Genomic DNA, 110,656 nt, shown 5'->3' with positions numbered 1-110,656 from the left:
CCTCCTCGTCGGCGGTGAGGAAGTCGACCTGGTCGGTCACCTGGCCCTCGAACACCTTGCGGTACGGGGTCTCGATGAAGCCGAACGGGTTGACCCGCGCGTAGGAGGAGAGCGAGCCGATCAGGCCGATGTTCGGGCCTTCCGGCGTCTCGATCGGACACATGCGGCCGTAGTGGCTGTGGTGGACGTCGCGGACCTCCATGCCCGCGCGCTCGCGGGACAGACCGCCCGGGCCCAGCGCCGAGAGGCGGCGCTTGTGGGTCAGGCCGGCGACAGGGTTCGTCTGGTCCATGAACTGCGAGAGCTGCGAGGTGCCGAAGAACTCCTTGATCGCGGCCACGACGGGCCGGATGTTGATCAGGGTCTGCGGGGTGATCGCCTCGACGTCCTGGGTGGTCATGCGCTCGCGGACCACGCGCTCCATGCGGGAGAGGCCGACCCGGATCTGGTTCTGGATCAGCTCGCCGACGGTGCGCAGGCGGCGGTTGCCGAAGTGGTCGATGTCGTCGACCTCGACCGGCACCTCCACGGCGTCGCCGCCGCCGGAGGTCATCGAGGTGTCGCCCGCGTGCAGGCGCACCAGGTACTCGATCGTGGTGACGATGTCTTCCTCGGTCAGCACCCCGGTCGAGTTCGGGGTCTGCAGGCCCAGCTTCTTGTTGACCTTGTAGCGGCCGACCTTGGCGAGGTCGTAGCGCTTGTCCTTGAAGAACAGGTTCTCCAGGAGGGTCTGGGCGCTCTCCTTGGTCGGCGGCTCGCCCGGGCGCAGCTTGCGGTAGATGTCGAGCAGGGCCTCGTCGGTGCCCGCGGTGTGGTCCTTCTCCAGGGTCGCCAGCAGCGTCTCGGAGTGGTGGAAGCGCTCGCGGATCTGCTCGGTGGACCAGCCCAGCGCCTTGAGCAGCACGGTGACCGGCTGGCGGCGCTTGCGGTCGATGCGCACACCGACGGTGTCGCGCTTGTCGACGTCGAACTCCAGCCACGCGCCGCGGCTGGGGATGATCTTGACGCTGAAGACGTCCTTGTCCGTCGTCTTGTCGATCGAGGTGTCGAAGTAGACGCCGGGAGAGCGGACGAGCTGGGAGACCACGACACGCTCGGTGCCGTTGATGATGAACGTGCCCTTGTCCGTCATCACGGGGAAGTCGCCCATGAACACCGTCTGGCTCTTGATCTCGCCGGTGGTGTTGTTGGTGAACTCCGCGGTGACGAACAGCGGTGCCGCGTAGGTCATGTCCTTGTCCTTGCACTCCTCGACGGAGGCCTTGACCTCGTCGAAGCGCGGGTCGGAGAAGGAGAGCGACATGGACCCGGAGAAGTCCTCGATCGGGGAAATCTCGTTCAGGACCTCTTCCAGCCCACCGGTGGGCTGCTCGTCACCGGCGTCGACGCGGCGCTGAAACCACGCCTCGGCGCCGGTGAACCACTCGAACGACTGGATCTGCAGGTCCAGCAGGTCGGGGGTGCCCAGCGGCTCACGGATCTTCGCGAACGAGACCCGCTTCGGGGCTCCGGGAAAGTCGGACTGGGTGGAGTGGGTCGCAGCATCGGCCTTGGTCGCGCGGGAGATCGCCAAGATGCGTCCTTCCAGGACTATGAGCGGTCGACGGCCGCGTTAGCAACTGCTCGCGCGACTGTCAAGGGTGCCGTGGTGCCCAACATCCTAGCTCTCGGCAAAGGGCGTGCGGAAAATGGGCAGCGCAAAGGGGCAGTCTAGCCACAGACACGGCGACTGTCGAGGCCCGCGCTCAACCGGTCCTCCAGATCGAGGTCGCTGCTCGGATACAGACTGACCCCACCACCCCTGGCAGTCAAGATGCCACGCCAACGAAGCCACTTTTGCAGCAGTCTTCTGCCGTTCGGCGCATCCGTCTTGACCAGCCCAAACACCCGTGGTAGCTGATCATCCGCCGGCACTCGGGGGTGCCGAGTGTCAGCATTGCGGCAGTGGTTCGCCATTCGGCAGCGGCTGATCGAAGGTGTCGAACGCAACGATTTTCCACTGCCCGTCGACGCGCTGCGCGGTGACTCCGAGCTGGGCCCCGCTGGCGGTCGTCTGGTCCTCCTCGACGCGGGTGGAGGTCTGGTCGATGAAGACCAGCACCTCCGCCCGATCACCCGCGAGCGAGCGCACGCCCAGCTCCCGCACGATCGTCGTGTGGACCAGCTTCTGGGCCGGCGCCAGCTCCTTGAGCTGGCCGAACATGGCGTCGTACTCGCAGACGGCCTTGCCGGAGAGCACCTCGCGGACGGCCGCCGCGGTCTTGTCGAGGTCGCGGTAGTCGTAGGAGAGGGCGCGCTCCAGCGCCGATATGATCTTGGATTTCACCTCGGCGGTGGCGGCCGGGTCGGCGAAGGCGGTGTTGGCCTGGTCGACCCCGGAGGTCAGGCGGTCGGCCCTGCCCTTGAAGAAGAGGCCGAGCGCGGCGCACAGCAGGGCGGCGACAGCCAGCGCGATGGCCAGGTTGAGGGTCCTGCGCTTCGGGTCGGCGGGGGGCTTCGCCCTGGTCGGACCGCCTGCCGACCGTTCGGCGCTGCGCAGGTCCGCGGGCGCCGAACGGCTCCCGGAACGCCGCTTCCCGGTCGGCGCGGGGCGCGGTTTCACGGGCTTCTCGGCGTCTCCGGCAGCGCCGCCGGCAGAAGCGTGAGCTTCGTCACTTTTCTTCGGCGACGGGGCGGAGATGACCCCGTCGGAGATCGCCGGTGCGGGCTCGTCGTCCTCTTCCCGCACGTCAGCCGGGGTCTTGGCGGTGTCCGTGACCAGCTCGGCACGGTCCGTGTCCACCTCGGGACCGGGCTCGACCGGGTGCGCCTCGGGCTCGGCCGGGGCGGTCGACTCGGCGGGCGCCACCGGCTCGGCGGGCTGCGGCTCGACCGGCGCGGGGGGCTCGACCGGCGCGGGCGGCTCGACCGGCGCAGGAGGCTCGACCGGCGCAGGGGGCTCGGCGGTGGGCCTGCGGAGTCCGGCGACCCGGGGGCGGCGGGCGGGCGGGCCTGAGGCCGGGCGGCGGCGCGGGGGCGTGGGCACGACGGTTCCTCTCAGCCTGCCGGGGTGGGCGCGATGTAGGTGAGGCCGGACAGCTTCCACCCATCGCCGCCGTCCACGCTGACGCGCTGCAGCGCGGCCTGGACCCGCAGGTACTTGTCGACGGGCTTGTCCGAGCCCGCTTCGGTGACCACCTGGTGCACCGCGCTGATGATCGTGGCGGTGCCGGTCGTGTCGTTCAGGTCGATGACCGCGGTGCTGTAGACGGTGGCCGTCGACACCCGCCGGCTCTGCTCGATGACGGTCTTGCCGCTGGCCCGGCCGCGCTCCAGCTGGGCCAGCATGTCGCCGGTGGACGTGGCCACCCAGCGGTCCAGGTTCGCGTCGACGGCGCGGTAGTCCATCGTGTGGAAGGTGATCACGGCCTGCTCACCGGCCCGGACGGCGTCGTCGCGGGCGCGGGAGACGTCGAGGTCGCCGTCGCCGCCCGCGCGCAGCCAGGCGACGCCGAACCAGCCCGCCGTGCCCAGGCAGACCACCAGCAGCACGACCGCGGCGATCAGCAGCGGACTGCGCCCGGCGGGCTCGACCACGTCATCCGGGCTGTCGGAGGCGTCCTCCCGGACCTCGGCGGACGCGTCGCCGCCGGTGGCCGAGTCCCCGGCTGAGTCCCCGGCCGAGTCCTCGGTCAGGTCCTCGGTGGAGTCCTCGGCGCGTGCCGGGTCGGGGTCCGAAGTGGTCATGGCGCTCCAGGGTAGGGGTCAGCGGCCCAGGCCGAGCAGGCCGGCCAGACCGGTCGGGGCGCTGATGCCCGGCTGGGTGACGACGCCGGGCACGCCCGCCAGCTCGGCCAGCTGCTCCTGCGGCCGGTCCGCGTTCTGGTCGAGCTGCTCCGGGGTGGGCTGGACCGGTTTGCCGCCGAAGGGGGCGTTCTGCGAGCCGCGGACGTTGATCGGGCTGCCGACCGGCTCGGCGCAGTAGGCCTCGCTGTTGGTCGGCGCCTCCTTCAGCTCGTTGCCCGCGCGCTGCTCGGTCTTCTCGTAGCCGCGGGTGCACGGCGGCGGGTCGAACAGGTTGAGGGCCAGGCCGAGGTGGGCGGTGCCGTCGCCGGGCAGCACGGTCTTCGGGCCGACCGCCACGATCGGGTAGGCCACCAGCGCCAGCTTCAGGCCGTCGGTGCGGGTGACCAGCACGTTCGAGGTGGTCAGCAGGTTGGCGAAGAGCACGCCGAGGCCAGGGCCGGTCTCGCGCAGCAGCCCGCTGAGCGAGGCGGCGGCGGGCGGGGCGGCGGCGATCAGCTCGCGGATGTCGGCGTCGGAGCCGCGCAGCTGCCCGGCGAGCAGGCGCAGGTCGGCGGCGAAGCTCTTGATGTTGCCGGAGTTGCGGATCTGGGTGTCGAGCACGACCGAGCCGTCCTCGATCAGCTTGATCGTCTCCGGCAGCGCCGCGCGCGCCGCCGCGGTGAACGCGCCGGTGCCGTCGAGCAGGGCCTGCAGGTCGTCGCCGGTGCCCGCGAAGGCGCGGTCCAGCTCGTCGACCACGGTGCGCAGGTCGTCGATCGGGACCGAGGACGCCAGCGCGTCCAGGTCGCGGATGACCTTGTCGGTGCCGACGGGGACCGACGTGCGCTCCTCGGGGATGCGCGAGCCCTCGGCCAGCGGCGTCCCGCCGTCGCGGCGCGGCCGCAGGTCGACGTACTGCTCGCCGACGGCCGAGCGGTTGGCGACCACGGCGTCGAGGTCGGCGGGGATCGGCGGGGCCGACGGCTCGATGTCGAGGTCGACCTCGATGCCCTCGCGGGTCAGGCGCAGTTCGCCGACCCGGCCGACGTTCACCCCGCGGTAGGTGACCTCGGCGTTGGTGAAGATACCGCCGGAGTCCGCCAGCTCCATGGTGACCCGGTAGCCGTTGGCCCCGAACACGCGGCCAAGGTCGGTGAAGCGGAACGCCGCGTAGACCACGGCCACGACCGCGATGACGAAGAAGGCGACCAGCTGCATGCGGACGGTCTTGGTCAGCATCAGGCACCGCCTCCCAGGAGGACGTCGAAGATCGATCCGCTGGGCGCGCCGCCACCGCCGGGGGGCTGCGCGGCGGGCGGCTGCGCCGCCGGTCCCGGCTGGCTGACCGGGGGCAGCGGCAGCGGGTCGGGCGCGTTCTCCGGCACGCCCTCCTGGCCGCCGGTGATGCCCAGGCCGGGCGGGACCAGGTCCTGCAGCGGGTTCTGCCTGCTGCGGCCGAGGTTCTGCAGCACCGAGGTGAGGTCGAGGTCGAGCGTGAGGTATAGGTTGAAGTAGTCGCCCTTCACCCCGCGCAGCGCCGCGTCGGTGAACGGGAAGGTCAGCAGCACCTCCAGCGACTTGGGCAGGTTCTCCCCGGCCTCGGCGAGCTTGCGCAGCGTCGGGGCCAGCGCCTTGAGGTCGGCGACCAGGTCGGCCTGGCTGCGGTTGACGGTGTCGACGGCGACCCCGCTCAGCGACTCCAGGCTGCGCAGCATCGTGACCAGCTGCCCGCGCTGCTCGTGCAGCACCTGCAGGCCGGGGCCGATGGTGTCGATGACCCCGGCGATCTCCTCGCGCTGGGCGTTGAGCGAGGCGGCCAGGCGGTTGATGCCGTCCAGGGCGCGGGTGATGTCGTCCTTGCCCTCGTCGAGGGTCGTCACCGCGACGTTGAGGTTCCGCAGCAGCGCCTTGATGTCGGTCTCGTTGCCCGACAGGGCGGCGTTCATCTCCTCGGCGATGTCGCGCAGCTGCTCGACGCCGCCGCCGTTGAGCAGCATCGACAGCGCGCCGAGGACCTCTTCGACCTCGGTGTTGCGGTTGGTGCGCTCGACCGGGATGACCGCGCCGTCGACCAGGGTGCCGCGCGGGTCGGCGGGCGGGCTCAGCTCGACGTACTTCTCGCCGAGCAGGCTGGACTGGCGGATCTTGGCCAGCGCGTTCTCCGGCAGCGCGACGTCGCCGTTGACCAGCAGGGTCAGCTCGGCGGTCCAGCCGTCGGCGGCCAGGGCGACCGAGTCGACCCGGCCGACGGCGACCTCGTTGACCTTGACCGCGGACTGCGGGACGAGGTCGAGCACGTCGCGGAACTGCACCGTGAGCGAGTACGGCCGCTCGCCCAGGTCGGCGCCGCCGGGCAGCGGCAGGTCGTAGATGCCGGTGAACCCGCAGCCGGACACCAGCGCCGCCGCGGCCACCGCGGCCAGGAGCTTGGTGGGCCTGCGGGTGGACCTGGGAGTGGGCATCAGTTGCCTCCCGAGCTGACCGGGTCGCCGGTGATCGGCAGCGCCAGCATGGGCAGCTTGCCGCTGCGCATGCCGTCGATGACCTGGGCGGGCGATGGCAGCGGCACGAGGCCCTGCACGATCGGGGCGAGCTGGTCGCAGGCCTCGGCCAGCGGGTTGGGCAGCTGCTGCGGCGGGACCTGGCGCACGAGGTTGCACAGGGTCACGATCGGCGGCTGCGTCAGCTCGTTGATGTTGGCGCGCGCGTCCAGGGTGCCCGAGGAGGCGTTGTAGGAGTTGACGATGTTGCTCAGCGCCAGCGGGGCGATGTCGAGCGTCTCGGCTAGGGCGGCGCGCTGCTCGACCAGCACGCCGGTCACCGAGGCGAGCTTGTCCACGTTGGACTTGAGGGCGCCGCGGTTGTCGTTGATGAACTTCTGCACCGTGCCCAGGGCGATGCCGAGCTGGTCGACGGCGGCGGCGAGGTTGCCGCGCTCGTCGGCCAGGAACCGCGAGGCCGCGGCCAGCTGCACGCTGAAGTCGTCGATGGCCTGCTCGCTGCCCGCCAGCGTGGTGGTGAACTTCTGCAGGTTCTCCACGGTGGCGAACAGGTCATCGGAGTTGCCCGAGAGCGTCCTGGACAGCTGCCCGAGCTGCACGACCGTGTCGTTGAGCGCCGCGCCGTTGCCGTCCAGGTTCGCCGCGAGTGCGCTGAGCAGGTCCGACAGCGCGCCGTCGCGGTTGGCGCCGTTGGGGCCGAGGGTCTCGGCTACGCGGGTCAGGCTGGCGTAGAGGTCGTCCACCTCCAGCGGGGTGGCGGTGCGCTCGCGCGGGATCACCGCGCCCGCGGCCATGACCGCGCCGCCGGTGTAGGCGGGGGTGAGCTGCACGTAGCGGTCGGAGACCAGCGACGGCGCGACGATGACGGCCTGGGCCTCGGCGGGGATCTCGATGGAGCGGTCGACGCTCATCCGCACCTCGACCAGGTCGCCGCGCGGGATCACCTCGTCGACGCTGCCGACCTTGACGCCCAGCACGCGCACGTCGTTGTCGGCGTAGAGGCCGACGGTGCCGGTGAACATCGCGGTGTAGGCGCGCTCGTTGGCATCGCGCAGGAAGAACCACAGCGCGGTGGCGAGCACCAGCCCGAGCACACACGCGATGGCGACCGCGCGCGCCAGGTCGTGCCCCGCTTTGCTGGCGAACCTGTTCATCAGGGCCTCCCCAGGCAGCCGGGCTGGTTGACCGGGCCGAGCGACGGCGGCACCAGGCCGCAGATGTAGTTGTCGAACCAGCGCCCGCTGCCGATCGCGTTGTTGAACTGCCGGGCGAACGGGGCGAAGTTCTTGACGCCCTCGGCGAGGGCGTCCTGGTTGCGCTGCAGCATCGCGGTGAGCTGGTCGAGGCTCTTGAGCACCGGGCCGAGCTGGGCCTCGTTGTCGGCGACCAGGCCGCGCAGCTCGGTGGCCAGCGCGCGGGTGCCGCGCAGCAGCGCCGCGATGGCGTTCTTGCGGTTGTTGATCTCAGTGAGCAGCAGGTTGCCGTCGGTCAGCAGGGTGACCAGCTCGGCGTCGCGGTCGGCCAGGGTCTGGCTGATCTGGCGGGTGTTGGACAGCAGCGCGGCCAGCTCCTCGTCCCGGGAGCTGATCGTCTTCGACAGCGAGCGCAGGCCGGTGAGCGCGGAGCGGACCTCGTCGGGGGTGTCGGCGAAGGTCTCGGCGATCACCTCGAAGCTCTCGGCGAGCTGCTCGGTGTCGACCTCGTTGACCGTGTCGGCCAGGCCGCGGAAGGCCTCCAGCACGTCGTAGGGGGCGGTGGTGCGCTCCAGCGGGATGCGGGTGCCCGGGTCGAGCACCTCGGCGCCGTCGGGCTGCAACGACAGGAACTTCTGGCCGAGCAGGGTCTTGATCTTGATGTCGGCCCGGCTGCGGTCGCCCACCCAGGCGTCCTTGACCCGGAAGGACACCACCACCCGGTCGCCGTCGAGCTCGACGTCGGACACCGAGCCGACCTTGATGCCCGCGATGCGCACCTCGTCGTCGGCCTGGATGCCCGCGGCCTCGCGGAACTCGGCGCTGTAGGTGGTGCCGCCGCCGATCACCGGCAGGTCGTCGGAGTACACCGCCGCGGTCAGCACCAGGCCGATCACCAGGAGGCTGACGATGCCGATGGGGATCGGGTTGCGGGAGCGGAAGGGCTTCATCCCGTGCACCTCTCCTGGGTCGCGGGCAGCACCGGGATGTTGATCGGCTGGGTGATCAGGCCGGGCACGCCGATGTCGCCGGAGGCCTCGCAGAGGTAGAAGTTGAACCAGGAGCCGTAGGAGACGGTGCGGGTCAGCCGCGAGGTCTTCTCCGGCAGGAACTGGATGAAGTGCTCGACGATCGGCTCGTTCTGGTTGAGGTTGTCGGCGAGCGCGCCCAGCTGCTTGATGTCCTCCTTGAGCGGGGCGCGGACCTCGGTGAGCAGGCCGGCGGTGGTGTCGGCCAGGCCGCTGATGGCCTCGATGGCCTCGCCGATCGGCTCGCGGTCCTCGGCCAGCCCGCTGACCAGTCGCTGGGTCTGCACCAGCACCTCGGAGAGCTTGTCGCCGCGGGAGTTGACGGTGTCGAGCACGCCGTTGAGGTTGTCGATGACCTGCCCGATCACCTCGTCCTTGGCGGCGAGCGTGCTGGTCAGCGACGCGGTGTGCGACAGCAGCGACTCGACCGTGCCGCCCTCGCCCTGCAGCACCTGGATGATCTCGTAGCTGAGCTGGTTGACCTGCTCGGGCGAGAGCGCCTGGAACAGCGGCTTGAAGCCGTTGAACAGCTCGGTCAGGTCCAGGGCGGGGCGAGTGCGCTCCAGCGGGATCTCCGCGCCGGGGTCCAGCACGGCGTTCGGGTCGTACCCGGCGCCCTGGCTCAGCGAGATGTAGCGCTGCCCGACCAGGTTGCGGAACTTGATCTGCGCGCCGACGGTGGCGGGCAACCTGCGCCCGGCGTCGACGGAGAACTCCACCATGGCCTGGTCGCGGTCCACGATGGACACTTCATCGACCTGCCCGACGCGCACACCCGCGATGCGCACGTCGTCGCCGGGCAGCAGCAGCGTGGCGTCGGTGAAGCGCGCCTTGTAGGTGGAGGTGTCGCTGAGGTTGGCGTTGGCGATGCTGATGGCCAGCACGGCGGTCGCGGCGATGGTGACCACCATGAACACGGCCAGCTTGACCAGCGGCGCGGTGAGCGACCTCATTTGAAGCTCACCTCCGACCCGCGCAGCGCCGGGCCGAGCAGCAGCGTGCTCCACGTCGGCACCTGCTCGGCCTCCACACCCATGCCGGGCGCCAGCAGCTGGTTCACGAACGCGACCTCCTGCGGGGAGTTCGGCAGGCCCAGACCATCGCCGCCTGCCGCGCTCGGGGTGACCTTCTCGGTGTTCTGCGGCGGCAGCAGGCCGTCGGAGGCCGGGCGCGCAGGCGGCGGGAAGGAGGAGCCGTCCCGCAGCGGGCCGTCCGGCGGGGCCTGCGGGAACGGGCTGGGGAACTCCGTGAAGTCGTAGCAGCGCGGGCCGCGGTCGTCCTCGTAGCGCGGCTCGTCCACACCGGGCTTGTAGGCGCCGCGGTTGACGGTGACCTCGATGGTGGCGTGCAGGCCGGGGTTGTCGGTGCCCTTGCCGAAGGCCTTGTCCAGCTCGGGCACGGCCTCGGCCATCAGCTTCAGCATGCACGGGTACTGCGGGGAGTAGCGGGCCAGCGTCTCCAGCGTCGGGCGGGAGGTGTCGGCCAGCATGATCAGGTTGGACCGGTTGGCGCGCAGGAACGCGTCGAGGTCGCGGCCCGCGGTGGTGACGGTGGCGAACACCGCGTCGAGGTTGCCGCGCTGCTCGGCGATGGTGTTCGAGGTGACCGACAGGTCCGTCAGCGCGGCGATCAGGTCGGGCGCGGCCGAGGTGTAGGTGTCGCTGACACTGGCCAGCTTGGCCAGGTCCTCGCGCAGCTTGGGCAGGTGCGGGTTCAGCTCGCCGACCAGTTCGCCCAGCTCCGAGAGGGTGTCGCCGAGCTGCTCGCCGCGACCGTCCAGGGCGGTGGAGATCGCGGTGAGCGTGCTGGAGAGCTTCTGCGGCTGCACCGCCTGCAGCACCGGCAGCAGGCTCTCGAAGGCCTGCTCCAGCTCCACGGCCTCGACGGAGCCGTCCTGGGCGATCCGCGCGCCGGGGGCCAGCGCGGCGACCGCGGGCTCGTCGGGGATCTGCAGGGCGACGTAGCGCTCGCCGAAGAGGGTCTTGGGCAGGAAGCGGGCGGTGACGTTGGCCGGGATGACCTCGATCTTCGCAGGCTCGATGGCCAGCTCCAGCTCGGCGCCGGTGGCCGTGGGGGTGATGCCGCGGACCTCGCCGACGATGAGCCCGCGCACCTTGACGTCGGAGTGCACCGACAGCTGGTTGCCGACCTTGTCGGTGGTCAGCGTGACCATCGCGACCGGTGTGAACGCCTTGTTGTACATGGCGATGCTCAGGCTGACCAGCCCGGCGATCACCGCGATGAACGCCAGGCCCCACAGCCTGCGCTTGATGGTCGTGGCCGCGCCGCTCATCCCGCGATCCTCACCGTCGTGGTGGTGCCCCAGATGGCGAAGCCGATGAAGAAGTTCACCAGCGCCACGGTCACGATCGTCGTGCGCACCGCGCGGCCCACGGCCACGCCCACCCCGGCGGGGCCGCCGCTGGCGGTGTAGCCGTAGTAGCAGTGCGACAGGATGATGATGACCGCGAAGATGAGCACCTTGCCGAAGGACCAGAACACGTCCTCCGGCGGTAGGAACAGGTTGAAGTAGTGGTCGTAGGTGCCCGCCGATTGGTCGTAGAACTGCACGACGATCGTGCGTGAGGCGAGGTAGGACGTCAGCAGGCCGATGATGTAGAGCGGGATCACGGCGATGAAGCCCGCGATGATCCTGGTGGTGACCAGGAACGGCAGGCTCGGCACGGCCATGACCTCCAGCGCGTCGATCTCCTCGGAGATGCGCATCGCGCCGAGCTGGGCGGTGAAGCCGGACCCGACGGTGGCCGACAGCGCGAGCCCGGCCACCAGCGGGGCGATCTCGCGGGTGTTGATGTAGGCCGAGGCGAACCCGGAGAACGCCGCGGTGCCGATCTGGTCGAGGGCGGCGTAGCCCTGCAGGCCGACGACGACGCCGGTGAACACCGTCAGCCCGACCATCACCCCGACCGTGCCGCCGATGACGGCGAGCGCGCCGGAGCCGAAACTCACCTCGGCCAGCAGTCGCATCGTCTCGCGCGTGTAGCGCCGCAGCGCGCGGGGAATCCAGGCCAGCGCGCGCACGTAGAAGGAGAGCTGCTCGCCGAGGTCGTCGAGGGAGCGCAGCGGCCGGTCGACGGCCTTGCGGGCGGTGTCCTTGAGCGCCATCTCAGCTCCCCTTCGCCGGGACGACCTGCAGGTACACCGCGGTCAGCACGAAGTTGACGAAGAACAGCAGCAGGAACGTGATCACGACGGACTGGTTGACCGCGTCGCCGACGCCCTTGGGCCCGCCCTTGGGGTTGAGCCCCCGGTAGGCGGCCACGACGCCGGCGATGAAGCCGAAGATCAGCGCCTTCAGCTCGCTGATCCACAGGTCGGGCAGCTGCGCCAGCGCGGAGAAGCTGGCCAGGTACGCGCCGGGCGTGCCGCCCTGCAGCACCACGTTGAAGAAGTAGCCGCCCATCACGCCGACCACGCTGACCAGGCCGTTGAGCAGCACGGCGACCAGCATCGCGGCGAGCACCCGCGGCACGATCAGGCGCTGGATCGGCGAGACGCCCAGCACCTCCATGGCGTCGATCTCCTCGCGGATGGTGCGCGAGCCGATGTCGGCGCAGATCGCGCTGCCGCCCGCGCCTGCCACCAGCAGCGCCGTCACCAGCGGCGCGGCCTGCTGGATGATCGCCAGCACACTCGCCGCGCCGGTGAAGGACTGCGCGCCCAGCTGCACGATCAGCGTCCCGAGCTGCAGGGCGACGATCGCGCCGAACGGGATGGCGACCAGCGCCGTCGGCAGGATCGTGACGCTGGCGATGAACCAGCACTGCTGGATGAACTCGCGGAACTGGAACGGCCGCTTGAAGATGTTGACCGCGACGTCGAGCCCGAGCGCGAACAGCCTGCCGGTCTCGCGCAGCGCGCCCGCCCCCGGCAGCGGCCGGGCCGTCCCGGCGGTCACCGCGCTCCCCAGTCCGACCGCGGCACCTGGGCGACGTCGGCGTCGGCGAGCGACCCGCGGAAGCCCTCCCTGGGCGTCGGGCTCGGCCGCGCGCCGACCGGCTGCGCGTCGACCCCGTAGCGGCGGCGCTCCTCGGGCGTCAGCGACTCGATGATCCCCTGCTGGGCCTGCGGCGGCAGGTCGCGCAGCACCTGCATGACCCGGTCCTTGCGGCGGCGCACGGCCTGGCGCTCCGGCAGCCCCGGCGTCGGCTCGATCTGCGGCACCACCCCGCGCAGGTCCTCATCGGAGGAGCCGTCGGAGTGCCCGGCGGCGGCGTGCGCCTGCTCCTGGGCCATCGTCGCGGCGTCCTTCTCCTCCGACATCCCGATCGGCCCGAGCCTGCGCCCGTTGAGGAACTGCTCGACCACGGGCTCGTCACTGGTCAGCAGGACCTCGCGCGGCCCGAACATGACCAGCTCCTTGCGGAAGAGCATGCCGAGGTTGTCCGGCACCGTGCGGGCCAGGTTGATGTTGTGCGTGACGATGAGGATGGTGGCGTCGATCTGGGCGTTGAGATCGATCAGCAGCTGGCTCAGGTAGGCGGTGCGGACCGGGTCGAGACCGGAGTCCGGCTCGTCGCAGAGAATGATCTCCGGGTCCAGCACCAGCGCCCTGGCCAGTCCGGCGCGCTTGCGCATCCCGCCGGAGATCTCCCCCGGCAGCTTCTTCTCCGCGCCTTGCAGCCCGGTCATCTCCAGCTTGTCCAACACGATGGACTTGATCTCGGACTCGGACTTGCGTGTGTGCTCGCGCAGCGGGAACGCCACGTTGTCGAACAGGTTCATCGACCCGAAGAGGGCGCCGTCCTGGAACAGCACCCCGAACAGCTTGCGCGTCTCGTAGAGCTGCGATTCCGAGCAGGTGACGATGTCGACGCCATTGATCACACAGGAGCCGCGGTCGGGCTTGAGCAACCCGATCATCGACTTCAGGAACACCGACTTGCCCGTCCCCGACGGGCCAAGCATGACCGAGACCTCGCCTGGGGGGAGCGTCAGCGTCACGTCCCGCCAGATGGCCTGCTTCCCGAAGGACTTCGTCAGCCCCTCGATGACCACCTCGGCGCCCATCCGCGACCCTCCCGACTGCTTCCCGACACCCCTGCCCGCCCGCACGGAGTCGTCTCCCAGGTGCAACGACGGCGTCAGGCTCTGGTTACTGCCGAAGTTACTGCCGAGTCAAGAACGTACCTGGGTGGCGGTTGCCGGGCGCGTGGGGGCTATGACCTGGCGCACACAGGGTGGCATTCGGGGGTATGGGATGGTCCGGCAGGGTGCAGGTTCCGGGCTTGTTCCGGCGGGGTTCCGGGGTTGGCGGGGTTCGGCGTTGGTCTTGTGGGCGCGGGTTGGGCGGGTTCTAGCAGGGAGCGCGATGTGCACAGAAGTCCGATGGAGCGAATCCGCTCCATCGGACACAAAGGGGCGCGCGTCGCGTACCAGCGTGGTGCAGCGCCTTACAGCCGATCAAAGTGACCACCCACCTGCGCAACGCGCGCCTCCCCAGTGTCCGATGGGGTGGACCCGCATTCGTGGGGAACCCCGGAAACGCCGAAGACCCGGCCCCCGCAACGGGGAACCGGGTCTCCGATCAGACCGCGCTCAGATCACTTGAGGGAGATCTTGGCGCCGGCGGCCTCGAGCTTCTCCTTCGCCGCGTCCGCGACGTCCTTCTTGACACCCTCGAGGATGGGCTTCGGAGCGGCCTCGACCAGCTCCTTGGCCTCCTTCAGGCCCAGGCCGGTGACGACCTCGCGCACGACCTTGATGACCTGGATCTTCTTGTCGCCCGCGTTCTCCAGGACGACGTCGAAGGAGTCCTTCTCCTCCTCGGCCGGGGCGGCGGCGGCCGGGCCCGCGGCGGCGGCCATGGCGACCGGGGCGGCGGCGGTGACGTCGAAGGTGTCCTCGAACTGCTTCACGAACTCCGACAGCTCCAGGAGGGTCATCTCCTTGAAGGCGTCGAGCAGGTCGTCGTTGCTCAGCTTCGCCATGGTGGCGTTCCTTTCACGTGCACACCCGGTGGCCGGGCGCGGGATTTCCGGGTGGTGGATCAGCTCTCGGCAGACTCGTCGGCGGCGGGCGCCTCGGCGCCCTCGGCCTTCTTGTCGCGCAGGGCGGCGGCCAGGCGCGCGACCTGGGACGCCGGGGCGGCGAACAGGCCTGCGGCCTTGCTCAGGTTGCCCTTCATCGCGCCCGCCAGCTTGGCGAGCAGGACCTCACGCGTCTCCAGGTCCGCGATGCGGGTGACCTCTTCGACGGTGAGCGGGCGGCCATCCATGTAGCCGCCCTTGATGACCAGACCCTTGTTGTCCTTGGCGAAATCGCGCAGCGCCTTGGCCGCGTCCACCGGCTCGCCCTCGATGAAGGCGATGGCCGTGGGACCGACGAACAGGGCTTCCAGGCCTTGCACGCCCGCCTCATCGGCAGCGCGCTTGACCAGGGTGTTCTTCGCGACGCGGTAGGACGCGCCAGTGCCGAGAGCGCGACGCAGCGTGGTCAGCTGCGACACGGTGAGGCCGCTGTACTCGGTGACGACGGCCGCCGAGCTGCTGCGGAAGCGGTCCGCGATCTCGGTGACAGCGCCCACCTTGTCAGGCTTCGCCATGGTGTCGCCTCCTCTCGTTGGGCTGACGCTGGAAGCCCTGAGACGACGAAACGCCCCGGCGCAGCGCGGCACGGGGCGTCATGAAGAACCACTCCGTTCCCCCTGCGCGGGCCGCCCGGTCTCGGGCATTTACCCCGCTCCGACCGGAGCAGGACCAGCGGTCTTCGGTGAAACCTCGTCAAGAGTACGCGATCCCTCCGGCGCACCCCGCACCACCCCCGGCATGATGGACCCGTGGCCGACGACGAGCAGCCCGACCCCGCCAAGCCAGGCCCCCCGCCCGCCCGCCCGGCGGACGTCCCCCCAGCGCCGCCCGGACAGCCGCCGGTCGTGCCCGGGGAGTCCTACGATGCCGCGCAGTGGGAGAGGTTCCGGCAGTTCCAGGAGTTCCAGCGCTTCGAGAAGGACAACCCGCCGCCGGAGCCCCCGCGCGGCAAGCCGCTGTGGAAGAAGATCCTCTTCAACCGCTGGGTGCGCAGGCTCGTGCTGCTGCTGGTGCTGCTGGCCGCGGCGGGATGGGCCTTCGACCACTACTTCGGCGACCCCGACGAGGACCTCCCCGCCTCCCAGACCGGCGGCGGCAAGGCCACCCGCACCGTGCTGTTCGCCGAGTCCCCGCGCGAGGCGATCCGCATGATCTACAACAACGTCGCCCAGACCACCCTGCCCGACGCGTGCACCCGGTTCGAGACCGAGGAGCTGGCCGAGCGCTTCGCCGACCACGTCGGCGCGCCGGACTGCCCGACCGCGATCCGCAGGCTCAACGGCGAGGTCACCAACGCCAGCGCCTACGCCCGCCCGTACTTCCCGTCCGCGGTGGACCTGACACCCGGCGCGGACGGGACGGTCGTGGTCTCCTCGTGCGCGCTCGACATCCGCGAGGGCCCCCGGCTCGGCGAGTTCACGCTGCGGGTGATCCCGGGGTCGCGGGCCAACCAGTGGATCATCTCCGACCACCGCAAAGAGGCCGAGGACTGCCGCTAGGAGTTCCACTTTCCACCGCCAAGCGGAACCGCCGCGCCGCGTGCGGCGCTAGTTTGCTCACCATGGACAGCAGCGGGATCAGCGCCCTACAGGGGGCTGTGTTCGTGGTCGGGGTGTACGAGGGCGTGGTGCCGCTGGTGGCGCGGGTGTTCGACTGGCACCCGGTGCTGGCGTTCCCGCTGCTGCTGCCCGAGCCCTTCTGGTGGATCGTCTCCGTGCTGGTCATCATCGCCGCGGTGGTCCTGCTGGAAGTGCTCGACCAGCGCAAACCGTCGGGCTGAAACGCCAGAAGGCCCCGCCGGAGCGGGGCCTTCTGCGCATGCGGGGATCACGCCTGGGCGTCGTCCTCAAGCAGGTTGCGGGTGCGGGCCGGGTCGACCGGGATGCCAGGGCCCATGGTGGTCGTGAAGGTGACCTTCTTGACGTAGCGGCCCTTGGCCGCCGACGGCTTGGCCCGCAGGATCTCGTCCAGCGCGGCGGCGTAGTTCTCCACCAGCTTGGCCTGGTCGAAGGAGGCCTTGCCGATCACCAGGTGCAGGTTGGCCTGCTTGTCCACCCGGAAGTTGATCTTGCCGCCCTTGATCTCGTTGACGGCCTTGGTGACATCCGGGGTCACGGTGCCGGTCTTCGGGTTCGGCATCAGGCCGCGCGGGCCGAGGATGCGGGCGATCCGGCCGACCTTGGCCATCTGGTCCGGGGTGGCGATCGCGGCGTCGAAGTCCAGCCAGCCGCCCTGGATGCGCTCGATCAGGTCCTCGGCGCCCACGGCGTCGGCACCCGCGGCCTCGGCCTCGGTGGCCTTGTCGCCGACGGCGAAGACGATGACGCGGGCGGTCTTGCCGGTGCCGTGCGGCAGGTTCACGGTGCCGCGGACCATCTGGTCGGCCTTGCGCGGGTCGACGCCGAGGCGCATCGCGACCTCGACGGTGGCGTCCAGCTTGACCTTGGAGGTCTCCTTGGCCAGCTTCGCCGCCTCAAGCGGGGAGTAGAGCTTGGCCTTGTCGATGAGCTTCGAGGCGTCGTTGTACGCCTTGCTGCGCTTTGCCATTGCTGTTCCTTACGTGGCGGAATCAGTTGTGGTGCGGGCCGCGCTCGGTCCTCCCACGGTGGCGCCCCGGCGGGGCGTCAGATCTTGGAGACCTGGGTGAACGACAGCTCGACCGGGGTCTCCCGGCCGAAGATCGACACCAGGACCTTGAGCTTCTGCTGGTCGGCGTTGACCTCGGAGATCGTCGCGGGCAGCGTGGCGAACGGGCCGTCCATGACGGTGACCGACTCGCCGATCTCGAAGTCGACCTCGACGGTGGGCCGCGAGGACGAGGCGGCCTGGGCGGACTTGCCCGCCGCGGGCTTCTCGCGCTCGACCTGCGGCAGCAGGAACTTGAGCACCTCGTCGATGGTCAGCGGCGAGGGCTTGTTGGTCGCGCCGACGAAACCGGTCACCCCGGGGGTGTTGCGCACCGCGGACCAGGAGCCGTCGTTGAGGTCCATCCTGACCAGGATGTAGCCGGGCAGCACCTTGCGCTGCACCTGCTTGCGCTGGCCGTTCTTGATCTCGGTGACCTCTTCGGTCGGCACCTCGACCTGGAAGATGTACTCCTCCATGTCGAGGGTCTGGATACGGGTCTCCAGGTTGGTCTTGACCTTGTTCTCGTAGCCGGCGTACGAGTGCACGACGTACCACGCGCCCGGCGCGCGGCGCAGCGCGTCGCGCATCTGGACGGCCGGGTCGACCTCCTCGACGGGGATCTCCGCGGCGTCCTCTTCGGGCGCGGACTCGTCCTCGGCGGACTCCCCGGACTCCCCGGACTCCTCGTCCCCGGACTTCTCGTCGCTGGAGTCGGCGGAGTCGGCCGAATCAGCCGAGTCGGCGGAATCCGCGGAGTCGGGCGAGTCGGCGGAATCCGGCGAGTCAGCCGAGTCCGCGGAGTCGGCTGAGCCCTGACCGGCAGCGTCCTCGTCGGTGTCCGGGGACGTCTCGGGCCCGCGCGACGGGTCGTCGGCGTTCCCCTCGTCGCCGGGCAGGCTGGTCACGTCGCCGCGGACGGCGCCGTTCTCGGAGGTCACTGTTGGTCCCGCTTCCTTTTCGTCCATCCCGCGGTCTAGCCGAAGAGCCAGAACACGCCCTTGCCGAGCGCCAGGTCCAGGCCCGAGATCACCGCGATCATGAACGCCACGAACACCAGCACCACGGCGGTGTAGGTGACCAGCTGCTTGCGGGTCGGCCAGATGACCTTCTTCAGCTCGGCGACGACCTCGCGCAGGAAGCGCCCGAGCCTGCTGAAGAGGCCGGCGCGGGTTTCCTTGCGATCCTTGTCCCTGCTGGGAGTGGGGCGGCCCTTGGCGTCGGCCGAGTCGGAGTCCGACTTGGCGGGCTTGCCCGCGGGCGTGGCCTTCGCGGGCTTCTTGCCCGCCTCGGCGTCCGAGCGGCCCGCCGGGCGAGCGCCGCGGCGCTGCTCGCGACGGGACGCGGCGCCCGCGGGACGAGCCGGGCGCTCAGCGCCGTCTTCCCGCTCGACTTCGTCGGCCACGCCAATCCTCCGCTCGGTGTGCTGACCTCGCGTCCGCCGCGACGGTCAGCCGCACCGGACGTCAAACGCAGGGGCGACAGGACTTGAACCTGCAACCTGCGGTTTTGGAGACCGCTGCTCTGCCAATTGAGCTACACCCCTTCGCGACCCCCGGCGGCAGGACCACCTGGGACCACGCTTGGACACAGCCGAGAAGTGCTGCCCCCGCTCGCGCGGGAGCGGCGCCCGTCGGCCGCTCGGGCCACTCTACGGCATCCCACCGCGAGACCGGCAACCCGGTACCGGTCTCGCGGCGCACGCCGTCAGTTCGCGCCGACCCGCAGGCTCGCGAGGGCGTCGGCGATGCGCGTCACACCCTCGACGATCTGGTCGGTCCGCACCCCGGAGTAGGCCATCCGCAGCGACGAGCGACCGCCCTCCAGCAGGAAGTCGGTGCCCTTGACGAAGGTGGCGCCCCGCTCCTCGGAGGCGGTCAGCAGCGCGGCGACGTCGACGCCATCGGGCAGCTCGACCCACATGAAGTAGCCGCCGTCGGGCTTGGTGAACGTCGCGTCCGGGATGTGCTTCGCCAGGGCGTCGCACAGCACGTCGGCGCGCTCGCGCAGCGCGGCGTTGACCGTGGCCACCGAGCGCTCCAGGCCGCCGTCCACGACGAAGCGGTGCACGATCGCCTGCGCCAGCATGTTGGGCGAGATGTAGGTGTTGGTCGCCCGCACCCGGATCTTGGCGATCAGGTCGGCCGGGCCCACCAGGTAGCCCACGCGCACGCCGGGCGCGACGGTCTTGGAGAAGGAGCTGGCGTAGACCACGCGGCCGCGGCCGTTGTCCAGCTCCAGCATCGTCGGCAGCGGCTCGCCGGCGAAGCGGATCTGCACGTACGGGTCGTCTTCGAAGACGATGAAGTCGTGCTGCTCGGCCAGCTCCAGCAGCCGGGCCCGCTTGGCGGCGCTGAGGGTGTAGCCGGCCGGGTTCTGGAAGTTCGGGATGACGTGCGCGAAGGTCGGGCGCACCCCGGACTCCAGCAGCGCGGCCAGCTCCTCGGTGTCGATGCCGTCGGTGGCCAGGGTGACCGGCCGCACGTCGGCGCCGCGCTGGCGCAGCCCGAGCAGCGTGCGGTCGTAGGTCGGCCGCTCCACGACGACCGGCTCGCCCGCGGTCACCAGCTCGTCGAAGAGGAAGGCGTCGGCCTGCATGGAGCCGTTGGTGACCAGCACCTGCTCCTCGGCGACCCCGTGCTTCTCGGCGAGGAACTTGCGCAGCGGCGGGTAGCCGATGGCGGTGCCGTAGCCGGTCGCGCCACCGGGGTCGGAGGTCAGCGCGGCGTCCGCGGCGGCCTTGAGCCCGTCGACGTCGACGATGTCGAGGGACGGGGCACCGCGGGCGAAGGAGATGAGGTCGGAAGCCGTCACGGCGACGAATGTACGACTGCCCGCGGCGGGCGCCCCGGTCGGGGCTCCCCGGCCGTTCAGTCGATCAGCCGCACCCTGGCGAGCGGCTTGCCCAGCACGGCCTTGCCGTCGAACTGGGCCGACAGCAGGACCTTGGCGACGCGCGCGCCGTCCTCGGCGTCCACCGCGGTCACCTTGCCGGTGATCGTCAGCAGCGCGCCCTCGTCGTCGTCGGGGACGACGACCGGGCGGGTGAAGCGGGCGCTGTAGTCCAGCAGCTCGCCCTTGCCCCACGCGGTGACCGCGCGGCAGGCGATGGCCATGGTGAGCATGCCGTGCGCGATCACGTCGGGCAGCCCGACGGACTTGGCGAAGCGCTCGTTGTGGTGGATCGGGTTGAAGTCCAGCGACGCCCCGGCGTAGCGGACGAGGTCGGCGCGGGTGATCCGGACCTCCAGCTGGTCCAGCTCGTCCCCCTTCTCCACACGGCCCTCCTGCACGCTCACGCTTCCTCCTCGGCGTCCCGGACGACCAGCTGCGCGCGGGCGGTGACGACCGGCTCTCCCGCGGCGTCGGCGATCGCGGCGCGCAGGGTGATGAAGTCGTTGCCCGCGCGGTGCGAGATCGCCTCGATGGCGGCGTCGGCGACGAGGGCGTCGCCCGCGACCACCGGGCGGTGGTAGGTGAACGACTGGTCGCCGTGCACCATCCGGCTGTAGTCCAGCCCCAGCGCCGGGTCTCCGACGATGGCGTTGATCGCCGTCATCGAGATGATGGTGGTGAAGGTCGGCGGCGCGATCACGTCCGGGTGCCCGGCGGCCCTGGCGGCCTCCGGGTCGGTGTGGACGGGGTTGTCCTCCCCGATCGCGCGGGCGAACTCCTTGATCTTCTCCCGGCTCACCTCGTACTCCGCGCAGCGCGGGTACTCACGGCCGACGAAAGCTGGGTCCAAAGCCACGCCGGAAGGCTACGGGACGCACGAAGGCCGCCCCACCAGGTGGTGGGACGGCCTTCGTGATGCGCTGGGAACTAGCGGGTTTCCTTGTGCGCCTGGTGCTTGGAGCAGTTCGGGCAGAACTTCTTCATCTCCAGGCGGTCCGGGTCGTTGCGCCGGTTCTTCTTGGTGATGTAGTTGCGGTGCTTGCAGACCTCGCACGCCAGCGTGATCTTGGGTCGCACGTCAGTTGCAGCCACAGCTAACCTTCTCTCGGACTATCGGGTCGCCCCCGGGGCCTGGGGTGTCCCCAGACTTCAGGTGAAGCGACTGTGGTCGGCGCTTGTCGTCGACACCAGTCGCCCGTCGCGTAGCGGTGGCCGGACTTGAACCGACGACACAGCGATTATGAGCCGCTTGCTCTACCAGCTGAGCTACACCGCCTGGCACGGAACAAGGCCACGAACTTGTGTCACAGCGTGTGTGTCACAGTATCGCGGCCTGATCCACGAGCCCCTTTACGGAATCGAACCGTAGACCTTCTCCTTACCATGGAGACGCTCTGCCGACTGAGCTAAAGGGGCAGTGTCCTTGCGGAACCGCTTGGGCCCTGGGGACGAGCAGTACTTTACACAGCCCCGTCCCGGGCTCCAAAACGGGGGTCCCCCTTACGTGAGGAGGGTGAGCACCATCTCGTCGCGCTTGCCCCTGGCCTGGGTCGTCCGCGCCTGCAGCCAGGCCTCCAGCCTGCTCTCCGAGAGCGGGCGGGAGATCAGGTAGCCCTGCGCGACGTCGCAGCCCATGGCGGTCAGCTGGTCGCGGGCGAGGTCGTCCTCGACGCCCTCGGCGACGACGGTCAGGCCGAGCGAGTGCCCCAGCTCCACGATGGAGCGCACCACGGCGTGGTCGCCGAGGTCGGTGCCCATGCCGAGCACGAAGCTCTTGTCGATCTTGACCTCGTCCACCGGCAGCTGCCGCAGGTAGGCCAGCGAGGAGTACCCGGTGCCGAAGTCGTCCACGGCCAGCACGACGCCCAGGGCGTGCAGGGCGCGCAGCACCGGCAGGGCGCGCTGCGGGTCGGCCATGACGCCGGACTCGGTCAGCTCCAGGGTCAGCAGCTCCGGCGGCACGCCGTGGCGCTCCAGGGCCGCGGCGACCCGGTCGGGGAAGGTCGCGTCGTCCAGGCTGCGCACCGACAGGTTGACCGCCGCGGAGATGCGCAGGCCGCGGTCGAGCCACTTGCGGACCCGCTGCAGGGACTGGTCCATGACGAACCCGGTGAGCGCGTCGACCAGGCCCGCGGCCTCGACGGCGGGCACGAACTCGTCGGGGTCGAGCTTGCCGAACTCCGGGTGCCGCCAGCGCACGAGCGCCTCGACGCCGAGCACCTGGCGGCTCGGCAGCGCGACCTTCGGCTGGTAGTGCACCTTGACCTGGCCGGTCTCCAGCGCCTGGCGGAACTGGGTGACCAGCTGGAAGCGCCGCAGGAAGATCTGGCCCATGGTGGGCAGGTACTCGCGCACGGCCTCGCCGGAGGAGCGGGCGGCGCGCTGGGCGACGTCGGCGCGCTGGAGCAGGGCGTCGATGTCGGGGGTGTCGGGCTCGCCGCCGCTCTCGGCGTTGGCGGTGCGCGGGCTGGCGTAGCCGACGACCGATCCGGCCTCGACGGTCAGCCGGTCGACCGGGTACGGCGCGGTCAGGTCGCGGCGCAGCCGCTCGGCGGTCTCCCGCACGGCGTCGGCGGCGGTGTCGGCGAGCAGCACGGCGAACGCGCCGCCCTCCAGCCGCGCCAGCGGCACCTCGGGGCCGAGCGCGTCGCGCAGCCTGCGGCCCGCGGCGACGATCATGCGGTCGCTCCAGGCGTAGCCGAGGGCGTCGCTGACGGCGGGCAGCACGTCGAGGTCGATGCGCAGCACGGTGCACTCGGCGATGGCGTCGGCCTTGCGGCGCAGCAGGTCGCCCGCGGCGCGGCGGAAGCCGGGCCGGTTGAGCAGGCCGGTCAGCGGGTCGTGGTAGGCGTCGTGGCGCAGGGTGGCCATGAGGCGGCGGTTGTCCAGCGCGGTGGCCAGGTGGCTGGCCATGGTGCCGATCATGCGGATGTCGGCCTGGCCGAAGCCGCGCCAGCGGGAGAGCTTGTCGTGCGCCTCGACCACGCCGAGCAGGTGGCTGGCGCTGCGCAGCGGGGCCACCAGCGCCTCGTCGACGCCGCGCCGGAGCAGGCCCTGGCGGATCTCGGGCACCGAGTCGACCCGGCGGAAGTGGCGCACGTGCGCGCCGGGCAGGCGCAGCAGCGCGTCCGAGCGCGGGCCGGTGGCGTCGAGGTCGACGGTGTCGGTGGGCAGGTCGTCGCCGGAGCCGATGACGTGCATGGGCGCCTGCGGGTCAAAGCGCAGCCGCAGCACGACCCTGGCCGCGCCGAGCTGGTCCTTGACCCGGTCGGCGATGACCTGCCAGTCGTCGGCGTCGGTGACGTCGGCGCCCTCGGTCGGGTCGGCCACCCCCAGCGACGGCCGGGCGGCGGCCTGGTGCCCCGAGCGGGCGACCATGAGGCTGACCTCGGAGAGCGCCTCCAGGTCGCGCTGCTCGCGCAGCAGTCCGGAGTAGGCGATGTAGAGCGCGCCCAGGCCCGCCAGGGCCAGGACCAGCAGCGGCCAGCCCCAGTCGGCGTGGTCGACGACCTGATAGCCGACGACGCCCACGGAGGCGTTGACCAGGCCGAGGACCGTGGTGCGCAGGAACAGCCGGGCGGCGGCGCCGATGCGCATCCGGCGGCCGAGGATGCGCACGCAGACCAGCGCGAGCGCGGTGGAGGACAGCGGGGCCGCCAGCGCGCCCGCGACCACGCCCGTCCAGATCGGCACGCCCGCGGGGAGCGCGGAGTTGATCCAGTTCATGACCGCGAACGCGGCGCAGATCTCGAAGATCATCGCGCCCGCGTTGTAGAGGATGCGGTCCTGCACGCGCCTGATCAGCAGCGTGCCCACGCCCGCGATCAGGTGCGCGGCCAGCACCACCTCGAACGGCGCGACGAACAGCCCGATGACGAGCGGGATCTCGCAGAAGGTGATCGACCAGGAGACGCCGCCGCGGACGTCGACGTTGATGGCCAGCTGCTCGGCGAGGATGAAGCCGAGGGCGAGCAGCAGGCCGACCACGATCCCGCCGTTGTTCGTCCGCGGGAGCGTGAAGGCGAGCACGGCCGCGGTGCCGATGGCCGAGATGAGCACCAGGACGGAGAAGGCGAGGAAGCCGCGGTTGGACGACTCCTCGGCCGCGGGCTGCGGCTCGGCAGGCGAGTCGACCGTGTCAACGGTGTCGAGCGGAGCTTCGACCTGCGGTTCCACCGGCAGATCCGTCGGGTGCCCAGGACGGTCCGGCATGCGACCTCCTCAGGGCGGCGGCGGACGGCGGCGGGGAAACTGTACCCCGATCAGGCGATACAAGCACGGGTGTCAGTTACGCGCGGACACCATCTTTTCCGATAGTTCACTCCTACGGGCCACGAGAGCGAGCTGCTGTCGCGGGCGTCACGTCCATCTCCGTCAGGTTCACCCGGTTGAACGCCGGCCCTCAGCGGGCGAAGAGCTGGGACTCGTCGGCGAAGGCCTTGAACTCCAGCGCGTTGCCCGCCGGGTCCCGCAGGAACATCGTCCACTGCTCCCCCGGCTGGCCCTCGAAGCGCAGGTAGGGCTCGATGACGAAGGCCGTCCCCGCCGCGCGCAGCCGCCCGGCCAGCTCGTGGAACGACGCGACGTCGAGCACAAGGCCGAAGTGCGGCACCGGCACGCCGTGCCCGTCGACCGGGTTGTTCGCCTCGGCCGGGCGCGGGGCCAGATGGGTGACGAGCTGGTGTCCGCGCAGGTCCCAGTCGACCCAGGTGTCGCTGTCGCGGCCCTGCGGGCAGCCGAGCACGCCGCCGTAGAAGGCGCGCGCCGCGCCGAGGTCGTCGACCGGGATGGCGAGGTGGAATGCGGGCCTCATGGCATCCGACAGTAACGGCTGGGCAACGGCGCGCCAGCGGGGCAACCTTTTCCCGGCGGGCCCGGTCTAGGGGGTGGAGCCGAGGCGGAGGGAGGTGGCTGGTGCGCGCGGAGCCGGAGTTCGACGCCTTCGTCCGGGAGCGCTATCCCCAGCTGCTGCGCTACGCCGTCATGCTCACCGGCAGGCGCTGGGACGCCGAGGAGGTCGTGCAGGAAGCCCTGCTGCGCTGCCTCAAGCGCTGGCGCAGCGTGCCCGCCGACAACGCCGTCGCCTACGTCCGCCGGGCCATCTACAACGAGTTCCTGCGCGCGGCGAAGAAGGCGGCGCCGGTGGCGCCGGAGGAGCTGCTCGACCAGCTGGACCTGACCGACGTCGCGGCGTCGGTGGCCAGCCGCGACCACATCCTGCTGGTGCTGCAGGAACTGCCGCCGCGCCAGCGCGCCGCCGTGGTCGCCCGCTTCGTGCTCGACCTGTCCGAGGCGCAGACCGCCGAGGAACTGGGGTGCGCCGTGGGCACGGTGAAGTCGCTGACCAGTCGCGGCGTCGCCCGGATGAAGGAGCTGTGGTCCGCCGACGAGGCGGCGGTCGGGTGCCGTCGGGGAGGAGCAGGCCATGATCGTCGACGATGACGCCGCCGTGGCGCGGCTGCGCCGGGAGTCCGCGATGGTCCACGTGGCCGCGCCCGCTGCCGAGTCCGTGCTGCGCCGGGTGCACGAGCGCCGCCGCGTGCAGCGCCAGCACCGGATGCAGGCCATCGCCGCGCTCGGGGTCGTGGTGGTCGCGGTGGCGGGCGCGCTGCTCGTCGGCCGGGACGGGAGCGGCGGTCCGCACGTCGACACCGCGGCCAAGCCGGTCGCCGAGTGGTCCGTGCGCGGCTCGCTCGCGGGCGACACCGAGCTGATAGCGCGCGCCGAGCAGACCTGGCGCGGCAGCCCGCACCGGCCGTCGGGGGCGGTGCGGGCCCTGTTCGCCGGAACTCCGCCCTACTCGGGGACGGCGAACTTCGCGGTGGTGGCGCTGGTGTCCGCCGAGGGGTCGGTCGCCTTCGTCACCACCGCGGTCGCGCGCAAGGTCGACACCGGCGAGCTGCTGCTGCGCTCGGTGGCCCGGGTGACGCCGGGGCAGCCCGCGATCGGTTTCATCGCCTCCAGGGCGGACCCGCGCGACACGGCCGCGGGCGTGGCGTTCGCCCTCGCGGCGCCGGGCTCGGCCAGCCCCGAGGTGATCTCCTCGGCCGTCGACACCCCGCTCGGCGTCCCGTACCCGCTCTCCGACGGCTCGCTGTGGCAGCAGGTCCCGCCGGGGGTCGGCGCGTGGAACAGCGTGCTGGAGGTGCCCGGCTTCGGCGTCGCCGCCCCGGCGGCGGGCCTGCTCGACCCGCCGACCGGGCCGGTGCGGCTGCGCCAGGTCGTCGACGGGCATGTCGACGGCGTGGCCGCCACGGTCGGCGTGCGCGACGGGCTGATCGCTGAGGACGCGGCTCCCGGCGACCTGATCGTCACCCCCGACGGAGTCCTGGGCGTGGTGACCGACTCGCTGGTGGTCGACACCAGCCTGTCCGCTCTGGGCGAGGTCACCATCCCCCGCTCCGGAGTCAGCGGCGTCCTCTCCGACGAGGGCGCGCTGACGGCGCGGGGAACGGTGAACCCGACCAACCGCGTGGTGCTCGCCCGCGGCGACGTGGAGATCGTCGTCGGCCGGGTGACGGGCTCAGCGGGCGACTGGCGCGTGGAGCGTGCCGTCGACCCCGGCAAGCTGCCGGACCTGGCGATGCGGGTGAGCCTGCGATGAGGCTAGGGGGACACCCATCCGTCGCCCCAGACGGCGCGGGTGGTCGACCAGTCCTTGACCACACGGAAGTAGTGCTCGTGGTACGGGTACAGGCCCGTCCAGCAGTAGCCGTAGTAGGAGCCGTCGACGGAGTAGCGCACCGTCGCCCCGACCTTCGTGTCGGTGCCGTAGGCGTTCCACATCTCCACCTTGATCTCCCGGCCCCACCACGTGGGCTCGGCGCTCCCGGTGCCGCGCAGGTTCACGCAGGCCCGTCCGCTCGTGGACGGCCAGAACACCCGCGAGTTGAGGCTCCTGGTGAAACTGAACGAGAAGTTGAAGGGCAGGTACACCCCTTGCACGCTCCACTGACCGGCCGCGACCCCCTCTCTGAGGTCGTGCCGGGGCGCTCCCGGGATTGGACCGCCTGCCACCCTCCCGGCCACCGGCCCGTCCTTGTCGGGCCGCTCGGCCACCGCGGGCGAGCCCGCTGAGCAGATGGCGATCAACGCGAGCACTAAAGGCAGCAACCGCCGCTTGACGTTCATGGACTTCGACTCCCACAAGATCATTCCCGGACGTGGGGGAAATCTAGCCGGCTCACCCTTTTCGGACGCCCCCCTTTCGGGTGATAGTAGCTCTACCTGGGCTTACCGCACTTGGGAGCGCGTCCAAACGGCTCAATCAAGACTGCCGGAAAGAGTAGTGAACCGGGTGCCCATTCGGTTAATCAGGCGATGCTCTATTCACTGTTAGTCACTTAGCAGAATTCCCCGCCGCAGCCCTCACGCGGGCGGGGCACCAGGGTCCGGCGCCGCGCTTGCAGGGAGCACGGCGCCGGACCCGCCCAGTCAGGCCTTCGGCAACAGCGGCCACAGCGCCGCCGCGATGTCGGGGTTGCGCACGTGGATGGTGGCGGTCTCGATGTCGTTGGGCCCGTTCGCGACGTGCTTGCCCGAGACCGAGCACGTGCCCTCGCCGATCTCCCGCTCGACCGTCTCCCGACCGGCGAGGCTGAACGGCGCGGGGTCCTTGCCGAAGTCGTCGGACCACCCGAAGAACACGACCGCCTTCTCCGTCCAGGCGCAGCGATGCTCGTCCAACTCACTCGCCCGCGCCCCGCGGAAGGCCGCGACCGACTTGACCGCCTTGTCCGCCACCGCACACGGGTCGAGGCTCCGCAGGGTGTTCGGCGCGGGCTCGATGTTGCCCGGCCGCTTGTTGGCGAGCAGGTACTCCAGAATGTGCTCAACCATCCCCTTGACCGGCCCGCACTGCTCCATCGCGAAGTCCCCGGAGTAGACGTCCCCGGACACCTCCACCCGAACCCCGTCGGCGAAGACGATCTGCTGCGCACAGAAGGTCTTGTCCCGCTGCACCGTCCGCACGCTCAACCCGTGCCCGGCTTCGCGCGTATCCAAGGCTTTGCCCGCCTCATCGGCCAACCCGACCTGCATCCGCACGTACCCGTCGTCGGGCAGCAGAACACCCATCCCGCACTCACTGAACCGAAACTGCGGCCCCACCCCTGCCGACCCGAACTTGTCCAACGGCAGCGTCGAGGTCAACGCGCACCACTTCGTGGTGAAGGGGTCGCCGAGGACGTCAGAAACAGAGGGGTGCCACCGTGCGCGGCCGAGGACCGCGCACAGACAAGAAGGGCCCTGAGTGCGCACGCACCCAAGGCCTCATCTGTCTATCCGTGTACTGCTGTTGTGGCGGGTAGAGGATTCGAACCTCTGAAGCTTTCGCGACGGATTTACAGGCGGCTGACCAGCGACGATGCAGCCGCCTACCTGGGCACAGATCACCCGAACGAGGTAGCCGCGACCGTCCCAGAGGCCCTACGGGCAGGAGTTCGCACCCAAAGTCGCACCCAAAGCGGTCCTCTGTGGAGACACCTCTACGCCACCATGCCCGGCGCGGCGACGGGCAGCCCCGCCGCGACAGCCGAGTCGAGAAGCCGCTTGTCATATGTGACGAACGCCGACAGCGGCGTCGCCGTCTCTGAAACGATCACTTGGGCTGTCGCGAGGTGGATCGCGTCGAGCGTGCGAAGAGTCGCCTCCGGGTACGCGCCCGCCGTAGCCCGAATGACATCGGTGATCTGCACGCGATACAACCGAGCCAGCACGGCCGGGATACCCGGCAACGCCGCAGGCGCACTACGACGAAGCGCTCTCACGGTCTCGATCTCCACCAACACCGAGGACACGAGCTGCTCGCCCGTACGACCAGACGCATTGAGCCACGCGACAAGATCGGAACTGTGGTCCTCGTTGTGCACGAGCTTGATGACCGCGCACGAGTCGAGGTAGATCACCAACGCTCCTCGTCACGATCGGCCGCCAACTGGTCTGACGCGTTCACACGTCGCCCGCCTTGAGGCGGAGGCATGGGGACGGGGCCACGGACAGACGGAGCGATCGCCTCCCCGGCCATGACCATCGACTGGAGCGAAGTCGCCTGTCCCGCCATGCCATCCGAGGTGACAGGTGCGGCGTCGGCAGGACGGGGCACGACAGCCCTGGCCCTGCGTGCCGCCCCCGCGACCCTGACGGACTTGATCAGCCCCTCCGGCACCGACACATGCCCGACCGCCGAACGCCCCCGAGACCTGAGCTGGCGATAGACACCAGAAGCCCCGTGACGTCTCCTGCTCGCAGGCGGCGTAGTCATAGACCCGAGTGTAACCCGTCAAATCGCGCGATTTGACCGCCTCGGACCTGGGCAGACTCCGTCTCCAGGGATGACTGACACCAGTCACTACCACCCACCGGTCAACGCGACACCACCTCGTCGGCGCTCGATCACCCCACAACGAAAGCGGCCCTCAGGAACACCTGAGGGCCGCACCCAAAGATCATCTGATGTCGTGCGTCATTGATCTTGGTTTTGTTGTGTGTGCTGGTCAGACCAGCTTGTGGCGGGTAGAGGATTCGAACCTCTGAAGCTTTCGCGACGGATTTACAGTCCGCTCCCATTGGCCGCTCGGGCAACCCGCCGGGGTCCGGCTGGCCGGACGGGGGAACCTTACCCAATGCGCTCCGGCGGGTTCCACCCGGTACCCCCCGCACGCGGCGGTAGCATCGGCGCTCACTTCAGATTCTCGGCGCGCGGAGGTGCGAGGCACGTGGCGGACCCGTCGTTCGACGTGGTGAGCAAGGTCGACCGGCAGGAGGTCGACAACGCGCTCAACCAGGCGGCCAAGGAGTTGGCCACGCGGTTCGACTTCCGGAATACCGGGGCGCAGGTGGCCTGGTCGGGGGAGGAGGCGGTGTCCTTCGAGGCCGAGACCGAGGAGCGGTGCAGTGCCGCGATCGAGGTGTTCAAGGAGAAGTTGATCAAGCGGGGGATCTCGCAGAAGGCGTTCGACGTGGGTGAGCCCGCGTTGTCGGGCAAGGTCTACAAGGTCACCGGGTCGCTGGTGCAGGGGATCTCGTCGGAGAAGGCCAAGGAGATCGCCAAGAAGATCCGGGACGGTGGGCCCAAGGGTGTGCAGGCGCAGATCCAGGGTGACCAGCTGCGGGTGTCGGGGAAGAAGAAGGACCACCTGCAGGACGTGATCGCCCTGTTGAAGGGTGAGGACTTCGGGATCGCGCTGCAGTTCACGAACTATCGCTGATCACGAGACCTCTGGTGCGCCGTCGTTCGGAAGGTGAACGGCGGCGCATCGGCGTGTAAGCGGACCGGGGGTGGGGGTCTAGCCGCGGCGACAGAACCGGTAGGAGCGAAGAACTGGCCGGTCGGCTTGCGAGGTGGTGGCCGAGCGGGGGTACGGGCAGGCGTCGCTGGCCCGGGTCGCCGAGCGGGTGGGGGGTGAGCAAGGGGGTGATCTCCTACCACGTCGCGGATGGGGGCCGAGGGGACGGCCGGGGGGATGTTGCGGGCCTACGTGCTCGGGCTGGCCGCGCTCATGCGGGAGCTGCCCGCGTACGTGCGGGCGTTCGGCGAGGTGGTGAGCACCATGCGGGGCGCGGACGGGCGGTTGCGGTCCGGGGCGCGGACCAGTGAGCCGGTGTTCCAGGGGCTGGAGGAGGTGTTCCGGTTCGGGCGGGGCAGCGGGGACTTCCGGGAGTTCGACGGGCGGGCGATGGCCGTGGCCGTGCAGGGCGCGACGCGATGGCGGCCTACTGGTTCACCCACCCCGAGCACGACCTGCGGGCCCACGCCGAGGAACTGGCCGATCTGTTCGACCGCGCGACGCGAGCGGACGACCCGACGCGAGCGGACGACCCGGCGGGGACGGAACCCGCTTAGGCAGGACCTGTCAGGGACCGGCCCAGCGGATCACAACAACCACGAGCGCGCGGCTGACCGGTCGTGCGCGACAACCTGCGGGTGGTGCTCACCGCGCTGGTCGTCGCGCACCACGCGGCGCTCGGCTGCGGGAGCCTCGGGCTGTGGCAAGTCGACGGGGCCGGGGAGGTGGTGGTTCGTCGGGTGCTGCTGGTCTTCAGCCTCGTCTACGCGGGGTGGCGGGCGGTCCGGCCGACGACGTGGAAGCCCGCCAGGGCGGGGTGGCTCGGGCTGGGCGCCGCAGCGGTGTCGACGGTGCTGGTCGGGCCGGTGCTGATGACGTCGGTGGACGCGGCGGGCGGCGGGAGCACCTGGCAGTCGGCCGTCGGCAGTCGGTCTTCGCGGTCGGGGTGATCGCGGCGCTGGTGCGGGCTGTGCCGGGGGTCGATCGGGCGCTGTGAGCGGCAGAACGGGTAACAGCGCACGTTGAAAGCGGATAAGGAGGGCGGAGCGGGCGCATGGTGGCCTCAACCAGATCGAGGAGGACGCCATGCGCGACACCGTGACACTGACCGGGCACCTCGGTCTGGCCGAGATCGACCGCAGGCTGGCGTGCGCCAACCAGGCGATCGACCTCGCGCTGGCCATGCGCGACCGCGGCCGCTTCCACCGGGCGTGCGCCGTCCGGGCCGATCTCCTCACACTTCGCGCCGAACGTGGGCGCGCCGAGGGCGTCGGGGGGTCAGAATCAATCTGGTAACCGACCGGAGGGAAAGTCGATGAAGGGGATAGTGCTCGCCGGGGGCAGCGGGACACGACTGCACCCGATCACCCAGGCGGTGTCCAAGCAGCTGCTCCCCGTCTACGACAAGCCGATGGTCTACTACCCCCTCTCGGTGCTGATGTTCGCGGGCATCCAGGACGTGCTGATCATCTCCACGCCCGTCGACCTGCCGAACTTCCGCAGGCTGCTCGGCGACGGCTCCCGGCTGGGCATGCGCATCTCCTACGCCGAGCAGGCCGAGCCCAACGGGCTGGCCGAGGCGTTCATCATCGGCGAGGAGTTCATCGGCGACGATGACGTCGCGCTGGTGCTCGGCGACAACATCTTCTTCGGCCACCGCTTCATCGAGCAGCTGCAGGAGAGCCTGGCGACCCTCGACGGGGCCACGCTCTTCGGCTACCGGGTCAAGGACCCCGAGCGCTACGGCGTCGGCGAGGTCGACGCCGACGGGCGGCTGGTCTCCATCGAGGAGAAGCCCGCCAAGCCGAGGTCGAACCGGGCCATCACCGGCCTGTACTTCTACGACAACCAGGTCGTCAAGATCGCCAAGAACCTCACGCCCTCGGCGCGCGGGGAGCTGGAGATCACCGACGTGAACCTGGAGTACCTGCGCCAGGGCCGGGCCAAGCTGGTCGACCTCGGCCGCGGCTTCGCCTGGCTGGACACCGGCACGCACGACTCGCTGCTGGAGGCCGGGCAGTTCGTGCAGACCCTGGAGCACCGCACCGGCGTGCGCGTGGCCTGCCTGGAGGAGATCGCCCTCGACCAGGGGTTCATCACCGCCGACGAGTGCTACGCGCTGGGCAGGGAGCTGGCGAAGTCCGGCTACGGCGAGTACGTCATGAGCGTGGCCCGAGCGGCGGGCGCAGCCGGCTGATCCGCGACTCCAGCGGCGGGTGCGTGGCGAACCTGCGGGCCAGCGCGCACTCCGCCCGGAACGGGTTGGCGATCATCAGGTGCGCCTGGGTGAGCTGCGCGGGGCGGGTGGCCAGCGGCGCGGCGCGGGTGCCGTCCTCCAGCTTGCGCAGCGCGCTGACCAGGCCGTCCGGGTCTCCGGTGAGGGCGACGGCGTCGGCGTCGGCGCGGTACTCGCGGCCGCGGCTGACCGCGAGGCGCACGATGAGCGCGGCGACCGGGCCGAACACGGCGACCAGCAGCGGGGCGGTGCTCTCCTCATCGTCGCCGACGACCGCCGCCGTCCCGGCCACGAGGGCGATGGCGCCCGCCAGCGCCCCCGCCGCGCAGGCGGCGAGGGTGTCGCGGCGGTGGATGTGGGACAGCTCGTGGGCCAGGACGGCGCGCAGTTCGCGCTCGTCGAGCAGCTCCAGCAGCCCGGTGGTGACGCACACCGCGCCCCGGCGCGGGCCGCGGCCGACGGCGAAGGCGTTCGGCGCGGCCGTGGCGCTGAGGTAGAGCGCGGGGACGGGCCTGCGGGACGCCGTCACCAGCTCGCGCACGATCCGGTACAGCTCGGGCCGCTCGGCCTGGGAGACCGGCCGGGCGCGCATGGCCCGCAGGGCGATGCGGTCCGCGGCGAACAGGGCGTAGAGCACGACCAGGGCCGCCACGGCCGCCGCGACCAGCACGACGCCGAAGAGGGCGCCGACGAGGAGGATCAGCGCGCTGATCCCGCCGAGCAGCCAGACCGTCCGCATGCGCCGCCTCCTCCCAGTCCGGTTCTACCAACGGGATTCGGCTGTGCCTAGTTCCCGCCTAGTCCCCGCCTAGTTCCCGCCTAGTTCCCGCTTTCCCCGCGACGCCAATAGGTCGTCGGTCTCACCCGGGGGCGCGGGTAGCCCCGGTCCTCCAGCAGGTGCGCGCGCACGGCGAGCATCGCGGCGCGCTCGCCCGCCATCCACACCTCGGGGACGCCGGCGGGCAGCTCGGCCGCGCGGATCGCCTCAAGCAGGACGGTGCTCTCCCCCGGCGGGACTCCGTCGCGGTGCAGCCAGGTGACGCCGTCGACGGGCTGCTCCTCGGCGGCGTCGGCGACCTCGACGTAGGCGCGGAACGGCTTGTCGAGCGCCTTGATGATCGCGGTGATGGCGGGCAGGGCGGTCTCGTCGCCAGCGAGCAGGTACCAGTCGGCCGCCGGGTCGGGCTGATACGCGGGCGAGGGCCCGACGAAGATCAGCTCGTCGCCGGGGGCGACCCGCTCGGCCCACGCGCTCGCCGGGCCGCTGTCGCCGTGCAGGACGAAGTCGATGTCGACCTCGTCGCCGTCGTGGCGGGCCAGGGTGTAGGTCCTGGTCAGCGGGCGGACCTGGGCCCAGCGGGAGCGGGCGTCGGCGAGGGTGTGCGGCAGCTCGGTGCCCTCGGGGTAGAGGTAGAGCATCACGTTCTGGTCGGTGCGCACGTCCTCCAGCAGCGTCAGCGACTCGTGCTTGGCGGTGACCCTGGCCATCTTGGGGGTGACCCGGTTCACGGCGACGACGGGGACGCGCCAGAGCCGGGGCTCCGGCCTGCGGGAACGCCTGCGGGGCTGGTCGGTGTTCATCGCCGCCCATGGTGGCGCGGACGTTTCGGGGCTTGCGCACGCGGGGTACTGTTCGTTCGTACGAACAAGGAGGTCCCATGGCCGGACTCGAGGAGTCGGCGCGATCGCTCGCCGAAGGGTCGGCGACGTCGTTCGACCTGGTCACCAAGGCCCTGGACGCGGCGGCGGCCAGCGACCTCAACGCCTTCCGACTGCTGCGCGCCGCCGACGCGCTGGTCGAGGCCAAGGCCGCCGACGAGCGCCTGGCCGCCGGTGAGCGGTTGCCGCTACTGGGCGTGCCCATCGCGATCAAGGACGACGTCGACCTGGCGGGCGAGCCGACGGCGTTCGGCTGCGCGGGCGAGTTCGCCCCCGCCGCGGCCGACTGCGAGCTGGTGCGCCGGATCAGGGCCGCGGGCGCGGTGGTCGTCGGCAAGACGAACACCCCGGAGTTCGGCCAGTGGCCGATCACCGAGGGCACCTTCGGCGCGACCCGCAACCCGTGGCACGGCGACTACAGCCCCGGCGGGTCATCGGGCGGCTCGGCCGCGGCGGTCGCTGCGGGCATCGTGCCCGCGGCGGTCGGCTCCGACGGCGCCGGATCGATCCGCATCCCGGCCGCGTGGACGAACCTGGTCGGCATCAAGCCGACCCGCGGCCTCGTCCCGACCGCGCCGGACCCCGAGCTGTTCCACGGACTGACGACCTCGGGCCCGCTGGCCCGCACCGTCGGCGACGCCGCGCTGCTGCTGGACGTGCTGACCGGCGGCGACTACTCCGCCGCGGTCGCCGAGCCGGTCCGGCCGCTGCGGATCGCGCTGTCGATGACGCCCGCGTTCACCGGCTTCCGGGTCCGGGTCGACCCGGCGGTGCGGACGGCCGTGCACCAGGTCGCGCGCACGCTCGTGCGGCTTGGCCACGAGGTCGCCGTCGCCGACCCGGCCTACGGGCTCATCGGCCTGAACTTCCTGCCCCGCTCCTTCGGCGGCATCCACGACTGGACCCGCCGCGTGCCCGACACCACCCTGCTCGACCCGCGCACCCAGGGCAACGGGCGCGTCGGCAGGCTCCTGGGCCGCGGGATGCCGGTGTCGCGCTCGACGCTGGGCTGGTTCACCCGCCGCGTCGGCGCGATCTTCACCGCCTTCGACGTCGTCCTCACCCCCACCACCGCCACCCCGCCGCTGCCGGTCGGCAGCATCGACGGCCTCGCGGGCTGGCGCACCGACCGGCGCGTGGTGACCGCGTGCCCGTTCGCCTGGCCGTGGAACGTGCTGGGGTGGCCCGGGATGAGCGTGCCCGCCGGGTTCACCGCCGACGGCCTGCCCGTCGGCGCGCAGCTGCTCGGCCCGGCCGACTCCGAGCCGCTGCTGATCTCGCTGGCCGCGCAGCTGGAGGCGGCGTCGGACTGGGCCGCCGCGTGGCCGCCCATACGATGACCGCCATGGCCGACACCCGCACGGAGATCCTGCGCGCCACCCTGCGGGTGATCGGGGCCGACGGCGTCGCCGGGGTCACCAACCGGCGCATCGCCCGCGAGGCCGGGCTGTCCCTGGGCTCGATCACCTACCACTTCGACACCCAGACCTCGCTGCTGCGCGAGAGCCTGCTGCTGTTCGTCCGCGAGGAGACCGAACGGCTCTCGGCGGTCGCGGCGGTGCACGCTTCGGCCCCGGTGTCGGTGGACGAGGCGGCGGCGCTGGTGGAACGGGTCGTGGAGAGCACGGCCTTCGGCAGCGAGGAGATCGCGCCGCTGGAGCTCTACATCCAGGCCGGGCGGGACGCGTCGTTGCGGGACGCGGCGTCGTCCTGCTTCGCCGCCTACGACGCGCTGGCGACGTCGATCCTGGTGGGGTTGGGGGTGCCGGACGCGGGGCGGATGGCGGGGCCGGTGGTGGCGCTGATCGCCGGGCTGCAGCTGCGTCGGCTGGCCACGGGGACCTCGGGCCCGACGACGGTGGCCGACGCCTTGCGGCTGCTGGTCTCGGCCTGACGCCGGTCTCGGCTGCCGGTTCCGGCTGTGCCCTAGCCGCCGCGCCGGTCCAGCGTCGGCCAGGTCACGATCGGCGGCACGACGCCCGTGCGCATCTCGCTGACCGTCTCGTCACCCGCGCACCGCTCGCAGATCCCGACACAGCGGTCCCCGGTGACCAGCGACGCGCTCGCCCACTGCGCCCTCGGCCCCTCCCCGCACCGCGGACACAGGCAGCGCTCGGCGAAGTCCTCCAGCTGCCGGGCGTAGCGCTCGACCAACCCGAGGCTGAGCCGCCCGAAACCGATCAGCGCCGTGGTGACGCACTCCCGATGCACGGCGCGGATTCTGGCGGTGCTTGCCCCTGCGGAAACCGGACATCCGACCCGCGTCGCCCCGACTCCAGCCGAAGGGGTGACATCACCGCAGGACCGTGATGTGCGGTGCGAGGGCGGCGAGGAAGTCGGGGGCGTCGAAGAGGGCGGCGGCGGTGGTGGCGCCGGCGGGGTGCGGGGTGGTGAGGAGGCGGTGGACGGCTTCGACTGCCATGGGGGCGGTGACTGCGTAGATGTCGGTGCCGGTCGCCGTGGTGCGCAGGGTGGTGGCGCCGGTGCGGATGTGGACGTCGACCAGGAAGGCCTGGGCGGTGGGTGCGGCTGTGGAGGTGGCGACGTCGGCGGCGGCGTTGGCGCTCATGTGGGTGCGGACCTCGGGGACCGCGATGTGGTGGGGGATGGTGACGACGTCGGCCATGGTGAAGTCGGTGGCGACGGGGCGGGGGGCATCGGGGAAGGGCCAGGTCTCGGTGGCGGGCGGGGCGTCGTGGTAGTCGAGGCGGCCGTTCGTGTATCGGACTCGGCGGCCTTCGCGGCGGGTGCGGGAGACGGCGCCGGAGGTGCGGGTGCCGGGGGTGGGGTGCCAGTTGCTGAGGGCGTAGGCGACCTGGACCTCGTCGGCGGTGAGGGGGGTGGACAGCGGGAGGGCGGGCTCGGTGGGGCGCTGGTCTGCGGAGGCGGTGTGGCGGGTGAGGGCGGTGGTGGTGAGGAGGTCGGCGAGGGTGCCGAAGAAGGCGGTGGCGGGGAGGACGGGGATGGGGGCGGTGGCGTACTGGGTGAGGGTGTCGGCGGTGGCTTCGATCTCGGCGCAGACGTCGACGTAGGGGATGCCGGTGCGGATGGCGGAGTTGATCAGGGGGGTCGCGGTGGCGGCGAAGGGGCCGGCGCAGTTGATGACGGCGGCGGCGGGGCTCAGGGCGCGGTCCAGGGCGGCGGGGGTGTCGGGGGTGGCGTCGGACCGGCCCAGGGGGATGGGGGTGCAGCCGCGGGCGCGCAGCGCGGCGAGGACGAAGCCGCCGGTGTGGCCGGAGGCGCCGTAGACGGCGATCGAGTGGGTCACGGGGAGCAATCCTGGAGGCGGGCACGGCGGTCGACCAGTGTCCGCAACGACGAGATGCGTACAGTTTCGGACATGGACTCGGTCGCGGTGGCGGTCACCGGCGGGATGCTGCACTTCGAGTTGGCGGTGGCCGTCGAGGTGTTCGCGTCGGCGGGGTACGAGGTGGTCGTGTGCGGGCCGCGCGGGGTGCGGGTGGGGCGATTCGGGGTGGTGCCGGACCGGGGGCTCGGCGCGGTGCTCGGGGCGCGGACGGTGGTCGTGCCCGGGTGGGCGGACGTGGACGCGGCGCCGGGGGCCGAGCTGGTCGGCGCGGTGCGGGCGGCGCACGCGGCGGGGGCGCGGGTCGTGTCGCTGTGCACGGGGGCGTTCGTGCTGGCGGCGGCGGGTCTGCTGGACGGGCGGCGGGCGACGACGCACTGGGCGCACACGGCGGCGCTGGCGGCGCGGTACCCGGCGGTGGAGGTCGACCCCGACGTGCTCTACGTCGACAGCGGCAGCGTGCTGACCTCGGCGGGCAAGGCCGCGGCGCTGGACCTGTGCCTGCACCTGGTGCGCGGCGACCTGGGCCCTGCCGCGGCGAACGCGGTCGCCAGGAACCTGGTCGTGCCGCCGCACCGCGCGGGCGGCCAGGCGCAGTTCGTCACCACACCGGTCCCCGCCGCCGACGACCACCCCATCACCGCCCTGCTCCCCTGGGTCACGGCGAACCTCGACCAGCCCCTCACCGTCGACGACCTCGCCCGCCGCGCCGCCATGAGCACCCGCACCCTCACCCGCCACTTCCGCGCCGCCACCGGCACCACTCCCCTGCGCTGGCTCCTCGCCCAGCGCGTCCGCCGGGCCCAGGAGCTCCTGGAGACCACCGACACTGGTGTCGACGCCATCGCCGAGGCCGCGGGCTTCGGCACCGCGACCACCCTGCGCCGCCACTTCGCCCGCGCGGTCGGCGTCCCGCCGGACACCTACCGGCACACTTTCCGCAGCTGAATCCCGCAAAAGCGGAGCCTCGCAGGTCAGCGGGCCGGTAGGCTGGGCGAAAGACACCGAGGGGGTGCCCATGCCGCTCTGGCTGTGGATCGTGATCGTCGTCGTCGCCGTTCTGGGCCTGCTGTACCTGGCCCTGCTTCCCCAGCGCCGCGCCCGCCGCGGCCTGGCCGACTCGCACCCCATGCCCTCCCGCGACGCCCGCCGCGCGGACGCCACCGCCCTCGACCCGCACACGATCGCCACCCGGCAGTCGGGTCCGAACACGGGGACGGGCCCTTTCTAGAACCCTTCGGGACACAGAAGAACGGCCCTCGGCGACTGTCGCCGAGGGCCGTTCTTCTGTGTTCCCGTGCGCCGCTGGGGCGCAGGTCGCCGGCAGCTCACCGCCGTCGGATCAGCCCCGCAGTTCCATCGTGCAGCACTTGGGGCCGCCGCCGGACTTGCGGAGTTCGGAGATGTCCACGGGGTGGGGGGTGTAGCCGTGGGCGCGGAGTTCGGCGATGAGGTGGGTCGACTCCTGGGCGATGACGACGTTGCGGCCGTCGGAGACGGCGTTGAGGCCCAGGCAGGCGGCGTCGGCGTCGGTGGCGAGGATGGCGTCGGGGAAGAGGCGGGCGAGGACGCGCTGGGTGCCGGGGGAGAACGCCTCGGGGTAGTAGGCGATGTGGGCCTGGCGGGTGGGGGTGGCTTCGGTGAGGACGACCAGGGCGACGTCGAGGTGGTAGTAGCGGGGGTCGACCAGTTGCAGGGAGACCACGGGGACGCCGAGGGCTTCCTGGGCTTCGGCGTGGGCGGCGGGGTCGGTGCGGTAGCCGGTGCCTGCCAGCAGGATCTGGCCGGTCCAGGCGAGGTCGCCCTCGGCCTCGTTGACGCGGGAGGGCATGGTGACGTCGCGGTAGCCCGCGTCGAGGAACCAGCGGCGGTAGAGGTCGGCTTCGGCTGAGCGCTGGGGGGCGCGGAAGCGGGCGCCGAGGACTCGGCCGTCGATGACGGTGCCGGAGTTGGCGCTGAAGACCATGTCGGGCAGGCCGTCGACCGGTTCGATGGTCTCGACCGTGTGGCCGAGGGACTCGTAGGTCTCCTTCATGGCCGTCCACTGGGCCACGGCCAACTCGGTGCTCACCGGTGTGGTCGGGTCCATCCAGGGGTTGATGACGTACTCGACCGTGAAGTGCCGCGGCTCGCACATGAGGTAGCGGCGCGTCGTCGGCATGCGCTCGGTGAGCGAGAGGACGACCTGGGTGGACGCTGTGGTCATGGATCGAAATGTAAGGGCGAGCATGACCTACCAACAACGTCGCTGTGTTGCGAATAGACCGACATAATGTTGCGCATGGACGCCATAGATCAACGGATCGTTGCGCAGCTGGTGAAGGACGCCAGGTCGAGCTACGCGGAGATCGGGAAGGTGGTCTCGCTCTCGGCCCCCGCGGTGAAGCGGCGGGTGGACCGGCTCCTGGAGACCGGGGTGCTGCGCGGCTTCACCGCCGTGGTCAACCCGGAGGCCCTCGGCTGGGGCACGGAGGCGTTCGTGGAGGTGTACTGCGACAGCAACGTCTCCCCCGACCGCATCCGCCAGCGCCTGGAGCCCCTGCACGAGGTCGTCGCCGCCTACACCGTCTCCGGCGCGGCGGACGCGATCGTCCATCTGCGGGCGGCCAACATCCACCACCTGGAGGACGCGCTGGAGCGGCTGCGGGCGGTGGACATGGTCTCGCGGACCGTCTCGACTGTGGTGCTCTCCACACTGCTGGAGCGCCCGCCCGCCCCAGAGCCACATTAGGGGCCCGAGATTTCCCCAAAGCACCGTTCGGGGTCGGGTGGAGGCACTAGGTTCACCGGGCATGAGCGTGACCCTGGACCGCCGCGGTGGCGTGGCAGTCATCACCATCGACGCCCCCGAGCGGCGCAACGCGCTGACCCTGGAGCTGTCGGCGGCGCTGGCCGACGCCGTGGACGGGTGCGCCGACGACCCCGAGGTCGGGGCCATCGTCGTGACCGGGGCACCGCCCGCGTTCTGCGCGGGCGCGGACCTCACGGTGCTCGGCGAGTCCCGGGAGGAGGGCCTGAAGCGGATCTACGCGGGGTTCCTCGCCGTGGCCCGCTCGCCGCTGCCGACGATCGCCGCGGTCAACGGGGCCGCCGTCGGCGCGGGGCTGAACCTGGCGCTGGCCGCCGACGTCCGGGTGGCCGGACCGAAGGCCCGCTTCGACGCCCGGTTCCTGCAACTGGGCATCCACCCCGGCGGCGGCATGACCTGGATGCTCCAGCGGCTCGTCGGGACGCAGGCCGCGACCGCGATGACGCTGTTCAGACACATCCCCGACGCCGACGAGGCGGTCCGGATCGGTCTGGCGCACACCGCGGCCGACGACCCGGTCGACGCAGCCGTTACCCTGGCGAAGGCGGCTGCTGAGGGCCCTCGCGGACTGGTGTTGTCGATCAAGGCCACGATGCGGGCGACCGCCGCGATGGCCTCGCACGACGACGCGATCGCCGCGGAGTTGGAGGCTCAGGTGAAATCCATGGACACTCCGGCGTTCGCCGAGCTTTTGGCAGCTATGAAGGCGCGGATCACCAAGCGCGGCTGAGAGAATCCACACATCGGACCTGGCGTCCGGCATCCGAGATAATGTTACCCGAAGTTACAGTAAAATCAGGTACATATCAGTCGGAACCGCGATAGTGGATCCGCGAGGCACGCTCAACCGGCGGTCCAGCCGGCAGGACTACCCTCGGCGCGCGGCGGGAGGCCAGCGGCGTCGGGCAGGAGAGGAAGCGATGAGCACGAGTCTCGACGACGGGGCGGCGGCGCGGCCGACCCAGGTCACCAAGCTGGACCGCGTCGTCATCCGCTTCGCCGGCGACTCCGGCGACGGTATGCAGCTGACCGGCGACCGGTTCACGTCCGAGGCCGCGGCCTTCGGCAACGACCTGTCGACCATGCCGAACTTCCCCGCGGAGATCCGCGCCCCCCAGGGCACGATCCCGGGCGTCTCCAGCTTCCAGGTGCACTTCGCCGACTACGACATCCTGACCCCGGGCGACCGGCCGGACGTCCTGGTCGCGATGAACCCGGCGGCGCTCAAGGCCAACATCGCCGACCTGCCCGCGGGCGGCATCCTGATCGTCAACACCGACGAGTTCGTCAAGCGCAACCTGACGAAGGTCGGCTACGACGCCAACCCGCTCGAAGACGACTCCCTGGAGCAGTACCAGGTGTACGAGGTGGCCATGGCCACCCTCACCCAGGGCGCGCTCGCCGACACCGGCCTCGGCAAGAAGGACGCCGAGCGCTGCAAGAACATGTTCGCCCTCGGCCTGCTCTCCTGGATGTACCACCGACCCACCGAGGGCACCGAGCGGTTCCTGCGCGAGAAATTCGCCCGCAAGCCCGAGATCGCCGAGGCCAACGTGCTGGCTTTCCGCGCGGGCTACTACTACGGCGAGACCACCGAGGCGTTCGCGGTCACCTACCAGGTCGCCCCGGCCAAGCTCAGCCCCGGCACCTACCGCCAGATCACCGGCAACACCGCCCTGGCCTACGGGATCGTCGCCGCGGCCGAGCAGTCGAAGCTGCCGGTGTTCCTCGGCACCTACCCGATCACCCCGGCCAGCGACATCCTGCACGAGCTGAGCAAGCTCAAGCACTACGGCATCACCTCCTTCCAGGCCGAGGACGAGATCGCGGGCGTCTGCGCCGCGCTGGGCGCCAGCTACGGCGGCGCGCTCGGCGTGACCAGCACCTCCGGCCCCGGCGTGGCGCTCAAGTCCGAGACGATCGGCCTCGGCGTGATGATGGAGCTGCCACTGCTGGTCATCGACGTGCAGCGCGGCGGCCCGTCGACCGGCCTGCCGACCAAGACCGAGCAGGCCGACCTGCTGCAGGCCCTCTTCGGCCGCAACGGCGAGTCCCCGGTCGCGGTGCTGGCGCCGTCCACCCCCGCCGACTGCTTCGACATGGCCCTGCAGGCCTCCCGGATCGCGCTGAAGTACCGCACCCCGGTCCTGCTGCTCTCCGACGGCGCGATCGCCAACGGCTCCGAGCCGTGGATGGTGCCCGACGTCAACGACCTGCCCGACCTGACCGTCGAGTTCGCCACCGAGCCCAACGGTCCGGACGGCTCGTTCCTGCCCTACCTGCGCGACCCGGAGACGCTGGCCCGCGCCTGGGCGGTGCCCGGCACCGCCGGTTTGCAGCACCGCATCGGCGGCCTGGAGAAGGCCGACGGCACGGGCAACATCTCCTACGACCCGGACAACCACGACCGCATGGTCCGGCTGCGCCAGGCCAAGATCGACGGCATCGACGTGCCCGACCTCGACGTCGAGGACCCCTCGGGCGCGGCGCGGACGCTGGTGCTGGGCTGGGGCTCTTCCTACGGGCCCATCGGCGCGGCGTGCAGGCGGGTGCGCAAGCTCGGGCACGACATCGCCCAGGCCCACCTGCGCTACGTGAACCCGTTCCCGAAGAACCTCGGCGAGGTGCTGGCCCGCTACGACAAGGTCGTCGTGCCGGAGATGAACCTCGGCCAGCTGGCCCTGCTGCTGCGGGGCCGCTACCTGGTCGACGTCATCAGCTACACCAAGGTGGCAGGCCTTCCGTTCAAGGCCGAAGAACTGCAGGGCGTCCTGCTGGACATCGTGAAAGGGGCCGATGCCGCGTGACCACGATCGACCTCGGGCTGCCCGGCCTCGCCGGCGTCCCCACCGCTGACGAGCCGCAGAAGGCGAAGGACTTCAAGTCCGACCAGGAAGTGCGCTGGTGCCCGGGCTGCGGCGACTACGTCGTGCTCAACGCCGTGCAGTCGTTCCTGCCGTCGTTGGGGCTGAAGCGGGAGAACATCGTCTTCGTCTCCGGCATCGGCTGCTCCTCGCGCTTCCCGTACTACATGAACACCTACGGGATGCACTCCATCCACGGGCGCGCCCCGGCCATCGCGACCGGCCTGGCCACCGCGCGCGAGGACCTGTCGGTGTGGGTGGTGACCGGTGACGGCGACGCGCTGTCCATCGGCGGCAACCACCTGATCCACACGCTGCGCCGCAACGTGAACCTCAAGATCCTGCTGTTCAACAACCGGATCTACGGGCTCACCAAGGGCCAGTACTCGCCGACCTCGGAGACCGGCAAGGTCACCAAGTCGACGCCGATGGGCTCGCTGGATCACCCGTTCAACCCGGTGTCGCTGGCGCTGGGCGCGGAGGCCACCTTCGTCGGCCGCGCGCTGGACTCCGACCGCAAGGGCCTGACCGAGGTGCTGCGCCAGGCCGCCGAGCACCGCGGGTCGGCGCTGGTGGAGATCTACCAGAACTGCCCGATCTTCAACGACGGCGCCTTCGACGTGCTCAAGGAGCCGGGTGAGGCCGAGCAGCGCCTGATCCCGCTGGAGCACGGCAAGCCGATCCGCTTCGGCGCCGAGAGCGAGTACGGCGTGGTGCGCTCGGGCTTCGGCTCGCTGGCGGTGGCCAAGGTCGCCGACGTCGGCGAGGACTCCCTCGTCGTGCACGACGCCCACGCCGAGGACCCGTCGTACGCCTTCGCCCTGTCGCGCCTGTCGTCGCAGGACCTCAGCCACACCGTCACCGGCGTGTTCCGCTCGGTGCGGCGCGAGACCTACGACGACCTCGCGCGGGCCCAGGTGGCCGAGGCGAAGGCCGCGAAGAAGACCAACCTGCAGTCCCTGCTGCGCGGCAAGGACACCTGGACCGTCATCGGCTGATCCACCGCACCGCGCTGTCGATGCTGAGCGGGCCTTCCCTCCGGGGAGGGCCCGCTCACGCGTCCCAGCGGTGCAGACCGGCGCGCTGGGCGTCGGCGGCGTTGCGGAACCACACCTGGGCGCGCACGCGCGGGTAGTGCGGCGACGCGGTGGTGTGGAAGCGGTCGGCGATGCCCTTGACGGTGTACTCGTCGGAGGGGGCGCCGCCGTCGGGCAGCGGCAGGGCCGAGCCGGGGTGCGGGCCGGGGGCGACCTCGGCGGCGTTCCAGCGCTCGTCGACGGTGTCCTGGTCGACCAGGGTGTCTTCGGACAGCAGGTCGTCCAGGGTGCCGGAGAGCCTGCCGTCCGGGGGCGTGCGTGAGTCGCAGCAGTCCAGTGTGGACTGGCGTTGGCCGATCAGCCAGGCGGCGAGCGCACCGAGCAGGAACGACACGGCACACAGCACGAGGGGTCGACGCACGCGGTTCCTCCCCACACCTGAAACACCGGCTGGCCCGCTCCCGTTCTATCACCCCGCGACGATCACCGCGAGCCGGTGCGGCCGGTCAGCCGAGCGGGCGGAAACCCACCCGCTCGGCGTCGGCCACGGTGCGGAACCACACCTCGGCGACCGTGCGGTCGAAGCGGGGGGACTCCGGCGAGCAGTAGCGCAGCGCGGTGACGCTGGCCTTGACCCGGTACTCCCCGGAGGGCGAGTTGCCGCCGGGCAGCGGCATCGCCGAGCCGGGGCCGAACGGGCCGGGCGGGACGAAGGTGTCCACGCCGCCGGAGGGCAGCGCCGAGGTCGCCGCGCCGCGGCGCGGACGGGCCGGGGCGGGCGGCGGGGTCGACTTGGCGGCCTCGTCGGCGGCCACGATCGGCTCGAACAGCGAGCGGACGCGGTCGGACTCGGACTCGGCGGCGAGCGGCTCGGCGGGCGAGGCGGCCGACGACGCGCTCCGCGCGGACCCCGACGCGGAGGCGGACGTGGCCGCGCCGGTCTGCACGCCGAAGGGGAAGCGGTCGCCGGGCTTCTTCGGCACGCGCTTGGGCAGCAGGCCGTTGGCCGTGGCGGTCTCGGCGGGCTCGCCCGCCTCGGCGACCGGCTCGGGCACCGACGGGGCGAAGACGGTCGGCTCGGGCGCGGGACGCGCGGCGGGGGTGCCGGAGCTGCTGGGGGTGAAGGCCGAGCGGGTTTCGGCGGCGGGCCCCGGGTCCAGGCCGTGGCGGGGGCGGGCGGCGCCGTTGTCGGTGGCCGGGGTGAACATGTCGAGGCCGCGGCTGGTGGGGGTGAACGCGGAGGACTCGCCGACGGGGCGGCGGACCTCGCGGCCCGGGGTGCGCTTGGGCAGCGCCGCGGGGTCGGCCGCCTCGGGACGGGCGGGCTCGGCTTGGGCGGGCTCGGCGGGGGACGCGTCCTGGTGCGGGGCGGGCGCGTGGTGGGCGCTCGCGTCGGTGCGCCGGGTGCCGTCGGCGGCCGGGGCGGCGTGGGGCTCGTCGGGTCGCCGGTCCGCCGCGTCGTCGGCGAGGTCGTCGGCGAAGTCATCCGCGAGGTCGTCGGCGAGGTCATCCGCGTAGCCGGCGTCGGCGCGGCGCGAGGCGCGCGGGACGGCGACGGTGTCGTGGGATTGGGCACCGTGGGACGAGGTGTCGTGGTCGGGGGCGTCCGGGCGGATCGGGGGGAAGTAGCGGGTCATGGCCGTGCTCTCGTCGGCCTGGCGCGCGTACTCCTCCTCGTCGTCGGGGGTGAGGGCGGCGGCGAAGCGGCCCCGGTTGGGGTCGGAGTGCTCGTCGTCGTGGTCCGCGGCGTGCTCGTCGTCGTCGGACAGGTCGTCCACGAGGGACTCGTCGCTGTCGAGGCGGTTGATGAGCGTCCGGGAGATGGGGGTGGTGTGCTGGGTGAAGATCGTGCCGCCGGACTCCGGGCGGTCGTCGTCGGTCTCGGAGCGCTCGAACCGCTCGGCGCGGGAGCCGGTGAAGTCCTCCGGCAGGTCGTCCACGAGGTGCTGGTCCTCGGGGCGGCCTTCGCTCAGCTGCGAGACGTCGAACTCGGGGCCGTCGTCGGTGCCGTGGGGATCACGGGAGTCGCGGGGGCCGTAATCGCGGTCGCGGTCGGAGTCCAACTGGGAGACGTCGAAGCGCTCGGCCACCGGGAGCCACTCGGGCTCGACCTCGGGGGGCGCCTCGACGGGCGGGTGCTGGCCGACCGGCGGGGTGCTGAGCAGCTGGGTGGACTCGGCCTCGGCGACGGCGGGCGGCTCGACCGGGTCGGGCGTGGCCTCCGCGGGCGCGGACAGCGCGGTGGGCGCGTCGTCGCGGTCGAACGCCGGGATGTCGGGCCTGCCGAAACCGGGGCCGTCGGCCCGGTCGAAGGACGGGGCCTGGTCGTACTGCTGGTCGTGGTCGTAGGCCGGGGCGCCGCCGAAGGCGGAGTGGCGGTCGTCGTAGTCCTGCGAGTGGTCGTCGCGCTGTAGGTCGTCGTGCGAGCGGTTGTCGCGCTGGCGGTCGTTGTAGTCCTCGCGCGGGCGGTCACCGGCCTCGGGGGCCTTCGCGGCGCGGCGGGCCTCGGCGAGGGAGTCCTCCAGCTCGGCGATCTGCCGCCGGGCGGGCCTGGCCACCAGCAGCCAGCACAGGAGCGCGCCGACCAGAAAACCGGCAAGGCTCCAGAGCCACACCTGCCCGAAGAACGACATCGTGCCACTTCTCCCTTCCGGCCCGCCGCAGGGTGGCGACCGTCGTTCAGAGACTAGGAGAGGCTACTGGTCGGCGTTTCCGCCCGTGCGACAGCCGGGCATTTCCGCCGGTGGATCACACCGCGGTTTCGATACCGCGCCGAGATAGTGGCGTTATAGCGCTCAGCGCGTCCGCTCGACCACGTAGCGTGTCAATAGCCGCAGCGCCTCGCGGGCCGCGGAGTCCGGCAGCGTGGCCAGCTCGGCGTCGGCGCGGGCGGTGTACTCGTCGAGGGTCTGGCGGGCGCGGGTCAGGCCGGGCGACTGGCGCAGCAGCTCCAGCGCCGCGGCGACGCCGTCGTCGTCGGCGATCGGGCCGTCGAGGAGCTTGGCCAGGCGCGGGTCCGGGTCCTCGGCCAGCGCGTAGAGCATGGGCAGGGTGCGCACGCCCTCGCGCAGGTCGGTGCCCGGGATCTTGCCGGAGACGGCGGCGGGCGAGGCGATGTCGATGACGTCGTCGGAGATCTGGAAGGCCGAGCCGATGATGTCGCCGACCCGGTGCAGCGTCTCCACGTGCGCGGGCGCGGCCCCGCCGAACATCGCGCCGAAGCGGCCCGCGGTGGCGATCAGCGAGCCGGTCTTCTGCGCGATGACCGACAGGTAGTGGGCGATCGGGTCGTCGGCGCGCGGGCCGACGGTCTCGCGCATCTGCCCGGTCACCAGCTCGCGCATGGTCTCGGCGATGACGCGGGTGGCGTCCGGGCCGAGGTCGGCGACGAGCATCGAGGCGTGCGCGAAGAGGAAGTCGCCGGTCAGGATGGCCACCGAGTTGTCCCACCGGGCGTTCGCGCTGGCGTCGCCGCGGCGCATGGTGGCCTCGTCCATGACGTCGTCGTGGTAGAGCGTCGCCAGGTGCACCAGCTCGACGGCCGCCGCCGAGGCGAGCACGTGCTGGGTGATCCCGGTGCCGACCTGGGCCGCCACCAGGGTGAACAGTGGCCGAAAGCGCTTGCCCCCGGCCCGGACCAGGTGCAGCGCGGCCTCGTCGACGAACTCGAAGTCGCTGCGCACCGCGCTGCGGAGCAGGTTCTCGACCTCGCCCAGCCCGTCGAGGACCGTCGCTGTCAGCTCGGGGTCGGCGCTCTCCAGTCCGAGGGAGGACGGAAGGACCTTTTCGGTGGCGGACACAGTTGGAGCCTACTTGCCCGCCTTGCCCCAGTTCAGGCGTATGGCAGTGGCGCGCGTCATGCGCCCGGAAAGGCTGAACGGGCGCGTCCCCGCGAGGACGCGCCCGTTCACATGCTGTACCCGCTAGCGAATGGCGAAGGTGCCGCCCGCCGCCCAGTCGAGCGCGAAGGCGGGGGCCAGGCCGAGCAGCAGCGTCACGATGACGCCGAGGGTGATCGCCGCGGTGGTGAACGCCCCGGGCACGGTGACCGTGGGGCCGTCCTCGGCGGGGGCGCTGAAGTACATCAGCACGATCACCCGCAGGTAGAAGAACGCCGCGATGGCCGAGGCGATCAGCGCGATGACCACCAGCGGGGCCATGCCGTCGTCCAGCGCCGCCTCGAACACCACGAACTTGCCGACGAACCCGCTGGTGAGCGGGATTCCGGCCAGGGCGAGCAGCAGGAAGGTGAACACGCCTGCCACCAGCGGCGAGCGCTTGGCCAGGCCCGCCCACTGCGACAGGTGCGTCGCCTCGCCGTCGGGTCCGCGCACCAGGCTGATCACGCCGAACGCGGCGATCGTGGTGAAGCCGTAGGTGAGCAGGTAGAACAGCGTGCTGGACACGCCCTTGTCGGTCATCGCGATCGAGCCGATGAGCAGGAAGCCCGCGTGCGCCACCGACGAGTAGGCGATCATCCGCTTCACGTCGGTCTGGGTGAGGCCGAGGATCGCGCCGATGAACATCGAGACGATCGCCACGCCCCAGAGGACGCCGCGCCACTCCCAGCTGGTCGACTCGAAGGCGACCTGGAGCACGCGCAGGATGCCGCCGAACGCGGCGACCTTGGTGCAGGCGGCCATGAACGCGGTGATCGGGGTCGGCGCGCCCTGGTAGACGTCCGGGGTCCAGGTGTGGAACGGGCCGACGGAGGCCTTGAACAGCAGGCCGACGACCAGCAGGCCGAGACCGGCGAACAGCAGCGTGTCGGAGCGGTCGGTGCCCGCGGCGGCGGCGCTGATGTCGGCCAGCTGCACCGAGCCCGCGTAGCCGTAGAGCAGGGCCACGCCGTAGAGGAAGAACGCCGAGGCGAACGCGCCGAGCAGGAAGTACTTGACCGCCGACTCCTGCGAGAGCAGGCGGCGACGGCGGGCGAGGCCGCACATCAGGTACAGCGGCAGCGACAGCACTTCCAGCGCGATGAACATCGTCAGCAGGTCGTTGGCCGAGCAGAAGATCATCATGCCGCCGAGCGCGAACAGCGTCAGCGGGAAGACCTCGGTCTGCATGCCGGTCGACTGCACCTGCGCGCGGTCCTGCACGGTGCCGGGCCGGATGGCCGCGGTGGCGACGAACGCGCCGCCGGGCTCGACCGAGCGGTCGGCGATCAGCAGCACCGCCCCGACGGCCAGGGCCAGCAGGGTGCCCCACAGGAACATCGCGGGCCCGTCGACGGCGAGCGTGCCGTACATGGCCAGTTCGCCGCCCTCGGGCGCGTCGGTCAGGTACATCGCGAGCGCGCCGCCCGCGCCCGCGATCGCCAGCAGCGACAGCACGACCTGCGCCGACCACCGCTGGTGCTTGGGCAGGAACGCCTCGACCAGCACACCGATGCACGCGGCGCCGAGGATGATCAGGATCGGCCAGACCGCGCCGACCGGCGGCGGCTCGATACCGGTGGTCTCCGGAACCGGCAGCGGGTCCTGGGCCAGCGAGCGGGCGATCAGCCCAGGGGTCGTCAGCACTGCGCTTGCTCCTCATCGGACTGGACCGGGTCGACCAGACCGGCCTCGCACATCGTGGCGGCCACGGTGGGCTCCACGACGTCGAGCACCGGCTTCGGGAAGAACCCGAGCGCGACGATCAGCGCGACCAGCGGGGCGAGCACCAGCTTCTCCCGCCCGGACAGGTCGGCGATGGCCTTCTTGGCGCCCACCTCGGGGGCGATGACCGCGCCGGGGCCGCCCGCGGCGCCGAGGATCGCGTCGCCGCGCAGGGGGCCCTGCATGATGCGCTGGTAGAGCCACAGCACGTAGACCGCGGCCAGGACCATGCCGACCGTGGCGATCGTGGTGTGCACCGGCGCGTTGGGGAACGAGCCGACCAGCACCAGGAACTCGCTGATGAACGAGTTCGTGCCCGGCAGCGACATGCTCGCCAGGCCCGCGATGAGCAGCATGCCCGCCAGCACCGGGGTCAGCTTCGCCATCCCGCCGTAGTCGGCGATGCGCGTCGAGCCGCCGCGGAAGATGACCATGCCCAGCACCAGGATCAGCATGCCGGTGGCGAGGCTGTGGTTGACCATGTAGGTCACCGAGCCGGTCAGCGACTGCGAGCTGAAGGCGAAGATGCCCAGCGCGATGAAGCCGAAGTGGGCGATCGAGACGTAGGCGGCGAAGCGCTTCATGTCGGTCTGCCCGGCGGCCAGCAGCGAGCCGTAGATGACGCCGATGGCGGCCAGCAGCAGCACCAGCCAGGCCAGTTCGCGGCTGGCGTCGGGGGTCAGCGGCAGCAGGTAGCGCAGGAAGCCGAAGGTGCCGACCTTGTCCAGCACGCCGACGAGCAGCACCGCGACGCCGATGGGCGCCTCGGCGGTGGCGTCGGGCAGCCAGGTGTGCAGCGGCACCAGCGGCGCCTTCACCGCGAAGGCGACGAAGAAGCCGAGGAACAGCCAGATCTGCGTCTCCAGCGGCGCCTGCGAGACCACGGCGACCAGCTCTTCCCAGAGGAAGGTGCCCTGGCCGAGCGTGTCGGCGGCCAGTGAGTAGGCGCCGATCACCGAGGCCAGCATGATCAGGCCACCGAGGAAGGAGTACAGGAAGAACTTGACCGCCGCGTACTGCCGGTTCGCCCCGCCGTAGGAGCCGATGAGGAAGTACATCGGGATCAGCATGATCTCGAACAGCACGTAGAACAGGAAGACGTCGGTCGCGGCGAACACGCCGATCGTCAGCGCCTGCTCCAGCAGGATCAGCGCGAAGAACCCGCCCTTGGTGCGGCCCTCGGGCAGCTTGTCGGCCCAGCCCGCGCCGATGACGATGGGCGTCAGCAGCGCGATGACCGCGATCATCGTCAGCGCGATGCCGTCGACGCCCCAGGCGATGTGCACGCCGAACGCCGGAATCCAGTCCAGGGTGGACCCGAGCTGCAGGCGGTCGCCGGAGGGGTCGTAGAGCGACCAGGCGACGCCGGCCAGCACCAGCTCGACGACGCTGAAGCCCAGCGCGGCGAGCTTGGCGGTGCGGTCGTTGGCGCGCAGGGCGACGGTGACCGCCGCGCCGACCAGCGGCACGAGCAGCAGCGCCCAGAGCACCCAGGAGCCAGCCGTGGATGTCATGCGAACCTCACCATCAGCAGTGCGGCGATCACCAGGATCGAGCCGCCGAGCATGGACAGCGCGTAGGAGCGCACGAAGCCCGTCTGGGTGCGGCGCAGGCGCCCGGAGCTACCGCCCAGGCCCGCCGCGATCCCGTTGACCAGGCCGTCCACACCGCGGTAGTCGACGTAGACCAGCGCCCGGGTCAGCCAGGTGCCCGGCTTGGCGAACAGCGCCTCGTTCAGGTGGTTGCCGAAGAGGTCGGCGCGCGCGGCGCGGACCGGGAAGGACACCCGGGCCGGGCGCTCGACCGGCTGCTCACCGCGTCCGAAGAGGACGTAGGCCAGGCCCGCGCCGATGACCATGGCGACGGTGGCCAGCACCGCGACCATGCCGTGCGAGACCAGGCCCTCGCGCTCCAGGACCGGGCCGACGCTGGGCTCCAGCCACTGCGGCAGCATCCCGGCGAGGACGAAGCCGCCGCCGACCGAGCCGAAGGCCAGCACGATCATCGGAATGGTCATCGTGGCCGGGGACTCGTGCGGGTGGTAGTCGCGGCCGTCCTCGCTCTTGAGGTCCTTCCAGCGCGGCTTGCCCAGGAAGACCAGCACCAGCAGGCGGGTCATGTAGAACGCGGTCAGCAGCGCGCCCAGCAGGGCGACCCCGCCGAAGACCCAGCCACGCCAGCCCTCTTCGCCGAAGGCGGCGTAGATGATCTCGTCCTTGGAGAAGTACCCGGACAGGAACGGGAAGCCGATCAGCGCGAGGTAGCCGAGAGTGAAGGTCACGAAGGTGACCGGCATCTTCCTCGCCAGCCCGCCCATGCGGCGGATGTCGCCCTCGTCGTTCATGCCGTGCATGACCGACCCGGCGCCGAGGAACAGCCCGGCCTTGAAGAAGCCGTGCGTCAGCAGGTGCAGGATGCCGAAGGCGTACCCGGCCGGGCCGAGACCCACCGCCAGCATCATGTAGCCGATCTGACTGACCGTGGAGTAGGCCAGGACCTTCTTGAAGTCGTCGTAGGCGCAGCCGATGATGCAGCCGATCAGCAGCGTGAAGCCGCCGACGATCATCACGACCAGGCGCGCGTCGGCGGCCTGCGGCAGCGAGTACAGCGGGCTGGACCGGGCGATCAGGTACACACCGGCGGTGACCATCGTCGCGGCGTGGATGAGCGCTGAGACCGGGGTCGGGCCCGCCATGGCGTCGGGGAGCCAGGCCTGCAGCGGGAACTGGCCGGACTTGCCGCACGCGCCGAGCAGCAGGAGCAGGCCGATCGCCACGACGGTGGCGGTGTCCTGGTTGCCGATCTGCTCGAACACCCCGGTGTAGCTGGTGGTGCCCATCGTCTTGAACATCAGGAAGATGGCCAGGGCCAGGCCGACGTCGCCGACCCGGTTCATGATGAAGGCCTTCTTGGCCGCGGTGGCCGCGTAGCCCTTGCCCTGGTACCAGCCGATCAGCAGGTACGAGGCGAGGCCGACGCCCTCCCAGCCGAAGTAGAGCGTGACGAACCCGTTGCCCAGCACCAGCAGCAGCATCGCCGCGACGAACAGGTTCAGGTAGCCGAAGAACCGGGCGCGGTCCTCGCGCTCGTGGTCCATGTAGCCGATCGAGTAGATGTGGATCAGCGATCCGACACCGGTGATCAGCAGTACGAACGTCAGCGACAGCGGGTCGATCCGCAGCGCGAAGTCGATGTCGAGGGCGCCGACGGAGATCCACTCGAAGAGCTGCTTCTCCTGCGTGCGCGCCGCCGGGTCCAGGCCGGTGGTCTCGAAGAACAGGACCAGGCCGTAGACGAAGGCGCCCAGCACGGTCGCGGTGCCGAGGTAGTGGCCCCACGCCCTGGCGCGGGTGCGCCCGGCCAGCAGGATCACGGCGGCGCCGAGCGCGGGCAGGGCGAGCAGGAGCCAGGCCCCCGACGCCGCCCCGGTGGCGGGTGCCACCTCAGCTGCGAGGTTGATGCTCACCGAGTTCCCCTTAGTACTTCAGCAGGTTCGCGTCGTCCACGGACGCGGTCCGGCGGGTCCGGAAGATCGACATGATGATCGCCAGGCCGACGACGACCTCGGCCGCGGCCACGACCATCACGAAGAACGCCATGATCTGCCCGTCCAGCTCGCCGTTGATGCGGGCGAAGGTGACCAGCGACAGGTTCACCGCGTTGAGCATCAGCTCGATGCACATGAACACGACGATGGCGTTGCGCCGCACCAGAACGCCGACCGCGCCGATGGTGAACAGCAGCGCCGACAGCAGCAGGTAGTAGGTGGGAGTCACTTGTCCCCGTCCTCCTTGCCGGTGAGCGCCTTCGCGTCGGCGTCGGCGTTCGACCCGGAGACGGCCTTGCGGTCCTCGTCCAGGGTCTCGGCGACGGTGACGTCGAGGATGCGCGAGAGGGACTCCGGGGCGACCGAGCCGTCGGGCAGCAGCGCCGGGGTGGCCACCGAGTTGGCGGTGGCGAAGACGCCGGGGCCGGGCAGCGGCGACGGGCGGTCGTGCTCGCCGCGGAAGCGGGCGATGACCAGCTCGCGCTGGGAGCGCTTGCCCGCCCGCACCCGGTCGATGTGGCCGAGGATCATCGCGCCGATGGCGGCGGTGATCAGCAGCGCCGAGGTCAGCTCGAACGGGAGCAGGTAGTCGGTGAAGATCGCCTTGCCCAGGTTGGCGACGTTGCCCTCGCCGCCGTTGGCCTGCTCGCCCGCCAGGTTCAGCGGGGTGACGTCGGTCAGGGCACGGGCCAGGGCGCCGACGATCAGCACGGCCATGGCCACGCCGAGCACCGTCGCCCACAGCCGCTGCCCGCGCAGCACCTCGACGACGGAGTCCGAGGAGTCGCGGCCGACGAGCATCAGCACGAACAGGAACAGCATCATGATCGCGCCGGTGTAGACGATGATCTGCACGAACCCGAGGAACGGGGCCTGCTGGACCATGTAGATGACACCGAGGCTGAGCATCGTCAGCACCAGGAACAGCGCCGAGTGCACCGCGTTGCGGGCGAAGATCATGCCGAGGCCGCCGGCCAGCGCCAGCGGGCCGAGCACCCAGAACGCGGCGGCCTCACCGGTGGTGACGGTCGCCTGCTGGGCCAGCAGCATCGCGCTCATTCCGCCTCCCCGCATGTCACCGTGGTGGTCGCGTTACGACGCACCGCTCCGGTCGCGGGCGTGCTCGTGGTGAAGTCCCGTCCCGGTCCCCTGGGGTGCTGCCGGGTGTCACGCGAGTCGCAGAGCAGTGCCGACATGCGGTGCGTCACTTCACGTCTCCCTTGGCCAGCTCGGGACCGAGGACGTAGTAGTCCTGCTCGTGGTCGCCGAGGCGCATCGGGTGCGGGGGCTGCTCCATGCCGGGCAGCAGCGGCGCGAGCAGCTGCTCCTTGGTGTAGATGAGCCGCTGGCGGTCGTCGTCGGCCAGCTCGAACTCGGTGATCATCGTCAGCGAGCGGGTCGGGCAGGCCTCGACGCACAGGCCGCAGCCGATGCACCGCAGGTAGTTGATCTGGTAGTCGGCTCCGTAGCGCTCACCCGGGGAGTAGCGCTCCTCGTCGGTGTTGTCGCCGCCCTCGACGAAGATCGCGTCGGCCGGGCAGGCCCAGGCGCACAGCTCGCAGCCGACGCACTTCTCCAGCCCGTCCGGGTGCCGGTTGAGCTGGTGGCGGCCGTGGTAGCGGGGCGCGGCGCCAGGCCAGTCCTCGGGGTACTCCTCGGTCACGACCTTCTTGAACATCGTGCCGAAGGTGACGCCGAAGCCCTTGAGCGGATCGAAGATGCTCACTGGTCGGTCTCCTTCTGGGCCTCGTCCGGGCCCGCGCCGACGGGCACGGCCTGGCGGCGCTTGCGGGCGCGCACGGCCTTGGGGCTGTTCTTGTCCGGCACCTGTAGGTCCAGGGGCGGGACGGGGTAGCCGCCGCCGGTCAGCTCGATCGGCTTCGGCCCGCGCTCGACGTTCTTCTCCGGCAGCAGGAAGCTCAGGCCGATCAGCAGGATCAGCACGACACCGCCGGCGACCAGGATCGTGGTCGTGGAGATCTCGCCCTCGGCGCGGAAGGCGCGGATGGCGGTGACGCCGACGATCCAGATCAGGTTCGCCGGGACCAGGAACTTCCAGCCGAGCTTCATGAACTGGTCGTAGCGCAGGCGGGGCAGCGTGCCGCGCAGCCAGATGAAGACGAACAGGATCATCAGCGTCTTGCCCATGAACCACAGCACCGGCCACCAGCCGGTGTTGAACATGTTGTCGTTGATGAGCGAGATCGGCCACGGCGCCATGTACCCGCCGAGGAACAGCGTGGTGCACATCGCCGAGACGATGACCATGTTCACGTACTCGGCGAGGAAGAACAGCGCGAACTTCATCGAGCTGTACTCGGTGTGGAAGCCGCCGACCAGCTCCGACTCGGCCTCGGGGAGGTCGAACGGGGCACGGTTGGTCTCGCCGACCATCGACACGAAGAAGATCAGGAAGCTCGGCACCAGGGTGACGGCGAACCAGATGCTCTGTTGCGCGTCCACGATGTCGCCTGTGGACAGCGAGCCCGCGTGCAGGATCACCGCCACGATGGACAGTCCGAGCGCGATCTCGTAGGAGATCACCTGCGCCGCCGAGCGCAGGCCGCCGAGCAGCGGGTACGGCGAGCCGGACGCCCAGCCCGCGAGCACGATGCCGTAGACGCCCAGCGACGAGCAGGCCAGCACGACCAGCGCGCCGACCGGCAGGTCGACCAGCTGCAGCACGGTGCGCTCGCCGAAGATGCTGACCTCGGGTCCGAAGGGGATCACCGAGAAGGCCAGGAACGCGGGCACCGTGGAGACGATCGGCGCGAGGAAGTACACCTTCCGGTCGGCCGTGTCCGGGATGATCTGCTCCTTGAACGGGAGCTTGATCGCATCGGCGACCGACTGCAGCCACCCGCCGGGGCCGACCCGGTTGGGGCCGGGGCGGTGCTGCATGCGGGCGACGACCTTGCGCTCCCAGATGATCATGAACATGGTCATCAGGGCGCCCAGCAGCAGCAGGACGACGCACTTGATCGCGATCAGCCAGAACGGGTCGTCCGCGAGCAGCTCTGCGCGCGTCATGAAGTGCCTCCAGAGACTCCGGTGACGCTGACGACGTCGCCGTGGCCCGCGCCGAGCGCGGCGCGCAGCGCCGAGCCGGGCGAGTTGGTGGGCAGCCAGACCACGCCGTCGGGCAGGTCGGCCACGTGCACCGGCACGTCGACCGAGCCGCGCGCGGTGCTCACCGTGGCGGTCCCGGTGACGGCCACGCCGAGCGCGGTCGCGGTGCTCAGCGACATCCGGGCGTAGACCGGGCGCTGGGTGCCCGCCAGGTGCGGCTCGCCGTCCTGCAGCGAGCCGTTGTCCAGCAGCATCCGCCAGGACGCCAGCACGGCCTCGCCCGCGCCCGCGGTGCGCGGCGCGGCGGCCACGTCCGGGGCGGCGGCGCTGCGCGCGACGGCGTTGGCGCCGGTCAGCTTGGCCAGGTCGGCCGCGGCGGCGGCCGGGGTCTGGGTGAACAGGTCGGCGTCCATCTCGACGGCGAGGGTGTCCAGGACCCGGCAGTCCGGCAGCGCGCCGGAGGTCTCCAGCGTCAGGCCGAACGGGCGGTGGCGGCCCTCCCAGTTGAGGAAGCTGCCCGACTTCTCGGCGGCGGCGGCCACCGGGAGCACGACGTGGGCGCGGTCGGTGACCGCGCTGCGGCGCAGCTCCAGGCTCACGACGAAGCCCGCGGTCTCCAGCGCGCGCAGCGCCAGCTCCGGGTCGGCCAGGTCGAACGGGTCGACACCGCCGACCACGAGGCCGCCGAGCCGGCCCGCCGCCGCGGCGGCGAGGATCTCGTCGGTGTCGCGGCCGGGCAGCGCGGGCAGCGCGCCCTCGGCCAGGCCCCACACCTGCTCGACGGCGGCACGGGCTCCGGCGTCGGCGACCGGGCGTCCGCCCGGCAGCAGCGTCGGGACCGCGCCCGCCTCCAGCGCGCCGCGCTCACCGGCGCGGCGGGGAATCCAGGCGACCTTCGCGCCGGTCGAGCCCGCCAGCCGCAGCACCGCGCTGAACAGGCCGGGGATCGCCGCGGCGCGCTCGCCGACGAGGATCACCGCACCCGCCGCGCCCAGCGCCGCGGTCACGTCGGGGGCGTGCTGGCCGAGCGCGTCGAGGGTCGTGGGCTCGGCGCCGGGGGCGCAGGCCAGCAGCGTGCCCGAGGTCTTGGTGACGCTGGGGCTGCTCCACTGGCCGACGTGGAAGACCTTGGTGCGGGTCTTGCGCGCGGCCTTGCGCAGCCGCAGGAAGACGATGGGCGCTTCTTCCTCCGGCTCGAAGGCCACGCACAGCACCGCGGGCGCACCCTCGATCGCGGCGAACGTCACGCCGTCGTCGGGTGCGGTGCCGACGATGGTCGAGGCGAGGAAGTCCAGCTCCTCGGCCGAGTGCGGCCGGGCGCGGAAGTCCACGTCGTTGGTGCCGAGGGCGACGCGGGCGAACTTGGCGTAGGCGTAGGCGTCCTCGACGGTCAGCCGACCGCCCGCCAGCACGCCGACCCCCTGCTCGCGAGCGGCGGCGAGGCCCTCGGCGGCGGCGGTGAGCGCCTCGGTCCAGCTGGACTCGACCAGCTCGCCGGTCGCGGCGTCGCGCACCATCGGCCGGGTGATCCGGTCGTCGGCGGTGACGTAGCGGAAGGCGAAGCGGCCCTTGTCGCAGATCCACTCCTCGTTGACCTGCGGGTCGTCGGCGGCCAGCTTGCGCATGATCTTGCCGCGGCGCCAGTCGGTGCGCTCGGCGCAGCCCGACGAGCAGCCCTCGCAGACGCCCGGGGTGGACACCAGGTCGAACGGGCGGGAGCGGAAGCGGTAGGCGGCGCTGGTGAGCGCGCCGACCGGGCAGATCTGGATGGTGTTGCCGGAGAAGTAGCTCTGGAAGGGCTTCTCCTCGGCGATGCCGATCTGCTGCTGCGCGCCGCGCTCCAGCAGCTCGATGAACGGGTCGCCGGCGATCTGGGCGGAGAAGCGGGTGCAGCGCTGGCAGAGCACGCAGCGCTCGCGGTCGAGCAGCACCTGGGTGCTGATCGGCAGCGGCTTGGCGAAGGTCCGCTTGGTCTCCACGAAGCGGGAGTCCGCGCGGCCGTTGGACATCGCCTGGTTCTGCAGCGGGCACTCGCCGCCCTTGTCGCAGATCGGGCAGTCCAGCGGGTGGTTGATGAGCAGCAGCTCCATCACGCCACGCTGGGCCTTGTCGGCGACCGGCGAGGTCTCCTGGGTGTTGACGACCATGCCGTCGGCCACCGTGATCGTGCAGCTGGCCTGGGGCTTCGGCATCGGCCGACCGCCCATCTCGACCTCGACCAGGCACTGCCTGCAGGCGCCCGCGGGCTCCAGCAGCGGGTGGTCGCAGAAGCGCGGGATCATGATCCCGAGCCGCTCGGCGGTGCGGATGACCAGCTCGCCCTTGGGCGCGTCGACCTCGATGCCGTCGATGGTCAGCCGCACGTGCCCCTCGGGTACCGGGGGCTTGTCCGTGGTGGGGTTCTCCGGGGCGATCGTCATGCCTGCGCTCCAGCGAGTTCGGGCTTGCGGTTCTTGTCGCAGAGGGCCAAGAACTCGTCGCGGAAGTACTGGATGCCGCTGGTGATCGGCGCGACCGCGCCGTCACCGAGGGCGCAGAAGCTGCGGCCGAGGATGTTGTCGCAGATGTCGAGCATCGTCTCGATGTCGGCCTCGGTGCCCTCGCCCGCGACCATCCGCTCCAGGATGCCGGTCAGCCAGTAGGTGCCCTCGCGGCACGGCGTGCACTTGCCGCAGGACTCGTGCTCGTAGAACTGCGTCCACTTCATGACCGCCCACGGCACGGACACGGTCTCGTTGAAGACCATGACCGCGGTGGTGCCCAGCAGCGAGCCCGCCTCGGCGGCGCCCTCGAAGTCCAGCGGGACGTCGAGGTGCTCGGCGGTGAACATCGGCGTGGACGAGCCGCCCGGGGTCCAGAACTTCAGCGGGATGCCGTCCTTCATGCCCCCCGCCAGCTCCAGCAGCTCGCGCAGCGTGGTGCCCAGCGGCGCCTCGAACTGGCCGGGGTTGGTCACGTGGCCGGAGATCGAGTAGATCTTCGGGCCGGGCGAGCGCTCGGTGCCCATGGTGCGGAACCAGTCGCTGCCGCCGTTGACGATGAACGGCACGCTGGCGATGGTCTCGACGTTGTTGACCGTGGTCGGCGCGGCGTAGAGGCCCGCGGCGGCCGGGAACGGCGGCTTGAGCCTCGGCTGGCCGCGGCGGCCCTCCAGGGAGTCCAGCAGCGCCGTCTCCTCGCCGCAGATGTAGGCGCCCGCGCCCGCGTGCACGACGATGTCGAGGTCGTAGCCCGAGCCGAGGATGTCCTTGCCCAGGTAGCCCGCCCCGTAGGCCTCGCGCAGCGCGGCGTTGAGGCGGCGGATGCAGTGCAGGGCCTCACCGCGCACATAGATGAAGCAGTGGTGCGCGCGCATCGCGTACGAGGCGATGACGCAGCCCTCGATGAGCGAGTGCGGGTCCGCCATCATCAGCGGGATGTCCTTGCACGTGCCCGGCTCGCCCTCGTCGGCGTTGATGACCAGGTAGTGCGGCTTGTCCTCGTTGGTCGGCATGAACGACCACTTGACGCCCGCGGGGAACCCGGCGCCGCCGCGCCCGCGCAGGCCGGAGGCCTTGACCAGCTCGACGAGCTGCTCGGGGGTGCCGCCGAGCGCCGTGCGCAGGGCGGTGTAGCCCTCCAGCTGCTCGTAGGTCTTGAGCGACCACGACTTCGGCGACAGCCACCGCTTGGTCAGCACCGGGGTGACCGGCGCGGGCTTGTTGGGAGCACTCACTTCTTCGTCACCGCCACATCAGTCGAATCCGCGGGCTTCTTCTCCGACGGCAGCCGCACGGTGTCGGGCATCGCGGGCGCGACCCAGCCGCGCTCGTTGGCCAGCTGGGCTCCGCGCAGCGTCTCCACCGCCGCGGACGGGCCGTCCACACCAGCGGCGTACTCGGCGGCGTCGTCCGGGAAGAACCCGGCCAGCTCCAGCTCGGCGGTGCGGAAGTCGCGCAGCGGCGCGCCGCGCGTCGGGGCCGGGCGCTCGCCCGCGCGAAGCGCGTCGACCAGGGCCACCGCGGAGTCCACGGTCTGGTTGTCGTAGAACTCGTAGTTGACCTGGACGACCGGGCCGAGGTCGCAGGCGGCCAGGCACTCGGCGTGCTCCAGCGTGATCGAGCCCGGCGTGCCCGGCTCCCCCGCCGTCTCGTTGTGCCCGACCTTCTTGCCGTCGGAGCCCAGGTGCTCGCCGAGCTTCTTGTAGATGTCGTCGCCGCCCAGGACCGCGCACAGGGTGTTGGTGCACACCGACACCAGGTGCTCGCCGCAGGTCTTGCGCTTGTACATCGTGTAGAAGGTCGCCACGGCCGACACCTCGGCCGGGGTGAGGTCCAGCTGCGCGGCGCAGAAGTGGATGCCCGCCTGGCTGACCCGGCCCTCCACCGACTGCACCAGGTGCAGCATCGGCAGCAGCGCCGAGCGCGACTGCGGGTAGCGGGCGATGATCGCCTGGGCGCGCTCGACGGTGAGCGTGTCGAACACGCTCAGGTCGGGCATGGTCTCTTCCACGAGCTGCTCGGCCGGGACGGGCGCGATCTTGACGACGTCCACGTCGGCCACCGTCTCCTGGTGCGTCGGACCGCCGCCGACGCTGGAGCCGCCATAGGTCTTGCCGGTGCTGAGGTTCTCGCTCACCGGTCACAACCCCCCATCACCGGGTCGATCGACGCGATGGCCGCGATGAGGTCGGCGACCATGCCGCCCTCGCTCATGGCGGGCATCGCCTGCAGGTTGATGAAGCTGGGTTCGCGCACGTGCACGCGGACCGGGCGGGTGCCGCCGTCGGAGACGAGGTGGTAGCCCAGCTCGCCGCGCGGGGACTCCACCGGCACGTACACCTGGCCCGCCGGGACCTTGAAGCCCTCGGTCACCAGCTTGAAGTGGTGGATCAGCGACTCCATCGACTGGCCCATGATCTTGCGGACGTGCTCGAGGGAGTTGCCCATGCCGTCGGAGCCGATGGTCAGCTTGGCGGGCCAGGCGACCTTGGCGTCCTCCACCATCACCGGGCCGGGCTCCAGCTTGCGCAGCGCCTGCTCGATGATCCGCAGCGACTGGCGCATCTCCTCCAGCCGCAGCAGGTAGCGGGCGAAGGCGTCGGCGTCGGTGGAGGTCGGGACCTCGAAGTCGTAGTCCTCGTAGCCCAGGTACGGCTCGGTCTTGCGCAGGTCCCAGGCCAGGCCCGCCGAGCGCAGGACCGGACCGGTGACGCCCAGCGCGAGGCAGGCGTCGACGGGCAGGTAGCCGACGTCCTTGAGGCGGTTGCGCCAGATCGGCTGCCCGGTGAGCAGGCGGTCGTAGTCGGGCAGCCGCTTGCGCATCACCTTGATGAACTCGGTGATGTGCTGGTGGTAGTCCTCCGGCAGGTCCTGGGCGACGCCGCCGGGGCGGATGAACGCGTGGTTCATGCGCAGGCCGGTCAGGTGCTCCAGCAGGTGCAGGCCCTCTTCGCGCTCGCGGAAGCCCGAGGTCATCGCCGTCAGCGAGCCCAGCTCCATGCCGCCGGTGGCCAGCGCCACCAGGTGCGAGGTGATCCGGTTGATCTCCATGAGGATGATCCGGATCGTCTGCGCGCGCGGCGGGGCCTCGATGCCGAGCAGCTTCTCCACGCCGAGGCAGTAGGCGGCCTCGTTGTGCAGCGGCGCCAGGTAGTCCATACGCGTCACGAAGGTGACGCCCTGGGTCCAGGTCCGGTACTCGCAGTTCTTCTCGATGCCGGTGTGCAGGTAGCCGATCACCGAGCGGGCCTGGGTGACGGTCTCGCCCTCCAGCTCCAGCACCAGGCGCAGCACGCCGTGGGTGGACGGGTGCTGCGGGCCCATGTTGATGACGATGCGCTCGTCGTGCTGGGCGTCCTCCAGCACCTCGTCCCAGTCGCCGCCGGTGACGGTGTAGACCTTGCCCTCGGTGGTCCGGCGCTCGTCGGCGTAGGCGTCTTCGGCGCTGACGCCCTCGGCGCTGGTGTCGTGCGTGGTCACGAGTACGACCTCCGCTGGTCGGGCGGAGGAATCTCCGCGCCCTTGTACTCCACCGGGATGCCGCCCAGCGGGTAGTCCTTGCGCTGCGGGTGCCCGTCCCAGTCGTCCGGCATGAGGATGCGGGTCAGGGCGGGGTGGCCGTCGTAGACGATGCCGAACATGTCCCACGCCTCCCGCTCCTGCCAGTCGGCGGTCGGGTAGACCTCGACGATCGAGGGGATGCGCGCGTCCTCGACATCGACGGCGACCTCCAGGCGGATGCGCCGCCGGTAGGTCATCGACGTGAGGTTGTAGACGGTGTGCAGCCGCTGCGGCACGTCGACGCCGTAGTCCACACCGGACACCGAGCTGCACAGCTCGAAGCGCAGGGCCTGCTCGTCGCGCAGGGTCCAGCACAGCGCCACCAGGTGCTCGCGCTGCACGTAGAGGGTGATCTCGCCGCGGTCGACGGTGACCTGCTGGATGGCCGCCGCGGGGATCTCGCGGGCGGTCATCGCGGTGTGCAGGTCGTCGGCGAACTCGTCGAACCAGCCGCCGTAGGGGCGCTCGGCCGGGACGGGGCTGTAGGCGGGCAGCTGCAGGCCGCCGAAGCCGGAGGTGTCGCCGGTGCCGGAGACCTGGAACATGCCCTGGCGGGTGCGCCCGGCGACGACCGGCTCGGCGGGCACGGGGGCCTGGTGCTCGGCGGGACGCGCCAGCGTGGTGTCCGGCTCCAGGCCGGCGTCCGGGCGCTGGGCGCTGCTGCCCTCCTCGCCGGGATCGCGGCCCGGGGCGTCGGCCTGGGGTGTGGTGGGGTTCTCGTCAGCAGCCATGGGTCACTTCTTCTTCGCGAACTTCACCGAGGACGGGATCAGCTCGGTGCGGTCGCCGCGCTCCAGTCGCGCGGCGGCGCGGGCGGCGTTGATCGGCTCGTCGCCGATCTTGGCGTGCAGCTTCAGGATCGCGTCGAGCAGCATCTCCGGGCGCGGCGGGCAGCCGGGCAGGTACATGTCGACCGGCACGATGTGGTCGACGCCCTGCACCACGGCGTAGTTGTTGAACATGCCGCCGGAGGAGGCGCAGACGCCCATGGCGAGCACCCAGCGCGGCTCGGCCATCTGGTCGTAGATCTGGCGCAGCACCGGGGCCATCTTGTTGGTGACCCGGCCGGCGACGATCATCAGGTCGGCCTGGCGCGGGGAGGCGCGGAAGGCCTCCATGCCGAAGCGGGCGATGTCGTAGCGCGGGCCGCCGGTGGTCATCATCTCGATGGCGCAGCAGGCCAGTCCGAACGTCGCGGGCCACAGCGAGTTCTTGCGGCCCCAGTTGACCAGCTTCTCCAGGCTGGCCAGCAGGATGCCGTTCGGGAGCTTCTCCTCAAGACCCATCGGTTCCGCCTCCCCTCTCTCTAGTTCCAGTCCAGCCCGCCGCGGCGCCACACGTAGGCGTAGGCGAATCCGACGGTGGCGATGAACAAGAAGATCTCGACCAGGCCGAAGAGCCCGAGCGCGTCGGCCGACACCGCGAACGGGTAGAGAAAGACCATCTCGATGTCGAACAGGATGAACAGCATCGCGGTCAGGTAGTAGGCGACCGGGACGCGCCCGCCGCCGACGATCGGCTGCGGCGACGGCTCGATGCCGCACTCGTAGGCCTCGAACTTCGCCCTGTTGTAGCGCGACGGGCCGACGAGGGGCCCCAGCAGCGCAGAGAAGATGGCGAAGGCCAATGCCAACACGAACATCGCCACCAAGGGCAGATACACACCCAGATCGGTGGTCACGTCCACGTCTTGGGCAAGCAGCACCGACACCCTCGCGTCCTTTCCCCGGCGTCCTCCGGCCGAACCCTAGAGTTCGCGATCACGCCAATGGTCATTAGGCGGACCTAACCGGACGGGTCGACGCTTGTGAAAACCTTCACAAGCTACACCGCTCTCTTGTGAACGCGTTCACAGCATCGGACCCAGTCTAGGACGTGGCTCACAGTGCTGAACGACACCCCCTAAAGGTGCCTGAGCAGCGCTAACGCGATGCTTGCGTCGGCAACCAGACGGACCGCCCGACGCGGATCACACCCGCGGATCAGACACTCGGGGCCATCCGGGTCGCCGCGGTGATGATCCGGTCGAAAGCGTCACCGTCGCGCTCGTCGTAGAGGCCGGCGAGCAGCTTGAGGACCAGCTTCATCAGCGTCTTGCGCGGCAGGCCGTACTTGGTGGCCGTGCGCATGATGACCGGGTTGCCGATGAGCTTGGAGAAGATGTTGCCGAGGCGGTAGTAGCTGCCCAGCGCCTGGCGCATGGCGAGCGGGTAGCCCTCCAGCGCCCGCTCCCTGGCGGGGCCCTCGGCCCGCGCCAGGGCCTGGACCACGATCTCGGCGGCGATGCGCGCGGACTCCATCGCGTAGCCGATGCCCTCGCCGTTGAACGGGTTCACCATGCCGCCCGCGTCGCCGACGAGCAGCAGGCCGGGCACGTAGTGCGGGGTCCGGTTGAAGCCCATCGGCAGCGCCGCGCCGCCGACCTTGCCGATCGCGTTCTCCTCGCGCAGGCCCCACTCCTCGGGGGTGCCGTCGAGCCAGGAGCGCATCAGCTTGCGGTAGTCGGTGGTGCCGAACGCCTTGGACGTGGAGAGGATGCCCAGCCCGGCGTTGATGGTGCCGTCGCCCATGCCGAAGATCCAGCCGTAGCCGGGCAGCAGCACCGGGTTGGCGGGGTCGGTGCGGTCCCAGAGCTCAAGGTGCGACTCCAGGTAGTCGTCCTTGCTCTTGGGCGACTCGTAGTACCGGCGCACCGCGACGCCCATCGGCCGCTTGTCGATCTTCTCCAGCCCGACGGAGAGCGCGAGCCGGGCGGAGACGCCGTCGCAGGCCAGCACCAGCGGGGCGCGGTAGGTCACGGGGACCCGGTCCGGACCCGCCTTCGCGGTGACGCCGATCACGCGGCCGGTCTTGTCGTCGGTGATCGCGCCCTGCACGGAGGTGTTCTCCAGCAGCCGGGCGCCGGCGCGCTGGGCGGTGCGGGCCAGCATCTCGTCGAAGTCCTGCCGGGGCCGGACGACGCCGTACGGGGGGAAGGAGGCCAGGTCGGGCCAGTCGAGTTCCATCGTGACCCCGCCGCCGACGACGCGCAGACCGCGGTTGTGCAGCCAGCCCGCCTGCTCGCGGGTGTCGATGCCGAGATCGATGAGCTGCTTGACCCCGCGCGGGGTCAGCCCGTCGCCGCAGACCTTCTCGCGGGGAAAGGCGGACTTCTCCAGCAGCAGCACATCCAGCCCGGCCCTGGCGAGGTACGTCGCCGCGGTCGAGCCCGCGGGGCCCGCCCCCACGACGATGACCTCAGCGTCCTCGCCCGCCTTGCGACGGCAGATCGACGTGCTCATGGCCCTCCCTTGCCCGACCCGCCTTACCCCGGCGAGTCTAGAGGTGACCGGTCCGGCGGCTCGGCGAGCGCCGCCATCGCCGGGGTGAAACGGGGCACGCGGCGGCGACGACCCTGCAAGCGGAGGGGTCCGCCGGGCCGGGTCGGCCCGCACCGAGGTGGTCGTGGGAGTGGTGGGTGTGACTGATCTGCCGACGCCGCCGATGGGCGTGCCGGTGGGTGTCCAGGGTGCTGTCCAGGGTGCTGTCGCCGTGTTGGAGCCGGAGCGCGCGGTGGTGCGGCCGAATCGGCTGGCGCGGTACGCGGCCTCGGCGCTGATCCTGGCGACGAGCGCGGTCGCGGGTCTGGTGGCGTGGCAGTCCTGGCGCTCCTACCACCTGGTGCGCGATGTCCTGTCGCGGTTCCCGACGGTCACCGCCGAGCAGGTCGCGGTGGCCGAGCAGCGGGCCGCCTGGCTGTCGTGGGCGTGGCTGGGCGGGCTGGCGCTGTCGTGGGTGGCGTTCGCGGTGTGGCTGTGGCGGGCCAGGGTGAACGCGGCCCGGGTGTGTGATGCCGGGCACCGGCTGCGGATCAGGTGGGCGGTGCTGGCGTGGGTGGTGCCGGTGGCGAACCTGTGGTGGCCGCAGATGGTGCTGGCCGACGTGCACCGGGCGAGCAGGCCGTCGACGCCGGAGCGCGGGGCGCGGCTGGCCGAGGTGCGCGGGAGCCCGCTGGTCGGGCTGTGGTGGGCGGCGTTCCTGGCCGCGCACGCGGTGGATCTCGTGGCGCTGCACCTGATCGCGGGCGAGCAGACGGAGCGGGTGTTCCGGGACCTGTTCGTCGCCACCGCGGCCAGCGCGGGGCTCACGGCCGTCGCCGCGGTCGCGGCGCTGGTGCTGATGCGGCGGATCGACCGGTGGCAGGACGGGCGGCCCGCGATCCGGTGAGGGACGCGGGCCGCCCGCCTGCCGGTGGGGGTCAGCAGGCCGGGGCGACCGGTTCGTTGGAGCCGGTGTCGACGAAGCCGTCGCTGATCCAGTTGTTCGTGGTCAGCTTGTTCCACAGGTCGGTGGCGCCCCAGTTGCCCTGGACGGTGCCGCCGCGCGCGGTGCAGACGATCGAGATCGTCGCGCCGTCGGCGGCGGTGCCCACCACGCCGTAGTTCAGGCCGGGGCCCGAGCGCAGGTTGACGCTGGTGTTCGAGCCCGCGTCGACCGTGCCCGTCGGGTACTCCGACGGCGGGGTGCTGCCGGGGCCGTAGTTGGTGATGCGGCCGTTGCCCGGGTAGACGCGGGTGCCGTTGCGCTCGGCGTAGCCCTGGTAGGCCGAGCCGCCCTCGTAGAAGGTCCAGCCGCCGAACTTCATGCCCTGCACGCTCTGCTCGGTGTTGCCGCGCAGCAGGGAGAAGTGCACGTGCGCGCCGCTGCTGGAACCGCCGCAGGGCAGCTCGTTGCCGATGGTGCCCAGGTAGGTGCCGGTGCTGACCCGGCTGCCGTCGGCGAGGGTGGTCAGGTTCAGCATGTGGTAGTAGGTGGTGCTGTACCCGTTGTCGTGGACGACCTTCACCAGCGCGCTGCGCCCGCGGATGCAGCTCTTGTAGACGCGGCCGGGACCGGCCGAGAGCACCTGGCCGTTGCCGCCGTTGAAGTCGATGGAGTTGAACGGCCTGCTGCTGCCGCTGTTGCCGTGCGGGCCGCCGCCCATCCACCAGGACACGCCCTGCGCCCAGGGCAGGCCCAGGCCGGTGTCGGCCAGCGCCGAGACGCCCGCCGCCCCCGCCTGGTGGCTGGCGAAGGTGCGCTTCTCCCCCTCGCTGAGCACGGCGGCGGGCGCCTTGGCCGCCAGCGCGGTGAAGCCCGGCGTGCTGTCGAGTTCGACGCGCCAGCCGTCGCGGGAGCGGTGGGCGAGGAACAGGGCCATCGTGGGGGCCTGGTGCTCGTCGGTGGCCCACAGCGGGATGGTGGTGCTGCCGAAGACCCAGCTCCCGGCGGTGCGGGTCGGCTCGACCAGGGGTTCGCGGACCGGCGTCGACAGCGTCGCCGGGCCGTGCTGGGCGAGCATGGCGGCGCGGACGGAGGTGGCGAGGTCGGCCGCGCCCGCCGCCGTGGCTCCGGGAAGGGGGACGATCACCGCGAGCCCGATCGCGGCGGCCGCCAGCGCGGCTTTGAGGACTGCTCGGGACATGTGCCCTCCAGAACTGTGTGTGCAGGGTGGACGGCGGGTTCCGGGACCGCCGACGCCGCTGATGACAGCCGGGGGCCCGCGCGGTGGTCAAGACCACGGCCGCCCGAGCGCGGCCGTCTGTGATGCAGAACGGCAATACTGTGAAGCGTTACCCTCGCCGACAGGGCTTTCCCGCCGCCACGGCCGCTCCTACTCTCTGATGTTCCACAGACGACACCGAGGGCACAGTTCGGCGACCAGGGGCTGCACGAGGAGCTGGCACGTGGCGAGCACCGGACCGGGACACGACGTGGAGGCCCTGCTGCGCACGGGCCCCTTCCACGACGCGCTGCGCGCCGCCATCGACCGCAGCGGCCTGACCCTGGACCGCCTGCGCGAGCGGCTGGCCCGGCGCGGCATCCACGTCAGCCTCGCCAGCCTGAGCTACTGGCGCCTGGGCCGCAGCCGCCCGGAGCGCCCCGACTCGCTGCGCGCCGTGCAGGCCATCGAGGCGATCCTGGGACTGCCCAAGCACTCCCTGGAGGCGCTGCTCGGCCCGCCGCGCCCGCGCGGGCGGTGGGTGGGCCGGGCGACGGCGACCAAGCGCTACGGCAACCTGCTCGAACCCGCGCGCGCCCTGGCCGAGACGGTGGACATGCTCGTCGGCCCGTCGGACGGCAAGTTGCGCCCGCGCTACCTCGACGACGCGGTGGTGCTCGACGGCGGCGGCGCGGTGCGCGAGATCCGCTCCCGGCAGGTCGTGCGCGCCGTCGGCGACGAGCCGGACCGCCACATCGCCGTCTACTGCGAGGAACCGGGCACCGATCCGTCCGCTGTGGACGTCCTCGCGCTGGAGAACTGCCGCGTCGGCCGGGTCCGCAGGCACCCGCACGCTCCTGTCATCGCCGCGGAGCTGCTCTTCGACCGCGCGCTGCGCACGGGTCAGACCCACCTGTTCGAGTACAAGGTCACCGTCGCCGACGGTCTGCCGACGACGGTCTACCGGCGCGCTTTCCGCTACCCGGCGGAGACCTACGTCGCCAGCGTCCGGTTCCACAGCGGACGGCTGCCGGTGCGCTGCTGGGGTTTCGTGCAGCAGGGCGAGGACCCGGTGCAGGCGGTGGAGGAGGAGCTGCCGATGTCGGCGGGCCACCTCGTGCACATCTCGGCGGGCGAGGTGATCCCCGGGGTGCTCGGCGTCGAGTGGGAGTGGGCCTAGCGGGGGTTGCCAGCGGGCTTGACGGCCCGGTGGATGGCGACGACGCCGAGGGTGAGCTTCATCCACTCCACCTCGGCCCACCCCGACTCCGCGATCGTCTCGGCGACGGCGCGCTCGCCGGGCCAGTCGCGCATCGACTCGGCGAGGTACTTGTAGGCCACCGCGTTGGAGGAGAACGGCCGGATCGCCAGCGGCAGGCCGCGCAGGATGGTGTTGTGGTAGAGCCACCGGAACAGGCGCATCCTGGGCTGCGACACCTCGCAGATCACCAGCCTGCCGCCGGGCCGGGTGACCCTGGCCATCTCGCGCAGGGCGGCGACGGTGTCGTCCATGTTGCGCAGGCCGAGGGAGACGGTGACCGCGTCGAAGGCGTTGTCGGCGAAGGGCAGGTGGAAGGCGTCGGCGGCGACCTTGGGGACGTCGCGGTGGGCGCCGTGGCGCAGCATCTGCAGGGAGAAGTCGGCGGCGACGCACCAGGCTCCCGAGCGCGCGTACTCCACCGTCGAGACGGCGGTCCCCGCGGCGAGGTCGAGGACCTTCTCCCCGGGCGAGGCGTCCAGGGCGCGGCGGGTCAGCTCCCGCCAGCGGCGGTCGAAGCCCAGGGTCATGACCGAGTTCGTGCGGTCGTAGCCCTTCGCGACGCCGTCGAACATCGCGGCGATGTCCTCGCGCTTCTTGTCCAGCCCAGCTCGGCCCATGCGCGAACTGTACGACCTCAGCCCCGGCGCGGTGCGGGCACCGTCCCGCCTCAGGCGGCCTTGGCGAGCCCCGCGCCCGCGACCTGCGAGTAGTGGCCCAGGAGTTCGTCGCACACCGCGCTCCAGGTGCGGGTGCGCACGGCGGCGCGGCCCGCGGCGCCCATGCGCCTGCGCGGCAGGGCGTCGGCCAGGGCGCGCACGGCGGCGGGCAGCTCGGCGGCGAAGGCGTCCGGGTCGAGCAGGAAGCCGGTGCGGCCGTGCTCGACGAGGTCGCGGGGCCCGCCCGCGTCCGGGGCGATCACCGGCAGGCCGCTGGCCATCGCCTCCTGCACGGCCTGGCAGAACGTCTCGTGGGGTCCGGTGTGGACGAACACGTCCAGGCTGGCGTAGGCGGCGGCGAGGTCCGCGCCGTCGCGGAAGCCGAGGAAGGCCGCGCCGGGCAGGGCCGCGCGCAGGGCCGGGGCGTCGGGGCCCTCGCCCACGACGACCACCCGGACGCCGGGCAGGGCGCTGAGCGCGGCGAGCCGCCGCACCTGCTTCTCCGGCGCGAGCCTGCCGACGTACCCGACGAGCAGTTCCCCGCCGGGGGCCAGCGACGCCCGCAGCGCGCGGTCGGCGCGGTCGGGGTGGAAGCGGTGGGTGTCGACGCCGCGCGCCCAGCGGTGCACCCGGGGCACGCCGTGCGCGGCGAGGTCGGCGGCCGAGGCCGTCGACGGGGCCAGGGTGCGGTCGGCGGCGCTGTGCAGGCGCCGGATCCAGCGCCACGCCGCCCGCGAGCCGCGGCTGAGCCCGTAGGCGGCGGCGAACCCGGCGACGTCGGTCTGGTAGACCGCGACCGTCGGCACGCCGAGGCGGCGCGCGGCGCGCAGCCCGGCGGCGCCCAGCACGAACGGCGAGGCCAGGTGCACCACGTCGGGGGCGAAGGCGGCCAGCTCGGCGTGCACGCGCGGGCTCGGCAGCCCGATCGGCAGCGAGGTGATCCCCGGCAGGTCGACGGCCTTGACCCGGTGCACCCGCGCGTGCAGGTAGCGGTCGGGCCCGGCGGTGCCCGGGGCGATGACCACGGCCTGGTGGCCGCGCAGCCGCAGGTGCTCCAGCACCCGCAGCACGGAGTTGGTCACACCGTTCACCTGCGGCAGGAAGCTCTCGGTGACTATGGCGACGCGCACGGGCCGAACGTCGCATCCGGTGCTGCCCTCGGGTGGGCGAGCGCGTGAGCGGCAGGCGAACGCCACCCCAACACCCGGCGCGGCGGGCAACCTTGTCCAGGTGCTCCCCCGCAGGACACCTGCCGGACGACCGGCGGCCATCGAGGGTGGTGACTCTAGGTAGGCATGACCGCCTTGTCCCCCCGCCCCGTCGAGCCCGGCCTGCTCTCCCGCGCGCTGGAGGTGGCGGGCAGGCTGGCCAACGACGCCACCGACGTGATCACCGCGACGGCGGGCCGCGGCGCGCGCCCCGGGGTCAAGGACAACCCGTTCGACTGGGTCACCGACACCGACCGCACCCTGGAGCGCCACACCCGCCGGGTGCTGACCGCCGAGTTCCCGGGCATCCCGGTGATCGGCGAGGAGTTCGGCGGCGACCCCGCGGGCGCGCCGCTGCACTGGGTGGTGGACCCGGTCGACGGCACCGCGAACTACGTCGCCGGTCTGCCCTGGTGCGCCTACAGCCTCGCCCTGGTGGACGACTCCGGCCCGGTGGTGGGCGTGATCGCCGACCCCTACCGCGGGCAGATCTACGCCGCCGCGCGCGGGCGCGGCGCGCGCGCCAACGGGCAGCGGGTCTCGCTCAGCGACCGCGCCGAGGTCACCGGCGCGGTGGTGTGCACCGAGCTGGCGCGGTCGGGGGCGTGGCCGGGAATGGGCGCGTTCATCGAACGGGCGGCCTCGGCGCACGCGGGCGTGCGGGTGCTGGGCTCGGCGGCGCTGACGATCACCCAGGTGGCACTGGGCCACGCGGCGGCGGCGGTGCTGCACAGCTACCACTCGTGGGACGTCGCGGGCGCCCTGGCCTTGGCCGCCGAGTCCGGCGCGGTGGTCCTGGACCACACCGGCGCGGACGCGGCCATGCCCCTGGACGGCCTGCTGGTGGCCGCACCGGGGGTGGCCGACGAGGTCCTGTCGTGGTGGCGCGCCACCCGCCCCGCCGACCTGCCCGCTCCCGCGCGCCGCTGATCCGCGCCAGCACCGCACGGCCCACGCCTCAGGCGTCGAAGTCGACGGTGACCTTCTCCGCGGTCGGCACGGCCTGGCAGGTCAGGACGAAGCCGGCGTCGACCTCGTGCTGCTCCAGGGCGTAGTTGCGCCGCATCGCCACCTCGCCGACGACGACCTTCGCCCGGCACGTCCCGCACACCCCGCCTTTGCAGGCGAACGGCAGGTCCGCGCGCACGCGCTGGGCGCCGTCGAGGATCGGCTCGTCGTAGGGCAGCGAGAGGGTGGTCTCGCGGCCGTCGAGCAGGACGGTGACCTCGGCGGCGGGGCCGTCGGGGCGGCGTTCGTCGGCGCGCTTGGGCTCGGGCGGGGGCTCGTCGACGTAGAACAGTTCGCGGTGGACGCGCTCGGGGGGGACGCCGCGTTCGGCGAGGACGCCGGAGGCGTCGGTGACCAGGCCGAACGGGCCGCACAGCCACCAGTGGTCGATGTCCTGGCTGGGCACGACGGCGTCCAGCAGCGCGGCGAGGCGCGCGGCGTCCAGGCGGCCGGAGAACAGCTCGACGTCGCCGGGCTCGCGGGAGAGCACGTGCACCAGCTGGAAGCGGTCGCGGTGGCGGTCCTTGAGGTCGGAGAGCTCCTCGGCGAACATCACCGTGTCGCTGCGGCGGTTGCCGTAGAGCAGGGTGACGCGGCTGTCGGGGTCGGCCAGGACGGTCGCGGCGATGGACAGGACCGGGGTGATGCCCGAGCCCGCGGCGATGAGCGCGTGGTGGCCGGGGGTGGCCAGGTCGGGGCTGAAGGAGCCCAGCGGCGCCATCACCTCCAGCACGTCGCCCGCGCGCAGCGAGTCGACCAGGTGCGCGGAGAACAGGCCGCCGTCGACGCGGCGCACCCCGATGCGCGGCGCGGCCCCGGCGGGCGCGCAGATCGAGTACGAGCGGCGCTCCTCGCGGCCCTCGACGTCCTGGCGCAGCGTCAGGTACTGGCCCGCGGTGAACGCGAACCGCTCGCGCAGCTCGTCGGGCACGGCGAAGGTGACGGCGACGGCGTCGTCGCAGAGCCGGTCGACGGCCGCCACCGGGAGGGTGTGGAAGGTCCGGCGCACCGTCAGATCTCCTTGATGTGCTCGAAGGGCTCCTTGCAGTCCGCGCAGGAGCGCAGCGCCTTGCAGGCGGTGGAGCCGAAGCGGGACAGCTCGCGGGTGTTGGCCGAGCCGCAGCGCGGGCAGGCCACCCGGGCGGCGGGCGGCTCCAGGGTCAGCGGCACCGGCCCGGCGGCGCGCGGGCCGATGCGCGCGGGCGGGGCGATGCCGTGCTCGGCCAGCTTGCGCAGGCCCTCCTCGCTGATCCAGTCGGTGGTCCAGGCGGGGGCGAGCGCGGTGCGCACCTCGACGTCGGTGTATCCGGCGGCGGTGAGCGCCCGGGTCAGGTCGGCGCGCATCTCGTCCAGGGCTGGGCAGCCGGAGTAGGTCGGGGTAATCGTGACGACGACCCGCTCCCCCTGCTCCCGCACCTCGCGCAGGACGCCGAGATCGGCCAGGGTCAGCACCGGCAGCTCGGGGTCGAGCACCGAGGCCGCCACCGCCGCGGCGCTCACCAGAGGGCTCCTGGCATCGAGCGGTGGATGTGCTGCATCTCGGCGAGCAGGTAGCCCATGGCCTCGGTGTGGATGCCGTCGCGGCCGGGGCCGCCCGCGCGGGCGGCGGCGGTGGGGCGCTGGAGGTCGGCGGCGGTGAAGACGGTGTCGAGCACCTCGTCGACCTCGGCGCGCAGCTCGGCCGGGTCGACCGCGACGCCCGCGTCGGCCAGCCGCGCCTCGACGGGGTGGGCGGTGAACAGCTCCTCGACGTAGGGCCACACCAGGTCCAGCCCGGCGATCATCCGCTCGCGCGAGTACTCGGTGCCGCCCGCCAGGCGCAGCGTCCACTGGGCGGCGTGGTCGCGGTGGTAGGCGACCTCCTTGACGCCCTTGGCCGCGACCGCCGAGAGCACCGGGTCGCGCGAGCCGACCAGGCGCTGGAGCAGGGCGAGGCGGTGGGTGGCGAAGACCAGCAGCCGGGCGATCGTGGCGGCGAAGTCGCCGCCGGGGCCGGGGCCGCAGTCGACCTCGACCAGGCGGGTGTTGCGGAACTCGTGCTCGTCGCGCTCGAAGGCCAGGGTGTCCTCGTCGCAGGCGACGCCGTCGGCCTCGGCGGCGCGGGTGAGCAGCAGGCGGGCCTGGCCGAGCAGGTCGAGGGCGATGTTCGCCAGGGCGACGTCCTCCTCCAGCTCGGGGGCGCGCGAGGTCCACTCGGCGAGTCGCTGGGACAGGATCAGGGCGTCGTCGCCGAGCATGAGCGCGTAGGCGGCGAGGTCGTCGGTGTCGACATCGGCGGGCAGCGCCCTGTCCACACCGGACAGCGCGGCGGTGAAGCCGGTGCCGAAGGCCCAGTGGCGCTCCTCACCGGCCTCCATCAGGCCGCTGTAGGCGTTCTCGTGGTCGCTCACAGGTGCGGGACGTCTTCCGGGATGGCGTAGAACGTCGGGTGGCGGTAGACCTTGTCGCCCGCGGGCTCGAAGAACGGGTCCTTCTCGTCCGGGCTGGAGGCGGTGATCGCCGAGGCGGGGACGACCCAGATGCTGACACCCTCGTTGCGGCGGGTGTAGAGGTCGCGCGCGTTGCGCAGCGCCATCTCGTCGTCGGGGGCGTGCAGGGAGCCGACGTGCACGTGGTTGAGGCCGCGCTTGCCGCGCACGAACACCTCGTAGAGGGGCCAGGAGGACCGGGGACCGCCGCTCACGCCACGTGCTCCTTCGCTGCTTTCTTGGCCGCGTAGGCCGCCGCGGCCTCGCGCACCCACGCGCCGTCCTCGTGGGCCTTGCGCCGGTGCTCGACGCGCTGGGCGTTGCAGGGGCCGTCGCCGTGGACGACCTGCCAGAACTCGGTCCAGTCGATCTCGCCGAAGTCGTGGTGGCCGCGCTCGGGGTTCCACTTCAGGTCCGGGTCGGGCAGCGTGACGCCGAGCTTGGCGGCCTGCGGCACGGTCATGTCGACGAACTTCTGGCGCAGCTCGTCGTTGGTGTGGCGCTTGATCCGCCACTTCATCGACTGCTCGGTGTTGGTCGACTCGGTGTCCGACGGCCCGAACATCATCAGCGACGGCCACCAGAAGCGGTCGACGGCGCGCTGCACCATCTCCCGCTGGTCGCGGGTGCCCGCCATCATGGTGAGCAGCAGCTCGTAGCCCTGCCGCTGGTGGAAGGACTCCTCCTTGCAGACCCGGATCATGGCGCGCGCGTACGGGCCGTAGGAGGTGCGGCACAGCGGCACCTGGTTGCAGATGGCGGCGCCGTCGACCAGCCACCCGATGACGCCGACGTCGGCGAAGCTCAGGGTGGGGTAGTTGAAGATCGAGGAGTACTTCTGGCGGCCGGTGATCAGCTTGGTCGTCAGGTCCTCGCGGTCGGCCCCGAGCGTCTCGGCGGCGGCGTACAGGTAGAGCCCGTGCCCGGCCTCGTCCTGCACCTTGGCCAGCAGGATCGCCTTGCGCCGCAGCGAGGGCGCCCGGGAGATCCAGTTGCCCTCCGGCTGCATCCCGATGATCTCGGAGTGCGCGTGCTGGGCGATCTGGCGGATCAGCGTCTTGCGGTATCCGTCGGGCATCCAGTCGCGCGGCTCGACCCGATGGTCGGCGGCGACGACGCGCTCGAACTCACGCTCCAACTCCACAGCTACGGATGTTACACCTTTTCGCAGATTCTGCGATCGTCCGTCACACCCGCTTGACCCGGTGCGGCGGCCGCAGGTGCAGCGGCCCCTGCCTGCTCAACCACCACAGCAGCCCCCCGACGACCACCCACGTCACCCCCAGGACGCTGAACACCGGCATGAACATCAACGCCGCCCCCCGCCCCGCGACCCTGACCAGATCCGGGTTCCTGGTGTCGTACTCCACCCGCACGACCTGCCCGACCTCAAGGTGCTGCGGGTAGAGCACCCCCACCGACGGCACGTGCTCGGCCCCGTCGGGCGTGGTGAACCGCACCAGCGTCCGGTGGAAGTCCACCGCCACCACATCCGCCTCGGCCCGCCCGGTGTTGCCCTCGATCGCCCCGTCCTCCACGAAGGCGGCGACGATGAGCAGCAGCCCGAACACCGTGAGCAACCCACCCACCACGACCCCGACCCGGGCAACTGTCTGGCGCAACCGCGCCCTGGCGTCGAGCACCGGCACGGGACGAGCCTAGTCGAGGGCTCCGGCGGGGGTGCCGGACTTGTCCACACCCGCGCATCGGGCGTGGTGGCGGGTGGTCCGTGCGGCATGACCTGGCGGCGGGGGCCGGATGTTCGGGCAGGCCCGCCCCTCACACCGTGCGGATCAGAGCCTCGGCGTAGGTGGTGGTGTCCAGGGCCGCACCGATCGCTCGGTGCAGGGCGATTCCCTCGATGGCGGCCAGGGCCAGTGCCGCTGTCGCCTCGGGGTCCGCCGCTCCCCCCGCGCGCAGCCAGTCCGCGAGCCGGGCGCGCAGGTCGGCGACCACCGCCGCCAGGCCCGTCCGCAGGGCCGGGTGGCGGGGGGCGGCCAGGACGATCTCCGACATCAGGCGGGAGGCGGGGGCGTCGGCGGGGTGGGCGTCGAGCTGGGTGATCAGGCGGGTGAGGCCCGCGGGGAGGTCGGCGGGGAGGTCGGCAGGGAGGTCGGCAGGGAGGTCGGCGCCGTCGAGGTGGTCCAGCCAGGACGAGCCGAAGGAGCGGCAGAAGTCCAGGGCGGCCGTGGTGAGCAGGTCGGCGACGGTCGGGAAGTGGTAGTGGACCAGGGCGGGGTTCAGCCCCGCCCGCTCGGCGACCGCGCGGGTCGACACCGCGCCCCAGCCGACCTCGGGGATCAGGTCGAGGGCGGCGGTCAGCAGGCGGGTGCGGGTGGCCTCGCCGCGGGCGGACATCAGCGCACCTGGCGGGCGGGCATCAGCGGGCTTCGGCGGCGGCGGCGCGCAGGCGGGCGTGGAGGTCGCGCAGGGTGGCGCGGTCGGTGTGGATCTCGATGACGCGCAGGCCGGGCGCGGGCTCCAGGGCCGCCAGCAGCTCCGCGGGCGTGCGCGGGGCGGTGTGGGGTACGCCGTGGGCGGTGCAGAGGGAGCGGATGTCGACGCCGTGGGGGGTGCCGAAGACGCGCTCGAAGGAGGCCTTGTGCTCGGCCGCGCCTTGCTCCAGGAGGCTGAAGATGCCGCCGCCGTCGTCGTTGACCACCACGACCGCCAGGTCCGGGCGGTCGTCGCCGGGGCCGATGAGCAGGCCGTTGGTGTCGTGCAGGAAGGTCAGGTCGCCCATGAGGGCGTAGCCGGGGCGGCCGGTGCCGATGGCGACGCCGATGGCGGTCGAGAGGTTGCCGTCGATGCCCGCGACGCCGCGGTTGGCGTGCACCTCGACGTCGGCGCGGTGATCGGCCACCAGGTCGACGTCGCGGATCGGGGTGGAGGAGCCGAGGAACAGGGTCGCGCCCGAGGGCAGGGCCTCGACCACGGTGCGGGCGACCTGGGGGCCGGTGGGCCAGGGCTGCTCGCCCAGCAGCTTGTCCACCGCGGTCGCCGCGGCGGTCTCGGCCTCGACCCACGCGGCGAGCCACGCCGGGTCCGCGGGGGCGATGTGCGGCAGGTCGTCGTCGTCCAGCCAGCTGCGGACGTGCTCGGCGACGTACTGCGGGTCCGTCCACTGCGGGTGGTCGCCGATGCCGATGACCGGCGCGCTGTCCATCAGGCCGCGCACCCCGCGCGAGAGCGTCGGCCTGCCGACCACCACGACCGCCTCCGGACGCAGCGCCGAGGGCAGCGGCGCGGCCAGCAGCAGCGGGCCGCCGCGCAGCACCCGGGCGCCGCCGGAGACCGCCGCCGCCGACCCGACCGGCTCGGCGATCACCGGCCAGCCCGCCTTCGCCGCCACGGCCGCCGCCGCGCGCGCCCGCACCGGGTCGCCGCTGCCGACGACCATCAGGGCGCGGGCGGGCAGGTCGAAGTCGACGCGGTTGCCGGGCGGGGTGCGCTGGGCCGACCAGGTCGTCCAGCGGGCCCCGCCGGGGCGGCCGTCGAGGGCGTCGGGCCAGTCGTCGCCGAAAGTCGGGACCAGGGGCTCGCGGAACGGGACGTCCAGCTGCACCGGCCTGCCGGTCTCCGCGCGCGCCACGCCCCGGCAGACCAGGCCGCGCCACACCGGGTTGAGCCCGGCGCGGTGCTCGGCGACCGGGAAGTCGACGGCGACCGCCGCGCTGCCGAACACCCCGCGCTGGTCGATGGTCTGGTTCGCGCCCGTGCCGTGCAGCTCCGGCGGCCGGTCGGCGGTGATCAGCAGCAGCCCGACGCCGGAGTGGTGGGCCTCCAGGACCGCCGGGTGCAGGTTGGCCACCGCGGTGCCCGAGGTGCACACCACCGCCGCCGGGCGGCCGGTGGCGCGGGCGAGGCCGAGGGCGAGGAACCCGGCGGCGCGCTCGTCCACGCGCACGTGCAGGCGCAGCCGCTCGCGCGCCTCGTAGAGGGCGAAGGACAGGGGCGCGTTGCGCGAACCAGGGCACAGCACGACGTGGCGCACGTCGTTGCGGATCAGCTCGTCGACTATCACTGTCGCCATCGCGGTGGACGGGTTCACGCGGTCAGCCTGCCACGACGCGTCCGGGGGCCGCCGTCCCGGGACGGTCCCGGGACTGAAGTCCCGGGACCGCGCCGGCATGCTGCACCCGTGGCTGAGACCCAGGTATCCGAGCTGTTCGACCCGGCGCGGTGGCGCGAGATCGAGGGCTTCGACTTCACCGACATCACCTACCACCGGGCCGTCGACACCGGTGCCGTGCGCATCGCGTTCGACCGGCCCGAGGTGCGCAACGCCTTCCGCCCGCACACGGTGGACGAGCTGTACCGCGCCCTGGACCACGCGCGGATGAGCGCCGACGTCGGCGTGGTGCTGCTCACCGGCAACGGCCCGTCCCCGCGCGACGGCGGCTGGGCCTTCTGCTCCGGCGGCGACCAGCGCATCCGCGGCCGCACGGGCTACCAGTACGCCGCGGGCGAGACCGCCGAGACGGTCGACCCGGCGCGCGCGGGCAGGCTGCACATCCTGGAGTGCCAGCGGCTGATCCGGTTCATGCCGAAGGTCGTCATCGCCGTGGTGCCCGGCTGGGCCGCCGGCGGCGGGCACAGCCTGCACGTGACCTGCGACCTGACCCTGGCCAGCGCCGAGCACGCCAGGTTCAAGCAGACCGACGCCGACGTCGGCAGCTTCGACGCCGGCTACGGCTCGGCCTACCTGGCCCGGCAGATGGGCCAGAAGTTCGCCCGCGAGGTGTTCTTCCTCGGCCGCGCCTACACCGCCGAGGAGATGGTGCGCATGGGCGCGGTCAACCGCGCGGTGCCGCACGCGGAGCTGGAGGCCGAGGCGCTGGAGTGGGCGCGGGAGATCAACGGCAAGTCGCCGACCGCGCGCCGCATGCTCAAGTACGCCTTCAACCTCATCGATGACGGCCTGGTCGGGCAGCAGATGTTCGCCGGTGAGACGACGCGGCTGGCCTACATGACCGACGAGGCCGTCGAGGGCCGCGACGCGTTCCTGGAGAAGCGCGACCCCGACTGGTCGCCCTACCCGCACTACTACTGATGGATCTCCTGCGCGGCAGGCTGCGGGCCGCCCTGGACGGGGGGCCCGCGCTGGCCGTGCCCACTTCCGGCTCGACCGGCGAGCCGAAGTCGGTGCTGCTGCCGGGGTCGGCGCTGCTGGCCTCGGCGGCGGCCACGCACGCCCGCCTCGGCGGACCGGGCACCTGGCTGCTGGCCCTGCCGACGACCCACATCGCGGGCATCCAGGTCCTGGTGCGCTCGCTCGTCGCGGGCACGACCCCCGCTGAACTGGCGGGACCCTTCCGCGGCAAGTCGTTCACCGAGGCCGCAGCCGACGTGTTGGCCGCCGACGGCCCCCGCTACACCGCGCTGGTGCCGACGCAGCTGACCCGCGTCCTGGAGTGGGGCGGCGACGCCCTGGCCGCCTTGCGCTCCTTCGACGCGGTGCTGATCGGCGGCGCCGCGCTCGCCCCGCCGGTGCTGGCCGCCGCGCGCGAGGCCGGGGTCCGCGTGGTGCGGACCTACGGGATGACCGAGACCGCGGGCGGCTGCGTCTACGACGGCCTCCCCCTCGACGGCGTCTCCGTCGAGATCACCGCCGCGGGCCTGGTCCGGCTCGGCGGCCCGACCGTCGCCCACGGCTACGCGGGCTCGGCCCCGTTCGGCGGCTGGTTCACCACCTCCGACCTCGGCGAGCTGGTCGACGGGCGGCTGCAGGTGCTCGGCCGCGCCGACGACCTGATCAACACCGGCGGCGAGAAGGTCGCGCCCGCGGCGGTGGAGGCGGTGCTGCTCGCCCAGCCGGGCGTGCGGGCGGTCTGCGTCGTCGGCGTGCCCGACCCGGAGTGGGGCCAGCGGGTCGCCGCGCTGGTCGTCGGCGCGCTGTCGCAGGACGCGCTGGCCGCGGTGCGCGCGGCGCTGGGGGCCGCCGCGGTGCCGCGGCGGGTGGTGACGGTGGACGCGCTGCCGGAGAAGGCGCCGGGCAAGGTGGACCGGGCGGCTGCGGCGGCGCTGGCGGGCTAGCCGGGCGCGACCTCAATCCGGGTGTGCCCGCGCGGGGCGCCGCCTACCATCGGCTCGTTGTGGACCTCGTGCTGACGACCGCGGCCGAACGGCCCGACCTGGCCCCGCTGACCGCGGGCTTCCCCGGCGGCTGGCCGGAATTCATGTACTACGACCTGACCGGCGGCCTGTACTACGACCTGACCAAGACCCTCTACGCCGAGCACGTGATCATCGCCTACGACCCCGCCCGCCCCGACCGGGCCGCGGCGAAGGCCTACACCGTGCCGTTCCACGCCGAGGACGGCGAGGAGCTGCCCGACGACGGCTGGGACGAGGTCATCCGCCGCTCCGCGCTGGACCGGATCACCGGCCGCGCGCCCAACCGGGTCTCGGCGCTGGAGGTCTGCATCCAGACCGATCTGCGCGGCAGCGGCCTGGCGAAGGTCATGCTGGGCGCGATGCGCGACAACGCGCGCAAGCTCGGCTTCGACACGCTGCTCGCGCCCGTGCGCCCCAGCGGCAAGGACGCCTTTCCCGACGTGCCGATGTCGGACTACGCCTTCCGCACCCGCGACGACGGTCTGCCCGTCGACCCGTGGCTGCGGGTGCACGTGCGCGCGGGCGGGCGGATCGCGCGGGTCGCTCCGAAGTCGATGACGATCCCCGGCACCCTCGCCGAGTGGCGGGCGTGGACCGGCCTGCCCTTCGACACCGACGGGCCGGTGACCGTGCCCGGCGCGCTGGCGCCCGTGCTGTGCGACACCACCCACGACCACGCGGTGTACATCGAGCCCAACGTGTGGGTCGAGCATCCCCTCGGTTAGCCCGATCGGCGTAACTTCCGGCAGGCATGTGACGAGTTGGTCACGGCCCGCGACAGACCTGACGGGAGGAACGTCGACACGGAGGTGGATGTGCGACCGGTCAAGGCAGGTCCCGTGCAGGTGTTCGCGGCGGACCTGCGGGCCCTGCGCCGCCGGTGCGGGACACCCGACTTCACCGCGATGGCGCGGCGGACGGGGGCATCGGTCGACGCGCTGAGCGACGCCGTCGGCGGGGAGCACCTGCCCGCGTGGGCCACGGTCGCGGCGTTCGTGCGCGGCTGCGGGGCCCAGGCCGCCGACTGGCGCGGCCGGTGGGAAGAGGCCCGCGACGGCATGCTCGTGCGCATCCCGGTACCGCGCCGCCCGAGCTGAACGCCGCAGGCCACACTGGTGCCATGGCGACGTTCACGCAGTGGGTCACCGGGGCGCGCGTGCGCACCCTGCCGAACTCGGTGGCCCCGGTCATCGTCGGCGCGGGAGCGGCCGCGGCCGTCTCCGCGTTCTCGCTGACGCGCACCCTGCTGGCCCTGCTGGTCGCCCTCGCCCTGCAGGTCGGCGTGAACTACGCCAACGACTACTCCGACGGTGTGCGCGGCACCGACGCCGACCGCGTCGGCCCGCTGCGGCTGGTCGGCTCCGGGCTCGTGCCCGCCGGCGCGGTGCGCACGGCGGCGTTCGCCTGCTTCGGCGTGGCGGCGGTGGCCGGGCTGGTGCTGGTGGCGATCAGCGGCTTCTGGTGGCTGCTGCTGGTGGGCGCGGCCTGCATCGCGGCGGCCTGGTTCTACACCGGGGGCGAGCGGCCCTACGGCTACTCGGGGTGGGGCGAGGTCGCGGTGTTCCTGTTCTTCGGCCTGGTCGCCGTGCTGGGCACCCAGTACGTGCAGGCCGGACGGGTGAGCTGGGCCGCGGTGGCGGGCGCGGTGGCGATGGGCGCGTTCTCGGCGGCGGTGCTGGTCGCCAACAACCTGCGCGACGTCCCGACCGACGCGGAGACGGGCAAGCGCACGCTGGCCGTGCTGCTGGGCGAGGCGAACACGCGCCTGCTTTACGGAGCCTTGGTGGTGCTGCCGTTCGCGATGACGCTGCTGATCGCCGTCTCGCAGCGCTGGGCGCTCGTCGCGGTGCTGGCCGGGGCCCTGCTGGCCCCGGCGGTCAAGCGTGTGGTCAACGGGGGCCGGGGGATGGAGCTGGTGCCGGTCATCAAGCAGACGGGCATGGCGATGCTGGCCTGGGCCGTACTGACCGGCGCCGCCCTCGGCTGGGGCTGAGAAGCCCCGGTCACCCCGCGGGCGGGGTGCCGTCGTCCTTGCGGCGCTTCTCGTCCAGCTTGCGCAGGAAGTCCGGGTCGTCGTCGGGGGCGATCGAGCTACGCCTGCGGTTGCCGACCTCCGCCGTCTGGGGACCGAAGGCCCGCCACAGCAGAACGGCGATCGTCACAGCGCCGACTGCGGCGAGCAGGTACACCATCCAAGCCACCTCCATGTGCTGAGGTGTTCGAGGTTAGCCGCAAATGTCCGATCGCGGGGGAGACGGCCCCGGCGGTCAGCCCTGGCCGCCCGCTTCGGTGGTCAGCTCGGCGAGCAGGGTCTTGACCTCGGACTCGCGGAACCGGCGGTGCCCGCCCGGGGTGCGGATCGAGCCGATGCGGCCCGCCGTGGCCCAGCGGGTGACGGTCTTGGGGTCGACGCGGAACAGCCCGGCCACTTCCCCCGGGGTGAGCAGACGCTCTCCAACGTGCGCGGTCACAGCGCTTCCCTCCTGGTCGCGGGGCAACAGGTGGAACAAACGGGAACATCGTGACATCCACCCCGCCGGGTACTCGAACGGTTGGGTGATGGTAAAGAGGTAGTAAGGGACAAAAAGGTTGCTTCGGACACTGGCGGCGAGGGCCGTACTCTGCTGCCCCGTGGACAGTGTCGATCGCCGGATCATCGCAGCGCTGCGGACCAACGGGCGGATCACCTACGCCGACCTGGGCAGGCAGGTGGGACTGTCGGCCTCGGCCGTGCACGAACGGGTCGGCAAGCTGGAGTCCTCCGGGGTGATCACCGGCTACCACGCCGTGGTCGACGCCCGGGCCATCGGACTCGACGTCACCGCCCTGGTCAGCATCCACCCCAACGACACCGCCGACGACGAGGACGTCGCCGCCGCGCTCGCCGAGCAGCCGGAGATCGAGTCCTGCTACCGGGTGGCGGGCGACGAGGCGTTCGTGGTCAAGGTGCGGGTGGCCACGGTCGACGAGCTGGAGCGGGCGCTGAACCGGCTGCGGCGCATCCCCGGCGTGGCCAGGACCCGCTCGACGGTGGTGCTCTCGACCCGGTTCGAGGGCAGGCCCAACACCGTGGCCGGGGTGCTCTCGCCCGCGAAGCCCCAGGCAGGCGCGCCCGGGTAACGTGCGGGGCGTGCACTCCTCGCTCGGCAGGGACATCGCCTTCTACACCGCCGCCCGCATCGCGCTGGTGGCCGCCGTCACCGCCGTCCTGCTGTTCTTCGACGTGCCGATGCTGGTGAGCCTGGCAGTGGCGATCGTCGTCGGGTTCCCGCTGGGCATCCTGCTCTTCCGCGGCCTCAACGCCCGCGTCACCGCCGGTCTCGCCGAGCGGGGCGCCGAGCGCCAGGCCGAGCGGGACAAGCTGCGCGCGCAGCTGCGCGGCGAGGACGTCACCGACTCCCCTGGCCCCGGGGACAAGGCGTGACCGCGCTCGACCGCTGCTGCGAGCACCGCCGCTCCTGGGTCTGCCGCGCGATCCGCATCATCGACGCCGACGCCAACCGCAGCGCCGACACCCACCTGCTGCCGTTCCCGCTGCCCGCCGAGTGGAACATCCAGCTCTACCTCAAGGACGAGTCAACCCACCCCACAGGCTCCCTGAAGCACCGCCTGGCCCGCTCGCTGTTCCTCTACGCCCTGTGCAACGGCTGGATTGACGAGGGCACCCCGGTGATCGAGGCGTCCTCGGGGTCGACGGCGGTCTCCGAGGCGTACTTCGCGCGCATGCTCGGCCTGCCGTTCATCGCGGTCATGCCGCGCACGACCAGCCCGGAGAAGGTCGCGCTGATCGAGCACCAGGGCGGGCGCTGCCACTTCGTGGACGAGCCGAGCCAGCTCTACGCCGAGTCCCACCGCCTGGCCGGTGAGCTGGGCGGGCACTTCATCGACCAGTTCACCCACGCCGAGCGCGCCACCGACTGGCGCGGCAACAACAACATCGCCGAGTCGGTGTTCGAGCAGATGTCCCTGGAGCCGCACCCGACCCCGGAGTGGGTGGTCGTCGGCGCGGGCACCGGCGGCACGAGCGCCACGATCGGCCGCTTCATCCGCTACCGCGCCCTGCCCACCCGCCTGGCCGTGGTCGACCCGGAGAACTCGGTGTTCTTCGACGCCTGGCGCGACGGCACCGAGCTGACCGGCTGCCGCGGCTCGCGCATCGAGGGCATCGGGCGGCCCCGGGTGGAGCCGTCCTTCGTCGGCTCGGTCATCGACCGCATGGTGAAGGTGCCGGACGCGGCCTCGATCGCGGTGATCCGCGTCGTCGCCGACGTCCTCGGCCGCCGCGTCGGCGGCTCGACCGGCACCAACCTGTGGGGCGCCTTCGCCATCGTCGCCGAGATGCTGGCCGAGGGCCGCGCGGGCAGCGTCGTCACGCTGCTCTGCGACGGCGGCGAGCGCTACAGCCACACCTACTACGACGACGCGTGGATCGCCGCGCAGGGCATGGACCTGGAGCCGCCGTCGGCGGTCGTCCGGGAGTTCCTGGCGACGGGCGTCTGGACCGGCTGAGGCCCGGGGGGACCGGGCCCCAGCCGCCGGTCAGGCGCGCTTGCGGCGGACGAGCATCAGCGCGGCGCCACCGAGCACGGCGAGCACACCGACGCCGAACAGCGCCCGCACGTCCGCCCCGGTGTCGGGCAGCGAGCCCGGCGGCGCGGGGCGCGGGGCCGGGGCGGGCGCGGTGGTCACCGGGGTGCTGGGCGGGGTCGGTGCGGTGGTGGGCGCGGTGGGCGTCGACGCGCCCGGGACGACCTTGACGGGCCAGTCGCAGACGACCCAGCAGCCCTCGGCCACGACACCGACCCAGCCCTGGCCCGCGACGACGTCCCACGGCCCGCCCACCTCGACGCCGTAGCCGCCGGTGGCGATGGCGGTGAAGGCGGCGACGCCGTCGCGGCCGGTGCGCCGGGTCGCGGTGAGAGCCGGGTCGGCGTTGTGGGTCAGCACGACGTCGACGCCGCGGATGCGCTCTCCCGCGTCGGGAACGTCGTCGCCGTCCTTGTCGTGGTACGGGGTGACCGTGATCGAGCCGGTGGTGCCCGGCACCCTGGCCTCGTCGCGCGCCTGGGGGTTGTCGGTGGTGTCCATGCCGAAGTCGCAGGCGAGGGTGACCACGCCGTAGCGGCGCGCGGCCTCGGGCACGGTGCCGCTGAACCGGTGCTGGTACGTGGCTCCGGCGGCGAGGTCGACGCCGTCGGCCCCGTACGCGAGGTCGCCCCAGGCGATGTCGGTGAGGTGGTGGGCGTTGCCCGCTCGGTCGCAGAAGGCCTTGACGCCGAGCAGCGGGATCGTCCCGGTGTTGGTCAGGGTGAGGTCGAACTCGGCGGTGTCGCCGGGCTGGTAGGTGTCCTTCACCAGGCGCAGCTGGGCCTTCAGGCTGCGGTCGAACGGCGCGACGCCGCGCAGCGGGACCTCGACGGTCTCGTCGGCGACCACCGTGGGCGAGCTGAGGTCGAACTGCCAGCCGTCGACGGGCTCGACGGTGACGCGGTGCCGGACCGGCGCGAGGCCGCCCACGCGGTAGCGGCCCTCCGCGTCGGTCGTCGTGGTGTGCGGGGCCGAGGTGGAGTCGAAGGAGTTGGAGACCGAGACCTTCGCGCCCGCGACGGGCTCGCCGTCGTCAACGGTCCCGTCGCCGTCGCGATCGAGGTAGACGGTGCCCGCGATGGCACCGCTGACGACCTCGACCGGCGCGCTCGCGCGCACGTCGAAGGAGTGGCCCAGGTGGGTGACGAGGTAGGCGTCCAGCACGGCCTCGGCACGGCCGGGGTCGGCGATGACGCCGCCCAGCCGCTGGGTGTGCGACTCGCCGGGGGCCAGCGGCACCCCCGGACCGTCCAGGAAGTCGAGATCGCCCCAGGCGTCGGGATCGAAGTGGATGTCGCCCACTTCGTGGAGGCGGTGGCGGCCGTGGGCGACGGTCTCCACGTCGCCGGTGTTGGTGACCGTGAGCGTGATGAGCACCCGGTCGCCGGTGCGATAGCCGGGCTTGTCGAACACGACCTCGTGGCCGAGTTCCGCGAAGGGCGGCGGGTCGTCCTGGGCGAGCGCGGTGCCGCCGGACAAGCCGCCGAGGGCGAACGCGAGCAGTGCGGCGCTCCACCGAGCGCGAGGTGTGGACATGCGCGATACCCCAGAAGTCCTGGCCGTCCCCCGACGCCCGGCGACGTCATCGCTGGTGGCGATTCGCCCGCGACGCTACCGAGCGGGCGCCGCTTCGCTGGGCGGTTCGGGGAGCCGGGACCCGATCGGCCTAGAGCGTGCGGCGCAGGTCGTTGGGGAAGTCGTCGGCCACGGTGGCGGCCAGTTCGAGCAGGCCCAGGCGGGTTTCCGGGAGGAGGCGGTCGAGTTCGATCTCGGCGCCCTCCTCCAGGTGTGGGTCGAACGGGAGGCGGCAGACGGCGCGGCAGCGCGCGCCGAAGTGGTCGGCGAGCTTGTCGAGGTCGACCTTGCCGGAGCCGGGGCGCACGGAGTTGATGACCGCGACCGAGCGGGAGACGAGGTCGCGGTAGCCGTGGGCGTCGAGCCAGTCGAGGGTGGCCGAGGCGCTGCGCGCGCCGTCGACCGAGCCCGAGGAGACGATCACCAGGGAGTCGGCGAGGTCGAGGACGCCCTTCATCGCCGAGTGCATCAGGCCGGTGCCGCAGTCGGTGAGGACGATGTTGTAGAAGTGCTCCAGCAGGGCGACCGTGCGCCGGTAGTCCTCTTCGCTGAAGGCCTCGGAGACGGCCGGGTCCTGCTCGCTGGCGAGCACCTCCAGCCGGGACGGGCCCTGGCTGGTGTAGGCGCGGATGTCGCTGTAGCGGCGGATGCGCTCGGCGTCGCGCAGCAGGTGGCGGACGGTGGCGGTGGTCTCCAGCGGAATCTTCTGGCTGAGCGTGCCGCGGTCGGGGTTGGCGTCCACGGCGATGACGCGGTCGCCGCGCAGCGAGGAGAACGTCGAGCCGAGGGTGGTCGTCGTGGTGGTCTTGCCGACGCCGCCCTTGAGGCTGAGCATGGCGATCTTGTAGCAGCCGCGCAGGGGCTGGTTGACGCGGCCGATCAGCTCGCGGCGGCGCAGGTCGGCGGGGCTCTCGCCGGGGTTGATCAGGTGGCCGCTGGCCACGTAGACCGCGCGCCGCCAGCCGGACTGCGGGGCGCGCTTGGCCTGCTTGACCAGGTGCGAGGTGGACAGGTCGCCGGAGGTGTGGCCGCGGCCCTGCTGCTGCGGGGACTGCTGGTAGCCGTAGCCGGGGTTCTGCTGCTGGTACTGCGGGCCGGACGGGGTCGCCTCGGCGTAGTGCCCGGCGTACGGGCTCGGGTGCGGGCCGGACTGGCCGGGGCCGACGGGGTGCGGGCCGGACTGCCCGGGAGCCGGGAAGGGGCCCGACTGGCCCGGGTTGACGGGGTACGGACCGGACTGCCCGGGGTTCACCGGGTACGGGCCCGACTGGCCGGGGTTGACAGGGTAGGGACCGGACTGCCCGGGGTTGACGGGGTACGGGCCCGACTGGCCGGGGTTCACCGGGTACGGGCCCGACTGACCCGGGTTGACCGGGTAGGGGCCGGAGTTGCCCTGGTACGGGCCGGGGTTGACCGTGTGCGGGCCGGACTGGCCGGGGGTGGCGGGGGTCTGCGCGGGCGGTCCGGGGTGGGCGGTGCTGTCGGTGCCCGCGTCGGGGTCGCCGTCGGGGATGTGGGCGTCGGCCGGGTGGACCTCCGCGCGGTCCGGGTTCGGCCCGAAGTCACCCGGGTTGTCGCCCGGGGCAGGCCGCCACGCCATGTCGGACTCCTCTGGGCGTCCAGTCACCCCTGCGCCCCTTCTGCTTGGTCCCGCAACCCTCTTCCAACCCTCGGTTGCGACCGTAGTCGCTGGCCGAGGCCGCCCGCTCATCGGGTCATGCGTAGGAGTGCAGGCCGGTGACCACGAAGTTGATGAAGAAGGTGTTGAAGAGGATCACGACGAATCCGACGATGTTGACCATCGCCGCGCGCGGGCCGCGCCAGCCCGCTGTCGCCCGCGAGTGCAGGTATCCGGCGTAGACGACCCAGGCCACGAAGGCCACGACCTCCTTGGGGTCCCACCCCCACGCCCGGCCCCACGCCGACTCCGCCCAGATGGCGCCCGCGAGGATGCCGAAGGTGTAGATCGGGAAGGCGAACACCGTGGTCTGGTAGGCGACGCGGTCGAGGGTGTCGGCCGGGGCGAGCCGCGCGCCGAACGCCGAGGGCTTGCCCGTCTCGTGCCGCAGGCGGACCAGGTACAGCACGCTGATCACACCGGGGATGAGCAGCAGCCCGCTGGAGGAGGCCGCGGCCACGACGTGGATGACCAGCCAGTAGGACTTGAGCGCGGGCTGCACGGGCGCGGCCTCGGCGTAGAAGACGGTAAAGCCGAGGAACAGCAGGACGACCACGGGCGTCATGACGAACGCGCCGAGCCTGCGCACGTCGAACTTGCGCATCAGCACGATCCAGCCGACGACGGCGACGAACATGGTGGCCGCGCCGTACTCGAACATGTTGCCCCAGGGCGCGCGGCCGGTGGCGAAGCCGCGCAGCACCAGCGAGGTCAGGTGCAGCAGCGCGCCGAGCACGGTCAGCGCGGCGGCGCTGCGCCCGAAGCGCTCGGCGCCCGTGCGGCGGCGCGGCTGCTCGATGACGCCGATCGGCACCTCGGTGGGCGCGCCCGCGCCGACGAGCTGCCTGGCCTCGGCGCGCTTGCGGGTAGCCTGGCCGAAGGCGCCCTCGACGGCGTAGCCGATGAGCGCGAGGAAGTAGACCAGCACGGTGGCGGCGTAGGCCCAGTCGCTGTACTGGGCCAGACCCTCATCGATGGTCATGTCAGTCCTTCCGTTGGCCGTTCGGCTCGCTGAGCTCGGCCGCGATCCTGCTGAACTCCTCGCCGTATCCCGCCTGGTCGGTGCGGGCGAGCCCGCCGACCTCCACCACGGTACGGCCACCGCCGGTCGGGGTCGCGCGCACCCACAGCCTGCGGCGCTTGATGACCAGCGAGACGCCGAGGCCGAGCAGCATGGTGACGGCGAAGCCGAGCACCCACGGCTGGGCGGGGTCGTGCGAGACCTGCAGCGAGACCCAGCGCTGCACGTCGGTGAAGGCGATCACGGTGCCGTCGTCGAGGGTGATCTGCTCGCCGAGGGACATGTTCTCCCTGGCCACGCGGGTCAGCCTGCCGCTGTCCACCAGCGACTGGTCGATCTCGAAGATGGACTGCCCGCGCCCGGAGTCGATGCCCAGGTCGCCGCGCATGACGTCGACGGCGACACCGGGGTCGGTCAGGTCGGGGAAGTGCGAGGAGAGCACGTTGTCGACCACGACCTGGGTGGGGGCGAAGAGCCCGGTGACGGCCAGCTGCTGCTTGCGGCGCTGCTCGGGGTCGGTGACGCCGGGCGGGTCGAACTTGGTCGCGCCCTCCGACAGCAGCGTCTGCTGGTCGACCGGACGCCACTGGATCGACTGGGTGCGGGTCTCGCCGTTGGGGAAGGTGACGGTGAAGACGGGGGCGTAGCCGTGGCCGAGCAGGTAGACGCGGTCGCCCTCGGTGCGCAGCGGGCTGTTGACCTGCAGGCTGTAGGGCCGCCAGGTGCCGGTGTCCAGGTCGGCGCCGGACTGGTAGTCGATGTCGGCGGTGAACTGGTCGGCGACGCCGCTGGGCAGGTAGTCGGCCTCGAAGCCGTTGACCCGCACGCAGAACGGGGTCAGCTCGGTGCCGTCGACGCGCAGGCCGGGGCGGAAGGAGTCGTAGCCGAAGGTGCCGCCGTTGCAGAACTGCGAACCGTTGGCCAGCACGATGACCTGGCCCTCGTAGTTGATCATCTTGCCGATGGCGAGGGAGACGATCAGGCCCAGCATGGCGAAGTGGAAGACCAGGTTGCCGGTCTCGCGCAGGAAGCCCTTCTCGGCGCTGACCGTGCGGACGCCGCCGTCCTCCTCGCGCTCGACCAGCCGCCAGCCGCGCAGCCGCGCCTTGGCCGCGGCCACGACCTCGGCGGGGTCGCGCTGGTCGTCGGCGCTGGTGTGGTGCGGCAGCCTGGACAGGTTGCGCGGGGTGAGGACGGGCTTGGCGCGCAGCGCCTTGGCGTACTCGGCGGTGCGCGGGATCAGGCAGCCGACGATGGAGACGAACAGCAGCAGGTAGATCGCGGAGAACCAGACGCTGGCGTAGACGTCGTAGGCCTGCACGCGGTCGAGGAACTCGCCCCACCAGCCGTTGGCGGCGATGAACTCGTTGGTGGCGCGCAGGTTGATCGACCGCTGCGGCAGCAGGGCCCCCGGCAGCGCGGCCAGCGCCAGCAGGAACAGCAGGATCAGCGCGGTCCGCATCGAGGTCAGGCCGCGCCAGGTGTTGCGCAGGAAGGCGGTCACAGCGGCAGCTTCACATCCGAGACGACGGTGTTGCGCAGCCAGGACACCAGCTCGCCCCACAGCCCGGTGACCAGCGCGATGCCGACGGCGATCAGCAGCGCGCCGCCGACGATCTGGATGACGCGGCCGTGCGTGCGCAGCCAGGTGGTGGTGCGCACCGCCCACCGCGCGCCGACGGCGATCAGCAGGAACGGCAGCCCCAGCCCGAGGCAGTAGACGACGACCAGCAGGTAGCCGCGTGCCGCGCCGCCCCCGGTGGCGGTGGCCAGCGAGAGCACCCCGGACAGCGTCGGCCCGATGCAGGGCGTCCAGCCCAGGGCGAAGACCCCGCCGAGCAGCGGCGCGCCCGCCAGGCCCATGCGCGGGGTCTTGTGGATGCGCACGTCCTTCTGCAGGGCGGGCACCAGCCCGATGAAGACCAGCCCCATGGCGATGGTGATGACCCCGCCGATGCGTTGCAGGAGCAGTTCGTTGACCAGCAGCGCGTCGGCCAGCCAGACCAGGCTGCCGACGGTCGCGGCGAAGACGACGGTGAACCCGAGGATGAACAGCGCCGCCGCGCCCACGACGCGGTAGCGCCCCCGCTTGCGCTCCTCGTCGGCGGCGACGGCGGGCGCGTCCGCGCCGACGAGGGCGGCGAGGTAGGCGAGGTAGCCGGGCACGAGCGGGACCACGCACGGCGAGGCGAAGGAGATGGTCCCGGCGGCGAGCGCGATCAGCCCGGCGAGCAGCAGCGGGCCGGAGACGGCGATCTGCGTGGGGTCCACCCGGTCAGGGTAGGCAGGCGTGTTCAGCGGGGTCGCGGCGGAGGTGGCTTGAGGCGCGCTGGGTCACAGGCACATTCGAGCGGCACTCGCGTCCGGGGTATGACCTGCGACTCCGGATTGGAAACCCGCAACTTGCCTACTGAATCGATACAAATGCCGCGGGTAGTGCCACCGTATACGCGCTTGCTCCTGGGCCGACCGGAGTACTCCGAGGAGGTGCGAACCGTGGCCGAAGCCCTCCGTCCCGCGGTCGACGCGGTGTTCACCCGCCTGAAGTCATCGGCATTCCACGAACTGGTCGACCTCGCCCGCGCCGGCGACCGCGACGCCACGGCGACCATGATCGCCTGGATGCAGCCTGCGATCATGCGCTACTGCCGCGCCCGCATCGGCCGCGGCGGCTCGGCCTTCGCCACCGCCGACGACGTCGCCCAGGAGATCATCGCCGGGGTGATCAAGGCAATCGGCACCTTCGCCGACGCGAGCACGTCGTTCATGCCGTTCGTGTACGGGATCGCGTCGAACAAGGTGGCTGACCACTACCGGCGCATCGCCCGGGAGCGCCACGAGAGCGTCGCCGAGCTGCCGGACGCGGCCGACCCGGCGCTGGGTCCTGAGCAGGTGGCCGTGCGGCACGAGCTGACCCACCGGATGGCGGAACTGCTGGACACGATCGCGCCTCGGCAGCGGGAGATCCTGGTGCTGCGGATGGTGGTGGGGCTGACGGCTCCGGACATCGGGCACCTGCTGGGGATGAGTTCGACGGCGGTGCGGGTGGCCCAGCACCGGGCCCTGGCGGCGCTGCGGGCCCGGCTGAGCGCGGAGGACTGGCTGTAGGACGGGCAGCGGCGCGATCTCTTGCAGGGTCGCGCCTCGCTTGGCCGAACTCTCACCCCCACCGCCTCGAACGGCTGCTCCCCCTGGCCACCGCCGCCCTCGCCGGTTCGCTACTCGGCGATCAGGCGCTCCACCACCGGCCGTAGGTCCTCGGCCAGCAGTCCGCGCATGTACGCCGCCGCCACCCGTCCCTGCTTGTCGATGACGAACGTCGCCGGGACCACGGCCCGCGGATACCCCTTGAGCGCCAGCAACGACCGCCCCGGCGGGTCGTAGATCGACGGGTACGTCAGGCCCCGGTTGGCCATGAAGTCCCGGGGCTCCTCCGGCTGGAAGTCGCGCACGTCGATGCCCAGCACCTGCGCCCCCCTGGGCCCGTACTCGTCCTGGATCGCCTGCAGCTCAGGCGCTTCCGTGCGGCACGGCGGGCACCAGGCGCCCCAGACGTTGAGGATGACGACCTTGCCGCGGTAGTCCGACAGGGCGAGGGTCTTGTCCTCCTCCATCAGGGACGGGCCGGAGACCTCCGGGAGGGGTTTGCGGTCGGCGCCGTCGTAGGTGATGTCGGTCTGGCCGCCCGGGGAGACGAAGACGAACTCGGCGGCGGTCGGGGAGTTCCCCGCGTCCGAGCAGCCCGCGAGGGCCAGCAGCGCGGCGAGGAGCAGGACCGCCCTCATGCGCCGGTGTTCTTCGGGTCGCTGGAGCCCGCGGGTTCGGTGTACCTGATGCCGACGAGCTGTTCGCCGTCGAAGACGAGGCTGGTCAGTGACGCCAGGGAGCACTCGCGGCGGGTCGGGTTGTGCCAGAGGCGCTTGCCCTCCAGGTAGCGCCGGATCGTCCACACCGGAAGCTGGTGGGACACGCAGACCGCTTCCCTGCCCTCGGCCGCGGCCCGCGCGCGGTGCACCGCGCCGAGCATGCGGTGGGCGATCTCCAGGTACGGCTCGCCCCAGGAAGGGGTGAACGGGTCGCGCAGGTGGGGCCAGTTGCGGGGGGAGCGCAGGGCGCCGTCGCCGACGCTGACCTTGCGGCCCTCGAAGATGTTGCGGGACTCGATCAGCCGCTCGTCGGTGGCCAGGTCGAGGCGGTGGGAGTCGGCGATGGGCAGGGCGGTCTGCTGGGCGCGCTCCAGCGGGGAGGCCACGACGTGGACGATGTCGTTGCCGCTGAGGTGCTCGGCGACGGTCAGCGCCTGGCGCTCGCCGGTCTTGGACAGCCGGTAGCCGGGCAGCCTGCCGTAGAGGACGCCGGTCGGGTTGTGCACCTCGCCGTGGCGCAGCAGGTGGACGGTGGTGCGGCTCATCTCGGCTCCTTCGCGGCGGCCGCGGCGGCTGCCGCGGGGGGCAGGGCCGAGGCGATCTCCTCGAACGCGGCGTCGTCCAGGGCGGCGCTGACGAACCAGGCCTCGAACGCGCTCGGCGGGGCGTACACGCCGTGGTCGAGCAGGGCGTGGAAGAACGGCGGGAAGCGCCAGGTCTGCGCGGCCTTGGCGCCGGCGTAGTCCACGACCGGCTCCTCGGTGAAGAAGACACTGACCAGGTTGCCCGCGTACTGCACCCGGTGCGGCACCGACGCCGCCGTCAGCGCCTCGGTGAGCAGCGCGCCCAGGCGCTGGGAGTTGGCGTCGAGGGCCTGGTAGACCTCGGTGTCGGCGGCGCGCAGCGTGGCCAGGCCCGCGGCGACGGCGACGGGGTTCCCCGACAGCGTCCCGGCCTGGTAGACCGGGCCCTCGGGGGCCAGGCGGGCCATCACCTCGCCGCGGCCGCCGAACGCGGCGGCGGGCAGGCCGCCGGACATGACCTTGCCGAAGGTGTAGAGGTCGGCGGCGACGGGCTCGATGCCGTGCCAGCCCGCGGCCGAGACGCGGAAGCCGGTCATGACCTCGTCCATGACCAGCAGCGCGCCGTGCGCGGCGGTGATCTCGCGCAGGCCCGCGTTGAAACCGGGCAGCGGGGCGATCGCGCCCATGTTGCCCGCGGCGGCCTCGGTGATCACCGCGGCGATGGTGTCGCCGTGCTCGGCGAAGGCCGCGCGCACCGCGTCGAGGTCGTTGTAGGGCAGGACCAGGGTGTCGGAGGCCTGAGCGCCGGTGACGCCGGGCGAGGTCGGCAGGCCGAGGGTGGCGACGCCGGAGCCCGCGTCGGCCAGCAGCGCGTCGACGTGGCCGTGGTAGCAGCCCGCGAACTTGACGACCTTCGTGCGCCCGGTGAACCCGCGGGCCAGCCGGATGGCGCTCATCGTCGCCTCGGTGCCGGAGTTGACCAGCCGGACCCGCTCGACCGGGGCGACCCGGCCGATGATCTCCTCGGCGAGGTCGAGTTCGGCGGGCGTCGGGGTGCCGAAGCTGAGCCCGGTGCCCGCCGCGGCGCGCACCGCCTCCACCACGGCGGGGTGCGCGTGGCCGAGGATCATCGGGCCCCAGGAGCTGACCAGGTCGACGTAGCGGTTCTCGTCGGCGTCCCACAGGTGCGGCCCGCTGCCCGACACCATGAACCGGGGCGTCCCGCCGACGGCGGAGAACGCGCGCACCGGCGAGTTCACGCCGCCGGGGATCAGCCTGCGGGCGCGGTCGAACAGCGCGGCCGAGGTGCGGACGTGTGCGGGCTCGTGAGTCACGCCGCCCAGTCTGGCAAATGACCCGGCGTGTCCGGGGTCACGGGGTTGGCCAGCGGTTACCGTGCGGTCCGTGAGCCGTCTGCTGCTGGTCGTGGTCGCCCTGCTCGCCCTGGCCGCCCCCGCCTCCGCCGATCCGCCCGCGCGCCTTCCCGGGCAGATCACCGACTCCGGTGGCGCGCTCGGCGGCGGGCGCGCCGAGGTCCAGGCCGCCATCGACCGGCTCTACGACGAGCACCGGCTGCGGCTGTGGGTGGTCTACGTCGACGGGTTCGACGGGGTCGGCGGGACCGACTGGGCCGAGCGCACCGCCGACGTCAGCGCCCTCGGCGAGCGCGACGTGCTGCTGGCGGTGGCCACGGCCGACCGCGAGTACAGCCTGTACTCCCCCGGGCTGCCCGACGAGGTCACCGACGCGGAGTTCGCCGACGTGCGCGCCGAGCGGGTCGAGCCCGCGCTGCGCGGCGGCGACTGGGCGGGCGCGGCGGTGGCCGCGGCCGACGGGCTGGGCTCGGCGATGGCCCCGCGCGCGGCGGGGGCCGGGGGATGGACGCTGTGGGTGATCATCGGGCTGGCGCTCGTCGGCGGGGTCGGGGTGTGGTGGTACGCGCGCCGTAAACGGGCTCAGCGCACCTCGGCCGGGCTCGCGCAGGCCCGCCGAACCGACGACCCGGCCGTGCTCGCCGGGCTGCCCGACGAGGCGCTGGACGCGCGGTCGCGGGAGCTGCTGGTGGAGGTGGACAACGCGCTGCGGGCCAGCGTCGAGGAGCTGGAGCTGGCCACCGGCGAGTTCGGCGAGGCGCGCACCCGCCCGTTCACCGAGGCCTGCGCGCACGCCCGCGCCGCGCTGGCCGCCGCGTTCGCCATCCGCCAGCGCCTGGACGACAGCGACGATGACGTGCCGGAGACGCCCCAGCAGCGCCGCGACCTGCTCATCGAGCTGATCACCGGGCTCTCCTCGGCCGACGCCGAGCTGGACGCCAGGGTCGCGGAGTTCGACGCCCTGCGCGACCTGCTCATCGACGCGCCGAACCGCCTGGCCGCCCTGACCGAGCGGGTCGTCGCCCTGACCGTGCGGCTGCCGGAGTCCCGCGCCGCCCTGGCCCGGCTGGCGGCGGAGTTCCCGGCGCGGGCCGTCGCGCCGGTCGCCGACAACGTGACGATGGCCGAGCAGCACCTGTCCTTCGCGGAGAAGTCCATCGCCGACGGCCGCGCCGCCGTGGCCCGCCCGGCGGGCGAGCAGGGCGAGGCGGTCGCCGCCATCCGGGCCGCCGAGGGCGCCGTCGGCCAGGCCGCCGCGCTGCTGGACGCCGTCGACCGCGCCGCCGAGGACATCCGGACCGCGGTGTCGTCGCTGCCCGCCGCCATCGAGGCCCTGCGCGCCGACATCGCCGAGGCCGAACGCCGCGGCGACGTCGACCCCGCCACCGTCAGCGCCGCCAAGTCCGCCCTGACCACCGACCAGACCACCCCGCTGACCGCCTACGCCACGATCACCGCCGCCGACGCCGACCTGGACGCCGCCATCGCCGCCGCGGGCGAACGCCGCCGCCGCGCCGACCTGCTCACCCAGACCACCGCCGCCGCCACCGCCCAGCTCACCGCCGCGGAGGACTTCATCGCCGCCCGCCGCGGCGCCGTCGGCGCACAAGCCCGAACCCGCCTGGCCGAGGCCCGCCGCCACCTCGACGCCACCCGCACCGCGGACCCGGACGCGGCGCAGCGACACGCCCAGTGGGCCATGGACCTGGCCAGGCGCGCCGCCGCCGAGGCCGAATCCGACGTCCGCCGCTGGGAGTCCTCCCGCACCACCGGCGGCGGCGACCTGGGCGCGACCCTCGGCGGCATCCTCATCGGCGGCATGCTCGGCGGCGGCCGCTCCTCGGGACGTTCCCCAGGCCGCTCCCGAGGCGGCCACCGCCCCGCGTCCTTCGGCGGCACCCGGGGCACCCGCCGCCACGGCGGCGGCGGCCGCTTCTGACAGCGCCGATCAGTCCACAGGCGGCCCGGTTGAGGGTGAAGCGCCCCTCTCCCGCTGGATAACCTGGCGGCGGGGGGCCGGATGTTCGGGTCTGACAACGGCACAGGAGCAGGTGTGTCCCCGTGAGCTTGCAAGGCTCGGCAGGCGACAAGAGGGCATAGTGGGTGGCATGACCGAGCAGCCTGGTGACTACAGCGAAGCGGGTGTGCCCAGCTTCGACTTCGTGCGGAACAAGATCGAGGGGCGGCACGCCACGTCCGTCGGCTCCTCCGAGCTGGCCGAGGCGACGCCGGAGGCCGCCGACGTCAACACCACGATGGCCGAGCGGGACAAGGCCGGGGCCGACCGCCTGGAGCAGATCCGCAAGGCGATGCGCGGCGAGTAGGTCAGCGTTTGCGGGTGGCCAGGACGGCGTTGCGCACGGCTTCCAGGAGGGCGATCGCGGCGAGCGCGCCCGCGGCCACCGAGAGGGCGACCAGGTCGCCGGCGTACTCGGCGAACCGCAGGTCGGGGCGGTCGGGCAGGGGGGCCGTCTCGACCACGCCCCTGTCCCACAGCCACAGCGCCAGGACGGTGCAGCCCGCGGCGACGACGACGGCGACCGCGGCGAAGATCCAGCGGCGGGGCTGGTGCAGCGGGGTCGTGGGCTCCGGCCAGGTCAGGTGGGCGCCCTCGTCGAGGTCGGGTGCGGTCACCCGGTCAGCCTCTCACGCTCGGCCATCGGACCCGTGCAGTACTCGCGGACGTCACCCCGCAGGAGCAGGCCGATCACCGTCGCCCACACCAGGGCCAGGGCGCTGCCCGCGATGAGGTCCGCGGGGGCGGTCAGCGAGACGGCGACGGCGTGGGCGGTGAGGACACCGAGCAGCGCCAGGACGAACAGGACCACGCGGGCCCACGCCCGGCCTGTCCGCACGGGGATCGCCACGGCGATCGACCCGGCGGCGGCCAGTCCGGCGATGACGGCCATCCACCCCGGCTCGCGGTCGGACACCGCGAGCAGCACGCCCACCGATGCGCCGCCCACGGCCGCACCGAATAACGCGCCGGTCACGGCCAGGGGACGCTCAGTGAAATCGGGGTACGACGCCATCACGGGGGTTATGTAGCCAATACCCCCTCAAGTGTTACCAACTCTGGAGTAGGACGCTCAGCGCGACCTGAAGTAGGCCCCGGAATCGCCGACGTACATCAGCACGATCGCCGCGCCGATGAGGGCGATCAGGGCGATCGCGACGATGGGGCTGGCGCCCGCGGTGCCGAGCAGCGTCAGCACCAGCAGCAGCCCGCCGAAGACGGTGAGCAGGACGCGCGCCCAGTTGCGCCCGGCCCGCATCGGGAACGCGCCTGCCAGGAAGGCGATCAGGAACACCAGCGGCAGCGCGACCGCCAGGGTGATGAACAGGCCGGCCGCCGCCTCCAGCTCAGCGCCGGACAGACCGGTGTCGGCTTCGCGCAGGGCCGATTCCACCGTGGCGCGGTCCAGGCTGAGGCCGCCGAGCACGCTCAGCGCCAGAACGGCCGCCACCGCGATGCACAGCCAGAAGGCGATGCTCACGGTCTTGGGCCTGGCCGCGGCCGGGCGCGCGGTCTGCTGCGGGCGCACCGGCGGCGCGCTGGGCAGGGGCTCGTTGTCGTGGGGACCCGTGGTCATGGGCAAACGCTATTGGGTCAGCGGCGTTTGCGCATGTGCGCCCGGAAGTACTCCGTCGACTGCTTCTGGAACAGGTACACCACCGCCGCGGTGCAGCACGCGACGTCGGCCAGGCTCCACATCAGACTCAGCTCGGCGTTGGTCTGCGCGGCGGCGGACAGGAAGCGGATGAGGCTGAACGCGGTCAGCCCGGCCAGCACCGCCCGCGCCCAGTTGCGGCCCGCGCGGAACTTCACCGCCAGCAGGGCGAAGAAGCCGACGGTGAGCAGCACGCCGATCACGCCCGCGATGGGCACGGCGCTGAGCATCATCTCGACCTCGGCGGGCGGCGCGTCCGGCGCGGTCTGACGGACCAGGGACTCGGCGAACTCGTCGTCCAGCACGGTGAACAGCGAGCCGATCGCGCCGATGGCGGTGCCGGTGACGACCAGCGTCGCCGCGGTGTCGACGGCCTTGGGCCGCGGCGGCGTCTCCGGGACGTCCACCGGGGGCATGGCGGGGTAGTTCACACGTCCTCCGTTCGCAGCACCGAGGACAGCGCGGCGCGCATCGGCTCCGGGTGGCGCGCCCAGGCCAGCACGACCGTGCCGTCGTCGAGGTCCAGCGGGATCTCCGCCGTCTTGCGCGGCACCGTCGGCCCGCCGCCCAGCGGGCGCGCGCCGAGGGCGTCGCCGTCGTGCAGGCCCGCGATGCGCGCCACGGGCAGCTCCTGCTCGCCCTGGCGCAGCACGTCGTCGGTCAGCTCGACCGCGCACACCCTGCGCCGGGCCTTGACCCACCCGGCCGTCATCGCCGTCAGCACCACCGCGATCCCGATCCACGCCACGACGTGCACCGGCCCGCTGAGCGCCTCGACGCCCGCGCCGACGGCGCAGAACACCGGCGCCCACAGCACCGGCCACCACGTCGAGCCGGGCTCGGCGTACCGGGTCCTCGCCGGTGTCGCCGCCGGCGTCATCGCCCGTGCGCGTCGTAGAAGCGCTTGGCCCCGGGCATGAACAGCAGCGCCAGCGCGATGATCGTCGCCATGGCGCAGATCAGCCCGAAGATGGTGATCCGCCCGAAGCCGTACTGGAAGAACGCGCTCAGCAGACCGACGACGATCAGCAGCATCCGCGCCTTCCGCACACCGTTGCGGGCCTGGTAGGCCAGCAGCCAGTAGAGCAGCAGGAACACCGCCGAGCCCAGGATCAGCCAGACCGTGTAGCCCTTGACGATGTCCATGGCCTCGGTGAGCGGCACCGACTGCGTCGTGGCGTAGGAGTCGGCCAGGAACTGCTGGTTGAGCAGCACCGTCAGCCCGCCCGCGAGCCCGATCGCGCCCGCGACCAGCCACAGCCAGTAGGCGACCGTCACCACCATCGGCGGGCGGACCCGCTCGCCCGCCTCGTCGGCGGTCGGCATGATGGGCGGTTCGTCCGTTGTCACCGCTCGACCATACTCAGCGCAGCCAGCGGGCGGCCTCGGCGGCCCAGTAGGTCAGGATCACGTCGGCGCCCGCGCGGCGGATGGACAGCAGCGTCTCGGTGATGGTCCGGCGGCGGTCCAGCCAGCCCTTCTCGGCGGCGGCCTCGACCATCGCGTACTCGCCGGAGACCTGGTAGGCCGCGACGGGCACGTCGGAGACCTCGCGCACGGCGCGGATGACGTCGAGGTAGGCCAGGGCGGGCTTGACCATGACCAGGTCGGCGCCCTCCTGCAGGTCGAGCGCGACCTCGCGCAGCGACTCCCGGACGTTGCCCGAGTCCTGCTGGTAGGTGGCGCGGTCGCCGTCGAGCTGGGACTCCACCGCCTCGCGGAACGGGCCGTAGAAGGCCGAGGCGAACTTGACCGAGTAGGCCAGGATGCCGGTGTCGATGTGCCCGGCCTTGTCCAGCGCCTCGCGAACGACGCCGACCTGGCCGTCCATCATGCCGCTGGGTCCGAGCAGGTGCGCGCCCGCCGACGCCTGGGCGACGGCCATCTCGGCGTAGACGGTGAGCGTGGCGTCGTTGTCGACCCGGCCCGCGTCGTCGAGCACGCCGCAGTGGCCGTGGTCGGTGAACTCGTCCAGGCACAGGTCCGACATGAGGATGGTGTCCTCGCCCAGCTCGGCGCGCAGGTCGCGCAGCGCGGCGTTGAGGACGCCGTCGGGGTCGACCCCGCCGGAGCCGACCGCGTCGCGGGTGGCGGGCACGCCGAAGAGCATGATGCCGCCCACCCCGGCCTGCACAGCCTCGACAGCGGCTTTGCGCAGCGTGTCCCGGGTGTGCTGGACGACCCCGGGCATGCTGGAGATGGCGACCGGCTCGGTGGCGCCTTCCTTGACGAACATCGGCAGGACCAGCTGCCGGGGGGCTACCTCGGTCTCAGCGACCATGCGCCGCATGGCGGCCGAACCCCGAAGCCTGCGCGGGCGGTGGCTCGGGAACATCCGCCCATCGTAGAGAGCCCGCGCGCACCCCGGTCGACCGCCCGTGCGGACCCGGGCGGGTCGATCCGGGCCAGGCGTCAGCGCAGGTCGGGGACCGGGATCGGGCTGGCTGACAGGGTTGTCGGACCGGCGCAGAGTGCGCTCGGCAGGACCTGGTTGAGCATCGCGGCGTGGGCATCGGCCGGGGCGGTGATGTCGATGTTCATGCCCGCCGTGACCTGCCGCGCGGTGTCCTCGGTGTGCATGCTCCAGGTGTTGTAGCCGGGCCAGTCGCCGCCGTGGCCCCACCAGGCGGGCCCGCCGCAGGGGCTGGCCAGCGACATCAGGCCGAGGCCGTAGCCGAAGGGCCCCAGGGCGTTCGGGCGGGCGTCCTTCATCGCCGCCAGCTCGGCCGGGCGCAGCAGCCTGCCGTCGAGCAGGGCGTCGAAGAAGCGGTTGAGGTCGCGCGGGGAGCTGATCAGGTTGCCGGAGGCCCAGATGCGCGACATCACGTAGGTGGTGACGTCGGTCGGCGGCGCGTCCGGGTACAGCTGCTCGTAGCCGCGCGCGGCCGGGCGCAGCAGGAACGGCTGGTGCGTCGGGAACTCGGTGTCGCGCAGGCCGAGCGGCACGGTGATCCGGGCGGCGACCTCGACCCACAGCGGCCTGCCGGTGACTTCCTCCACCAGCATGCCGAGCACCGTGTAGCCGGTGTTGGAGTAGGCGAACGATGTGCCCGGCGCGAACAGCAGCGGCACGCCGTCGGTCGCGGCGCGCACCAGCTGCCGGGGGGTGAACCGCTTCCAGCGCTCGGTGTCGACGGCCTCCGGGCCGCTCCAGTGCGCCATGTCGCGCGGGACGCCGCTGGTGTGGCCCAGCAGCTGGCGCACGGTGATGGGCTCGGGGTAGGGCAGCAGGCCGGGCAGGTGCTCGGCGACGGTGTCGTCCAGGCCGAGCCTGCCCTCGCCGACCAGTTGCAGGACAACGGTGGCCACGAAGGTCTTGGTGACGCTCGCCGCACGGAAGCGGCCCGTCGGATCGGGTTCGGCCTGCCCGCCGGTCCGGGCGAGGCCCGCCGACGCGCGCTCGACCGTCCCGCCGCGGACCACCTGGGCGTAGCCGCCCGGCGCGCCCGCCGCGACGACGGCGTGCAGCGCGCCCTCCACCGCGGGCGGCGCCGCGCTCGCGCTCGGGGCCAGGGTGGTCGCGGCCAGGGCGCACAGCCCGACCACCACAGCCACGTTCCTTGTGACCGGTTTGGGGACCATGAGAGCCACTATGCCCAGCTCGCGGGCAGTCCGCAGGCCAACTCACCGGAAACGCCCGCGCCCCGCCACGGAGTCACGTGGCGGGGCGCGGGCGGGCGTGTCCTAGCGGCGGGCGCGCTTGGTCTTGCGCGGCGGGGGCAGCGCCCCTTCGGCGCGCAGCCGGGCCGCGTGCTCGGCGAGGGCGTCGACCAGGGCGGGCACGGTGGCGTGCTCGGGCTGGACGTCGACGCGCAGGCCGAACTCCTTGGCCGTCTCGGCGGTCTTCGGGCCGATGCAGGCCACCAGGGTGCGCGCGTGCGGCTTGCCCGCGATGCCGACCAGGTTGCGCACGGTGGACGAGGAGGTGAAGCAGACCGCGTCGAAGCCTCCGGTCTTGATCATCTCGCGGGTGTCCGCAGGCGGCGGGGCGGCGCGGACGGTGCGGTAGGCCGTCACGTCGTCGATCTCCCAGCCGCGCTCGCGCAGGCCCGCCGCGAGGGTCTCGGTGGCGATGTCGGCGCGGGGCAGCAGGACGCGCTCCACCGGGTCGAGGATGTCGTCGTAGGGCGGGAAGTCGGCCAGCAGGCCCTCGGAGGACTGCTCGCCGGAGGGCACCAGCTCGGGGTTGATGCCGAAGCCGCGCACCTTCTCCGCGGTGGCCTCGCCGACGCAGGCGATCTTCACGCCGGAGAAGGCGCGGGCGTCCAGGCCGAACTCCGCGAACTTCTCCCACACCGCGCGCACGGCATTGGTCGAGGTGAACACCACCCACTGGTAGCGGCCGTCGACCAGGCCCTTGACCGCGCGCTCCATCTGCGCGGGCGAGCGCGGCGGCTCCACCGAGATCGTGGGCACCTCCGAGGGGATGGCGCCGTGCAGGTGCAGGCGCTCGCTCATCTCGCCCGCCTGGTCCTTGGTCCTGGGGACCAGCACGCGCCAGCCGTACAGCGCGCGCGACTCCCACCAGGACAGCTTCGCCCGGTTGCCGACGACCGCGCCGACGGTCACCACGAGCTGCCCGGACATCTCACCGGCGTCGGCGGCCAGCGAGGCCAGCGTCGTGTCGATGGTGCGCTGGCTGGTCGCCGTGCCCTCGGCCGTCACCGCGACCGGGGTCTGCGCGGCCAGGCCGTGCTCGACCAGCGCGGAGGCGGCCTCGGCCAGGTGCGAGGCGGTCGCGTGCAGGACGACCGGGCCGGGCGCGCCCGCCAGGCCCGCCCAGTCGATGTCGCCGCGCACGTCGATCTCGGTGTGCGCCGAGCCGAGCGCGATGCCCGCGTACGCGGGCACGGCGGTCGCCGGGGACACGCCGGGGACGACGTCGAAGGCCGCCGCGGACTTGGCCACCGCGTGCGCCTCGGCGACGACCGCCGAGTGCGTCAGCGGGTCGCCGGAGACCAGGCGGACGACGACGCGCCCGGCCTTGGCCTCGGCGGCCAGGTCCTTGGCGACGTCGGCCGGCTCGCCGACGGCGGGGCGGACCTCGGCGGCGGCGCTGGCGCAGGCGAGCACGGCCGCGGGTACGTCGGGGTCGGTCACCACCAGCTCAGCGCGGTCGAGCAGTTCCCTGGCACGCACGGTGAGCAGTCCGGCGTCACCAGGTCCGGAGCCCACGAACGCGATGCGGCCGGGGGACTTGCGGGCACGGGTGGTCATGTCAGGCCACTTCCTCATCTACTGCTGCTCGGGGCCGGAAAGCACCCCGGCGCCGAGTTCCAGCAGCTCGGCGGCCACCGCACGGCCGAGCTGCGCTGCTTCGGTCAGGTCCCCGGCGTTCGACGCGCGCAGGATCTCCGCGGGCCCGCTGATCGGGTTCGCCCCCGGGGGGCACACGCCCGCGGCTCCGCGCAGCGACAGCCGCAGGACCACGTTGTCGTCGGCGTCGAAGTCCTCGACAACGTCGGCCAGCGCGCCGATCGGCGCGCTGCACCCGGCTTCGAGCGCGGCCAGCATGGCCCGCTCGGCGGCCACCGCGGCCCGCGTCGCTTCATCGTCCACTGTGGAGCGCAGGAAGTGCTCGGTGTCGATGTCGTCGACCCGGCACTCGATCGCCAGCGCGCCCTGCGCGGGGGCGGGGAGCATCTGGATCGGGTCCAGCGTCTCGGTGATCTCGTCGGTCCTGCCCAGCCTGGCGAGACCGGCGCGGGCCAGCACGACGGCGTCGAGCTCACCGTCGCGCACCTTCCTGACCCGGGTGTCCACATTGCCGCGGATCGGCACGACGACCAGGCCGAGGCCCAGCGCGTGCAGCTGTGCGGCCCGCCGCGGCGAGCCGGTGCCGACCGTCGACCCGGAGGGCAGCTCGCCCAGGGTCAGCCCGTCGCGGGCGACCAGCGCGTCGCGCGGGTCGGCGCGCAGCGGCACCGCGGCCAGCGACAGCCGCGGATCGGGCGCGGTCGGCAGGTCCTTGTAGGAGTGCACCGCCACGTCGACGGCGCCGTCGGCGAGCGCGTCGCGCAGCGCCGAGGTGAAGACCCCGACGCCGATCTCGGCGATGGGCGCCGAAGACAGGTCCCCCGGCGTCTTCACGGTGATGATCTCGACCCGGGCGCCCGCCCGTTCGAGGGCGTCGGCGATGAGCCCGGTCTGCGCCAGCGCCAGCGCGCTGCCCCGGGTGCCGATGCGGAGCGTGTTCATGATGGGCGGCCGTCCAGGATCGGGTCGGCGGCGGTGAGGGCGGCGGGTGCGGACGGGTCGAGCCCGAAGAGCTCGCGCAGCGCGTCGGCGTACCCGGAGCCGTCCGGCCCTGAGGCCAGCTCCTTCACCCTTACCGTCGGGGTGTGCAGCAGCTTGTCTACCACTCGGCGGACCGTACGGGCGAGTTCGTCGCGCACCGCGCCGTCCAGCTCGGGCAGCCGGGTGTCCAGGCGCAGCAGCTCGGAGTCGACCACCTCGGCCGCCCGTCGCCGCAGCGCCGTCACCGTCGGGGTGACGGCGGCCGAGCGCTGCGCGGCCAGGTAGGCGCGCACCTCCTCGGCCACCATGTCCTTCGCCGCGCGGGTGTCGAGCCCGCTCGGCGCGTCGGCGAGCCTGCGCTGCAGGCTTTCCAGGTCCACCAGGCGCACGCCGGGGACGCGCCCGACGCCGTCCTCCACGTCGCGCGGCAGGCCGAGGTCGCACACCACCAGCGGGCGGGTGCGCGCGGCGACGTGCTCGGTGAGCACCACCGCGCCGCCCGCGCCCGTGCAGGCCACGACCACGTCGGCCTCGGCGACGCGCGCGGGCAGGTCGTCCAGGCCGACGGCGTCGGCGGGCACGCCCTGCTCGCGCAGCGACGCGGCCAGGCGCGCGCCGTTGGCCTCGGTGCGGTTGGCCACGGTGACCGAGCCGATGGCGGCCCGGCGCAGCGCCGCGGCGGCCAGCCCGCCCATCGATCCGGCTCCGACGATCAGCGCGTGCCTGCCCGCGAGGCCGTCGAGCACCTCTTCGGCGTCGGAGAGCGCCTCGCCGACCACCGACGGGCCCGCGGCGTCGAGCCCGGTGTCGGAGTGCACGCGCTTGCCGATGCGCAGGGCCTGCTGGACCAGCTCGTGCAGCGTGCGGCCGACACTGCCTGCCGCGCGCGCGGCCTGGTAGGCCAGGCGCACCTGGCCGAGGATCTGCGCCTCGCCGACGACCATCGAGTCCAGGCCCGCGGTGACGGTGAAGAGGTGCTGCACCGCGGCGGCGGCGTAGTGCACGTAGAGGTGGTCGTGCAGCTCGCCCATGCCGAGGCCGGAGTGGCGGGCGAGCACGCCGACGACATCGGCCAGACCGGCGTGGAAGGCGTCGACGACCGCGTAGACCTCGACGCGGTTGCAGGTCGAGACCAGCACGGCCTCCGACACCGCGGCGCACTCGACCAGCTCGGCCAGCAGCTTGGGCACGTCCGGGGCGCCGACCGAGACCTTCTCCAGCACCCGCATGTCTGCCGTGCGGTGGGACATGCCGATCGCCAGGACGCTCATGAGACAACCATCCCATCGACGCGGCCGTTGACGGTGCGCCGAACGGGGGGCGGTCCGTCCGCGCGGCGGGCCACGTGGAAGGACAGGACCTGCAGCTCGACGGCGAGGTCGACCTTGCGGACCTCCACGTGGTCGGGCACCTGCAGGACCACCGGGGCGAAGTTCAGGATGCACTGCACGCCCGCGGCGACGAGGCGGTCGCAGACGCCCTGGGCGGCGGGCGGCGGGGTGGCGATGACCCCGATGGAGACCTCGCGCTCCAGGCAGACCCGGGTGATGTCCTCGATGTGGTCGACCGGGATGCCGCCGACCGGGATGCCGACCAGGTCGGCGTCGATGTCGAACAGGGCGCTGACCGGGAAGCCGCGGCCGGGGAACCCGCCGTAGTTGGCCAGCGCGTGCCCCAGGTTGCCGATGCCGACGACGGCGACGCTGTGCTTGCGGGTCAGGCCGAGGATGCGCTCGATCTCCCCGATCAGCACCGAGACCTCGTAGCCGACGCCGCGGGTGCCGTAGGAGCCGATGTAGGAGAGGTCCTTGCGCAGCTTCGCCGAGTTGACCCCGGCGGCGACGGCCAGCTCCTCGCTGGAGACGGTGCCCGCCCCCTGCTCCTGCAGGCCGGAGAGCACGCGCAGGTAGACGGCGAGCCGGGCGACGGCGGCCTCGGGGATGGCGCGGGCGCGGTCTCTGGCGGCGGGGACCTCGGGTCCGCCCGCGGTGACCCTGGGGATGGGAGCGGTGACCTCGGCGGCGCCGGGTGCGACCCCGTTCCGCTGGCCTCGCTGTGCCGCCACGCTGCTACTCCTCGACAGACATGTCACCGGGTTGTCACCACGGTACCGCTTGTGAACGTGTGCACAAAGTCGGTGGTAGAGGGCTTGACGCACACCACACTGTGGTCCGCGGCATGCGTCCGGGGCCACTTTCTCCATGTCATCTTGTGGCGGGCTCTGACGCGCTCTGACACGCGCGAGCGGGGCGGGCCCGCGGCCCACCCCGCTCGTCAGCGGCACGTCAGTACTACTGGTGCGTCATGCCGCCGGGGGCGTCATGACGGAACCGATGGTCATGCCGCCGGGGGCGTCATGACGGTGTCGATCACGAACACTGTCGCGTTGGCCGTCGGGATGTTGCCGCACAGCACCTTCGCGCCGTTGACGGTCATGCTCTCGCCGGAGCCCTCGATCTTGAGCGGCGGCGCGGTGGCGTTGACCGAGGTGACCGTGCCCGCGGCTTCCAGCGCCTCGGCGTCGTGGCGCTCGCCGACCACGTGCAGCTGCAGGATCGGCGCGAGCGTGTCCGGGTCGGCCGCCAGCGCGGCGAACTCGGCGTCGCCGAGGGCGTCGAAGGCCGCGTCGGCGGGGGCGAAGACGGTCAGCGCCTCGGCGGTGTTGAGGGTGTCGGCCAAGCCGGGGACCGCGCCGACGGCGGCGGTGAGCTTGGTCAGCAGCGGGTTGGTGCTGGCCGCGGTGGCCACCGGCTGCGGCCCCATCGCGGCCAGGCCGCCCTCGGCGTCGCCCTGCGGCAGCTGCCCGCAGGCGGGGCCGAACACGTCGTCGGCGGTGGTGACGCCGCCACCGCCGCCCTCGCCGCCCTCGGCCTCGGTGGTGGTCGGAGCGGCCATGGTGGTCGTGGTGGTGTTCGTGCCGGTCGACGCCTGTTCGCTGTTCACGCACGCTGACAGCGCGAACACGGCGACGGCGGCCGCGGCGGCCGCGGGAACCAGCTTGGTACGCACCAGGGATCACTCCGTTTCGACTGGACTCTCAACCGGGATTCGGCCCGGTACAGCCTGCCGGATTGGTCGGGTTCGCGCTCAGCCGACCGTGAAGTTCACGCTGTGCCAGCCGGTCGCGCCGTCCGGAATCGGCGGCACCCGCTCCTCGACCTGGGTGTACCCGGAACGGTCGGTGGCCCGGACCTCGGCGCGGTGGGCGCCCGCGGTCAGGTCGACGTCGAGCTTCCACATCCGCCAGGTCTGGTCGTTGGCCTCGGTGGACAGCTCGGCCTCGCGCCACTGCCCGCCGTCGAGGCGGACCTCCACGCGCTCGACGCCGGTGGTCTGCGCCCAGGCGATCCCGGCGATGGAGACCTTCCCCGGCGGGAACGACTGGAACGAGCGCGGTGCGTCGATGCGCGACTGGGTCTTGATGGGCGCTTCCTTGGCCCACTTGCGGTCCTGCCAGTAGAAGGTCTTCTCGCCGTCACGGATCAGCTCGAGGTCGATGACCCACTTGGTGGCCGAGACGTAGCCGTAGAGGCCGGGAACGACGATCCTGGCCGGGAAGCCGTGCTCCAGCGGCAGCGGCTCGCCGTTCATGCCGATGGCCAGCAGCGCGCCGCGCTCCTCGGAGAGCATGTCGGCGACCGGGGTCGCGGTGGTCCACCCGTCGACGCTGGTGGCGAAGACCTGGCCCGCCTCCGGCTTCACGCCCGCCTCCATCAGCAGGTCGCGCAGGTAGACGCCGGTGAAGGCGGCGGTGGAGATGTAGGGGCCGCCGACCTCGTTGGACACGCAGGTCATGGTGATGACCCGCTCGACGAGTTCACGGCCGCGGATGTCGTCGAAGTCGTACTCGACCTCGGTGTCGACCAGGCCGTGGATGCGCAGCTTCCAGTCCTCGGCGCGCAGGCTGGGCACGGTCAGCGCGGTGTCGATGCGGTAGAAGCGGTCGTTGGGGGTGATGAAGGACGGGGTGCCCACCGAGGCGAAGTCGGCCCCGGCCGGGATCGCGGGCGCGCGCCGGGCCGCGGTGATGGACCCGAGCGCCCGACGCGACTTCTCCGCGTCCCCGCCGGACCCGAGGAACTGCCCGCCGACCGCGGCCACCCCGACCCCGGCGGCGACCCCGCCGGAGCTGATCAGGAACCGCCGGCGGTCGATCTCCTTGTCCGCACCGGCGTCGGCGGACTCGGCCCGCGCCTGGCGGGTGGCCAGACCGTGCAGCCAGCGGAACACCCCGAGCCCGACGAGCAGGCTGGCCGCCGGGGCGAGCACCGCGAGCTGCCCCAGGTCGGGCCGGAAGAGCACGGCCGCGATCGAGACCACGCCCAGCACCACCGCGATGACGGTGCCCGGCACCGGCGAGCGCCGTGACAGCAGGCCCGCCAGCACCGCGAGCACCGCGATGGTCACGGCGATGGCGATGAACAGCAGCCGCTTGTCCCACTCGGGGCCGAACTGCTTGCCGAACTCGGTCAACCACTGCGGTGAGAGGTCGACGGTGCTGTTGGCCACCGCCAGGTACGGCGACGCGCCGATCCCGACGAACGCGGCGACGAGGTGGCCGACGGCAAGCGCGGAGCCGACCGCGAGCACACCGATCAGCGCGGCTTTCATGCGGGGCAGGCGGGTCTCCATGTGAACCATTCGACGCCCGTACCGCGCCGGGATTGGTCCCCAGAGGTAGGAAACCGCTCTATCGGGTGAGCGCCGCCCGGAGCCGGTCCTCCTCCACGCGCCAGTAGCCGTGTTCGGCGCCGTCGATGACGATGACCGGCACCCGGTCGCCGTACTCGGCGCGCAGTTCCGGGTCGGTGTCGACGTCGACGGCGCGCCAGTCCACGTCCAGGTCGGCGCAGATGCGGGCCACGTCGGCCTCGGCGGTCGAGCAGGAGGGGCAGCCTGCCCTGGTCATCACCTCTACGAGCACCCCGCCACGCTACCCGCGCAGGCTCGCGCGGCGGAGCTTGCCGGTGATGGAATGCGGCAGGGCCTCGGCGAACTCGATGACCGAGGGGACCTTGAAGCGGGCCAGGCGCTCGGCGCAGTGGGCACGCAGGGCGTCCTCGGCCAGGGACTCGCCCGGCTTGAGGACCACGACGACGCGGACGCGTTCGCCCGCGCGCTCGTCCGGGACGCCGACGGCGGCGACCTCGGCGACCTGGGGCAGTTCGCCGACGGCCTGCTCCACCTCGCTGGGGTAGACGTTGAAGCCGTTGACGATGATCAGGTCGCCCGCGCGGTCGACCAGGTGCAGGTCGCCCTCGGCGTCGAAGTAGCCGACATCGCCGGTGCGGAACCAGCCGTCGGGGTCCGGGCCGTGGGCGCCGTCGGGCCAGTAGCCGCTGAAGAGGTTGGGGCCGCGCGCGGCGACCAGGCCGGTGTCGGAGTCGTCGGTGAAGTCCATGGCGATGGACTCGTCGTCATCGGCCTGGT

117 protein-coding genes and 4 tRNA genes (2 of these 121 running past the window's edge) are annotated in these 110,656 nt (G+C 72.2%); 31 read left to right on the top strand and 90 right to left on the bottom strand.

Features of this window, described 5'->3' with window-relative positions; genetic code table 11:
* From rpoB to rplJ, 14 genes are all read right to left on the bottom strand, one after another.
* A protein-coding gene (gene rpoB / locus ACFPM7_RS03210; RefSeq protein WP_378243539.1) for a DNA-directed RNA polymerase subunit beta crosses the window boundary here: on the bottom strand, positions 1–1,573 show its 5' end (the start). The gene continues 1,922 nt to the left of window position 1, outside the view; only the first 1,573 of its 3,495 coding nucleotides appear in the window; the start codon lies at positions 1,571–1,573; the stop codon falls past the left edge of the window.
* 357 nt (positions 1,574–1,930) lie between these two features.
* A complete protein-coding gene (locus ACFPM7_RS03205) occupies positions 1,931–3,025 on the bottom strand; it encodes a hypothetical protein (protein WP_378243537.1) in 1,095 nt (364 codons plus the stop codon).
* Positions 3,026–3,036: 11 nt separating this feature from the next.
* Complete coding sequence (locus ACFPM7_RS03200) at positions 3,037–3,726, bottom strand: hypothetical protein (RefSeq protein ID WP_378243535.1); 690 nt, start codon at positions 3,724–3,726, stop codon at positions 3,037–3,039.
* 18 nt (positions 3,727–3,744) lie between these two features.
* On the bottom strand, positions 3,745–5,004 hold the full coding sequence (locus ACFPM7_RS03195; RefSeq protein WP_378243533.1) for an MCE family protein: 1,260 nt from the start codon (positions 5,002–5,004) through the stop codon (positions 3,745–3,747).
* Entirely contained in the window at positions 5,004–6,227 is a 1,224-nt protein-coding gene (locus tag ACFPM7_RS03190; RefSeq protein ID WP_378243531.1) for an MCE family protein, read from the bottom strand. The genes ACFPM7_RS03195 and ACFPM7_RS03190 overlap by 1 nt, the downstream gene beginning before the upstream one ends.
* Positions 6,227–7,420, bottom strand: a complete 1,194-nt coding sequence (locus ACFPM7_RS03185; RefSeq protein ID WP_378243529.1) for an MCE family protein — start codon at positions 7,418–7,420, stop codon at positions 6,227–6,229. Before ACFPM7_RS03185 ends, ACFPM7_RS03190 begins: the two co-directional genes overlap by 1 nt.
* A complete protein-coding gene (locus ACFPM7_RS03180) occupies positions 7,420–8,409 on the bottom strand; it encodes an MCE family protein (RefSeq protein ID WP_378243527.1) in 990 nt (329 codons plus the stop codon). The genes ACFPM7_RS03185 and ACFPM7_RS03180 overlap by 1 nt, the downstream gene beginning before the upstream one ends.
* Positions 8,406–9,440 (bottom strand): MCE family protein, encoded by a 1,035-nt coding sequence (locus tag ACFPM7_RS03175; protein ID WP_378243525.1) that lies wholly within the window; start codon positions 9,438–9,440, stop codon positions 8,406–8,408. Before ACFPM7_RS03175 ends, ACFPM7_RS03180 begins: the two co-directional genes overlap by 4 nt.
* Positions 9,437–10,780 (bottom strand): MCE family protein, encoded by a 1,344-nt coding sequence (locus tag ACFPM7_RS03170; RefSeq protein WP_378243523.1) that lies wholly within the window; start codon positions 10,778–10,780, stop codon positions 9,437–9,439. The genes ACFPM7_RS03175 and ACFPM7_RS03170 overlap by 4 nt, the downstream gene beginning before the upstream one ends.
* Positions 10,777–11,613 (bottom strand): MlaE family ABC transporter permease, encoded by an 837-nt coding sequence (locus ACFPM7_RS03165; protein WP_378243521.1) that lies wholly within the window; start codon positions 11,611–11,613, stop codon positions 10,777–10,779. Before ACFPM7_RS03165 ends, ACFPM7_RS03170 begins: the two co-directional genes overlap by 4 nt.
* Before the next feature lies 1 nt (position 11,614).
* Entirely contained in the window at positions 11,615–12,406 is a 792-nt protein-coding gene (locus ACFPM7_RS03160; RefSeq protein ID WP_378243519.1) for an MlaE family ABC transporter permease, read from the bottom strand.
* A complete protein-coding gene (locus ACFPM7_RS03155; protein WP_378243517.1) occupies positions 12,403–13,518 on the bottom strand; it encodes an ABC transporter ATP-binding protein in 1,116 nt (371 codons plus the stop codon). The genes ACFPM7_RS03160 and ACFPM7_RS03155 overlap by 4 nt, the downstream gene beginning before the upstream one ends.
* A gap of 533 nt (positions 13,519–14,051) precedes the next feature.
* Positions 14,052–14,438: a 50S ribosomal protein L7/L12 gene (rplL, locus tag ACFPM7_RS03150; RefSeq protein ID WP_378243515.1), complete on the bottom strand. Its 387-nt coding sequence runs from the start codon at positions 14,436–14,438 to the stop codon at positions 14,052–14,054.
* A 59-nt stretch (positions 14,439–14,497) separates the two neighbouring features.
* The gene (gene rplJ, locus ACFPM7_RS03145) at positions 14,498–15,052 is read right to left on the bottom strand and encodes a 50S ribosomal protein L10 (RefSeq protein WP_378243513.1); all 555 of its coding nucleotides are present in this window, start codon (positions 15,050–15,052) and stop codon (positions 14,498–14,500) included.
* Between the two features lie 234 nt (positions 15,053–15,286).
* Between rplJ and ACFPM7_RS03140 the strand changes: the two genes are divergently transcribed.
* Positions 15,287–16,036, top strand: coding sequence for a hypothetical protein (locus tag ACFPM7_RS03140; RefSeq protein ID WP_378243511.1), 750 nt, complete (start codon positions 15,287–15,289; stop codon positions 16,034–16,036).
* Positions 16,037–16,098: 62 nt separating this feature from the next.
* Positions 16,099–16,317 carry a hypothetical protein gene (locus ACFPM7_RS03135; protein WP_378243509.1) on the top strand — a complete coding sequence of 73 codons (219 nt, stop codon included), beginning with the start codon at positions 16,099–16,101 and terminating at the stop codon, positions 16,315–16,317.
* Between the two features lie 47 nt (positions 16,318–16,364).
* On the opposite strand, the gene rplA is transcribed toward ACFPM7_RS03135, so the two are convergent.
* The 12 genes from rplA to ACFPM7_RS03075 all read right to left on the bottom strand — a co-directional run bounded on the left by rplA (position 16,365) and on the right by ACFPM7_RS03075 (position 24,870).
* Positions 16,365–17,084, bottom strand: coding sequence for a 50S ribosomal protein L1 (gene rplA, locus ACFPM7_RS03130; protein WP_378243507.1), 720 nt, complete (start codon positions 17,082–17,084; stop codon positions 16,365–16,367).
* A gap of 77 nt (positions 17,085–17,161) precedes the next feature.
* Positions 17,162–18,103 (bottom strand): transcription termination/antitermination protein NusG, encoded by a 942-nt coding sequence (gene nusG, locus ACFPM7_RS03125; protein ID WP_378243505.1) that lies wholly within the window; start codon positions 18,101–18,103, stop codon positions 17,162–17,164.
* Positions 18,104–18,138: 35 nt separating this feature from the next.
* Positions 18,139–18,567 (bottom strand): preprotein translocase subunit SecE, encoded by a 429-nt coding sequence (gene secE / locus ACFPM7_RS03120; RefSeq protein WP_378243503.1) that lies wholly within the window; start codon positions 18,565–18,567, stop codon positions 18,139–18,141.
* Between the two features lie 68 nt (positions 18,568–18,635).
* Positions 18,636–18,708 (bottom strand) — tRNA-Trp (locus tag ACFPM7_RS03115).
* 161 nt (positions 18,709–18,869) lie between these two features.
* A complete protein-coding gene (locus ACFPM7_RS03110) occupies positions 18,870–19,976 on the bottom strand; it encodes an aminotransferase-like domain-containing protein (protein WP_378243501.1) in 1,107 nt (368 codons plus the stop codon).
* A gap of 56 nt (positions 19,977–20,032) precedes the next feature.
* Complete coding sequence (locus tag ACFPM7_RS03105) at positions 20,033–20,461, bottom strand: MaoC/PaaZ C-terminal domain-containing protein (RefSeq protein WP_378243499.1); 429 nt, start codon at positions 20,459–20,461, stop codon at positions 20,033–20,035.
* Positions 20,458–20,913 (bottom strand): FAS1-like dehydratase domain-containing protein, encoded by a 456-nt coding sequence (locus ACFPM7_RS03100; RefSeq protein WP_378243497.1) that lies wholly within the window; start codon positions 20,911–20,913, stop codon positions 20,458–20,460. Before ACFPM7_RS03100 ends, ACFPM7_RS03105 begins: the two co-directional genes overlap by 4 nt.
* A 71-nt stretch (positions 20,914–20,984) precedes the next feature.
* A complete protein-coding gene (rpmG, locus tag ACFPM7_RS03095) occupies positions 20,985–21,149 on the bottom strand; it encodes a 50S ribosomal protein L33 (protein WP_378243495.1) in 165 nt (54 codons plus the stop codon).
* A gap of 111 nt (positions 21,150–21,260) precedes the next feature.
* Positions 21,261–21,333, bottom strand: a tRNA-Met gene (locus ACFPM7_RS03090).
* A 67-nt stretch (positions 21,334–21,400) separates the two neighbouring features.
* A tRNA-Thr gene (locus tag ACFPM7_RS03085) sits at positions 21,401–21,473 on the bottom strand.
* 84 nt (positions 21,474–21,557) lie between these two features.
* Entirely contained in the window at positions 21,558–24,269 is a 2,712-nt protein-coding gene (locus tag ACFPM7_RS03080; protein WP_378243493.1) for a putative bifunctional diguanylate cyclase/phosphodiesterase, read from the bottom strand.
* Between the two features lie 190 nt (positions 24,270–24,459).
* On the bottom strand, positions 24,460–24,870 hold the full coding sequence (locus tag ACFPM7_RS03075) for a VOC family protein (RefSeq protein ID WP_378243491.1): 411 nt from the start codon (positions 24,868–24,870) through the stop codon (positions 24,460–24,462).
* 101 nt (positions 24,871–24,971) lie between these two features.
* Here ACFPM7_RS03075 and ACFPM7_RS03070 point away from each other — a divergent pair, with 101 nt between their 5' ends.
* Both ACFPM7_RS03070 and ACFPM7_RS03065 read left to right on the top strand, forming a co-directional pair.
* The gene (locus ACFPM7_RS03070) at positions 24,972–25,499 is read left to right on the top strand and encodes a SigE family RNA polymerase sigma factor (protein WP_378243489.1); all 528 of its coding nucleotides are present in this window, start codon (positions 24,972–24,974) and stop codon (positions 25,497–25,499) included.
* Entirely contained in the window at positions 25,483–26,661 is a 1,179-nt protein-coding gene (locus ACFPM7_RS03065) for a hypothetical protein (protein WP_378243487.1), read from the top strand. Before ACFPM7_RS03070 ends, ACFPM7_RS03065 begins: the two co-directional genes overlap by 17 nt.
* Before the next feature lie 2 nt (positions 26,662–26,663).
* On the opposite strand, the gene ACFPM7_RS03060 is transcribed toward ACFPM7_RS03065, so the two are convergent.
* The 4 genes from ACFPM7_RS03060 to ACFPM7_RS03045 form a co-directional block, all read right to left on the bottom strand.
* Positions 26,664–27,188 carry a hypothetical protein gene (locus ACFPM7_RS03060; protein ID WP_378243485.1) on the bottom strand — a complete coding sequence of 175 codons (525 nt, stop codon included), beginning with the start codon at positions 27,186–27,188 and terminating at the stop codon, positions 26,664–26,666.
* A 303-nt stretch (positions 27,189–27,491) separates the two neighbouring features.
* The gene (locus tag ACFPM7_RS03055; protein ID WP_378243483.1) at positions 27,492–28,133 is read right to left on the bottom strand and encodes a hypothetical protein; all 642 of its coding nucleotides are present in this window, start codon (positions 28,131–28,133) and stop codon (positions 27,492–27,494) included.
* A gap of 410 nt (positions 28,134–28,543) precedes the next feature.
* Positions 28,544–28,963 (bottom strand): type II toxin-antitoxin system VapC family toxin, encoded by a 420-nt coding sequence (locus ACFPM7_RS03050; RefSeq protein WP_378243481.1) that lies wholly within the window; start codon positions 28,961–28,963, stop codon positions 28,544–28,546.
* Between the two features lie 601 nt (positions 28,964–29,564).
* A tRNA-Tyr gene (locus ACFPM7_RS03045) sits at positions 29,565–29,645 on the bottom strand.
* Between the two features lie 128 nt (positions 29,646–29,773).
* Here ACFPM7_RS03045 and ACFPM7_RS03040 point away from each other — a divergent pair.
* The 5 genes from ACFPM7_RS03040 (at position 29,774) to rfbA (ending at position 32,540) form a co-directional block, all read left to right on the top strand.
* Positions 29,774–30,265, top strand: a complete 492-nt coding sequence (locus tag ACFPM7_RS03040) for a YajQ family cyclic di-GMP-binding protein (protein ID WP_378243479.1) — start codon at positions 29,774–29,776, stop codon at positions 30,263–30,265.
* Between the two features lie 497 nt (positions 30,266–30,762).
* Positions 30,763–30,900: a hypothetical protein gene (locus ACFPM7_RS03035; protein ID WP_378243477.1), complete on the top strand. Its 138-nt coding sequence runs from the start codon at positions 30,763–30,765 to the stop codon at positions 30,898–30,900.
* A gap of 63 nt (positions 30,901–30,963) precedes the next feature.
* Positions 30,964–31,293: a hypothetical protein gene (locus ACFPM7_RS03030; RefSeq protein WP_378243475.1), complete on the top strand. Its 330-nt coding sequence runs from the start codon at positions 30,964–30,966 to the stop codon at positions 31,291–31,293.
* 136 nt (positions 31,294–31,429) lie between these two features.
* Positions 31,430–31,639 carry a hypothetical protein gene (locus tag ACFPM7_RS03025; RefSeq protein ID WP_378243473.1) on the top strand — a complete coding sequence of 70 codons (210 nt, stop codon included), beginning with the start codon at positions 31,430–31,432 and terminating at the stop codon, positions 31,637–31,639.
* Between the two features lie 19 nt (positions 31,640–31,658).
* Positions 31,659–32,540: a glucose-1-phosphate thymidylyltransferase RfbA gene (gene rfbA, locus ACFPM7_RS03020; protein ID WP_378243471.1), complete on the top strand. Its 882-nt coding sequence runs from the start codon at positions 31,659–31,661 to the stop codon at positions 32,538–32,540.
* On the opposite strand, the gene ACFPM7_RS03015 is transcribed toward rfbA, so the two are convergent.
* Positions 32,503–33,318 carry a M48 family metalloprotease gene (locus ACFPM7_RS03015; protein ID WP_378243469.1) on the bottom strand — a complete coding sequence of 272 codons (816 nt, stop codon included), beginning with the start codon at positions 33,316–33,318 and terminating at the stop codon, positions 32,503–32,505. The two genes, rfbA and ACFPM7_RS03015, sit on opposite strands and share 38 nt — an antisense overlap.
* 80 nt (positions 33,319–33,398) lie before the next feature.
* Positions 33,399–34,160 carry a siderophore-interacting protein gene (locus ACFPM7_RS03010; protein WP_378243467.1) on the bottom strand — a complete coding sequence of 254 codons (762 nt, stop codon included), beginning with the start codon at positions 34,158–34,160 and terminating at the stop codon, positions 33,399–33,401.
* 8 nt (positions 34,161–34,168) lie between these two features.
* On the opposite strand from ACFPM7_RS03010, the gene ACFPM7_RS03005 reads away from it, so the two are divergent.
* Both ACFPM7_RS03005 and ACFPM7_RS03000 read left to right on the top strand, forming a co-directional pair.
* Positions 34,169–35,578, top strand: coding sequence for an amidase (locus ACFPM7_RS03005; protein ID WP_378243465.1), 1,410 nt, complete (start codon positions 34,169–34,171; stop codon positions 35,576–35,578).
* 5 nt (positions 35,579–35,583) lie between these two features.
* Positions 35,584–36,132: a TetR/AcrR family transcriptional regulator gene (locus ACFPM7_RS03000; protein WP_378243463.1), complete on the top strand. Its 549-nt coding sequence runs from the start codon at positions 35,584–35,586 to the stop codon at positions 36,130–36,132.
* A 32-nt stretch (positions 36,133–36,164) separates the two neighbouring features.
* Here ACFPM7_RS03000 and ACFPM7_RS02995 read toward each other — a convergent pair whose 3' ends face one another.
* Both ACFPM7_RS02995 and ACFPM7_RS02990 read right to left on the bottom strand, forming a co-directional pair.
* On the bottom strand, positions 36,165–36,449 hold the full coding sequence (locus tag ACFPM7_RS02995) for an ADP-ribosylation factor GTPase-activating family protein (protein WP_378243461.1): 285 nt from the start codon (positions 36,447–36,449) through the stop codon (positions 36,165–36,167).
* A gap of 82 nt (positions 36,450–36,531) precedes the next feature.
* Complete coding sequence (locus tag ACFPM7_RS02990) at positions 36,532–37,506, bottom strand: saccharopine dehydrogenase family protein (protein WP_378243459.1); 975 nt, start codon at positions 37,504–37,506, stop codon at positions 36,532–36,534.
* 72 nt (positions 37,507–37,578) lie between these two features.
* On the opposite strand from ACFPM7_RS02990, the gene ACFPM7_RS02985 reads away from it, so the two are divergent.
* Together ACFPM7_RS02985 and ACFPM7_RS02980 are read left to right on the top strand one after the other, a co-directional pair.
* Positions 37,579–38,493, top strand: coding sequence for a helix-turn-helix domain-containing protein (locus tag ACFPM7_RS02985; RefSeq protein ID WP_378243457.1), 915 nt, complete (start codon positions 37,579–37,581; stop codon positions 38,491–38,493).
* Positions 38,494–38,563: 70 nt separating this feature from the next.
* A complete protein-coding gene (locus ACFPM7_RS02980) occupies positions 38,564–38,776 on the top strand; it encodes a hypothetical protein (protein WP_378243455.1) in 213 nt (70 codons plus the stop codon).
* 111 nt (positions 38,777–38,887) lie between these two features.
* Here ACFPM7_RS02980 and ddaH read toward each other — a convergent pair whose 3' ends face one another.
* Positions 38,888–39,751 carry a dimethylargininase gene (gene ddaH / locus ACFPM7_RS02975; protein ID WP_378243453.1) on the bottom strand — a complete coding sequence of 288 codons (864 nt, stop codon included), beginning with the start codon at positions 39,749–39,751 and terminating at the stop codon, positions 38,888–38,890.
* Positions 39,752–39,826: 75 nt separating this feature from the next.
* Here ddaH and ACFPM7_RS02970 point away from each other — a divergent pair, with 75 nt between their 5' ends.
* From ACFPM7_RS02970 to ACFPM7_RS02955, 4 genes are all read left to right on the top strand, one after another.
* On the top strand, positions 39,827–40,276 hold the full coding sequence (locus ACFPM7_RS02970; RefSeq protein ID WP_378243451.1) for an Lrp/AsnC family transcriptional regulator: 450 nt from the start codon (positions 39,827–39,829) through the stop codon (positions 40,274–40,276).
* A 61-nt stretch (positions 40,277–40,337) separates the two neighbouring features.
* The gene (locus tag ACFPM7_RS02965; protein ID WP_378243449.1) at positions 40,338–41,084 is read left to right on the top strand and encodes an enoyl-CoA hydratase; all 747 of its coding nucleotides are present in this window, start codon (positions 40,338–40,340) and stop codon (positions 41,082–41,084) included.
* A gap of 190 nt (positions 41,085–41,274) precedes the next feature.
* The gene (locus ACFPM7_RS02960; RefSeq protein WP_378243447.1) at positions 41,275–43,161 is read left to right on the top strand and encodes a 2-oxoacid:acceptor oxidoreductase subunit alpha; all 1,887 of its coding nucleotides are present in this window, start codon (positions 41,275–41,277) and stop codon (positions 43,159–43,161) included.
* The gene (locus tag ACFPM7_RS02955) at positions 43,158–44,216 is read left to right on the top strand and encodes a 2-oxoacid:ferredoxin oxidoreductase subunit beta (RefSeq protein WP_378243445.1); all 1,059 of its coding nucleotides are present in this window, start codon (positions 43,158–43,160) and stop codon (positions 44,214–44,216) included. Before ACFPM7_RS02960 ends, ACFPM7_RS02955 begins: the two co-directional genes overlap by 4 nt.
* Before the next feature lie 55 nt (positions 44,217–44,271).
* Here ACFPM7_RS02955 and ACFPM7_RS02950 read toward each other — a convergent pair whose 3' ends face one another.
* The 18 genes from ACFPM7_RS02950 to ACFPM7_RS02865 form a co-directional block, all read right to left on the bottom strand.
* Positions 44,272–44,676, bottom strand: coding sequence for a sunset domain-containing protein (locus tag ACFPM7_RS02950; RefSeq protein WP_378243443.1), 405 nt, complete (start codon positions 44,674–44,676; stop codon positions 44,272–44,274).
* An 85-nt stretch (positions 44,677–44,761) separates the two neighbouring features.
* Positions 44,762–46,888, bottom strand: coding sequence for a sunset domain-containing protein (locus tag ACFPM7_RS02945; RefSeq protein ID WP_378243441.1), 2,127 nt, complete (start codon positions 46,886–46,888; stop codon positions 44,762–44,764).
* Between the two features lie 162 nt (positions 46,889–47,050).
* Complete coding sequence (locus ACFPM7_RS02940; RefSeq protein ID WP_378243439.1) at positions 47,051–48,055, bottom strand: polyprenyl synthetase family protein; 1,005 nt, start codon at positions 48,053–48,055, stop codon at positions 47,051–47,053.
* Positions 48,056–48,178: 123 nt separating this feature from the next.
* Positions 48,179–49,732 (bottom strand): NADH-quinone oxidoreductase subunit NuoN, encoded by a 1,554-nt coding sequence (gene nuoN / locus ACFPM7_RS02935; protein WP_378243843.1) that lies wholly within the window; start codon positions 49,730–49,732, stop codon positions 48,179–48,181.
* A gap of 41 nt (positions 49,733–49,773) precedes the next feature.
* Positions 49,774–51,372, bottom strand: a complete 1,599-nt coding sequence (locus ACFPM7_RS02930) for an NADH-quinone oxidoreductase subunit M (RefSeq protein WP_378243436.1) — start codon at positions 51,370–51,372, stop codon at positions 49,774–49,776.
* Positions 51,369–53,318, bottom strand: coding sequence for an NADH-quinone oxidoreductase subunit L (gene nuoL, locus ACFPM7_RS02925; RefSeq protein WP_378243841.1), 1,950 nt, complete (start codon positions 53,316–53,318; stop codon positions 51,369–51,371). Before nuoL ends, ACFPM7_RS02930 begins: the two co-directional genes overlap by 4 nt.
* A 16-nt stretch (positions 53,319–53,334) precedes the next feature.
* On the bottom strand, positions 53,335–53,634 hold the full coding sequence (gene nuoK, locus ACFPM7_RS02920; RefSeq protein ID WP_378243434.1) for an NADH-quinone oxidoreductase subunit NuoK: 300 nt from the start codon (positions 53,632–53,634) through the stop codon (positions 53,335–53,337).
* Positions 53,631–54,464: an NADH-quinone oxidoreductase subunit J gene (locus ACFPM7_RS02915; protein ID WP_378243433.1), complete on the bottom strand. Its 834-nt coding sequence runs from the start codon at positions 54,462–54,464 to the stop codon at positions 53,631–53,633. Before ACFPM7_RS02915 ends, nuoK begins: the two co-directional genes overlap by 4 nt.
* A 145-nt stretch (positions 54,465–54,609) precedes the next feature.
* Positions 54,610–55,131 carry an NADH-quinone oxidoreductase subunit NuoI gene (nuoI, locus tag ACFPM7_RS02910; protein WP_378243431.1) on the bottom strand — a complete coding sequence of 174 codons (522 nt, stop codon included), beginning with the start codon at positions 55,129–55,131 and terminating at the stop codon, positions 54,610–54,612.
* Positions 55,128–56,435: an NADH-quinone oxidoreductase subunit NuoH gene (gene nuoH, locus ACFPM7_RS02905; protein WP_378243429.1), complete on the bottom strand. Its 1,308-nt coding sequence runs from the start codon at positions 56,433–56,435 to the stop codon at positions 55,128–55,130. Before nuoH ends, nuoI begins: the two co-directional genes overlap by 4 nt.
* Positions 56,432–58,894 (bottom strand): NADH-quinone oxidoreductase subunit G, encoded by a 2,463-nt coding sequence (locus ACFPM7_RS02900; protein WP_378243427.1) that lies wholly within the window; start codon positions 58,892–58,894, stop codon positions 56,432–56,434. The genes nuoH and ACFPM7_RS02900 overlap by 4 nt, the downstream gene beginning before the upstream one ends.
* Positions 58,891–60,189 (bottom strand): NADH-quinone oxidoreductase subunit NuoF, encoded by a 1,299-nt coding sequence (gene nuoF / locus ACFPM7_RS02895; protein ID WP_378243425.1) that lies wholly within the window; start codon positions 60,187–60,189, stop codon positions 58,891–58,893. The genes ACFPM7_RS02900 and nuoF overlap by 4 nt, the downstream gene beginning before the upstream one ends.
* Positions 60,186–61,091 (bottom strand): NADH-quinone oxidoreductase subunit NuoE, encoded by a 906-nt coding sequence (gene nuoE / locus ACFPM7_RS02890; RefSeq protein WP_378243423.1) that lies wholly within the window; start codon positions 61,089–61,091, stop codon positions 60,186–60,188. The genes nuoF and nuoE overlap by 4 nt, the downstream gene beginning before the upstream one ends.
* On the bottom strand, positions 61,088–62,434 hold the full coding sequence (locus tag ACFPM7_RS02885; protein WP_378243421.1) for an NADH-quinone oxidoreductase subunit D: 1,347 nt from the start codon (positions 62,432–62,434) through the stop codon (positions 61,088–61,090). Before ACFPM7_RS02885 ends, nuoE begins: the two co-directional genes overlap by 4 nt.
* On the bottom strand, positions 62,431–63,246 hold the full coding sequence (locus tag ACFPM7_RS02880) for an NADH-quinone oxidoreductase subunit C (RefSeq protein WP_378243419.1): 816 nt from the start codon (positions 63,244–63,246) through the stop codon (positions 62,431–62,433). Before ACFPM7_RS02880 ends, ACFPM7_RS02885 begins: the two co-directional genes overlap by 4 nt.
* 3 nt (positions 63,247–63,249) lie before the next feature.
* Positions 63,250–63,801, bottom strand: a complete 552-nt coding sequence (locus ACFPM7_RS02875) for a NuoB/complex I 20 kDa subunit family protein (RefSeq protein ID WP_378243417.1) — start codon at positions 63,799–63,801, stop codon at positions 63,250–63,252.
* A gap of 20 nt (positions 63,802–63,821) precedes the next feature.
* On the bottom strand, positions 63,822–64,226 hold the full coding sequence (locus ACFPM7_RS02870; RefSeq protein WP_378243415.1) for an NADH-quinone oxidoreductase subunit A: 405 nt from the start codon (positions 64,224–64,226) through the stop codon (positions 63,822–63,824).
* Between the two features lie 271 nt (positions 64,227–64,497).
* Complete coding sequence (locus ACFPM7_RS02865) at positions 64,498–65,796, bottom strand: geranylgeranyl reductase family protein (protein WP_378243413.1); 1,299 nt, start codon at positions 65,794–65,796, stop codon at positions 64,498–64,500.
* 178 nt (positions 65,797–65,974) lie between these two features.
* Here ACFPM7_RS02865 and ACFPM7_RS02860 point away from each other — a divergent pair, with 178 nt between their 5' ends.
* On the top strand, positions 65,975–66,721 hold the full coding sequence (locus ACFPM7_RS02860; protein ID WP_378243411.1) for a DUF4328 domain-containing protein: 747 nt from the start codon (positions 65,975–65,977) through the stop codon (positions 66,719–66,721).
* 31 nt (positions 66,722–66,752) lie between these two features.
* On the opposite strand, the gene ACFPM7_RS02855 is transcribed toward ACFPM7_RS02860, so the two are convergent.
* On the bottom strand, positions 66,753–67,958 hold the full coding sequence (locus ACFPM7_RS02855) for a peptidoglycan DD-metalloendopeptidase family protein (RefSeq protein ID WP_378243409.1): 1,206 nt from the start codon (positions 67,956–67,958) through the stop codon (positions 66,753–66,755).
* Between the two features lie 262 nt (positions 67,959–68,220).
* Here ACFPM7_RS02855 and ACFPM7_RS02850 point away from each other — a divergent pair, with 262 nt between their 5' ends.
* On the top strand, positions 68,221–69,156 hold the full coding sequence (locus tag ACFPM7_RS02850) for a helix-turn-helix domain-containing protein (RefSeq protein ID WP_378243407.1): 936 nt from the start codon (positions 68,221–68,223) through the stop codon (positions 69,154–69,156).
* Here the strand turns inward: ACFPM7_RS02850 and ACFPM7_RS02845 are convergent.
* Positions 69,153–69,854 (bottom strand): demethylmenaquinone methyltransferase, encoded by a 702-nt coding sequence (locus ACFPM7_RS02845; protein WP_378243405.1) that lies wholly within the window; start codon positions 69,852–69,854, stop codon positions 69,153–69,155. The genes ACFPM7_RS02850 and ACFPM7_RS02845 overlap by 4 nt on opposite strands.
* Positions 69,855–69,904: 50 nt before the next feature.
* Positions 69,905–71,023, bottom strand: a complete 1,119-nt coding sequence (locus ACFPM7_RS02840; RefSeq protein ID WP_378243403.1) for a glycosyltransferase family 4 protein — start codon at positions 71,021–71,023, stop codon at positions 69,905–69,907.
* A gap of 165 nt (positions 71,024–71,188) precedes the next feature.
* Between ACFPM7_RS02840 and ACFPM7_RS02835 the strand changes: the two genes are divergently transcribed.
* On the top strand, positions 71,189–72,031 hold the full coding sequence (locus tag ACFPM7_RS02835; protein WP_378243401.1) for an inositol monophosphatase family protein: 843 nt from the start codon (positions 71,189–71,191) through the stop codon (positions 72,029–72,031).
* 28 nt (positions 72,032–72,059) lie between these two features.
* Here ACFPM7_RS02835 and paaE read toward each other — a convergent pair whose 3' ends face one another.
* From paaE to menD, 8 genes are all read right to left on the bottom strand, one after another.
* The gene (paaE, locus tag ACFPM7_RS02830; protein ID WP_378243399.1) at positions 72,060–73,118 is read right to left on the bottom strand and encodes a 1,2-phenylacetyl-CoA epoxidase subunit PaaE; all 1,059 of its coding nucleotides are present in this window, start codon (positions 73,116–73,118) and stop codon (positions 72,060–72,062) included.
* A 2-nt stretch (positions 73,119–73,120) separates the two neighbouring features.
* Entirely contained in the window at positions 73,121–73,612 is a 492-nt protein-coding gene (gene paaD / locus ACFPM7_RS02825) for a 1,2-phenylacetyl-CoA epoxidase subunit PaaD (RefSeq protein WP_378243839.1), read from the bottom strand.
* Complete coding sequence (paaC, locus tag ACFPM7_RS02820) at positions 73,606–74,466, bottom strand: 1,2-phenylacetyl-CoA epoxidase subunit PaaC (RefSeq protein WP_378243837.1); 861 nt, start codon at positions 74,464–74,466, stop codon at positions 73,606–73,608. The genes paaD and paaC overlap by 7 nt, the downstream gene beginning before the upstream one ends.
* 29 nt (positions 74,467–74,495) lie before the next feature.
* On the bottom strand, positions 74,496–74,792 hold the full coding sequence (gene paaB / locus ACFPM7_RS02815) for a 1,2-phenylacetyl-CoA epoxidase subunit PaaB (RefSeq protein WP_378243397.1): 297 nt from the start codon (positions 74,790–74,792) through the stop codon (positions 74,496–74,498).
* Positions 74,789–75,721 (bottom strand): 1,2-phenylacetyl-CoA epoxidase subunit PaaA, encoded by a 933-nt coding sequence (gene paaA, locus ACFPM7_RS02810; RefSeq protein WP_378243395.1) that lies wholly within the window; start codon positions 75,719–75,721, stop codon positions 74,789–74,791. The genes paaB and paaA overlap by 4 nt, the downstream gene beginning before the upstream one ends.
* Before the next feature lie 43 nt (positions 75,722–75,764).
* Positions 75,765–76,226 (bottom strand): DUF3592 domain-containing protein, encoded by a 462-nt coding sequence (locus ACFPM7_RS02805; protein WP_378243392.1) that lies wholly within the window; start codon positions 76,224–76,226, stop codon positions 75,765–75,767.
* A gap of 130 nt (positions 76,227–76,356) precedes the next feature.
* Positions 76,357–76,935, bottom strand: coding sequence for a TetR/AcrR family transcriptional regulator (locus ACFPM7_RS02800; protein ID WP_378243390.1), 579 nt, complete (start codon positions 76,933–76,935; stop codon positions 76,357–76,359).
* A gap of 22 nt (positions 76,936–76,957) precedes the next feature.
* A complete protein-coding gene (menD, locus tag ACFPM7_RS02795; RefSeq protein ID WP_378243388.1) occupies positions 76,958–78,628 on the bottom strand; it encodes a 2-succinyl-5-enolpyruvyl-6-hydroxy-3-cyclohexene-1-carboxylic-acid synthase in 1,671 nt (556 codons plus the stop codon).
* Between the two features lie 90 nt (positions 78,629–78,718).
* Between menD and ACFPM7_RS02790 the strand changes: the two genes are divergently transcribed.
* The 5 genes from ACFPM7_RS02790 to ACFPM7_RS02770 all read left to right on the top strand — a co-directional run bounded on the left by ACFPM7_RS02790 (position 78,719) and on the right by ACFPM7_RS02770 (position 82,687).
* On the top strand, positions 78,719–79,630 hold the full coding sequence (locus ACFPM7_RS02790; RefSeq protein ID WP_378243386.1) for a 1,4-dihydroxy-2-naphthoyl-CoA synthase: 912 nt from the start codon (positions 78,719–78,721) through the stop codon (positions 79,628–79,630).
* Complete coding sequence (gene menE / locus ACFPM7_RS02785; protein ID WP_378243384.1) at positions 79,630–80,613, top strand: o-succinylbenzoate--CoA ligase; 984 nt, start codon at positions 79,630–79,632, stop codon at positions 80,611–80,613. Before ACFPM7_RS02790 ends, menE begins: the two co-directional genes overlap by 1 nt.
* 59 nt (positions 80,614–80,672) lie before the next feature.
* A complete protein-coding gene (locus tag ACFPM7_RS02780; protein WP_378243382.1) occupies positions 80,673–81,419 on the top strand; it encodes an N-acetyltransferase in 747 nt (248 codons plus the stop codon).
* A 90-nt stretch (positions 81,420–81,509) separates the two neighbouring features.
* Positions 81,510–81,791: a helix-turn-helix domain-containing protein gene (locus ACFPM7_RS02775; RefSeq protein WP_378243380.1), complete on the top strand. Its 282-nt coding sequence runs from the start codon at positions 81,510–81,512 to the stop codon at positions 81,789–81,791.
* A 23-nt stretch (positions 81,792–81,814) separates the two neighbouring features.
* Positions 81,815–82,687, top strand: a complete 873-nt coding sequence (locus ACFPM7_RS02770) for a 1,4-dihydroxy-2-naphthoate polyprenyltransferase (protein WP_378243378.1) — start codon at positions 81,815–81,817, stop codon at positions 82,685–82,687.
* Between the two features lie 10 nt (positions 82,688–82,697).
* Here ACFPM7_RS02770 and ACFPM7_RS02765 read toward each other — a convergent pair whose 3' ends face one another.
* Positions 82,698–82,886 (bottom strand): hypothetical protein, encoded by a 189-nt coding sequence (locus ACFPM7_RS02765; protein WP_378243376.1) that lies wholly within the window; start codon positions 82,884–82,886, stop codon positions 82,698–82,700.
* A 75-nt stretch (positions 82,887–82,961) separates the two neighbouring features.
* On the bottom strand, positions 82,962–83,165 hold the full coding sequence (locus ACFPM7_RS02760) for a BldC family transcriptional regulator (protein ID WP_378243374.1): 204 nt from the start codon (positions 83,163–83,165) through the stop codon (positions 82,962–82,964).
* A gap of 160 nt (positions 83,166–83,325) precedes the next feature.
* Between ACFPM7_RS02760 and ACFPM7_RS02755 the strand changes: the two genes are divergently transcribed.
* From ACFPM7_RS02755 to cds1, 3 genes are read left to right on the top strand one after another with little or no spacing between them, the layout of a single operon-like run.
* Entirely contained in the window at positions 83,326–83,814 is a 489-nt protein-coding gene (locus ACFPM7_RS02755) for an Lrp/AsnC family transcriptional regulator (RefSeq protein WP_378243372.1), read from the top strand.
* 10 nt (positions 83,815–83,824) lie between these two features.
* Positions 83,825–84,118, top strand: a complete 294-nt coding sequence (locus ACFPM7_RS02750; protein ID WP_378243370.1) for a DUF4229 domain-containing protein — start codon at positions 83,825–83,827, stop codon at positions 84,116–84,118.
* Positions 84,115–85,203: an L-cysteine desulfhydrase Cds1 gene (gene cds1, locus ACFPM7_RS02745; RefSeq protein WP_378243368.1), complete on the top strand. Its 1,089-nt coding sequence runs from the start codon at positions 84,115–84,117 to the stop codon at positions 85,201–85,203. The genes ACFPM7_RS02750 and cds1 overlap by 4 nt, the downstream gene beginning before the upstream one ends.
* A gap of 30 nt (positions 85,204–85,233) precedes the next feature.
* Here cds1 and ACFPM7_RS02740 read toward each other — a convergent pair whose 3' ends face one another.
* From ACFPM7_RS02740 to ACFPM7_RS02720, 5 genes are all read right to left on the bottom strand, one after another.
* Positions 85,234–86,817 (bottom strand): SdrD B-like domain-containing protein, encoded by a 1,584-nt coding sequence (locus tag ACFPM7_RS02740; RefSeq protein ID WP_378243366.1) that lies wholly within the window; start codon positions 86,815–86,817, stop codon positions 85,234–85,236.
* Positions 86,818–86,947: 130 nt separating this feature from the next.
* On the bottom strand, positions 86,948–88,456 hold the full coding sequence (locus tag ACFPM7_RS02735; protein ID WP_378243364.1) for a MinD/ParA family ATP-binding protein: 1,509 nt from the start codon (positions 88,454–88,456) through the stop codon (positions 86,948–86,950).
* A 115-nt stretch (positions 88,457–88,571) separates the two neighbouring features.
* Positions 88,572–89,516 carry a c-type cytochrome biogenesis protein CcsB gene (gene ccsB / locus ACFPM7_RS02730; protein WP_378243362.1) on the bottom strand — a complete coding sequence of 315 codons (945 nt, stop codon included), beginning with the start codon at positions 89,514–89,516 and terminating at the stop codon, positions 88,572–88,574.
* A gap of 1 nt (position 89,517) precedes the next feature.
* Positions 89,518–91,017, bottom strand: a complete 1,500-nt coding sequence (resB, locus tag ACFPM7_RS02725) for a cytochrome c biogenesis protein ResB (RefSeq protein WP_378243835.1) — start codon at positions 91,015–91,017, stop codon at positions 89,518–89,520.
* A gap of 38 nt (positions 91,018–91,055) precedes the next feature.
* Positions 91,056–91,826: a cytochrome c biogenesis CcdA family protein gene (locus ACFPM7_RS02720; RefSeq protein ID WP_378243359.1), complete on the bottom strand. Its 771-nt coding sequence runs from the start codon at positions 91,824–91,826 to the stop codon at positions 91,056–91,058.
* Between the two features lie 225 nt (positions 91,827–92,051).
* On the opposite strand from ACFPM7_RS02720, the gene ACFPM7_RS02715 reads away from it, so the two are divergent.
* On the top strand, positions 92,052–92,663 hold the full coding sequence (locus ACFPM7_RS02715) for a sigma-70 family RNA polymerase sigma factor (protein WP_378243357.1): 612 nt from the start codon (positions 92,052–92,054) through the stop codon (positions 92,661–92,663).
* Between the two features lie 110 nt (positions 92,664–92,773).
* Here ACFPM7_RS02715 and ACFPM7_RS02710 read toward each other — a convergent pair whose 3' ends face one another.
* The 3 genes from ACFPM7_RS02710 to hemL are packed head-to-tail and all read right to left on the bottom strand — an operon-like array spanning position 92,774 to position 95,279.
* Positions 92,774–93,340 carry a TlpA family protein disulfide reductase gene (locus ACFPM7_RS02710; protein WP_378243356.1) on the bottom strand — a complete coding sequence of 189 codons (567 nt, stop codon included), beginning with the start codon at positions 93,338–93,340 and terminating at the stop codon, positions 92,774–92,776.
* On the bottom strand, positions 93,337–93,966 hold the full coding sequence (locus ACFPM7_RS02705) for a histidine phosphatase family protein (protein ID WP_378243354.1): 630 nt from the start codon (positions 93,964–93,966) through the stop codon (positions 93,337–93,339). Before ACFPM7_RS02705 ends, ACFPM7_RS02710 begins: the two co-directional genes overlap by 4 nt.
* A complete protein-coding gene (hemL, locus tag ACFPM7_RS02700; protein WP_378243352.1) occupies positions 93,963–95,279 on the bottom strand; it encodes a glutamate-1-semialdehyde 2,1-aminomutase in 1,317 nt (438 codons plus the stop codon). Before hemL ends, ACFPM7_RS02705 begins: the two co-directional genes overlap by 4 nt.
* 70 nt (positions 95,280–95,349) lie before the next feature.
* Here hemL and ACFPM7_RS02695 point away from each other — a divergent pair, with 70 nt between their 5' ends.
* Entirely contained in the window at positions 95,350–97,257 is a 1,908-nt protein-coding gene (locus tag ACFPM7_RS02695; RefSeq protein ID WP_378243350.1) for a TPM domain-containing protein, read from the top strand.
* 169 nt (positions 97,258–97,426) lie between these two features.
* Complete coding sequence (locus ACFPM7_RS02690; RefSeq protein ID WP_378243348.1) at positions 97,427–97,642, top strand: hypothetical protein; 216 nt, start codon at positions 97,427–97,429, stop codon at positions 97,640–97,642.
* Between the two features lies 1 nt (position 97,643).
* Here ACFPM7_RS02690 and ACFPM7_RS02685 read toward each other — a convergent pair whose 3' ends face one another.
* The 16 genes from ACFPM7_RS02685 to ACFPM7_RS02610 all read right to left on the bottom strand — a co-directional run.
* A complete protein-coding gene (locus ACFPM7_RS02685) occupies positions 97,644–97,952 on the bottom strand; it encodes a hypothetical protein (protein ID WP_378243346.1) in 309 nt (102 codons plus the stop codon).
* Positions 97,949–98,284 (bottom strand): hypothetical protein, encoded by a 336-nt coding sequence (locus tag ACFPM7_RS02680; protein ID WP_378243344.1) that lies wholly within the window; start codon positions 98,282–98,284, stop codon positions 97,949–97,951. Before ACFPM7_RS02680 ends, ACFPM7_RS02685 begins: the two co-directional genes overlap by 4 nt.
* Before the next feature lie 123 nt (positions 98,285–98,407).
* The gene (locus ACFPM7_RS02675) at positions 98,408–98,911 is read right to left on the bottom strand and encodes a hypothetical protein (RefSeq protein WP_378243342.1); all 504 of its coding nucleotides are present in this window, start codon (positions 98,909–98,911) and stop codon (positions 98,408–98,410) included.
* A 17-nt stretch (positions 98,912–98,928) separates the two neighbouring features.
* Positions 98,929–99,420, bottom strand: a complete 492-nt coding sequence (locus ACFPM7_RS02670; protein ID WP_378243340.1) for a hypothetical protein — start codon at positions 99,418–99,420, stop codon at positions 98,929–98,931.
* Positions 99,417–99,869, bottom strand: coding sequence for a hypothetical protein (locus ACFPM7_RS02665; protein ID WP_378243338.1), 453 nt, complete (start codon positions 99,867–99,869; stop codon positions 99,417–99,419). Before ACFPM7_RS02665 ends, ACFPM7_RS02670 begins: the two co-directional genes overlap by 4 nt.
* Positions 99,866–100,339, bottom strand: coding sequence for a hypothetical protein (locus tag ACFPM7_RS02660; RefSeq protein WP_378243336.1), 474 nt, complete (start codon positions 100,337–100,339; stop codon positions 99,866–99,868). The genes ACFPM7_RS02665 and ACFPM7_RS02660 overlap by 4 nt, the downstream gene beginning before the upstream one ends.
* Positions 100,340–100,352: 13 nt before the next feature.
* Positions 100,353–101,324, bottom strand: coding sequence for a porphobilinogen synthase (hemB, locus tag ACFPM7_RS02655; RefSeq protein ID WP_378243334.1), 972 nt, complete (start codon positions 101,322–101,324; stop codon positions 100,353–100,355).
* Between the two features lie 77 nt (positions 101,325–101,401).
* Positions 101,402–102,538 (bottom strand): serine hydrolase domain-containing protein, encoded by a 1,137-nt coding sequence (locus ACFPM7_RS02650; protein WP_378243332.1) that lies wholly within the window; start codon positions 102,536–102,538, stop codon positions 101,402–101,404.
* Between the two features lie 135 nt (positions 102,539–102,673).
* Positions 102,674–104,206: a bifunctional uroporphyrinogen-III C-methyltransferase/uroporphyrinogen-III synthase gene (locus ACFPM7_RS02645; protein ID WP_378243330.1), complete on the bottom strand. Its 1,533-nt coding sequence runs from the start codon at positions 104,204–104,206 to the stop codon at positions 102,674–102,676.
* Between the two features lie 18 nt (positions 104,207–104,224).
* On the bottom strand, positions 104,225–105,187 hold the full coding sequence (gene hemC, locus ACFPM7_RS02640; RefSeq protein ID WP_378243328.1) for a hydroxymethylbilane synthase: 963 nt from the start codon (positions 105,185–105,187) through the stop codon (positions 104,225–104,227).
* Positions 105,184–106,497: a glutamyl-tRNA reductase gene (locus tag ACFPM7_RS02635; protein ID WP_378243326.1), complete on the bottom strand. Its 1,314-nt coding sequence runs from the start codon at positions 106,495–106,497 to the stop codon at positions 105,184–105,186. Before ACFPM7_RS02635 ends, hemC begins: the two co-directional genes overlap by 4 nt.
* Positions 106,494–107,291 carry a redox-sensing transcriptional repressor Rex gene (locus ACFPM7_RS02630; RefSeq protein WP_378243324.1) on the bottom strand — a complete coding sequence of 266 codons (798 nt, stop codon included), beginning with the start codon at positions 107,289–107,291 and terminating at the stop codon, positions 106,494–106,496. Before ACFPM7_RS02630 ends, ACFPM7_RS02635 begins: the two co-directional genes overlap by 4 nt.
* Before the next feature lie 272 nt (positions 107,292–107,563).
* Positions 107,564–108,121 carry a fasciclin domain-containing protein gene (locus ACFPM7_RS02625; protein WP_378243833.1) on the bottom strand — a complete coding sequence of 186 codons (558 nt, stop codon included), beginning with the start codon at positions 108,119–108,121 and terminating at the stop codon, positions 107,564–107,566.
* Between the two features lie 192 nt (positions 108,122–108,313).
* Positions 108,314–109,858: a molybdopterin-dependent oxidoreductase gene (locus ACFPM7_RS02620; RefSeq protein WP_378243322.1), complete on the bottom strand. Its 1,545-nt coding sequence runs from the start codon at positions 109,856–109,858 to the stop codon at positions 108,314–108,316.
* Positions 109,859–109,916: 58 nt separating this feature from the next.
* Positions 109,917–110,135 (bottom strand): glutaredoxin family protein, encoded by a 219-nt coding sequence (locus ACFPM7_RS02615; protein WP_378243831.1) that lies wholly within the window; start codon positions 110,133–110,135, stop codon positions 109,917–109,919.
* A 24-nt stretch (positions 110,136–110,159) separates the two neighbouring features.
* Positions 110,160–110,656, bottom strand: the 3' portion of a protein-coding gene (locus ACFPM7_RS02610; RefSeq protein WP_378243320.1) for an AMP-binding protein. The gene runs 994 nt beyond the window's last position; 497 of the gene's 1,491 nt are visible here — the last part of the coding sequence; its start codon lies off the right edge, out of view; its stop codon occupies positions 110,160–110,162.

It is taken from the genome of Actinokineospora guangxiensis, from assembly GCF_042657845.1.
Taxonomy (GTDB): domain Bacteria; phylum Actinomycetota; class Actinomycetes; order Mycobacteriales; family Pseudonocardiaceae; genus Actinokineospora; species Actinokineospora guangxiensis.
Note: the sequence above shows the minus strand (reverse complement) of the source record. Positions and strands in the feature narration are given on the sequence as shown.

Coding starts and splice junctions, on each gene's coding strand:
- ACFPM7_RS03200 (WP_378243535.1), bottom strand. CDS start 3,726: ATGACCACTTCGGACCCCGACCCGGCACGCGCCGAGGACTCCACCGAG.
- ACFPM7_RS03195 (WP_378243533.1), bottom strand. CDS start 5,004: ATGCTGACCAAGACCGTCCGCATGCAGCTGGTCGCCTTCTTCGTCATC.
- ACFPM7_RS03190 (WP_378243531.1), bottom strand. CDS start 6,227: ATGCCCACTCCCAGGTCCACCCGCAGGCCCACCAAGCTCCTGGCCGCG.
- ACFPM7_RS03185 (WP_378243529.1), bottom strand. CDS start 7,420: ATGAACAGGTTCGCCAGCAAAGCGGGGCACGACCTGGCGCGCGCGGTC.
- ACFPM7_RS03180 (WP_378243527.1), bottom strand. CDS start 8,409: ATGAAGCCCTTCCGCTCCCGCAACCCGATCCCCATCGGCATCGTCAGC.
- ACFPM7_RS03175 (WP_378243525.1), bottom strand. CDS start 9,440: ATGAGGTCGCTCACCGCGCCGCTGGTCAAGCTGGCCGTGTTCATGGTG.
- ACFPM7_RS03170 (WP_378243523.1), bottom strand. CDS start 10,780: ATGAGCGGCGCGGCCACGACCATCAAGCGCAGGCTGTGGGGCCTGGCG.
- ACFPM7_RS03165 (WP_378243521.1), bottom strand. CDS start 11,613: ATGGCGCTCAAGGACACCGCCCGCAAGGCCGTCGACCGGCCGCTGCGC.
- ACFPM7_RS03155 (WP_378243517.1), bottom strand. CDS start 13,518: ATGGGCGCCGAGGTGGTCATCGAGGGGCTGACGAAGTCCTTCGGGAAG.
- rplL (WP_378243515.1), bottom strand. CDS start 14,438: ATGGCGAAGCTGAGCAACGACGACCTGCTCGACGCCTTCAAGGAGATG.
- rplJ (WP_378243513.1), bottom strand. CDS start 15,052: ATGGCGAAGCCTGACAAGGTGGGCGCTGTCACCGAGATCGCGGACCGC.
- ACFPM7_RS03135 (WP_378243509.1), top strand. CDS start 16,099: ATGGACAGCAGCGGGATCAGCGCCCTACAGGGGGCTGTGTTCGTGGTC.
- rplA (WP_378243507.1), bottom strand. CDS start 17,084: ATGGCAAAGCGCAGCAAGGCGTACAACGACGCCTCGAAGCTCATCGAC.
- ACFPM7_RS03080 (WP_378243493.1), bottom strand. CDS start 24,269: ATGCCGGACCGTCCTGGGCACCCGACGGATCTGCCGGTGGAACCGCAG.
- ACFPM7_RS03075 (WP_378243491.1), bottom strand. CDS start 24,870: ATGAGGCCCGCATTCCACCTCGCCATCCCGGTCGACGACCTCGGCGCG.
- ACFPM7_RS03065 (WP_378243487.1), top strand. CDS start 25,483: ATGATCGTCGACGATGACGCCGCCGTGGCGCGGCTGCGCCGGGAGTCC.
- ACFPM7_RS03060 (WP_378243485.1), bottom strand. CDS start 27,188: ATGAACGTCAAGCGGCGGTTGCTGCCTTTAGTGCTCGCGTTGATCGCC.
- ACFPM7_RS03055 (WP_378243483.1), bottom strand. CDS start 28,133: ATGGGTGTTCTGCTGCCCGACGACGGGTACGTGCGGATGCAGGTCGGG.
- ACFPM7_RS03035 (WP_378243477.1), top strand. CDS start 30,763: ATGGCGGCCTACTGGTTCACCCACCCCGAGCACGACCTGCGGGCCCAC.
- ACFPM7_RS03025 (WP_378243473.1), top strand. CDS start 31,430: ATGCGCGACACCGTGACACTGACCGGGCACCTCGGTCTGGCCGAGATC.
- rfbA (WP_378243471.1), top strand. CDS start 31,659: ATGAAGGGGATAGTGCTCGCCGGGGGCAGCGGGACACGACTGCACCCG.
- ACFPM7_RS03015 (WP_378243469.1), bottom strand. CDS start 33,318: ATGCGGACGGTCTGGCTGCTCGGCGGGATCAGCGCGCTGATCCTCCTC.
- ACFPM7_RS03010 (WP_378243467.1), bottom strand. CDS start 34,160: ATGAACACCGACCAGCCCCGCAGGCGTTCCCGCAGGCCGGAGCCCCGG.
- ACFPM7_RS03005 (WP_378243465.1), top strand. CDS start 34,169: ATGGTGGCGCGGACGTTTCGGGGCTTGCGCACGCGGGGTACTGTTCGT.
- ACFPM7_RS03000 (WP_378243463.1), top strand. CDS start 35,584: ATGGCCGACACCCGCACGGAGATCCTGCGCGCCACCCTGCGGGTGATC.
- ACFPM7_RS02985 (WP_378243457.1), top strand. CDS start 37,579: ATGGACTCGGTCGCGGTGGCGGTCACCGGCGGGATGCTGCACTTCGAG.
- ACFPM7_RS02980 (WP_378243455.1), top strand. CDS start 38,564: ATGCCGCTCTGGCTGTGGATCGTGATCGTCGTCGTCGCCGTTCTGGGC.
- ddaH (WP_378243453.1), bottom strand. CDS start 39,751: ATGACCACAGCGTCCACCCAGGTCGTCCTCTCGCTCACCGAGCGCATG.
- ACFPM7_RS02970 (WP_378243451.1), top strand. CDS start 39,827: ATGGACGCCATAGATCAACGGATCGTTGCGCAGCTGGTGAAGGACGCC.
- ACFPM7_RS02965 (WP_378243449.1), top strand. CDS start 40,338: ATGAGCGTGACCCTGGACCGCCGCGGTGGCGTGGCAGTCATCACCATC.
- ACFPM7_RS02960 (WP_378243447.1), top strand. CDS start 41,275: ATGAGCACGAGTCTCGACGACGGGGCGGCGGCGCGGCCGACCCAGGTC.
- ACFPM7_RS02945 (WP_378243441.1), bottom strand. CDS start 46,888: ATGTCGTTCTTCGGGCAGGTGTGGCTCTGGAGCCTTGCCGGTTTTCTG.
- ACFPM7_RS02930 (WP_378243436.1), bottom strand. CDS start 51,372: ATGACATCCACGGCTGGCTCCTGGGTGCTCTGGGCGCTGCTGCTCGTG.
- ACFPM7_RS02915 (WP_378243433.1), bottom strand. CDS start 54,464: ATGAGCGCGATGCTGCTGGCCCAGCAGGCGACCGTCACCACCGGTGAG.
- nuoH (WP_378243429.1), bottom strand. CDS start 56,435: ATGACGCGCGCAGAGCTGCTCGCGGACGACCCGTTCTGGCTGATCGCG.
- ACFPM7_RS02900 (WP_378243427.1), bottom strand. CDS start 58,894: ATGACGATCGCCCCGGAGAACCCCACCACGGACAAGCCCCCGGTACCC.
- ACFPM7_RS02880 (WP_378243419.1), bottom strand. CDS start 63,246: ATGGCTGCTGACGAGAACCCCACCACACCCCAGGCCGACGCCCCGGGC.
- ACFPM7_RS02875 (WP_378243417.1), bottom strand. CDS start 63,801: ATGGGTCTTGAGGAGAAGCTCCCGAACGGCATCCTGCTGGCCAGCCTG.
- ACFPM7_RS02865 (WP_378243413.1), bottom strand. CDS start 65,796: ATGAGCACGTCGATCTGCCGTCGCAAGGCGGGCGAGGACGCTGAGGTC.
- ACFPM7_RS02855 (WP_378243409.1), bottom strand. CDS start 67,958: ATGTCCCGAGCAGTCCTCAAAGCCGCGCTGGCGGCCGCCGCGATCGGG.
- ACFPM7_RS02845 (WP_378243405.1), bottom strand. CDS start 69,854: ATGGGCCGAGCTGGGCTGGACAAGAAGCGCGAGGACATCGCCGCGATG.
- ACFPM7_RS02835 (WP_378243401.1), top strand. CDS start 71,189: ATGACCGCCTTGTCCCCCCGCCCCGTCGAGCCCGGCCTGCTCTCCCGC.
- paaC (WP_378243837.1), bottom strand. CDS start 74,466: ATGGAGGCCGGTGAGGAGCGCCACTGGGCCTTCGGCACCGGCTTCACC.
- ACFPM7_RS02800 (WP_378243390.1), bottom strand. CDS start 76,935: ATGTCCGCCCGCGGCGAGGCCACCCGCACCCGCCTGCTGACCGCCGCC.
- menE (WP_378243384.1), top strand. CDS start 79,630: ATGGATCTCCTGCGCGGCAGGCTGCGGGCCGCCCTGGACGGGGGGCCC.
- ACFPM7_RS02770 (WP_378243378.1), top strand. CDS start 81,815: ATGGCGACGTTCACGCAGTGGGTCACCGGGGCGCGCGTGCGCACCCTG.
- ACFPM7_RS02765 (WP_378243376.1), bottom strand. CDS start 82,886: ATGGTGTACCTGCTCGCCGCAGTCGGCGCTGTGACGATCGCCGTTCTG.
- ACFPM7_RS02740 (WP_378243366.1), bottom strand. CDS start 86,817: ATGTCCACACCTCGCGCTCGGTGGAGCGCCGCACTGCTCGCGTTCGCC.
- ACFPM7_RS02735 (WP_378243364.1), bottom strand. CDS start 88,456: ATGGCGTGGCGGCCTGCCCCGGGCGACAACCCGGGTGACTTCGGGCCG.
- ccsB (WP_378243362.1), bottom strand. CDS start 89,516: ATGACCATCGATGAGGGTCTGGCCCAGTACAGCGACTGGGCCTACGCC.
- resB (WP_378243835.1), bottom strand. CDS start 91,017: ATGCGGACCGCGCTGATCCTGCTGTTCCTGCTGGCGCTGGCCGCGCTG.
- ACFPM7_RS02710 (WP_378243356.1), bottom strand. CDS start 93,340: ATGAGGGCGGTCCTGCTCCTCGCCGCGCTGCTGGCCCTCGCGGGCTGC.
- ACFPM7_RS02705 (WP_378243354.1), bottom strand. CDS start 93,966: ATGAGCCGCACCACCGTCCACCTGCTGCGCCACGGCGAGGTGCACAAC.
- ACFPM7_RS02690 (WP_378243348.1), top strand. CDS start 97,427: ATGACCGAGCAGCCTGGTGACTACAGCGAAGCGGGTGTGCCCAGCTTC.
- ACFPM7_RS02675 (WP_378243342.1), bottom strand. CDS start 98,911: ATGACCACGGGTCCCCACGACAACGAGCCCCTGCCCAGCGCGCCGCCG.
- ACFPM7_RS02665 (WP_378243338.1), bottom strand. CDS start 99,869: ATGACGCCGGCGGCGACACCGGCGAGGACCCGGTACGCCGAGCCCGGC.
- hemB (WP_378243334.1), bottom strand. CDS start 101,324: ATGTTCCCGAGCCACCGCCCGCGCAGGCTTCGGGGTTCGGCCGCCATG.
- ACFPM7_RS02645 (WP_378243330.1), bottom strand. CDS start 104,206: ATGACCACCCGTGCCCGCAAGTCCCCCGGCCGCATCGCGTTCGTGGGC.
- hemC (WP_378243328.1), bottom strand. CDS start 105,187: ATGAACACGCTCCGCATCGGCACCCGGGGCAGCGCGCTGGCGCTGGCG.
- ACFPM7_RS02635 (WP_378243326.1), bottom strand. CDS start 106,497: ATGAGCGTCCTGGCGATCGGCATGTCCCACCGCACGGCAGACATGCGG.
- ACFPM7_RS02625 (WP_378243833.1), bottom strand. CDS start 108,121: ATGGCCGCTCCGACCACCACCGAGGCCGAGGGCGGCGAGGGCGGCGGT.
- ACFPM7_RS02620 (WP_378243322.1), bottom strand. CDS start 109,858: ATGGAGACCCGCCTGCCCCGCATGAAAGCCGCGCTGATCGGTGTGCTC.
- ACFPM7_RS02615 (WP_378243831.1), bottom strand. CDS start 110,135: ATGACCAGGGCAGGCTGCCCCTCCTGCTCGACCGCCGAGGCCGACGTG.